Raw genomic sequence first — 114343 nt, 5'->3', positions numbered from 1 at the left:
AGTGCAGCCCGCTGCTCGGCCCGCAACTGATGGACCTGGCCAAGAAGGTCGTCGCCGGCGAGACCGTGCCCACCCGGGTCGTCACCGAGGAGACCACCTTCACCCAGGAGCAGGCCAAGGAAGCCCTCCCCTCCCGCCAGTACTGAGCCCGTCGTACGGGTCCCGCCTCCGGCCGGACCCGTAACGACCTTCGAGGACGTCGCCGTCCGAAGAGCGCGCGGCCCGTGGGTGACCACTCACCCACGGGCCGCTTCTGCGCGTACGTCAGCGGGTGACCGTGGGTGCCTCAGGCGGGGGGCGGGGTGACGGAGTCGCGGGGGCGCAGGGGCATGGGGACGCGGTGGATCTCGGGCTCGCGGACGACTCCGGAGCGGTGGTGGCCTATTTCCGCGAAGAGGACGTCGACGGCTTTCCTGCCCAGTTCGTAGTGCGGGAGTGCCACCGTGGTGAGCTTGGGGCGCATCCACGCGGCGAGAGGATGGTCGTCGAAGGAGACGACGGAGACGTCCTCGGGGACGCGCAGGCCGTGTTCGCTCAGCGCTTGGTAAGCGCCGAAGGCGATGCGGTCGTTGAAGCAGATCAACGCCCGGGGTACGCCGGACTCCAGGATCGAGCGGGTGGCGTCGAGGCCGTACTCCGGCTGCCAGTCGGCGCAGCGCCGGCCGCCGGCGATCTTGACGCCGGCCTCGGTCAGTACCTCGCGGATGCCGGTGAGCCGTTCCACGGCCGCGACGCCGCCGTGGGGCACGTCGCGCAGCCGGGGACCGACGCCGATCAGGTGGATGCCGTCGCGGTGGCCGGCCTCGAGCAGCACGCGGGCGGCGGTGCGTCCCGCCTCGATCTCGTCGGGCAGGACCGACGGGAGCGTCGACGGCTGCCGCGGCAGCGCGTTCAGCAGGACGGCCGGGCCGGCGGTTATCTCCTTGGGGACCTTGATCGTCCTTGTGAACATCGCGGCGAAGATGATGCCGTCGACCTGGCGGTCGTGCATGGCCTGCAGGAGGCGGCGCTCCAGCTCCGGGTCGCCCTCGGTCTCACCGATGAACAACATCACGCCCCGGTCCCGCGCGGCCTCCAGCGCGCCTTTGATCATGTCACCGGCGAGCCGTGAGGTCGCGACCGTGTCGGACACGAAGCCGATGGTCCTGGTCGTGCCGGTGCGCAGGCCCACGGACACCGCATTCGGACGGTACTGTAAGTCGTCGGCCGCTTTCAGGACGCGCTGCTCCACCTCCTGTGAGATGCGCATCTCACGCCCACGGCCCGACAACACCAGTGACGCGGTGGTCGGGGAGACACCCGCGGCCTTGGCGACATCGGCCAGCGTGACCCGGCGAGGGCTCACCGGCGGACCTCCAATGTTCAGGTCGTATTACGGGGTCTTGACATCGGCGGAGACGTACGGTGAGACTATCGCACTGCTAATACGATTTAGCAACCAAAGTCCGGGACATCTGACGCAGGTCGGCGGTCCCATTGCACGGAGGAGACGCAGATGTCGCGTCGAGTTCGCCCCCGCTGGCATGGAGCCGCGCTCGCGGCCGTCATAGGAGGGACGCTGGCCACCGCCTGCGCCGCCCCCGGAAGCGACGCCCCCCAGGCCGAACCCACCACCGGCACCTCTCCCTCGACGGCCCCGGCCTGCGGCACGGCACCGGTCACGCTCAACGCCTACTTCGAGACCGGGTTCCCCCTGCCCAAGGCCCTCACCACAGAGTTTTCGGCCCAGCACCCGAACGTCAAGTGGAACATCCGCGAGGACCAGTTCGCGGTGATCACCCAGAACGCGCCCCGCGTGCTGGCGGACGACCCGCCGGACCTCATGCGGCTCCCGCAGGTCTCCGAGCTGGTCAAGGACAACCTGCTGAAGAACATGGACGGCTACGCGCAGGCGTTCGGCTGGGACAAGTGGCCGGCCTCGCAGCTCCAGCAGATGCGCCTCGCCCCCGGCGGCAAGACCCGCGGCGAGGGATCGCTGTACGCCATGGGCCTCAACTTCAGCATGACCGGTGTCTTCTACAACAAGACGCTCGCCGCCAAGGTCGGCATGTCGGCCCCGCCCACCACGCTGGCGGAGTTCGACGACCTGCTCGCCAAGGCCAAGGCCGCGGGGGTCGATCCGATCGCGCAGTTCAACGGCGGCGCCACCGGCGGTCTCGCGTTCCCGCTGCAGAACCTCATGGCGGCGTACGGCCCCGCGGCCCCGATCAACGACTGGATCTTCCAGAAGCCGGGCGCCACGATCGACACGCCGTCCAACCTCCAGGCCGCCGGGCACCTCGAAAAGTGGATCAAGGCCGGGTACTTCTGGAAGGACGTCAACGCCGTCGACTACGCGACGATGATGAGCCGCTTCATCGACGGCAAGGGCCTGTTCATGTTCAACGGCGACTGGGAGTCGGGCAACCTCGACAAGCAGATGGCGGGCGACGTGGGCTTCTTCCTCATGCCGTCCGCGCAGGACGGCGGAAAGCTGGCCGCGATGTCGGCCCCGCTCACGTTCGGCGTCGGCGCGCGGGCCAAGAACGCCGACTGCGCGGCGTTCTTCCTCAACTGGGTGGCCACCGACTCCAAGGCCCGTGACATCACCGTGGAGGTCGGAGGCTCGCACCCGATGGGCCCGGCCGACGCGCACATGCCGGCGGTGAAGCCCGGCACCGTCACCGAGAGCACCCTCGCGGCCGGCGCGAAGATCGCCGAGGACAACGGCGCGATGGACTTCATCGCCAACGCCACCGGCGCGATCTACGCCAAGAGCTGGACCCCGAACCTGCAGAAGATGGCCGCCGGGGAGCAGACCCCGGACGGCATGCTGAAGTCCGTGCAGAGCGACTACCAGAGCCAGACCGGGGGGAACTGAGTACCCATGACCGGGCCGACTCCCGAAACAGCGATCGATCTCGCCGAGAGCCGGCCCGGACCGGCGAAGCGGACCCCCTCACGGCGTGGGGGGCTCCGCGGGCCGGGCCTCGTCGGCTGGCTTTTCATCCTCCCCGCGCTCGCGTTCTACGCGGTGTTCGTGCTGCGGCCGATCACCCTGACCCTGCAGTACTCGTTGTACACGTGGGACGGCATCGGGCCGTCCACCTGGGCCGGGTTCGGCAACTACGTGAAGGTGTTCACCGATCCCGACCTGTTCGCCTCCATCCTGAACGCCGTCAAGCTGATCGTGTTCTTCAGCGCCATCCCCGTCGTGCTGGGCCTCGCGATCGCCTCGACGATCCGGCGCATCGCGACGAGCAGGCTGGCCCTCGTGGCGCGGACCGTCATCTTCCTGCCGCAGGTCATCCCGCTCGTCGCGGCCGGCATCGCCTGGAGCTGGCTGCTGTCCTCCACCGGCGTGATCAACCAGTTGCTCACGCTCGTCGGCCTCGGCGGGGTGACGCGGGCCTGGCTGGGCGACTTCTCGACCGCCCTGCCCGCGGTCGGCGTCATCGGCGCGTGGGTGCTGCTCGGCCTGTGCACGCTCCTGCTGCTGGCGGGCATGAGCAAGATCGACCCGGCGCTCTACGAGGCCGCCCGGCTGGACGGCGCGGGGCCGCTGCGCGAGTTCCTCTCGATCACCCTGCCGAGCCTTCGGCAGGAGATCGCCGTCTGCGTGACGGTGACCGTCATCGCGGCCCTCGCGAGCTTCGACATCGTCTACATCTCGACGCAGGGCGGCCCGGGCAACGCGACCATGGTCCCCGGCCTGGAGATCTACTACCTGGCCTTCTCGGAACGGCAGGTGGGCGTCGCGTCGGCGCTGGCCGTGGTGCTCATGGTGCTCGTCATCGCCGTCGCGCTCCCCATCCAACGGCTCACCAGGGACAGGAAGTCGTGATCACTGCACGCCGGGAGGCGTGGACCGGAAGGGTCCTCCTCGTCCTGCTGATGGCGATCACCCTGCTGCCGTTCCTCAGCCTGTTCGTCACGGCCCTGCACCCCCCTGGCACGTACCCGCCGGGCCTGCGCTGGCCCAGCGACCCGCACTGGGGGAACTTCCTCCAGGCGTTCCAGGCCGCGCGGATGGGCGAGCTGCTGAAGTCGAGCACACTCATCGTGCTCGGCGTGGTCCCGATCTCGCTGGTGATCGCCACCATGGCCGGCTTCGCCATCGGCCACCTGCGGACGGCCGGGCGCAACGTGGTGTTCGTCGCGTTCGTGCTCGGCCTGACGCTGCCGTTCGAGGGCATCATCACCCCGCTGTACTACCAGGTGCGCGACATGGGGCTGCTGAACACCCGCTGGGCCATCATCCTGCCGCTGATCGGGCTGTTCATGCCGTTCTCGGTGTTCTGGATGCGGGCGCACTTCGTGAACATGCCCGAGGAGCTGTCGGAGAGCGCGCGGATCGACGGGGCGAACGTGTGGCAACTGTTCTGGCGGGTGCACGTGCCGCTGGCCATGCCGGCGATCTCGTCCCTGGCCATCCTGTTGTTCCTGTGGACCTGGAACCAGTTCCTCCTGGCCATCGTGCTGGTCGACGACCCGCTGAAGCGCACGATGTCCGGCGCGCTCGGCGCCTTCCAGGGGCAGTGGGGCACCGACATCCCGCTGCTGTGCGCGGGGTCGCTGCTCATCCTGGCCCCCACGCTGCTGATCTTCCTCGTCTTCCAGCGCCGGTTCGTCACGGCTCTGCTGCAAGGTTCCCTGAAGGGCTGATGGACGACACCACCGTTTACGGCGCGATCGAGGCGGGCGGCACCAAGTGGGTCTGCGCGGTCGCGGACCCCGGCGGCCACCTGCTCGCCACCGAGACGATCCCCACGACGACCCCCGCGGAGACCCTCGGGGCCGCCGTCCGCTTCTTCCGGCGGCACGAGCCGCCGGCGGCGATCGGCGTCGGCACGTTCGGCCCGGTCGACCTGCGCAGGGACTCGCCCGCCTACGGCCACATCACGAAGACCCCCAAGCCGGGGTGGGCGTACACCGACGTCGTCTCGCCGCTGCGCACCGCGCTCGACGTCCCGGTCGGCCTGGACACCGACGTCAACGCCGCCGCGCTCGGCGAGTGGCGGCACGGCGCCGGGGCGGGGCTCGGCACGTTCGCGTACATGACGGTCGGCACCGGCATCGGCGTGGGCGCCATGGTGGGCGGACGGCCGCTGCACGGCCTGCTGCACCCCGAGTTCGGGCACACCCGCGTGCCCCGCGACCCCGCCGACCCGTTCCCCGGGAGTTGCCCCTACCACGGGGACTGCCTGGAAGGGCTCGCGTCCGGCGCGGCGATGCGCCGCAGGTGGGGGCGCCCGCCCGAAGAGCTGGACGACGCGGCGGCCTGGGAGCTCGAAGCCGGCTACCTGGCCCTGGCCGTCGTCAACCTGACGTACGCGCTGTCGCCCGAGCGCGTCATCGTGGGCGGCGGTGTCGCCAAGCGCCCCGGTCTGCTCGCCCGGGTGCGGGAACGTGTGGCCGCGCTCGCCGCCGGGTACCCGGAGGCGCCAACGCTCGACTGCTACCTGGTCGCGCCGTCCCTCGGCGACCGCTCCGGCGTCACCGGCGCCGTCGAGCTGGCACGGGACGCGCTGCGCCACGCCGAGGAGACCGCGTGAACGACATCAGGCCGGCGCGGTGGACGCGGCGGCACCTCGGCCTGCTCACCGGCAGCGCCGCGACGACCGTGCCGGCCGTGACCGACTGGCCCGCGCCGCGTGTGCTGCCGCACGACGACGTGTGGGACCTGTGGCCGGTCCAGGAGGAGGACGGCTCGCCGTCCACCGTGCTCGGCCAGGAGTTGTGGATGACGTTGTCGGCGCCCGCCGCCGGGCACCCCGAGGAGCGCCACGGCCACGCCCGGCTCCACCTGCTCGGCAGGGACGCCGACGGCTGGACGGACCTCGGGCACGTGTTCGCCGACGGCGCGTCCCTGGGGAGCCGCGAGTGGTCGGGGTCGGCGGTGCGCAGACCGGACGGCACCGTCTCGGTGTTCTACACCGCGGCGGGCCGGCGCGGCGAGCCATGGCAGACGTTCTCCCAGCGCGTCGTGGAGGCCCGGCCCCGGCTGCTCACCGCGGACGGCCGGGTGAGCCTGGACCGGGACGTGGCGCACCAGGAGATCCTGCGCTCGAACGGCGGCACGTACCTGCCGGCCGACGAGGTGGAGGGGGCGCCCGGCCGTATCCGTGCCTTCCGTGACCCCGGCTGGTTCCGCGACCCCGCCGACGGGCGCGAACACCTCCTGATCGCCGCTTCGGTCCCGTGGGACGGCGGGTTCATGGGGGCGATCGCACTCGCCGGCGCCCGGCCAGGCGGCTGGTCGCTCGGGCCGCCGCTGCTGGTGGCCGAGGGGATCAACCATGAGATCGAGCGGCCGCACATCGTCGTGCAGGACTCGACGTACTACCTGTTCTTCGTGACCCATCGCCACAACTTCCACCCGCGCGACGCCGCGCCCACCGGCCTGTACGGCTTCGCCGCGCCGGCGCTCACCGGGCCGTACGAGCCGCTCAACGGCAGCGGGCTGGTGCTCGGGAACCCGCCCGAGCACCCCGACCTGGCGTACGCCTGGCTGGTGCTGAGCGATCTGCGGGTGGTGAGTTTCCTCAACTACCGCTTCTCCGGCGCCGTGGACCCACGCGAGGCCGCCACGCCGGAAGCCCGTGCGGCCTTCGGCGGGACGGTCGCGCCGGTGCTCAAGCTCGCACTGGACGGGCTGAGCACCTCGGTGGTGTGACGACCGGCGGCCGTTCCGGAAAACACAGCCGCCGGTCACCACGATCGGGGGGTCAGGGCGTCGTCAGGTCGAACTTCCGCACGGTGACGGCGCCGCCGAGGGCCTGGGTGGCGTAGTTGAAGATGCCGAACCGGTGGCCCGGGAAGAACTGCCAGGCGTTGCCCAGGGTCATCGCCGAGCCGAACGAGGTGAAGTTCACCCCGTCGGTGCTGTAGGAGAAGCGGGCCTGCCTGCCGGTTCCCGGCCGGATGTCGGCGTTGGCACGCAGCCAGATCCGGCCGCCCGAGACAGCCGCGGACGCGACCTCGGTCCCGGTACTTGTGGTGTTCCAACTGCTGTTCATGCTCAGGCCGTTGGTCATCACCACACGGGTGGCGCCGTTGTCACGTCTGACCCCGATCCAGGCCGAGGAGTCGCGCAGGATCGCGAGACCTGTGCGGTCACCGTCGCGCATCGTGGAGTAGTCCAGCTCGATGGTGGCCGTGGAGGACGGTCCCTGCGTGCGGTGGGTCAGGGTGTTGCGTGCGTTGTAGAGGTCGTTGGTGACGGTGGCGGTCTGCAGGGTCAGGCCGTTGTTCACCGAGTACTTGGTGGTGTCGGGGTTGTGGTTCCACTCCCACTGCGGCCCGAGCGCCGTGCCGGAGAAGGTGTCGGTGCCGGTCAGCGGCTTGACCTGGCGTGTGGGCAGGTTCGGGCGCGGGTAGGTGGCGCCCCAGGCGCCGTTGACGGTCGTCACGACCGGCCAGCCGTCGGCCGTCCAGGTGATCGGAGCCATGGCGGGCACCCGGCCACCGGGGTAGGCGTCGACGAACGCCATGTAGTACCAGGCGCCGGTCTGCGTCTGCACGAGCCCGCCCTGGTGCGGCACGCCGCCGCCGGAGATGGGGCCCTGCATGTTGAGCAGCACCTGGCGCATCTCGTACGGGCCGAACGGGCCGTTGGTGGACTTCAGGACGTACTGGCCGTTGGCGGGGCGGGTGAGCCAGATGTAGTAGGCCCCGTTGCGCTTGTAGAAGCGCGCCCCCTCCAGCGTCCCCACGCTGGACGGCGTGGTGAACACCTGCTGCGTCCGCACCTGGCTCGTGCCGTCGGCGGAGAGCTGGGCGACGCTGATGTTCGAGTTGCCGTAGGCGACGTACATGGTGTCGTTGTCGTCCACGAGCAGGCCCGCGTCGTAGTAGCAGTTGTTGATGGTCGCACGACGCTGCCACCCGCCCTCGACCGACGAGGAGGAGTAGACGTGCGTCCGGGCGAAGTCGATGCAGCCGATCCAGTAGAACTGGTTGTTGCTCTGGCGGTACCCGAAGGCCGAGGCCCAGATGCCGTCGACGTAGGCGCGGTCGCCGACCAGGCTGTACTTGTTGCCGAAGTCCAGCGTCGGCACCGAGTGGCCCGCGAACTCCCAGTTCACCAGGTCGTAGGAGCGCAGGATCGGCGCGCCCGGCGAGTAGTGGAAGGTCGAGGACGACATGTAGTAGGCGTCGCCGACCCGGATGATGTCGACGTCGGGGAAGTCCTGCCAGACCACCGGGTTGTTGTAGGTGCCGCCACCACCGGTCGGCGTCGGCGTCGGCGTGGGGTTGCCGCCGCCGACCTGGACGAGCTGCCACTGCTGGTTGTTGCCGCCCCAGTCGTCGTACTGCACGATGTTGCCGCCGTCGGCGGTGGACGCACTCTGGACCTCGACGGCCTTGTTGCTGTTGCGGTTGATCAGCCGCACGTACCCGCCGGCCGAGTCGGCCAGGCGGAACTGCTGGTTGGTGCCGTTGCCGTCGGTCCACTGCACGATGGCCGCGCCGTTGGCGGTGGAGAAGTTGTAGACGTCGAGCACCTTGCCCGACAGACGGGACTTCAGCCGGTAGTAGCCGCCACCGGAGTCGACGAACTGCCACTGCTGGTTGGTGCCGTCGTTACGCGTCCACTGAGTGATACGAGCACCGTCGGCGGTCGACATGTTGTACACGTCCAGGGCCTTGCCGCTGTTGCGGTTGACCAGCACGTACCAGGCGTTGGTGTCGACGGTCGCCGCCGAGGCGGTCGAGGTGTTCACCGCCGCGGCGGTGCCGGCCAGCAGCATCGCGACGACGACGGCGGCGACCCGCGACCACAGACTTCGCCGCCTGGGCACCGCCCGCCAGGGCACACCAATGGGAATCATGATTCTCCTTTGGAGTTGGGGGGTGGGGCGGCTCGATACATGACTGTGAGCGATAACAGTTCCGTAGTCAAGACGAAACATTCATGTCATGGTCATGTCGGCCGATCCGCGCCCCGAACGGCTTCCCTGACATTTCCCCAGCTAAAGCTCGCTTTTTGCGAGCTCGTTCCCCGCGCGGCGCGTACGGCGCTCACCGGAGCGAATCCCTGGTCTTGCGGGCCTGTTGACGAGAAATCTATGTTAGCGGTCACAAGGGCGGCTCACGATCTTGTCCATTCCTCCACTGGCATCTTCCGCGGGCTCGCACGCGCCACGTGCGAGCCCGCGAAAGGTGGAGCACGGCAGAAGACAACCACCCGGCCGATCCGGCCGGCGTCAACCTCACCACGTCGTCCGACGTCTGGCGACCGTGGCACGGTTCCGAGGGCGCATATCTCCGGCTGACCGGGAGATATGCGCCCTTCGTCCGTCATAGGCGGCACACACGCCGGGAGCCGGGCCCGGGGCTCAGGACCTCGCCCGGCTTCCCGGCACCCCGAACAGGGCGCGGGTGGCCCGGGTGCGGCGGACCAGCAGTTCGTAGGCCGCGACCGTCAGGGCCAGCGACACGGTGACGATGACGGCGTACTTGACGGCGATCGGCGCGCTCCACCGCACCACGCCGTACGCGACCGCGACGACGATCGGCTGGTGCAGGACGTACAGCGGCAGGGCCGCGACGGCGAGGTAGGCGTACACCTTCCGGCCCGCGCCGTCGGGGACGTCCTCACGCGGCGCCCGGCGGCGGCGGTCGAGCAGGCCGATGACGGCGACGACCAGGAACCAGCCGGTGGCGCCGTACAGGGCGCGTGCGGCGGTGGCGAGCGGGTCCGGGTCGGTGAACGGGTCGGCGCCCGGCACTCCGGCGGCGGTCAGGAACGCGACCATCCCGACGGGGAACAGCACCAGGGCGAGCACGCCGGCCGCCACCGCGTCGCGGCGCATCGCCACGCGGAACCGCTCGTCGGAGGCGAGCACGAAGCCGTACAGGAAGAACAGCAGGTACGCCCAGCGGTGCCACGCGGCGAACCCCTCCTCAAGGCCCGCCGCCGCGCTGACCGCCGCGACCGGCACCGCCGGGAGCAGTGCCCCGCCACGCCGCTCCGCCACCCGGGCCAGCGCCTCGCGGACCCGGCCGGCGCGCTCCCGGGGGAACAGGCGCGCCCCGGGCGCCAGCATGAGGGAGAACGCCAGCAGCAGGACCAGGAACCACAGGTGCCCGGTCTCGAAGTGCTCCCCGGAAAGCACGAACGGGAAGTCCGGGAGGTCGAGGCGCACGTCGAAGAACCGGGGCAGGAAGGCGAGGTACGACTCGTGGTACGCCGGGTCGGCCCGCAGCCGCAGCCACTGGGGGATCGGGACGATCGTGACCGTGCCCACCAGCAGCGGCAGGCCGAGCCGCAGCAGGCGCTTGACGGCGAACCCGCCCGGGCCCGAGCGGCGCAACGAGTGCCACGAGCCGAGCCCGGCGATGAGGAAGAGCGCCGGCATCGCCCACACCGCCGTGATCGCCGCGACGCTCGTCGTGAGGTCGGTGGTCTCGGCGTTCTTGACGTAGAAGTCGTCCCGGGTGTCGAACACCAGCGCCGAGTGGAAGAACACGAGCCCGAGCACCACCAGGGTGCGGATCGCGTCGAGCTCCGGCCGCCGCTCCGTCGTCTCCGGAGGCGTGATTCCCATGACTTGAGGTTAACCTCCGGTTTTGGGCCTTGTACGACATTGCCGGCGGAGCTACGATCACGACACTCTTAGGAAACTTTCCTATAAGTAAGGCGCGACAGAAGGGCCGACGTCATGGAACGAACCCTCCGTCTGCCGGCGACGGCCGTCGCGTTGTCGCTGGCGCTCCTCGGGGTCCTCGTCGTGCAGACGTCGGCCCAGGCCGCCAACCTCCTGGCCAACCCGGGCTTCGAGAGCGGGTCCCTCTCGCCGTGGTCCTGCACGGGCGGGCTGGGGTCCGTGGTGAGCTCGCCGGTCCGCTCGGGAGCCCGGGCGCTCGCCGGAGCGGCGAGCGCGTCCGACAACGCCCGGTGCACGCAGACGGTGACCGTGCAGCCGAGCACCGCCTACAGCCTGACCGCTTGGGTGCGGGGCAACCACGTGTACCTCGGCGTGAACGGCGGCGGGTCCACGTGGACGTCGGCGGCGGCGTACACGCGGCTCACCGTCGCCTTCACCACCGCGGCGGGCCAGACCAGCGCGCAGATCTACCTGCACGGGTGGTACGGCCAGGGCACCTACTACGCCGACGACGTCAGCTTCGACGGCCCCGGCACGCCCCCGGGCACCCCCACGCCGACACCCACCGCCACCCCCACCCGGACCCCCACGCCGACGCCGACCGTGACACCCACCCCGACGCCTACGCCGACGGGAAGCACCTGCGCGGTGAAGTCGCGACCGGGCGGGAAGGTCCTGCAGGGGTACTGGGAGAACTGGGACGGCGCGTCCAACGGCGTGCACCCGCCGCTCGGCTGGATCCCGATCACCGACCCGCGCATCAGGCAGCACGGCTACAACGTGATCAACGCGGCGTTCCCTGTCATCCGCTCCGACGGCACCGTGTTGTGGGAGGACGGCATGGACGCCACCGTCCGGGTCGCCACCCCCGCCGAGATGTGCCAGGCCAAGGCCGCCGGGGCGACGATCCTGATGTCCATCGGCGGGGCGACCGCCGGCATCGACCTGAGCTCCGGCGCCGTCGCCGACCGCTTCGTCGCCACCGTCGTGCCGATACTCAAGCGGTACAACTTCGACGGCATCGACATCGACATCGAGACCGGCCTCACCGGCAGCGGCACCATCAACCAGTTGTCCACGTCGCAGGCCAACCTCATCCGCGTCATCGACGGCGTGCTCGCCCAGATGCCGTCCAACTTCGGCCTCACCATGGCGCCCGAGACGGCGTACGTCACCGGCGGCAGCGTCACCTACGGCTCCATCTGGGGCGCGTACCTGCCGATCATCAAGAAGTACGCCGACAACGGCCGCCTGTGGTGGCTGAACATGCAGTACTACAACGGCAGCATGTACGGCTGCTCAGGCGACTCCTACGCCGCGGGCACGGTGCAGGGCTTCACCGCCCAGACCACCTGCCTGGACACCGGCCTGGTCATCCAGGGAACGACGATCAGGGTCCCCTACGACAAGCAGGTGCCCGGACTGCCCGCCCAGAGCGGAGCCGGCGGCGGCTACATGGCGCCGTCGCTGGTGTCCCAGAGCTGGAACGCCTTCGGCGGCCGGCTCAAGGGCCTGATGACCTGGTCCGTCAACTGGGACGGGTCGCGCGAGTGGACGTTCGGCGACAACGTCAAGGCGCTTCAGGGCCGCCAGTGACATGCGGGGCCGCTCCGGCCGCCGGAGCGGCCCCCACCCGGGGTCCGGCCGACGAGGCGGCGTGGCGGCGGAACTTCTCCGCCTGGCTGTGGTGATCCTCGCCGTCGCGGGAAAGCGCGGGAGCGGCACAGGGACGCGGGCGGGCGCGCAACGTCTCGTGCAGGGCGGCGAGGCGTTCGTGGACCTCGGTCAGGACGTTGCAGGTGAGCTCCGCCTGCTGCCGCATGACCATGAGCTGCCGGGCGGCCTGCTCCCGCAGCCGCCTCGATCGTTCCAGCACCGCCCGCCGCTCCGACACGGTGTCCCGCGCCACCGCCAGGAGGGGGGACGGCACGGGCGGGGAGGGCGCGGACGGCGCGGCCGGGGGCTGCGCGGGAAGAGGCGCCTCTGGCGGCGGCGGCGCGGGGCGCCGGGACGCGGGCCGTGGACGGGTTAGGCCGCGGACCAGGGGATGGTGGCGGCGGCCGGGTAGGACGGCACCCGCGACGGTCCTCTGGAGGTTCGGCTCAGGAACGTCCAGCATGAGTACCTTCGGGTAGGTGGGCGGGCCGCCGGGCCACACCAGGGTGAGCATCCGGCCCACCCGCGGGTTGCTCACCACGATGAGGTTGCCGTTCTCCCCACGCAGCCTCGCGTGCACGTCACCGAGGGCCCGGGCGCTCCCCACGTCGCAGAAGCGCAGGTCGGTCATGTCGACAAGCAGGTGCAGGCACCCCTCGCCGATCAGCGACATCAGGAAACCCTTCGCCAGGGCGCTGCCCGAGACGTCGAGTTCGCCGGTGATCGCGACGGTGGCGGAGCGTCCCCTCTGGTCGACCAACCTCACCGAGAGGTCCATGCGCGTCGTACCCCCTAACCGACTCGAAGGAGCACCGCGGGACAGCTCTCACTTTATGCGTCCGGACCATCCTCCATGCGGCTTCGCGTATCTCGGATCCCGCGATCCGCGGTCCGGCCCGGGAACGGACCACGGCGATAAGGTGCCGGATGTGGACACGGCATGCCTCGTGACGAACCGGCCCGATCGGTGAGCCGTGCGGCGGCGGAGGCCCTTCTGGCGCGCCGCTACGCCCCCGCGGCCGTCGCGGCGACCGCGTGGGAACGGCTGGAGCCGTGGGAGGTCGCCCGGGTGCGGCTGGCGGGGCCGGGCGTCCCGGAGCGGTTGATCGTCAAATGGGTGCGGGCGCATCCGGACCGCACGCGGAGCGCGCGGTGGCGGGTGCGGACCGAGGTGGCCGCCCTGCGGTTCCTTGCGGACGACCTCGGTTTCGGGGCGGCGCCCCGGCTCATCACCGCCGACATCGCCACGGGCGTGGTGGTGCTGGAGGACCTCGGGCCGCGGGTGCCGCTGGACGGGGTGCTGCGGGAAGGCGGGGCGGCGGCGCACAGGGAGCGGCTTCTCGCGTTCGCCCGGGTGCGCGGGGAGCTCGGCGCGGCGAGCGCGGGGCGGGCGGAGGACTACTACGCGCGCCGGGCCGCGCTCGGGGCGGTCGACCCGGCGGCCGACCGCGCGGGACGGTGGAGCGGGTTCCGTGACGAGGGGATCCGGGTCGCGGCGCGGATCGGGGCGGAGATCTCCGGAGGCGCCGGGCGTGAGCTGGAGGTGGCGCTCGGGGAGCTCGCCGAGCCGCGGGGGTTCCTGGCGTTGAGCAACGGCGATCCGGAGGCGAACAACGTGCTGGTGCACGCGTCGGGGGCGCCGGACGCGCGGCTGATCGACTTCGAGTTCGCGGGGTACACGCACGCCCTGCATGACGCCGTGTGCCTGTTCGTCCCCGGGCCCGGGTGGTTGTCGGTCGGGGACGCGATCGGTATCGGAGCCGGGGACGCCTACCGGCGTGCGCTCGCGGCGGGGGTGCCCGAGGCGCAGGACGACGCGCGGTACGGGCGGGGGCTCGCGGCGGCGTGCGTGTCGTACGCGCTGGTGCGGCTGTGCCGGGTGCCCACGCTCGACGGCCGGGCGCCGGGGGACGGCAGCCGGCCGCAGCTCGTCGCCACGCTGGAGGCGGCCGCCCGCACGGCGGGCGCCTTCCGTGCACTGCCCCGCCTCGCCGGCTGGGCGTGGCGCGCGGCCGAGGCGCTGCGGCGGCGATGGCCGGACGCCGACGTGGACCTGAGCGCGGTGCCGGCCTACGCGCCGCGCGGCCGATGAGCCCGGCGGCGCGGCGATACGTTACAGAGCGGTGCGGGCCCCGCCGGCGTCGGTGGCGGGACAGGGCGATGCCGGCGAGCCGCGCCCTGCGGGTGCTGATGGGCGGCCGGGGGTCCGCCGCTGCGACACCGGCACCCGCGCGGGGACACGGACCGGTCCCTACCGGCCGGGGTGGGACGTCACCGCTTGCGCCAGACGGTGACGTGGGCCTCGAAGTAGTCGTACTCGCGGGGGTTCTGGCAGAGCACGCCGGGCTCGTCCTTCTCCAGCAGCAGCTCCATGTGCCCTGACAGGAAGTTCTTCAGCGCCTGCTCGCTGGTGACGCAGTCGCCGGCGGAGCCGAGCCAGGCCTCCGGCGGGCTGAACTCGGGGTACCACGACCAGGGGCAGGCGATCATCAGGAGGCCGCCGGGGCGCAGCAGGGCGTCGGAGTCGGTGAACTGCCGCAGGCAGACCAGGGGGTCGCTCACCCGGTCGAGGACGTTGGACAAGACGGCGGCGTCGAACGGCCGGCGCGGGGTGGCGAGCGCGCAGGCGTCGCTCACCTCGAACTCGACGCGCGCGCGGTGCTCGGCGGCGGGGAGGGTGAAGCTGATCTCGCGGAAGAACGGGCCGAGCTGCGCGACGCTGAACGTGCCGCCGCCGTGACGGGTCAGGGACTGGGCCACCTCGATGGAGCGCACGCTCGCGTCGATGCCGACCACCACGTCCCGCACCCACCTGCTCAGCGCGTGCGAGATGCCGCCCACGCTGCACCCCACGTCGAGCACGGCGTTCACGCGCGTGCCGCTGCGCAGCGCCGCCACCTCCAGCAGCTCCGACAACCGGGCCGGTAAGCCGTGCGAGGGCGCCAGGGGGTGGTGGGGGCGTTCGAAGGCGTCCTCGACGGTGCCGTAGTGCATGAGGAGGTACTTCGAGAGGTCCCTGGCGGTCTCGTAGGCGGAGCCGGACGTCTCGTCCTGGAGAAGTTCGTCTTCCTTGAGGAGGACAGGAGGTACTGGCACTACTCACTCCTTGGTTGGTCGGTCAGGTTCACGGCATGCCGCCACGCTGGTCCGCGTGCGTTCTGCGCCGCAGCTTCGGTCGGGCCGGGCGTGCTTCGTCGACCCGCTCCGCGAGCCTCGCCACCGTGGGGGCGTCGAAGACCGCGCGGATGCCGATCTCCACGCCGAGCACCGTGCGGATCCGGTTGACGAGCCGCCCCACCTGCAAGGAGTGCCCGCCGAGGTCGAAGAAGCTCACGTCGGCGCCGACCCTCGGCAGTCCCAGCACCTCGGCGAACAGGCCGCACAGCAGCTCCTCGCGCGGCGTGCGCGGGCCGCGGCCGGCGGGGGCCGTCACCGGGGTGGGCAGCGCGGCGCGGTCGAGCTTGCCGTTCGGGGTGACGGGCAGCGTCGCGAGCACGACGGTCGCGGCCGGCACCATGTAGTCGGGCAGCACCCGCGCGGCCTCGGCGTGCAGCACGGCCGGGTCGGGGTCCTCGCACGCGCCGGGCGCCGGGGTGACGTAAGCGATGAGCCGGGTGCCGCCGGCGGGGTCCTCACCCGTGACGACGGCGGCCTGCCCGACGCCGGGGAACCCGGCGAACGCCGCCTCGACCTGGCCGGGCTCGACGCGGAAGCCGCGGATCTTGACCTGGTCGTCGGCCCGCCCTGTGAAGATCAGCTCGCCCGCGGCGGTCCAGCGCGCGAGGTCCCCGGTGCGGTACATGCGGGCGCCGGGCGGGCCGGAGGGGTCGGCGACGAAACGTCCGGCCGTGAGCGCGGGCTTCCCGATGTAGCCGCGGGCCAGGCCCGCCCCGGCGAGGTAGATCTCGCCCTCGGTGCCCGGCGGCACGGGCCGCAGCCGGTGGTCGAGCAGGTGCACGCGGGTGCCGTCCAGCGGGCGGCCGAGCGGCACAGGGGCGGTGTCGTCGCCCGGGGTGGTGTGCGGCTCCTGGGTGACGCAGAGAGTGGTCTCGGTGGGGCCGTACGTGGTGCGCACGACGAGACCGGGGTGCTCGCGCAGCACGCGGCCGACGGCCTGGGGGGCGATGACGTCGCCGCCGGTGGTGACCTCGGTGAGGCCGCCGAACGCCTTGGTGGCGTCCTCGGCGAGCACGCGGAACAGGCCGGCGGTGAGGGACAGGTGGGTCACCTCGTGCCGGGTGAGCACGGCCTCGAACGCGGCCGGGTCGAGCAGCTCGGTGCCCGCGACGGCGATCGCCGCGCCGCGCAGCAAGGGGGCGAAGATCTCGTAGACGGAGGCGTCGAAGGCGTGCGGGGCGTGGAACAGCACCCGGTCGCCGGGGCCGACCTGCCAGCAGGGGTCGAGCGCGAGGTCGGCGAGGTTCTGGTGGGTGACGGCGATGCCCTTGGGCTCCCCTGTGGACCCGGAGGTGTACATCACGTAGGCGAGCTGCCGGGGGTCCACCTCCGGCAGCGGTGCCGGGTCGTCCGCGGGCGCCTCGCCGGCGGCGGTGACGGTGACGACGTGGCGGCCGGCGGTCAGCTCGTGGGTGCGGTGAGCGGAGTCGGTGAGCAGCACCGGGGCGGTGACCGTGCCCAGCACCGCGCGCAGTTGCGCCAAGGGCTGGTCGGTGTGCAGGGGCAGGTACGCGGCCCCTGCCTTGAGCACGCCGAGGATCGCCACGACGAGCTCCGGCGAGCGGCGCATCAGCAGCGGGACCGGCGCGTCGGGCCGTACCCCGGCGCGCAGCAGCTCACGGGCCAGCCGGTCGGAGCGCTCGTGCAGCTCGCGGTAGGTGAGCCGTCCGGCGTCGTGCAGCACCGCGGAAGCGTCCGGGGTGCTCGCGGCCCGCGCGGCGAACAGCGCGGGCACCGTGCGCGGCGGCTGCGGGGCGCCGGTGTCGTTGAAGGCGGCGAGGCGGCGGCGCTCGTGCGGCGTGAGCACGTCGAGGCGGCCGATCGGGGCCCGCGGCGCGGCGGCGGCCTGGGTCAGGACGTTCAGCAGGCGCTCGGCCAGGGTGTCCACGGTGACGCGGTCGAACAGGTCGGTCGCGTAGGTGATCCGCAGCCGGTCGCCGGTCACCGTGAGGTCCAGGTCGAAACGGGCGACCTCCTGGCCGGACGGTTCGAACGCGCACGAAAGGCCCGGCAGGGGGAACCCGGTGGTGGTGTCGAGGTCGTCGTGGACGGTGAGGCAGACCTGGATGAGGGGGTGGTGGGTGAGGGTGCGTGCGGGCTGGAGCTCCTCGACGAGGCGGTCGAAGGGGAGGTCCTGGTGGTCGAACGCCGCGAGGTCGGTGTGGCGGACCCGGTGCAGGAGATCGGTGAACGAGGGATCGCCCGAGACGTCCGTCCTCAGCACCAGGGTGTTGACGAAGAAGCCGACGAGGTCGTCGAGCTGCTCGTCGGTGCGCCCGGCGACCACGGTGCCGAGAGGGATGTCCGTCCCGGCGCCGAGACGGTGCAGCACGACGGCCAGGGCCGCCTGCACGACCATGAAGGGGGTCACGTCGTGCTCGCGTGCCGTGCGGCGCAGCGCGGCGTGGACGGCCGGGTCCAGGGTCAGCTCCACGGCGCCGCCGTCGTGGCTCGGGGTCGCGGGGCGTGGCCGGTCCAGGGGCAGGGTGAGCTGGTGGGGCATGCCGTCCAGGGCGGCGCGCCAGTAGGCGAGCTGCCGGGCGGCCTGCTCGGTGGGGGCGTCCTCGGGGCCGAGCAGCTCGTGTTGCCACAGGGTGTGGTCGGTGTACCGGAGCGGCAGGGGGTGCCGGTCCGGGACGGCGCCGTTCACGCGGGCCCGGTACGCCTCGGCGAGGTCGCGCGCCATGGGGCGCATGGACCAGCCGTCGGCGGCGATGTGGTGGAAGACGACGACCAGCAGGTGATCGGACGGGCCCTCCTCGACGACCGTCACCCGGATCGGCAGCTCGGCGGCCAGGTCGAAGCGGCGGCGCGCGGCACGGCGGGCGATGTCACGGGTGTCCTCACCGGGCTCCCGGACGTGGCCGGCGACGGCGCACGGGGGCTCGCCCGGCCGGACGTGCTCGACGGTCAGCAGGCGGGCAGCCTCGCTCGGGTCCAGGACGTGCTGGAACGGTTCCCCGTCGGCCTCGCGGATGAGGGTGCGCAGGGTCTCGTGGCGTTCCAGCAGGTCGTGCAGGGCTCCGGTCAGCGCGGCGACGTCCAGGGGGCCGCGGACGCGGGTGTGCAGCGGCACGTTGTAGGCGACGCCGCCCTCCAGCCGGTCGAGGAACCACAAACGGCGCTGGGCGTACGACACCGGGACCCGCTCGGGGCGTGGCCGCGCGGTGAGTGCGGGACGGGTGCGGCCGGGGTCGTGGCGCTCAAGCAGGTGGAGCAGGCGTTCCACGGTGGGGGCGTCGAACACCGCGCGCACGGCGAGGGAGACGCCCAGCACGGCATGGATCTTGTTGACGACGCGGACGGCCAGCAGGGAATGACCGCCGAGGGCGAAGAAGTCGTCGTCCACCCCCACCGACGGCACACCGAGCACCTCGGCGAAGATGTCGCACACCAACTCCTCGCGCACCGACCGCGGCCCCCGGCCGCCCGTCTCGTACACCGGCGCGGGCAGCGCCGCCCGGTCGAGCTTGCCGTTCACGGTGACCGGCAGCCGGTCCACCACCATCACCAGCGGCACCATGTACTCGGGCAGCGACGCGCGGGCGTGGTCGCGCAGGGCCGGCGCGAGCGCGGCGTTCCTGCGGGCACCGCCGGGGTCGTTGGTGTAAACGCCAGGGCCGGCCGGTGTGTAGATCTCCCAGGCGACCGGCGGCGTGCCGCCGGCGAAGACGTAGTCCAGCGCACCCTCGGCGTCGCCGCCGGTCCAGGTGGCCACGACGGTGTAGCCGAGGCGCTCCCCGAGCCGATGGAACTCCTCGGGATCCACGCCGCCGCCGTCCTCAAAGGCCGGGCCGCCGCCCCGAGAGTCCGCGCCGCCATCGTCCCCAGGGGCCGGGCCGCCGCCCCGAGAGTCCGCGCCGCCATCGTCCTCAAGGGCAGGGCCGCCGCCGTCCCCGAGGTCCGCGACCCCGTACAGGGCGCGCGTCAGCTCGACGTCCCGTGCGAGGCGGCCGTTCGGCACGCGGTTCACCCGCAGGGACGGCGGCCGTTCCACGGTGAGCAGCCGTTCGACGTCGGGCAGGCCGACGCCGTGCTCGCCCCAGGTGACGACGGGACCCGCCTCGAAGGTGGCCGGGCGGGCGGGCTTCTTGTGCAGGGTCACGTCGTACCGGTAGGCGTTCAGCTCGTTGTCCGCGTGGCCGCGTTTGACTCTGATGTCCACGGCGCCGATGGAGTCGTGCAGAGCGCGGAGGGCGGTGAAGTAGTCCGGGCCGACCAGGAGTTCCCCCTCCTGGGCGACGCGCCGCTCGACGGCGGCGCGCACGGCGTCCTGGGTGGCGCCTGCCCCGGCGCGGCGGTGCTCGACGGCGCTCCAGAAGCACCGCAGCAGGCGCGCGTCGCGGATGTCGCCGACGAACACCGCGCCGCCGGGGGTGAGCTTGTCCAGGGCGTGGCCGAGCACGCCGGTCAGGTAGTCCGCGTCCGGGAAGTACTGGATGAGCGAGTTCATCACCACGACGTCGAAGTGGCCGTCCGGCAGCCCGTCCATGTCGTGCGCGGGCAGGTGCCGCAGCCGCACACGCGCGGCGAGCGCCGGATCGGCCGCCACATGGGCACGCACCCGCTCGACGACGACGGGCGACAGATCGGTGCCCCAGTACTCGGCGCAGTGCGGCGCCACCTCGGCGAGGACCAGTCCGGTGCCGATCCCGATCTCCAGCACCCTGCGGGGCCGGAGCGCGAGCACCCGCTCCACCGTCGCCGCACGCCACTCACGCATCTCGGCGAGCGGGATGGGACCACCGGTGCGGCGGCTGTCCCATCCGGAGAAGTCCTGACCGAACGCCACCCCCGGTTCGTCGCGGTACAGGGCGTCGGCCCCCTGCCGCCATTCCTCCACCACCTGCTCCCAGTCCTCCCGGAGCCCGCCGGAGGCGTCCGCCCGAGGCGCGGACGGGGCGGCGGGGTGGTCCTCCCGATACACGGACGGGACATCCGGGACATCTCCGCGGGCGGTGGACGGGACGGCGGGGTGGTCCTCCCGGTACGCGGACGGGACTCCCTCGTGGCCGGTGGACAGGGCGGCGGGATGGTCCTCCCGGGACGCGGACGGGACGCCCTCGTGGCCGGTGGACAGGGCGGCGGGATGGTCCTCCCGGGACGGGACGCCCTCGTGGCCGGTGGACGGGGTGGCGGGGACGACGTAGGCGACGAGGTGTTTGCTGCCGGGGACGTCCTCGCGGACGATGACGGCGGCCTGGGCGACGCCGGGGTGGGTCATCAGGGTGTTCTCGACCTCGGCGGGCTCGATGCGGAAGCCGCGGATCTTGACCTGGTCGTCGGCGCGGCCGGCGAAGAGGAGCCTGCCGTCGGGGGTCCACGCCGCGAGGTCGCCGGTGCGGTACATGCGGCCGCCGGGCGGGCCGTACGGGCAGGCGACGAAACGCTCCGCGGTCAGGTCGGGCCGTCCCACGTAGCCGCGGGCGAGGCCCGGGCCGGCCACGTAGAGCTCGCCCGTCACCCCGGCGGGGACCGGCAGCAGGCGCTCGTCGAGCACGAACACGTCGGTGCCGGGGACCGGAACGCCGATCGTGACCTCGTCGCCGGCGAGCAGCGGCCCACCGGTGGCGCACACCGTCGTCTCGGTCGGGCCGTAGGAGTTCACCAGCGCGAACCGGCCGGCCCACCGCTCCACCAGATGCCCGGTCGCCGCCTCGCTCGCCGTGATCACCACCGTGCCCTCAGGCAGGACGTGCTCGGGGAGCGTCGCCAGCGTCGAGGGCGTCAGCGTCACGTGCGTGACGTTCTCGGGCGCCCGCCCGGTCAGCAACTCCTGGGGATCGCCCACCACGACCGTGCCACCGGTCAGCAGGGCCATGAACATCTCCCACACCGACCCGTCGAACCCGATCGACGCGACCTGGAGCACCCGCGCCCCCGGCCCCGCCCCGAACTGCCCGAACCGTGCGACCAGCCGCCCGATCCCGGCGTGGGACACCATGACGCCCTTGGGACGCCCGGTCGACCCGGACGTATAGATGACATACGCCCCGCCGTCCAAAGCGGGCCCCGCCGGGTCCCCCGGTACGGGCCCTCCGGAACCACCCCCACCCGACACCGCGCGGACCCCCGCGGCACCCTCCCCCGGACCGCCCACACCAGGCCCCACCAGATCGACCCCGGCAAACCCTGCGGAACCACCTCCACCCGACACCGCACGGACCCCCGCGGCACCCTCCCCCGGACCGCCCACACCAGGCCCCACCAGGCCGTCACCGACAAACCCTGCGGAACCACCCCCGACCGACACCGCGCGGACCCCCGCGGCACCCTCCCCCGGACCGCCCACACCAGGTCCCACCAGGCCGTCACCGACTAACCCTGCGGAATCACGTCCGACCGACACCGTGCGGACCCCTGCGGTGTCTCCGGTGGGGGGCGGTGGCGGGGAGGGGGTGAGGTCGAGTTCGCCGATGATCAGTTGCCGGGTGGTGCTCGTGTGGGGGAGGCGGGCGGGGGTGTCCACCAAGGCGACCGGCGGGGTCACCTGGGCCAGGATCAGGCGTTTGCGAGGGTCCGGGTACGTGGGGTCGATCGGGACGTAGACTCCGCCGGCTTTGAGCGTGGCCATCATGGCCACGATCAGGTGGGCCGAGCGGGCCATCGACACGGCGACGTATGTGTCGGGGCGGACGCCGGCGGACGTCAGGAAGGCGGCCAGGCGGGTGGAGCGGGCGTCCAGCTCCGCGTAGGTCAGGCGGGTGGGGCCGTCCTCCACCGCGGGGGCCTCAGGAGTGCGGCGCACCCATTCGGCGAAGAATTCCGGGGCGGTTCCCACCGGCGCCGGCGGGCCCTGGGTCCATGCGCCGGGGACGAGGGCGGCATGCTCTTCTGAAACAGGGCTGCCGTCTTCTTCCGAAACGGCGCGGACATGAAATGACGGTCGGTTCTCGAAAGGACCGGCAGAACTCTTCGAAAGCGCTCTGCCCGCCGCGCCCTCGCGGTCGCCGGCGGAAAACGTAGCGGCGTTCATGGAGCCGGACACTCCTTTCGATCACGTCTATCAGGGCCTCACCCTAGGGACGTGGTTCCGGCATGACAACGCCTCGACTCACCTTGACAGCTTGGTGAAAGTGCGGAGTACGTAACCGTGGAGCGCCGCCGTGCCGGGGCCGTCGCGGTGGCATCTTCATGCCAGCACAGGCCGCTCACCTGCCTTGTCTCGCGGCGATACGCGTGCTTAACCTGTCCGCGTCGCGTTCACAGGAAGATCCTATTCACCGGGTCAGGAGAAATCGATGAATCCCTTCGACGACGAGACGAGCCGGTTCAAGGTGCTGGTCAACGACGAAGGACAACATTCCCTGTGGCCTTCGTTCGCCGAGGTCCCCGCGGGCTGGGAAATCCGGCTCGACGATTCGTCCAGGGACACCTGCGTCGCCTACATCGAAAGCAACTGGACCGACATGCGGCCGGCCGGCCTGAAGGCCGCGATGGACGGAAATCGCGGCTGACACCGTATTCGAATAACCGTTGCCCACGAGTACTCGAAAGGCTGCCTGATGTACCCGGTGTCGTACGCACAGCGGCGGTTGTGGTTCCTGGACCGGCTGGAGGGCGGCACCTTCTACAACGTGCCGCTGCACACGAGGATCCGCGGGCCGCTGGACGTCGCCGCGCTCACCCGTGCCCTGCGGGACGTGGTGGAGCGCCACGAGACGCTGCGCACCCTCGTCAGGGAGAGCGGCGGGGAGCCCGTCCAGCACGTGCTGGCCCCTGACGAGGCCGCCGGGCTGCTCGTCGTCGAGCATGTGCGCCCGGCCCCGGGCGAGGACCCCGACGAGCTCGCCGTCCGCGCGGCCGGGCACCGTTTCGACCTGGCGGGCGAGCCGCCGATCCGGGCGACGGTGATCGAGGAGGCCCCCGACCGGTACCTGCTGGTCGTCGTGCTGCACCACATCGCGGCCGACGGCTGGTCGATGCGGCCCCTGGCCCGGGACCTGTCGCGGGCGTACCGGGCCCGTGTCCGCGGGCACGCGCCGGACTTCGAGCCTCTGCCGGTGCAGTACGCCGACTACACCCTCTGGCAGCACGAGGTGCTCGGCACCGACGACGCCCCCACCGAGGAGACGGCCCGCCTGCTGGAGTTCTGGCGCGCCGCCCTGGACGGCATGCCGCACCAGCTCACCCTGCCCCTGGACCGGCCGCGCCCCGCGGTGCCGAGCCACCGGGGCGCCGCCGTCGAGCTGCCCCTGGACGAGGCCGCCCACACCGCGCTCGCCCGCCTCGCCCGTGAGCACGACGTCACCGTGTTCATGATCTTCCAGGCGGCGCTGGCCGTCGTGCTGCACCGCCTCGGCGCGGGCACCGACGTCCCCCTCGGCACCGTCGTCGCCGGGCGCGGCGACGATCAGCTCGACGACCTCGTCGGATTCTTCGTCAACACGGTCGTGCTGCGCACCGACCTCTCCGGCGACCCGGCCTTCACCGACCTGCTCCAGCGGGTGCGCCACGCCGACCTCGCGGCCTTCGACCACCTCGACCTGCCGTTCGACCGCCTCGTCGAGGACCTTCAGCCCGCACGCACCCTCACCCACCACCCTCTGATCCAGGTGGTGGTGGTCGCCGAGGACGCCGACGAGACCCCGCTGTTCCAGGCGGACGGCCTCACGTGCGAGGCGGTCCCGCCTCCCACGACGACGGCCAGGTTCGACCTGTCCTTCCAGCTCGGCCGCCGCGTCGGGGGCGCCGAGCTGACCGTCGGGTACGCCACCGACCTGTTCGACCGCGCGACCGCCGCCGCGCTCGGCCGGCGGCTGATCTCCGTGCTCCGCCAGGTCGCCGCCGACCCGGGGGTCCGCGTCGGCCGCCTCGACATCCTCGACGACGACGAGCGGGACACCATCGTCGGGCGGTGGGGGCGCGGCGGCGAGGTCACCCCCGCCACCCTGCCGGAGCTGTTCGCCCGCCAGGTGCGCCGCGACCCCGGCGCGCCCGCCGTCGAGGACGGCCCGGTGCGGTGGACGTACGCGGAGCTGGACGCGCGGTCCGGCCGGCTGGCGGCGTTCCTCGCGTCGGCGGGGGTGGGGCCCGACCGGTGTGTGGCCGTGTCGATGCGCAGGTCCGCCGACCTGGCGACGGCGCTGCTCGCCGTGAGCAAGGCGGGCGGCGTGTACGTGCCGGTCGACCCCGGCCTGCCTCTCGCACGCAAGCGGACGATTTTGGAGCAGTCCGCGCCGGTCCTGGCCCTCGTGGACGAGCACGGCCGGTTCGGCGACGCCCCCGGCGTCCGGGAGGTGCGGGTCGCCGAGGTGGACCTCGACGCCTTCGCGGGCGCGCGGGCCCCGGTGGGCCCTGAGCTCGGCAACGGGTCGTACGTCATCTCCACCTCCGGCTCCACCGGCACGCCGAAGGGCGTGATGCTGACCCACACCGGGCTCGCCAGGCTGGTGGCGCAGTTCGCGAAGTACGGCGTGCGGCCGGGGAGCCGTGTGCTCCAGGTGGCCTCCATCAGCTTCGACGGCTCGGTGTGGGAAATGGTCATGGCCCTGCTCACGGGCGGCACCCTGGTCGTCGGCGACCCCGACGCGCTGCTCGACGGCCGTTCGCCGGGGCACGTGACCCACGTCACGCTGACGCCGTCGCTGCTCATGGCCCTCGGCGACGGGGTGCTCCCGCCCGGCATGACGATCATCACGGCCAGCGAGGCGTTCAGCGAGCACCTGCTGGAGCGGTGGTCCGGCGGCTACCGGCTCGTCAACTCCTACGGCCCCACCGAGACCACCGTCTGCGCCACCGGGGGCCCGCTGGAAGCGGGCTCTGCGGTGACCATCGGCCGTCCGGTGTCAGGGACGGACGTGTACGTGCTGGACGAACACCTGCAGCCGGTACCCGCCGGGGTCGCGGGCGAGCTGTACGCGGCGGGCCCCGGCCTCGCGCGCGGCTACCTCGGCCAGGCCGGCACCACCGCGCAGCGGTTCGTCGCGTGCCCGTTCGGCGCGCCGGGCGAGCGCATGTACCGCACCGGGGACCTCGCCCGCTGGCGCGCCGACGGGACCGTGGAGTTCCTCGGGCGCGGCGACGACCAGGTGAAGATCCGCGGCTTCCGCATCGAGCTCGGCGAGGTGGAGACCGCCCTGTCGGCGGTGGCCGGGGTCGCGCGCTGCGCGGTCGTGGTGCGCGAGGACCGGCCGGGTGACAAGCGCCTGGCCGGCTACCTGGTGCCCGAGCCGGGGACCCGGCTGGACCTCACCGCGGTCAAAGCGCGGCTCGCCGCGACGCTCCCGGGCTACATGGTGCCGGCGCTCGTGGCCGTGGACCACCTGCCGGTCACCGTCAACGGCAAGCTCGACCGGGCGGCGCTCCCGGCGCCCGCGGCCGAGACGGGCGAGCAGGGACGAGCCCCGCGTACCGTGCGCGAGGAACTGCTGTGCGACATCTTCGCCGAGGTGCTCGGCGTGCCGTCGGTGGGGCTGGACGACGACTTCTTCGAGCTCGGCGGGCACTCGCTGCTGGCGGTCCGCGTCGTCAACCGGGTGCGGGCCGTGCTCGGCGTGCCGCTGCCGGTGCGTGCGGTGTTCGACGCCCCGTCGGTGGACGGCCTGCGGCACCTGCTGGAGGAACGGGACGCCGGCGCCGCGCGGCCGGCGCTCACCGCCCGCCCGCGCCCGGAGGCGCTCCCGGTGTCGTACGCGCAGCGCCGCCTGTGGTTCCTGGACCGGCTGGAGGGCGGCACCCTCTACAACGTGCCGCTGCGCACCCGCGTCCGCGGGCCGCTGGACGTCACGGCGCTCACCGAGGCCCTGCGCGACGTGCTGGACCGCCACGAGGCCCTGCGCACCGTGTACCGCGAGGTGGGCGGCGAGCCGTTCCAGCACGTGCTGGACCCCGGCGAGGCCGCCCGCCGGCTGGTCGTGGAGCACGTCCGGCCCGGTGAGGACGCGGGCGACGTGGCCGGCCGTGCCGCCCGGCACCGCTTCGACCTGGCCGCCGAGCTGCCCGTCCGCATGACGGTCGTCGAGGAGGGCCCGTCCGAGCACCTGCTGGTCCTCGTGCTGCACCACATCGCGGCCGACGGCTGGTCCATGCGTCCCCTGACGCGCGACCTCGCCGAGGCGTACCGGGCCCGCACGACCGGCACCGCCCCCGGCTGGGAGCCCCTGCCGGTGCAGTACGCCGACTACGCCCTGTGGCAGCACGACCTGCTCGGCTCCGGCGACGCCACGGAGACGGACCGCCGGCTCGGCTACTGGCGCGCCGCCCTGGAAGGCATGCCCCACCAGATCGCCCTGCCCCTGGACCGGCCCCGCCCGCCGGTGGCCGGGCACGACGGCGCCATCGTCACCCTCGACCTGGACGCCGCCGTCCACGCCGCGCTGCGCCGCACGGCACGCGAGCACGACGTCACCGTCTTCATGGTGCTGCAGGCGGCCGTGGCCGTCGTGCTGCACGGCCTCGGCGCCGGGACCGACATCCCCCTCGGCACCATGGTGGCGGGGCGCGGCGACCAGGCGCTGGAGGATCTGGTCGGCTTCTTCGTCAACACGGTCGTGCTGCGCACCGACCTCTCCGGCGACCCCGCCTTCACCGATCTCCTGCACCGCGTACGCCACACCGACCTCGCGGCGTTCGACCACCAGGACCTCCCCTTCGACCGCCTCGTCGAGGAGCTCCAGCCCGCACGCACCCTCACCCACCACCCCCTCGTCCAGGTCACCGTCGGCATGGCGAACGGTGTGGACGCGGGACTCGCGCTCCCGGGTCTGGACTGCGCGGACGAGACCGCGGACCCCGGCGCGGCGCAGTTCGACCTGGACTTCACGTTCGGCGAGCGGCACGCCGCCGACGGGACGTGCGCCGGGCTGACCCTGTGGCTCGGGTACGCCACCGGCGTCTTCGACGCCGCCACCGTCCGGCGGATCGGCGAGTGCCTGATCCACGTCCTCGGCCAGGCCCTGGCCGACACGGGCACCCCGATCAGCCGGATCGGCGTCCTGACCGGCGCCGAGCGGACGCGGATGCTGGCCATGGGCGAGAGCGCCGCGCCGGCGCGGCCGGCCCGCTCGCTGGTCGAGGCGTTCGAGGAGCAGGCCCGCCGCGCCCCCGGCGCGGTGGCGGTGACCGGCGGGGAGGAGGAGCTGACGTACGAGGAGCTCGCCGCGCGGTCCGACCAGGCCGCCGCCGCGCTCATCGAGGCGGGTGTCGCCGCCGAGACCCCGGTGCCGATCCTCATGGAGCGCTCGGCGGACCTGATCGCCGCGTTCATCGGCGTGCTGAAGGCGGGCGCCGCCTACCTGCCGCTGGACGCCGCGCATCCCGTCACGCGCCTGCGCGGCATCGTGAGCCGGTCGAAGAGCCCGGTGATGCTGGTCGACGAGACGTTCCGCGACCACGAGCTGACCGAGGGCCGGCGGGTCCTGCTCATGCCTCCGCCCACCCCCGCGGCCCCCGCCGTGCGGGCACCGCACCCCGGGCAGCTCGCGTACGTGATGTTCACCTCCGGCTCCACGGGCGAGCCGAAGGGCATCGCCGTCACCCACCAGAACGTGGTGGACCTCGCCCGCGACCCGTCGTGGCAGGTGGGGCCGGGCGACCGTGTGCTGTTCCACGCCTCCCACGCGTTCGACGCGTCCACGTACGAGATCTGGGCGCCGCTGCTGACCGGCGGCACCGTGGTCGTCGCGCCGCCGGGCAAGCTCGACGCGAACACGCTCGGCACGCTCATCCGCGACCACGCGGTCACCCGCGTCAGCATGACCGCCGGCCTGTTCCGCGTCGTCGCCGAGGACCTCACCGACGTCCTCGCCTCGGTGGCCGAGGTCACCACCGGCGGGGACGTCATCTCGCCGCGCGCGGTGGCCCGGGTCATCGAGCGCTGCCCCCGCACGATCGTGCGCACGACGTACGGCCCGACGGAGATGACGCTGTGCGTCACCCAGACGCCGTACGTGCACGGTGACCGCGTCGGCGACACCGTGCCCCTCGGCGCCCCCCTGGACGGCACCCGGCTGTACGTCCTGGACGGCCACCTGCGGCCGGTGCCGCCCGGGGTGCCGGGCGAGCTGTACCTGGCGGGCGCGGGCCTCGCGCGCGGCTACCTCGGACGGCCCGGCACCACGGCGCACCGCTTCGTCGCCTGCCCCTTCGGCGCGCCGGGCGAGCGCATGTACCGCACCGGGGACCTGGTGAAGTGGCGCGCCGACGGGAGCCTGGAGTTCCTCGGCCGCTCCGACGACCAGGTGAAGATCCGCGGCTTCCGTGTCGAGCCCGCCGAGATCGAGAACGCCCTGGCGGCGGTGCCCGGTGTGCACCGGTGCGCGGTGGTCGTGCGCGAGGACCGGCCGGGCGACAAACGCCTCGCCGGCTACGTGGTGCCCGGCCCCGGCCTGGACCTCACCGCCGTGCGGGCCCGCCTCGCCGCGACGCTCCCGGGGTACATGGTCCCCGCGCTCGTGGCCGTGGACCACCTGCCGGTCACCGTCAACGGCAAGCTGGACCGGGCGGCGCTCCCCGCGCCGGAGTACGAGACGGGCGGGCGCGAGCCGCGGACCGAGCGGGAGAAACTGCTCTGCGAGATCTTCGCCGAGGTGCTCGGCCTGCCGTCGGTCGGCGCGGACGACTCCTTCTTCGACCTCGGCGGGCACTCCCTGCTCGCCACCGGCATGATCGCGCGCGTCCAGGCGCGGCTCGGCGTGCGCCCGGCGCTGCGCGACGTGTTCGAGACGCCGACCCCGGCGCTGCTCGCGGAACGCCTCGGCCCGGCCGGCGCCACCGGCCCGGGGCTGCGGCCCGTACCGCGCCCCGAGCACATCCCCGCCTCCCCCGCCCAGCGCCGGTTGTGGCTCGTCGAGCGGCTCGCGCAGAACGGCGTCGCGTACAACCTGCCGCTGGTGTTCCGGCGGCGGGGCCCCCTCGACGTCGAGGCGCTGCGGGCGGCGGTCCAGGACGTCGTGGAGCGGCACGAGGCGCTGCGCACCATGTTCGCCGAGCACGACGGCGAGCTGGTGCAGCGGATCGTGGACGCGGCGGCGGCGCGGCCGTCGTTCCTGGCCGGCGAGTGCGCCGAGGACGAGCTGGCCGGGCGGGTGGCCGCCGCGACGCGCCGGCCGTTCGACCTGGCCGCCGGGCCGCTGCTGCGGGCCGAGGTGTGGCGCCTCGGGCCGGACGACCACGTGGTGGCGCTGGTCCTGCATCACATCGTCACCGACGAGTGGTCGGACCGTCCCCTGCTGGCCGACCTGACCACCGCGTACACCGCGCGGGCCGCCGGGCGGGCACCGGACTGGGCGCCGCTGCCGGTGCAGTACGCCGACTACACGCTGTGGCAGCGGCGGCTGCTCGGCGACCCCGCGGCGCCGGACAGCCTGAGCGCCCGCCGCCTCGCGTACTGGAGGGACGCGCTCGACGGCCTGCCCGACGAGATCCCGCTGCCCTTCGACCACCCGCGGCCCGCCGAACGCACCGGCCGCGGCGGCGTGGCGCGGGCCGAGGTGCCGCCGCCGGTGGTGCGTGCCCTGCGCGCCCTCGCGGCCGAGCACGGCGTCAGCATGTTCATGCTGGCGCAGGCCGCGACGGCCGCGCTGCTGCACCGTATGGGCGCGGGCACCGACATCCCCCTCGGCGTGCCGGTCACCGGCCGCGGCGACGCCGCGCTGGACGACCTCGTCGGCTTCTTCGTCAACACCGTGGTGCTGCGCACGGACCTGTCCGGCGACCCGGCGTTCACCGACCTGCTCGCCCGCGTGCGGCAGGCCGACCTCGCGGCGTTCGACCACCAGGACCTGCCGTTCGAGCAGGTCGTCGAAGCCCTCCAGCCGGCCCGCGCGGCGGGCCGCAACCCGCTGTTCCAGGTCGCGCTCAGCTACCGGCACCAGGAGGAACGCCCCGAGGGTGTGCTCGGCCTGCCCGCCGAGTGGCTGCCGGTGGCGGACGAGGCCGCCCAGTTCGACCTCGACTTCATGTTCGTGGAGCACGTGGGGGAGGACCGCCTCACCGTGCTCGTGGGCCACGCCGAGGACGTCCTGACCAGTGCCAGCGCCACGCGCATGGCCGAGCGCATGACCGGCCTGCTCCTGCAGGTGGCCGCGCGCCCGGAGACGCCCGCCGGCCGGCTGCGGGTGCTGCTGGAGGACGAGCGGCAGGCGTCCCTCACCACGTGGAACGACTCGGCCCACCCCCTCGACGCGCGCACGGTGCCGGAGGTGTTCGCCGACGTGGCACGCTCGCGCCCCGAGGCGACCGCACTGGTCACCGAGCGGTACTCGCTCACCTTCGCCGAGCTGTCCGCGCAGGTGAACGGGATCGCGCGGCTGCTGCGGCCGTACGGCACGACGGGCGAGACGGTGGTCGGTCTCGCCCTGCCCCGCGCGTCGATGGTGCAGGCCGTCCTCGGCACGCTGACCGCCGGCATGGTGTACCTGCCCATCGACACCAACCTCCCCGCCGACCGCCTGGCCTCGATGCTCACCGAGACCGCCCCCGCCTGTGTCCTCACCACCTCGGCACTGGCGGCGACCCTTCCGGACACCCCGCGCGTCCCCCTGGTCCACGTGGACGACCTGACCGCCGTCGCCACCCCCTCCGTGTTCTCCCCAGTCCCCCTCCCCCCGCAGGCGGCGGCCTACATCATCTACACCTCAGGCTCCACCGGCGTCCCGAAGGGGGTCGTTGGTACCCACGGCGGCCTGCGCAACCTGCTCGCCGCGCAACGCCGCGACCTGATCGACCCCGCCGCCGGGCGGAACGGCTCGCGCCGCCTGCGCGCCGTGCACACGGTCTCGTTCAGCTTCGACGGCTCCTGGGAGCAGATCCTCTGGCTCCTCGCCGGTCACGAACTCCACGTGGTGGACGACACCACCCGCGCCGACCCCGCCTGCCTGCTGGCCTACATGCGCGACGCCCACATCGACTTCATCGACACCACCCCCACCTTCCTCCGCGAACTGATGGCCCACGGCTTCCTCGACGAGGGCACCTACCGCCCCGCCGTACTCGGCGTGGGCTCCGAGCCGACCCCCGCTCCGTTGTGGGAACACCTGCGCACCCTGACCGGCACCGCCGTCCACGACCTCTACGGCCCCACCGAGTGCACCGTGGAGTCCTACGGCTGGCACCACGACCACCGCGGCTCATGGTCCGCCCCCCTGGCCAACACCCAGGCCCACATCCTCGACACCACCCTCCAGCCCGTCCCCGTCGGCGTCCCCGGCGAGCTCTACCTGTCCGGCGAGGGCCTGACCCGCGGCTACCTGAACCGCCCCGCCCTGACCGCGGAACGCTTCGTGGCGAATCCCTACGGCCCCCCCGGCACCCGCATGTACCGCACCGGCGACCTGGCCCGCCGCACCCCCGGCGGCACGCTCCACCTGATGGGCCGAGCCGACGACCAGGTGAAACTCCGCGGCTTCCGCATCGAACCAGGCGAGATCGCAACCGCCCTGACCACCCACCCCGGCATCACGCAGGCAGCCGTGACAGTCCGTGAAGACGTCCCCGGCCTCCGCCGCCTGGTGGCCTACACGGTCCCGGACGCGGCCGGGTCGTCCCCGACGGCGGCGGAACTGCGCGCCTTCCTCGCCCGTGTGCTCCCGGAGTACATGGTGCCCGCCGCCTACGTCACCCTCCCGGCGATCCCCCGCAACGACAGCGGCAAGCTCGACCGTGCGGCGCTGCCCGCGCCGGTGTACGAGACAAGCGGCAGGGCCCCGCGGTCGCTGCGCGAGGAGTTGTTGTGCGACATCTTCGCCGAGGTGCTGGGGGTGCCGTCGGCAGGGGTCGAGGACGACTTCTTCGCCCTGGGCGGCCACTCCCTGCTGGCCGTCCGCGTCATCAACAAGATCCACTCCGTGCTGGGCGCCGGCCTCCCGGTCCGCGCGATCTTCGACGCCCCCACACCGGAACGCCTGCACCGCCTGCTGGAAGACCACGACCCGGCGAGCACCCCACCGCTGACCGCACGGCAACGCCCCCACCGCGTCCCCCTCTCCCATGCCCAGAAGCGCCTGTGGTTCCTCGACCGCCTGGAAGGCGGCACGCAGTACAACATCGCCCTCCACACCCGCGTCCGCGGCCACCTCGACACCCACGCCCTGACCCGGGCCCTCCACGACCTCCTCCACCGCCACGAATCCCTCCGCACCCTGATCCGCGAGGAAGCCGGCGAGCCCTCCCAGCACGTCCTGACCCCGGAGGAAGCCGCCGACCTCCTGGTCGTCGACCACATCACGCCACGAGAAGACCCCATGGCCCTGGCCACCAAGGCGGCGAACCACCGCTTCGACCTGGCGGAAGACCTCCCCTTGCGCGTCACCCTCATCGACGAGGCCCCGGACCGGCGACTCCTGGTGCTGACCCTGCACCACATCGCCGCCGACGGCTGGTCCATGCGCCCCCTGGCCGACGACCTCTCCAAGGCGTACCAGGCCCGCGCGGACGGACACGCGCCGGACTTCGAGCCGCTGCCGGTGCAGTACGCCGACTACACCCTGTGGCAGCACGAACTCCTGGCCCCGGACGAGATGACCCGCCGCCTGGACTTCTGGCGCACCGCCCTGGACGGCATGCCCCACCAGCTCCCGCTCCCGATGGACCGCCCACGCCCGGCCACCCCCAGCCACCGAGGCGGCACCGCGCGCCTGTCCCTGGACGCCGCCACCCACGCCGCCCTGCGCCGCACCGCGCGCGAGCACGACGTCACCGTCTTCATGGTCCTGCAGGCGGCCCTGGCCGTGGCCCTGCACCGCATGGGCTCCGGCACCGACATCCCCTTGGGCACCGTCGTGGCGGGACGCACCGACCACGCCCTGGAGAACCTCGTCGGGTTCTTCGTCAACACCGTGGTACTGAGGACGGACCTCTCCGGCGACCCCACCTTCACCGATCTGCTCACCCGCGTCCGGAACGCCGACCTCGCCGCGTTCGACCACGACCTCCCCTTCGACCGCCTCGTGGAGGCACTCCAGCCCGCACGCACCCGCACCCACCACCCCCTGGTGCAGGTCGTCCTGCTCCTCGGCGACCAGGACGAGGAAACGGCCCCGCTGCGGGCCGACGGCCTGGACACCACCCCGGTGGCCGCCCCCGTCGCCGGCACCAAGTTCGACCTCGCGTTCGCGTTCGCCGAGCGGTTCACCGCGGACGGCGCACCCGGCGGCATGGCGGGCAGCGTGAACTTCGCCACCGACCTGTTCGACCCGTCCACGGTGGAGGCGCTGGCGGGCAGGCTCGCGAGCGTGCTTCGCGCGGTGGTCGCCGACCCCGGCCTGCGCGCCGGGGACATCGAGATCGTCTCCACGGACGAGCGACGGCGGCTGACCGAGGAGTGGAACGCCACCGGCCGCGAGGTGCCGGGCACCACGCTCCCCGCGCTGTTCGAGGCACAGGCCGCCCGCACACCCGACGCCCCCGCCGTGGGCCACCTGTCGTACGCCGAGGTCGACCGGCGCGCGAACCGGCTGGCCCGCCTGCTGGTGGCGCGGGGCGCGGCCCCCGAGCGACGGGTCGCGGTGCGGCTCCCCCGGTCACCCGAGCTCGTCGTCACCCTCCTCGCGGTGGCCAAGTCAGGCGCCGCCTACGTGCCGGTGGACCCGGAGTACCCCCCGGCCCGCGTCGCCCGCGTCCTCGGTGACGCCGACCTGGTCGTCGACGAGAACTGGCTCGCGGAAGCCGAGACCATTGGCGACACCGGCGACGACCTCCCCCGGGTGGACCCGTCCTGGCCCGCGTACGTCATCTACACCTCGGGCTCGACGGGCCGCCCGAAGGGCGTGGTGGTCGAGCACCGCTCACTGGGGGCGTACCTGGCGCGGGCCCGCGAGGTGTACCCGGACGCCGCCGGGGTCTCGCTCGTGCACTCGTCGTTCGCGTTCGACCTCACGGTGACCGCCCTGTGGTCCCCACTGGTGTCCGGCGGCCACGTCGTGGTCGGCGACCTGGACGAGACCGTGACCGGGGTGTCGTTCATGAAGGTCACCCCCTCCCACCTCACCCTCCTGACGGCCCTGCCCGAGCACGCCTCCCCGACCGGCACGCTGATCGTGGGCGGCGAGGCGCTGCGCGGCCAGGCGCTCGCCGAGTGGCGCGCGGCCCACCCGGGCGTCCGGGTGGTCAACGCCTACGGCCCCACCGAGGCCACGGTCAACTGCACCGAGTACCGCATGGAGCCGGGCACCCCGACGCCCTCCGGCGCCGTGCCGATCGGCCGCCCGTTCTGGAACACCCGCGTGTACGTGCTCGACGAGCGGCTACGGCCGGTCCCGGCCGGCGCGCCGGGCGAGCTGTACGTGTCCGGCGTGGTGCTGGCCCGCGGCTACCTGCACCAGCCGGCGCTGACGGCGGCACGTTTCGTCGCCTGCCCGTTCGGCGGCCCCGGGGAGCGGATGTACCGCACCGGCGACGTGGTGCGGTGGCGCGGGGACGGGAACCTGGAGTTCGTCGGCCGCTCCGACGACCAGGTGAAGATCCGGGGCCACCGGATCGAGCCCGGCGAGGTCGAGGCCGTGGTGTCGGCGCTGCCCGGGGTGAGCCGCTGCGCCGTGGTGGTCCGCGAGGACCGGCCGGGCGACAGGCGCCTCGTCGCCTACCTGGTCCCCCACCCCGGCACCCGTCCGGACCTCGGCGCCGTCACGTCCCACCTCACCAGGACGCTCCCCGGCTACATGGTGCCGGCGCTGGTGGCCCTCGACCGCCTGCCGCTCACCGTGAACGGCAAGCTCGACCGGGCGGCGCTGCCCGCGCCGGTCCACGAGCCCGCCTGCGGGAGCGACGGCCCCCGGACCGCGAGCGAGCAGCTCCTCTGCGACATCTTCGCCGAGGTGCTCGGCCTGCCCGCCGTCGGCCTGGACGACTCGTTCTTCGACCTCGGCGGCCACTCGCTGCTCGCGGTACGGCTGGCCGGCCGGGTCCGTGAGGTCTTCGGCTCCGGCATCGGGGTCCGCGAGGTGTTCGACGCCGCGACCGTGCGGGAGCTGACCCCGGTCGTCGCGGCCGGCGGGGTCGCGAGCATCGCCCCGTCCATCCCCTACCGCACGGCGGGCGACCGCGTGCCGATCTTCCTGGTGCCCCCGGTGAACGGCCTCGGCTGGGGCTACTCGGCGCTGCCGAGCCGGCTCCCGGCCGGGCACCCGGTGCACGCGTTGCAGGACCCGCGTCTCGTGGACGGCCGGGTGGTCCCGATGAGCGTGCCCGCGCTGGCCGCGGCGTTCCTGCGCCGGGTGCGGGAGATCCGGCCGTCCGGGCCGTACGTCCTCGCGGGCTGGTCGTTCGGCGGGACCGTCGCCCAGCAGATGGCCGTGGACCTCGAAACCATGGGCGAGGACGTGCCGCTGACCGTGCTGTTCGACTCCTACCACGGCCCGCACGACGCGACGAGCCCGGCGGCCGGCGACCACGAGCTGAGGGTCATGGCGTTCGACGGCGCCGTGGCCGACCCGGACGCCGATCCCGGCACGTTGCGGCGGCTGCTGCGGGAGGCCGGGAGCCCGCTCGGCGCGCTCGGCGAGGAGGAGATCGGGAACCTCGTGCGCGTCGCCCGCGAGAACCACCGGGCGATGACGGAACACACCCCGGTCCCGGCCCGCGGCCGAGGCCTCTTCTTCGACACGGCCCCCGACTGCCCCGGTGCCGTCCCCGCGTCGGCCGCCTGGAAGGACCTGTTCCACGGGGGCTTCGACGCCCACGCCACCACGTCCAGCCACATCGACATCATCAAGGGAGAGGCCCTGGACACGATCGGCCCGCTGATCGGGCACGAGATCGCTCGCGCCGAGACCGGCACCCGCGCACCGGGAGCCCCGGCGGCACAGGGAGGCGCGCCGTGACCGCCGCCCCAGGGGAGCTGCGCAGGTCGGAGCTGCACTCCAGCCTCGCCGACCCCGTCATGGACACGATGAACTTCCTCAACGAGATCACGATGCGGTACCCCGAGGCGATCTCCTTCGCCCCGGGCCGGCCGTACGACGGGTTCTTCGACACCACGCAGGTCTTCGACCACCTGCACCGCTACCTCGGTCACCTGGCCGAGCGGGGCCTGTCGCCCGATCAGGTGAGGGAGTCCGTCTTCCAGTACGGCCCGGCCGCCGGCCGGATCCGCGACCTGATCGCCGGCTCGCTGCTGGCGGACGAGGGCATCGACGTGCCGCCGGAGTCCGTCGTGGTGACGGTCGGGTGCCAGGAGGCGATGTTCCTCGCGCTGCGTGCGCTGGTCTCCGGCCGCGACGACGTCGTGCTGACCACGAGCCCGTGCTACGTGGGCATCACCGGCGCGGCGAGGCTGCTGGACATCGAGCTGGTCCCGGTCAGGGAACGGGGTTCCGGGCTGTTCCCCGCGGACCTGGAGAACGCCGTCGCGCGGGAGCGGGCCCTCGGGCGGCGCCCGAAGGCCGTCTACGTGATGCCGGACCACTCCAACCCCTCCGGCGTCTCCATGCCGCTCGACGTGCGGCGCGACCTGCTGGACCTCGCGGGACGGCAGGACCTGCTGATCCTGGAGGACAGCCCGTACCGCCTCGCGGGCACCGCCAGGCGGCTGCCCACGCTGAAGTCCCTCGACCGGGACCGCCGGGTGGTCCACCTCGGTTCCTACTCCAAGACCCTGTTCCCCGGCGCCCGGGTCGGCTTCGCGGTGGCCGACCAGACGGTCGTGGACCCCGCGGGCGGCCGTGGCCTGCTCGCGGACGAGCTCGCCAAGATCAAGAGCATGATCACGGTGAACACGCCGTCACTCAGCCAGGCCGTCGTGGCGGGGGCGCTGCTCGCGTGCGACGGGCGGCTGTCGGAGTTCAACCGCGACACGTCCGCCTACTACCAGGACTCCATGCGGTTCACCCTGAAGTGCCTGGAACGGCGGTTCCCCGCCTCGCACCGGGCCACCGCGGGCGTGCGCTGGAACGCCCCCGCCGGAGGCTTCTTCATCTTCCTGCGCGTGCCCTTCCACGCCGACAACGCCGCACTGAAGCGCTCCGCGCAGGACTTCGGAGTCATCTGGACGCCGATGTCGTACTTCTACCCGCGCGGTGAAGGCGGCCACGGCATCAGGCTCTCGACCAGCTACCTGACCCACGAGGACATCGAAGAGGGCGTCTCGCGGCTGGGCGAGTTCATCGAATCCCCCATGGCGCCCGGCGAACCCGGCGCCTGACCAACACGAAAGGTGAGGACAGTGACAAAGGACCAGATCACCCCGCTGCTGCGCAGCAAGCTACGCACATGGGGATGGATGTACCGATGACGGTCAGCGTCTTACAGCAGCGGGACCCGCGGGCCACCCGGCGGTCGCCGGGGATCTCCCGGCTCGCGGGCGTCGGCACCGCCACGTCCGGCACGTCGCTCTCGCAGACCGAGGTGCTCGACGTCCTGCGGATCGAGGACCCGAAGGTCCGTTCGGTCTTCCTCAACAGCGCCATCCAGCGGCGCAACCTCACTCTGCCTCCGCCGGACGCCACCGGGCTCCGGGCGCCGGAACCGCAGGGCGACCTGCTGGACAAGCACAAGGCCCTGGCCGTCGAGATGGGTGTCCAGGCGCTGATGAACTGCCTGAAGGACACCGGGGCGTCGCTGTCCGACGTCCGCCACCTGTGCTGCGTGACCTCCACGGGCTTCCTCACGCCGGGCCTCAGCGCCCACATCATCCGCGAACTCGGCCTCGACCCGCACTGCAGCCGCTCCGACATCGTCGGCATGGGCTGCAACGCGGGGCTGAACGCCCTCAACGTCGTGGCCGGCTGGTCCTCGGCGCACCCGGGGGAGCTGGCCGTCGTCTTGTGCGCGGAGGCGTGCTCCGCCGCGTACGCGCTGGACGGCACGATGCGCACGGCGGTCGTGAACAGCTTGTTCGGCGACGGCGCCGCCGCGCTGGCCCTGGTCGCGGGCGACACGGGTGCCGACGCCGCGGGGCCGCGCGTGCTGAGGTTCGCGAGCTACCTCATCACCGACGCGATCGACGCGATGCGTTACGACTGGGACCGCGACCAGGGCAGGTTCAGCTTCTTCCTCGACCCGCAGATCCCGTACGTCGTCGGCGCGCACGCCGAGCGGGTCGTGGACCGGCTGCTCACGGGCACGGGACTGCGGCGCGGCGACATCGACCACTGGCTGGTGCACTCCGGCGGCAAGAAGGTCATCGACGCGGTGGCGGTCAACCTCGGGCTGCGCCGCCACGACCTGCGGCACACCACGGGCGTGCTGCGCGACCACGGGAACCTCTCCAGCGGCTCGTTCCTGTTCTCCTACGAACGCCTCCTTCTGGAGGACGTCGTCCAGCCGGGCGACCACGGGATCCTGATGACCATGGGTCCGGGATCCACCATCGAGACCGCGTTGATCCAGTGGTGAGGAGACCCGAGATGACTGTGAACGCGACCGGGGGCGGGCCCGTCCTGCGCATCGACGGCGCCGAGCCCCTGTCCGCCGCGTCGGTGGAGGCCGTGCTGGCCCTCTGCGACGCCGCCGAGGACCACCACGGGCCCGGCGTCGCGGCCCTGCGTGTCTGCGGGGCGCCGGACGCGTCCTTCCCCCGGGAGCTCAGCGTGGGCCTGGTGTCCAAGTGGGAGCGCGCCGTGCGCCGGCTGGAGCGCCTGCCCATGCTCACGGTCGCGGTGGCGTCCGGGGACTGCGGCGGCGCCGCCCTCGACGTCCTGACGGCCGCCGATGTGCGCGTCGCCGTCACCGGCACGCGGCTGCTGATCGCCTCGGACGGCGAGGCCGCGTGGCCCGGCATGGCCCTGCACCGGCTCGCCCAGCAGGCCGGCACCGCCTGGACCCGGAAGGCGGTGCTGCTCGGCGCCCCGATCGAGGCCGAGGAGGCGCTGGCGCTCCACCTGATCGACACGGTGGTGGACGACCCCGCCGCCACGCTCGCCGCGTTCGCCGGACGGGCGTACGCCGGCACGGAGCTGGCGATCAGGAGGCAGCTCATCGTCGACGCCGGCACGACGACGTTCGAGGACGCGCTCGGCGCGCACCTCGCCGCCTGCGACCGCGCTCTGCGCAGGGGAGCGGCGCGATGACGCTCGCCGCGTCGATCCCGGCGGACCGCACGATGCCCGGCGATCTGCGGTCCGCCCGGGACGCTCTCGCACAGGCCGTGGCACGCGGCGAGGAACGCCTCGCCGAGTTGCGGGCGGACCGGTCGCCGGAGCACCGGGAGCGGGCCCACGCCGTGCACGAGAGCCTGCGCGCCCTGCGGGCCCGGTTCGCCGGCGCCCACGCCGAGGCCGTGTACGACCTGCTCACCGAGGGCCGCACCCGGTACCTGTGGCTCGGCGAGCTCGTCGAGGCCGCCGCGGAGGCCTTCCCCGGCCTGCTGCCCTCCCGGGAACGGCTGGACGCCGAACGGGCCCTGCCGCAGGCCGCCAAGGAGGGGCACGAGATCGACCAGGGCATCTTCCTGCGCGCGGTCCTGCGCTCACCGGTGGCCGGCCCGCACCTGCTCGACGCGCAGCTCCGCCCCACCCCGCGCGCCCTGCGGCTGCTGCCGGACTTCCTGCGGACCGGCGTCGCCGAGATGGAGGCCGTGCGGGTGGAGCGCGTCGGGGGGACGGCGCGGCTGACCATGTGCCGGGGCGACCGCCTGAACGCCGAGGACGAGCGTCAGGTGGACGACATGGAGACCGCCGTGGACCTCGCCCTGCTGGACCCGGGCGTCCGGGTGGGGCTGGTGCGCGGCGGCGAGATGACCCACCCCCGGTACAAGGGCAGGCGGGTGTTCAGCGCGGGCATCAACCTGAAGTACCTCGGCGCGGGGAACATCCCGCTGGTCGGCTTCCTGCTGCGCCGTGAGCTCGGGTACATCCACAAGCTGCTGCGCGGCGTGCTCGTGGAGCTCTCCGGGCAGTGGCGTTCGCGGTACCTGGAGAAGCCCTGGGTGGCGGCCGTGGAGGGCTTCGCCATCGGCGGCGGCGCCCAGTTGCTGCTGGTGTTCGACCACGTGGTCGCCGCGGCCGACACCTACGTCAGCCTGCCCGCGGCCAAGGAGGGCATCGTCCCGGGGGTCGCGAACCTCCGGCTCACCCGGTTCGCCGGGCCGCGGCTGTCCCGGCAGGTCATCCTCCAGGGCCGCCGGATCCACGCCGCCGAGCCCGGCGCGCGGCTGCTGATCGACGAGGTCGTGGAACCCGGCGACATGGACGCCGCCGTGGAGCGAAGCCTCGCGCGGCTGGCCGGCGACGCCGTGCTCGCCAACCGCCGCATGCTCAACCTCGCCGACGAGCCGCCGGACGCCTTCCGCGCGTACATGGCGGAGTTCGCGCTCCAGCAGGCGCTGCGGCTGTACGACGAGGACGTCGTCCACAAGGCCGGACGGTTCGGGGCGGTGGCCCCGTGAGCCGGCCCCGGGTGCGCTACGAGAAGAAGGACCACGTCGCGCGGGTCACCCTGGACCGTCCCGAGGTGCTCAACGCGATGGACACCCGCACGCACGAGGAACTGGCCGCGATCTGGGACGACGTCGAGGCCGACGACGAGGTGCGGGTCGCGGTGCTCGCAGGGGCGGGCGACCGCGCCTTCTGCGTGGGCCAGGACCTGCGTGAACGCGACCGCCTCCACCGCGAGGGCGTGCCGCCCACGAGTTTCGGCAGCCGCGGGCAGCCGGGCTGGCCGCGCCTCACCGACCGGTTCACGCTGTCCAAGCCGGTGGTGGCACGGGTGCACGGCTACGCGCTCGGCGGCGGGTTCGAGCTGGCCCTGGCCTGCGACCTTGTCATCGCCTCCGGCGAGGCGGTGTTCGGGCTGCCCGAGGCGCGGCTCGGCCTGGTGCCCGGCGCGGGCGGGGTGTTCCGGCTGGTCCGGCAGATGCCCCAGAAGGCGGCCATGGGTTACCTGCTCACCGGCCGCCGGATGGACGCGGCGACCGCCCTGCGGTACGGGCTCGTCAACGAGGTCGTGCCGGCGGACCGGCTGGACGAGTGCGTGGCGGAGTGGACGGACGACCTGGTGCGCAGCGCCCCGCTGTCGGTCCGCGCCATCAAGGAGGCCGCGCTCAGGTCGGTGGACATGCCCCTGGAACGGGCGTTCACCGCCGAGTACCCATGGGAGGAACGACGCCGCCGCAGCACCGACGCGATCGAGGGGGTCCGGGCGTTCGCAGAGAAGCGTGATCCCATCTGGGCCGGACGCTGACTCTCGTGAAAAGTGATGAGTCAAGTTCTGCCGCACGGGATTTTTTACGCGGAATAACGAAGACCGCAGCAACGGTGCCGACGAAACATTGACACGTCCCACACATTGTCACAATCGTCCGTCCGGCTGAGGAGTCTGTTCCACCCATGACGGAACTGAGCACGCGCCGCCTGAACGGTGACGCGATCGACGAAGCGCAGCACATCATCGAGGAGGCGCTGGCGGCCTACCGGCTGAAGCTCTCGGAAACCCTCACCCTCATCGGTCCCGACCGTGTCCGTGAGCTGGTCGGAGAGGCCGTCGCGCACCCGGGAGGCGGCCCCGTCCGGGTGGCGTGCGGCTCAGGGGCCGAGCACGACGAGCTGGACCTCGCGGACCTGCTGCGCGGCACCGGGGCCGCGGGCGCGCCGGAGACCCGGGTCATGCACTGCCACCCCCCGGCGCCCGACGTGCGGAGCCCGCTCGGCGAGCCGGCGCGGGGCCTTCACGTGCGGTTCTCCCCGGCACGGCTGCCGCACATGATCGTGATCGGGGACCACACGGCGGTCATGCTGACGTCCCGCCAGCCCGGTGAGGTCGAGGACGTGCTCATCCAGAGCCGGGACGTGGTCGACATGCTGGGCCGCGTCCACGACGTGTGGTGGAAGTGCGCGGCGGACGTCCAGCCGCCGCCGGGCATCGGCGGGCTCACGCTCGACTTCGCCCAGATGAACGTCCTCGCGTACCTGCGCGACGGCGTGAAGGACGAGACGGCGGCCCGCGCGATGAACATCTCGCTGCGCACCTACCGGCGCCGGGTGGCCGGGATCCTGCGCAGCATGGACGCGAACTCGCGTTTCCAGGCGGGCATCAAGGCGGCCCAGCTCGGCCTGACTTTTCTGTGTGACGAGATGGCGGGAAGGCGCGATGTCCGGACAGACTGACGTCATAGGGGCCGCCACCGAGGTCCCCGACGTGCCGTTGCGGCGCAACCGCAACTTCCAGCTCCTGTGGTCGGGGTCGGTGTTCTCCTCCCTCAGCAGGGAGATGACCGACCTCGCCTACCCGCTGCTGATCCTCGCGCTGACCGGGTCCCCCGCGTCGGCCGGCGCCTTCGGCGGGGTGCAGTTGCTCACGTCGCTGCTCGTCGGCATGCCGGTGGGCGAGATGGCCGACCGGTTCGACCGGCGGCGGCTGCTGCTGGTGGCCGGGGCCTGCCGCCTCGCCGCGACCGCGAGCGTGGTGGTCGCGCTGACGGCCGGGGTGCTGACGTTCCCGCACCTGCTGGCGGTCGCCGTGCTGGTCGGCGCGACGGAACCGCTCGGCGGCGCGGCCCGCATGGTGCTCATCCGTGGCGTGGTGCATCCGCGCCGGCTCACCGCGGCGCTCACCCAGGACGAGGTCAGGACGCACGGCGCCGCCCTGTCGGGCCCTCCGCTCGGCGGCGCGCTGTACGCGATCGGGGCGGTGGTGCCGATCCTCGCGGCGATGGCCGGCCACGTGCTGTCCCTGCTGACCATCTCGCTGGTGCGGGCGCCGCACGCGCGCCGCGCCGGGCCCCGGTCCGACGAGAACGACCCGGTGCTGCGGCGCATGGCCGTGGGGCTGCGCGTGTTGTGGCAGGTGCCGGCGCTGCGGCACGCGACGCTGATCGCCACCATGCTGAACCTCGTGGGCGCGCCGCTGGTGCTGATCGCGGTGGTGATGCTGGAGGACCGCGGCACCGCGCCGGCCCAGATCGGGCTCACGGTCACCGCGATGGCCGTCGGCGGGCTCGCCGGCGCCGCCCTGGTGCAGCCGCTGCAGCGCGTGCTGCCGCCCGGCGCGCTGATGTTGACCAGCGGGTTCGCCACCGCGCTGCTGATCGCGCTGCTGCCGGCGCCGCTCGGCTCCTGGTGGGCGGCGGTGCCGCTGTGCCTGCTCGGGCTGATCGGCCCGTCCGTCCGGATCCTGGTCGACGTGCTGATCTTCCGCCAGGTCCCCGACGAGCAGCGCGGCCGGGTCATCGCGGCCTTCATGACGATCCTCGGCGTCGGTTCCTCGGCCGGCCTTTTCGGCGCCGGCCTGCTGCTCGACCGGTTGTCCGCCGTGCACGCGACCCTCGTGCTGGCCGGCCTGCTCACCGCCGCCATGCTCGCCGCGCTCGGCAGCCGGAGCCTGCGCACCGCACGGTGGCCGCGCGACGTGGACGCCGTTCCCGGCGAATGAGAAACGCCGCGGCACCGGCCGCCGGGAATCGGCGTGGACGACGTTGTCAGATCGCACGACGATACAGAGAAAACCGGCCTGTTGCTGCGGTGGAGCATTAAGGGAAATCATTTGTCCCGGTGTCAGATCAACAATCTGGCACAGGTGATAACTCCCTTTGTCAAGCCGGGCTCCCTACCAGGGGCGCAGAACGATCTTGTTGCAGTAGTGCTCCTTGTTCTTGAACATCTCGAACCCGCGAGGAGCGTCGTCGAGGCTCAGGCGGTGGGTGATGACGAAGCCGGGGTCGATGTCGCCGTTGCGTATCCTGTCGAGGAGCGGCTTCATGTAGCGCTGGACGTGGCACTGGCCGGTCTTCATGGTCAGCGAGCGGTTCATCAACGAGCCCATCGGGAACTTGTCCACGAACCCGCCGTAGACGCCGACGACGGAGACGATGCCGCCGTTGCGGCAGGCCATGATGGCCTCGCGCAGGGCGTGCGGGCGGTCCGTCTCCAGGCGCGCCGCCTGCTTCGCCCGGTCGTAGGCGTGGACCGCGGGCACAGGGTAGTGGGCCTCCATCCCGACGGCGTCGATGCACGCGTCGGGGCCCCGGCCCGCGGTGATGTCGCGCAGCGCGTCGAGGACGTCCACCTCCTCGTAGTTCAGCGTCTGCGCGCCGGCGCGGGCGGCGATCTCCAGCCGGTACGGGAAGCGGTCGATGCTGATGACGCGTTCGGCGCCGAGCAGCACGGCGGCGGCGGCCGCGAACTGGCCCACGGGGCCGGCGCCCCAGACGGCGATGACGTCACCGGGCTTGATGTCGCACATCTCGGCGCCCATCCAGCCGGTCGGCAGGATGTCGGAGAGGAACAGCACCTTCTCGTCCGGCAGATCGTCCTCGATCTTGATGGGGCCGACGTCCGCGAACGGTACGCGCACGTACTGCGCCTGGCCGCCCGGGTAGCCGCCGAGCATGTGGGAGTAGCCGAAGATGCCCGCCGGGGAGTGGCCCATCAGCTTCTCCGCGAGGCCCGCGTTCGGGTTGGAGTTCTCGCACAACGAATACATGCCGTTCTGGCAGGCGACGCACGCCCCGCAGGCGATCGGGAACGGGACGACCACCCGGTCACCGGGCCGCAGGTTCGCCACCCGCGGACCGACCTCCACCACCTCCCCCATGAACTCGTGGCCGAGGACGTCCCCCTTCTTCATCGTGGGGATGTAGCCGTCGTACAGGTGCAGGTCGGAGCCGCAGATCGCGGTCGAGGTGACGCGGACGATCGCGTCGCGCGGGTTCAGGATCCTCGGGTCGGGAACCTCCCGCACCTCCACCTTGTTGCGCCCCGCCCAGCAGTTGGCCTTCATGGGGTCCTCCTCATCTCGACGAAGCCGGCGAGAGCCGACGGGAGCTCACCGGCTCATCGCACGGGCTGGGCCGTGTGCTGGAACAGCCGGCGCAGCGCGCGGGTGCCCTCGGGGCTGCCCTCCGAGCGGGCCACTTCGCCGGTCTCCATCACCTGCTTGAAGCGGCGCAGGTCGTCGCGGACCTGCTGCGCCGGGTGCTCGCCGAACAGCCGCGCGACCACGAGGCCGACCCTGCCTCCGGGCGTGCGGTACTCCATCTCCACCCGCACCTCGGTGCCGCGTCCGCCGGGCGCGCCGCTGAAGCTCACCGACCCCCTGTTGCGCACGGCCGCGCCTTCGAGGGAGCGCCAGGAGATCAGCTCGTCCTCACGGTCCTGCACGATCTCCGCGTCCCACTCGATGATCCTGTTCGCGGGTCCCCGCGCCTTCCAGCGGGAGTAGCCGCCGGGCATGGTGTCCACCGACTCCAGGTGCGTCATGAACCGCGGCAGGTTCTCGAGGTCGTGCCAGAACCGGTAGACCTCCCGGCGCGGCCGGTTGACGGTGATCGCCGCCCGCAGCGCGCCGGACGACGGGCCTTTCCTGCCACCGAGCCCTCGCTCCAGCGCGCCGACGAGACGGTGAGCCTGCCGATTGATCGTTGTGCTCATGTGAACCTCACAGGGCCGGCTACCTGCTATATCCGCAGCCGTACCCCTCTGACCTGCGCCGACACTGATCGTCCGCGGGATGTCCCACACGAGAACGCATCGCCCCCCCAACACTTCGCATGGGGGTTTTGCGTTTTATGTCTGATTTCTGAACGAAGGGCGGGGTAGGGCAGCGGACACGGGAGGCGCATCGTGGACGTGAACCGTTTGACGCAGAGATCCCAGGAAGCCCTGCACGACGCGCAGACCAAGGCGGTCCGCCACGGGCACACCGAGGTGGACGGCGAGCACCTGCTGCTCGCCCTGGTCGAGCAGCCCGACGGGCTGGCGCCCCGGCTGCTGGCGGCGGCGGGGGCCGATCCTGACAAGCTGCTGCTCGAGCTGGAGGCCGAGCTGGAGCGGCGCCCGCGGGTCACCGGGCCGGGAGCCGGACCTGGCCAGGTCTACGTGACGCAGCGGCTGGCGCGGGTGTTCGACGCCGCCGACCGGGAGGCCAGGCGGCTGAAGGACGAGTACGTCTCGGTGGAACACCTGCTGATGGCGCTGCTGGACGAGGGCACCGAGAGCGCGGCCGGACGGCTGCTGCGGGGGCACGGCCTGACCGGTGAGCGGCTGCTGAAGGTGCTGACCCAGATCCGCGGCAACCAGCGGGTCACCTCGGCCCACCCGGAGGTGGCGTACGAGGCACTGGACAAGTACGGCACGGACCTCGTCGCCGCGGCCGCGAGCGGCAAGCTGGACCCGGTGATCGGGCGCGACGGCGAGATACGCCGCGTCGTGCAGATCCTGTCCCGCAGGACCAAGAACAACCCCGTGCTCATCGGCGACCCCGGCGTCGGCAAGACCGCCATCGTCGAAGGGCTCGCGGAACGCATCAACAGGGGGGACGTCCCCGAGGGCCTGAAGGACAAGACCATCTTCAGCCTGGACATGGGGTCGCTGATCGCGGGCGCCAAGTACCGGGGCGAGTTCGAGGAACGACTGAAGGCGGTGCTGGCCGAGGTCACGGCGTCCGAGGGCCGCATCCTGCTGTTCATCGACGAGTTGCACAACGTCGTGGGCGCCGGGGCCGCCGAGGGCGCCATGGACGCCGGGAACATGCTCAAGCCCATGCTGGCGCGCGGCGAGCTGCACCTGATCGGCGCCACCACGATCCCGGAGTACCGCAAGCACATCGAGAAGGACGCCGCCCTTGAGCGCCGGTTCCAGCCGGTCCACGTGGACGAGCCGTCCGAGGAGGACGCCATCTCGATCCTGCGCGGCCTGCGGGAACGCCTGGAGGCGTACCACGGCGTCAAGATCCAGGACGGCGCGGTCGTCGCGGCCGTCGTGCTCAGCCACCGCTACATCTCCGACCGGTTCCTGCCGGACAAGGCGATCGACCTGGTGGACGAGGCCTGCGCGATGTTGCGCACCGAGATCGACTCCATGCCCGCCGAGCTGGACGAGCTGATCCGCCGGGTGACCCGCCTGGAGATCGAGGAGGCGGCGCTGGCCAAGGAGGACGACCCGGCGAGCCACCGGCGCCTGGAGGCCCTGCGCAGGGAGCTCGCCGACCTGCGGGCCGAGGCCGACGCCATGCGCGCCCAGTGGGAGGCCGAGCGGCACGCGCTGAAGAAGGCGCAGCACCTGCGCCAGGAGATCGAATCGGTGCGGCGCGACGCCGGGCGCGCCGAGCGCAGCTACGACCTGAACCGGGCCGCCGAGCTGACGCACGGCAAACTTCCCGAGCTGGAGCGCAGGCTCCGCGCCGCCGAGGGGCAACTGGAGTCCAAGCAGGGCTCCCACCGGCTGCTGCGCGAGGTGGTGACCGAGGACGAGATCGCCGGCATCGTGTCGCGGTGGACCGGCATCCCGGTGCGGCGCCTCAAGGAGGGCGAACGGGAGAAGCTGCTGCGGCTGGACGAGATCCTGCACGAGCGGGTCGTCGGCCAGGACCAGGCGGTGCGGGCCGTCGCGGACGCCGTCATCAGAGCACGGTCCGGCATCAAGGACCCGCGCCGGCCCATCGGGTCGTTCCTCTTCCTCGGCCCGACCGGGGTCGGGAAGACCGAGCTGGCCAAGGCGCTGGCGGAGGCGCTGTTCGACACCGAGGAGAACATGGTCCGCGTCGACATGAGCGAGTACCAGGAGCGGCACACCGTGAGCCGGCTGGTCGGCGCGCCGCCCGGGTACGTGGGCTACGAGGAGGGCGGGCAGCTCACCGAGGCGGTGCGGCGCAAGCCGTACTCGGTCGTGTTGTTCGACGAGACCGAGAAGGCGCACGGCGATGTGTTCAACATCTTGCTGCAGGTGCTCGACGACGGGCGGCTGACCGACGCCCAGGGCCGCACGGTGGACTTCCGCAACACCGTGATCATCATGACGTCCAACATCGGGTCGCAGTTCCTGATGGACGGCGTGACCCCCGAGGGGGAGATCGAGCCGCGGGCGCGTGAGCTCGTGCTGGCCGAGCTGCGCGGGCACTTCCGCCCGGAGTTCCTCAACCGGGTCGACGACACGGTGTTGTTCAAGCCGCTCACCGAGCCGGAGATCGAACGCATCGTCTCGCTGATGTTCGACGACATCCGGGTGCGGCTGGCCGACCGCCGCATGACGCTGGAGGTCACCGGCGCCGCGTTGCGCCACATCGCCGAACAGGGCTTCGACCCCGTCTACGGCGCCCGCCCCCTGCGCCGGTTCATCGCCCGCGAGGTCGAGACCCGCGTCGCGCGGGCACTGGTCGCCGGCGACGTACGTGACGGCGCCCTCATCCGCGTGGACGCGCCGGGAGACGAGCTCACCGTCACCTATGACAATCCGGAGGAATGACCATCTGGACCGGGTCTCCCGAAAAAAGGGGTAAAGCAACCTCTTAGCCTAGTTTTCGGGCTCTGTTGATGTCATGGCGCTCATCACAACGTTGATGAGGGGACACGTATCCATGGCACGCTCATCACTCTGGAGGAGCGCCGGGCTCGTCGTGGCGCTCGGCACAGGGGTGTTTCTGGTCACCGGGAGTGTGGCGCACGCGGAGCCGGAGCCGGGGGTGGAGCTCCGGCTGGTGCTGGACGACTGCCCGCGGGAGGCGGTGGCGCCGTGAGTCTTCCCGAGCCGGGCGGGGAGCGGCTTCCCGACGTGATCCACGACCGGGGGGAGGCGGCGCCGCTCGAGCGGGCGTTGTTCGAGGTGAAGCGGGTGATCGTCGGGCAGGATCGGCTGGTCGAGCGGATGGTCGTCGCGGTGCTGAGCCGGGGGCACTGCCTGCTCGAAGGGGTGCCGGGGATCGCCAAGACGCTCGCGGCGGAGACGCTGGCGGCGGTGGTCGGCGGGTCGTTCTCGCGTATCCAGTTCACGCCGGACCTGGTGCCGGCGGACATCGTGGGCACACGGATCTACCGGCCGTCCACCGAGAGCTTCGACGTGGAGCTCGGGCCCGTGATGGCCAACTTCCTGCTCGCCGACGAGATCAACCGTGCGCCGGCCAAGGTGCAGTCGGCGCTGCTGGAGGTGATGGCCGAACGGCAGGTCAGCGTGGGAGGGCTCACGCAGGACACACCGGCGCCGTTCCAGGTGCTGGCCACGCAGAACCCGATCGAGTCCGAGGGGGTCTACCACCTGCCGGAGGCGCAGCGGGACCGGTTCCTCATGAAGATCGACGTGGGGTATCCGAGCGAGTCGGAGGAGCTCGCGATCCTCTACCGCATGAGCGTGGACCCGCCGGCCCCCAGGCGTGTGCTCGACCCGGGGCGGCTGCTCGCGCTGCAGCGGCGGGCCGACGGGGTGTTCGTGCACCACGCCGTGGCCGAGTACGTCGTGCGGCTGGTCCACGCGACCCGGGAGCCCGAGCGGTTCGGCGCCGAGGACGTGCGGCGGCTGCTGGCGTTCGGGGCGAGCCCCCGTGCCACGCTCGGGCTGGTCGCCGCGGCGCGGGCGCTGGCGTTGCTGCGCGGGCGCGAGTACGTGCTGCCCGGCGACGTCCGCGACCTCGCCCACGACGTGATCGCCCACCGGCTGGTGTTGTCGTTCGACGCGCTGGCCGACGGCGTCACGGCGCGGCAGATCGTGGACCGCGTCGTGGCGGCCGTGCCAGAGCCGCGGATCGCCCCCCGGCACGGCGAGGCGGCGTGATGCGGGGCCTTTCGGCCGAGTCCCGGTTGCGGGGGCTCGAACTCACCGTCGTGCGGCGGCTCGACGGGCTGCTCCAGGGCGACCACCTCGGCCTGATCCCCGGGCCGGGGAGCGAACCCGCCGCGGCGCGGGTGTACACGCCGGGGGACGACGTGCGGCGCATGGACTGGAACGTGACGGCGCGCACCGGCGAGCCGCACGTCCGCGACATGATCGCCGACCGGGAGCTGGAGACCTGGGTGCTGCTCGACGCCAGCCCAGCATGGACTTCGGCACCGCGCTGATGGAGAAACGCGACCTCGCGCTCGCCGCCATGGCGGCCGTCGGGTTCCTCACCGACCGCACCGGCAACCGCATCGGCGCCCACATCGTGCACGCCGGCGCGGTGCGGCGGCTCCCGGCCCGCACCGGGCGGCCTCAGCTCATGGCGCTGCTGCGCTCGGTGTACGGCCTGCCGAGGTCCGCGCCGGGCGGTCCCTCGCGGGCGCTCGGGACGGCCGCCGAGGAGCTGCGGCGCACGGTACGGCGCCGCTGCCTGGTCGTGGTGGTCTCCGACTTCCTCGACGAGCCCGCCACCTGGGAACGCCCGCTGCGCCACCTGTCGGTCCGCAACCAGGTGCTCGCCGTCGAGGTCGTGGACCCCCGCGAGCTGACCCTGCCGGACGTCGGCGTGCTCACACTCGTCGACCCCGAGACCGGCAGGCGCCGCGAGGTCTCCACCGCGTCCCCCCGCCTGCGTGAGCGCTACGCGACCGCGGCGGCGGCGCAGCGCGAGGCCGTCGCCGCCGCCCTGCGCCGCGCCGGCGCCGCCCACCTGCGGCTGCGCACCGACCGCGACTGGGTGCGCGACCTCGTGGAACACGTCATGACCCAGCGCCGCCTCGCCGGCGCCGCCCCGCCGATGCCCCCGCGAGGAGGTGACGCCGCGTGACCCTGCTCTCGCCCCTCTGGCTCTGGCTGCTCGTCCCCGTCCTCGCGATCGGGGTGCTGTACGTGGTCACGTACCTGCGGCGCGGGCGCTACGCCGTACGGTTCACCAACCTCGACCTGCTGGACAAGGTGGCGCCCAAGGGGCCCGGGTGGCGCCGGCACGTGCCGGCGTCGGCGTTCGGGCTGATGCTGATCCTGCTGGTCGTCGGGTTCGCGCGGCCGAGCGCCGAGGTGCGGGTGCCGCGGGAGCGGGCGACCATCGTGATCGCCTTCGACGTGTCCGCCTCCATGCAGGCCACCGACGTGGCCCCCGACCGGTTCACGGCCGCACGGAGCGCCGCACGGCAGTTCGTCCAGGGGTTGCCCGAGCGGTTCAACCTGGGACTGGTGGCGTTCTCGTCCGCCGCGTCCGTGGCCGTGCCGCCCACCGTGGACCGGGCGGCCGTGCTCGCGGCCATCGACCGGCTGACCACCGACTCCGGCACGGCCATCGGCGAGGCGGTGTTCTCGTCGCTCGACGCCATCCGCTCCGTCGACGCCGAGGCGGGCGACGACCCGCCGCCGGCGCACATCGTGCTGCTGTCCGACGGTTCGAGCACCACCGGGCGGCCGATGGGGACGGCGGCCAGGGAGGCGGCCAGGCGCGGCGTGCCGGTCACCACCATCGCCTACGGCACGCGGGGCGGCCTCATCGAGCTCGGCGGCCGTTCCGTGCCGGTCCCGGTGGACGGCCCGGCGCTGCGCGAACTCGCCGGCGGCACGGGCGGCGGCTTCTACGAGGCCGCGTCCGGCGACGAGCTGCAAGCCGTGTACGACGACATCGGCACCTCCGTGGGCTACCGCACCGAGCGGCGCGAGGTGTGGCCGTGGTTCGTCGGATTCGGCCTGATCGCCGCGGTCGCCGCGGCCGGCACGTCCCTGCTCTGGTTCTCCAGGATCCCGTAGGAGGCGGTGAGATGAACGAACCACTCGGCCTCGGCAGGCCACGCGGCCCGGCGTTCCTCCCCGGCGTCGTGGACCGGCCCCCGGTGCCACCGCCGTCCGGACCACCTCCCGCCGCGCCACCGCGCGAACGCACGGGTACCACGCGGGTGCTGCTGGCCGCGGCGGTCGTCGCGGCGCTCACCGGCGGGGCCGCCGGCGTCGCCGTCTCGGGGCTCGCCACCGGGGGCGGCGGCGCCCCCCCGGTGGCGCTGCCCCGGTCCACGGCGGGCCCTGTCGCCACGGCCGGCGGGCTGAGCGGCGTCGCGGCCCGGGTGCTGCCGAGCGTCGTCTCGATCGAGGCGCCCGGCGGCAGGGGCTCCGGCTTCGTGATCGACACGGCCGGGCACATCCTGACCAACGCCCACGTCGTCGCGGGCGGCTCCGAGGTCACCGCGGTGCTGCACGACGGCAGGCGCGTCACGGCGCGGGTCGTCGGCGCCGAGGACGACGACGACCTCGCGGTGCTCGCCGTGGACGGCGTCCCCGGGCTCGGCCCCGCCGTGCTCGGCCGTTCCGGTGACGTCGCGGTGGGCGACCAGGTGCTCGCCGTCGGCTCGCCGCTCGGGCTGAGCGGCACGGTGACCGCGGGCATCGTCAGCGCGGTCGACCGCGTGGTGCCGCTCAGCAACGGGCGGCTGCGCGCGGTGCAGACCGACGCCTCCATCAACCCTGGCAACTCCGGCGGTCCGCTGGTCAACGCACGCGGCGAGGTGATCGGCGTGAACACCGCGATCCTGTCCAGGCGGGGCGGCGGCTCCACCGGCATCGGGTTCGCCATCCCGATCGACCGGGCCGCGAGCGTCGCGGAACGAATCATTCGAAACTAGGTTCCAGGTCATGAGGTTGCTCGTTGTCGAGGACGAAGAAGATCTGGTCGACGCCCTGAGGGTGGGGCTCGTCCGGGTGGGATACGCCGTGGACGTCGCCTACGACGTCGGCCAGGCGGAGGAGAAGCTCCAGACGAACGCCTACGACCTGGTGCTACTCGACCTGAACCTGCCGGGCGGTGACGGGTTCGAGCTGTGCAGGACCATCAGGCGCTCCGGGTACGGCGGCTCGGTGCGGATCCTCATGGTCACCGCCCGGGACCGCCTGGACGACCGGGTCAGAGGCCTCGACGAGGGCGCCGACGACTACCTGGTCAAGCCGTTCGCCTTCCCCGAGCTGCTGGCCCGGGTGCGGGCGCTGCTGCGCCGGGACGCCGGCGGCGGCACGGCGGTGCTGGAGGTCGGCGAGCTGCGCCTCGACACCGCCCGGTTCGAGGCCTACCGGGCCGGCCTGCAGCTCCCCCTCACGCCGAAGGAGTTCGGCGTGCTGCACTACCTCATGACCCGGCCCGGGTTCGTCGTGTCGTCGGAGGAGCTGCTCGAACACGTCTGGGACGAGCACACCGACCCGTTCACCAACACGGTGCGGGTCACCGTCGGCAACCTGCGGCGCAAGCTCGGGGTGGAGGGCCTCATCGAGACGGTGATCGGCAAGGGGTACCGGCTGCGGGAACAGACATGAGGGGGGTACCCGCCTTCGCGCACACGATCCGCTTCCGGCTGACCGTGCTGTACTCCGGGCTGCTGTTCGTGCTCGCCGCGCTGGTGCTCGGCGGCATCTACTACGCGGTGTCCAAGAGCACCGAGCAGCGGCCGTACACCACGCAGTACGCCAAGGCGTTCCGCGGCGACACCTACCTCGGCAAGCAGGAGGTCGTGCTCGTCCAGGAGGTGGAGAACGCCGTCAACGTGCAGACGCTCCAGACGCTGCGCGACTACTCGCTCGCCACGCTCGCCGCGTTGTTCGTCGCGAGCCTCGGCATCGGGTGGGTGTTGTCGGGCCGGGTGCTGCGGCCGGTGCGGGCCATCACCCGTACGGCCGCGGAGATCCAGGCGACCGACCTCACCCGGCGCATCAGGCTCACCGGGCCGCGCGACGAGCTGCGTGACCTCGCCGACACCCTGGACACCATGCTGGACCGGCTGCAGCACGCGTTCCGCACGCAGCGCCAGCTCATCGACGACGCCTCCCACGAGCTGCGCAGCCCCCTCGCCATCATCAGGGCCAACGTGGACGCCGTGCTGACCTCGCCGGAGAGCACCGACGCCGAACGCGCCCACGCCGCGGCCATCGTGGACCGCGCCACCACGCGCATGACCCGCCTCGTGGAGGACCTGCTCGCCACCGCGCGCCGCGCGGCCCCCGGCCTCATCGACGCCGACGTGGACGTGGGAACGGTGGCCAGGGAGGCGTGCGAGGAGTTCACCGCGCTCGCCGCCCAGCGTGGCATCACGCTGCGCCGTTCGCTGCCCGAGGACCTCATGGTCATCGGCGACCACGACGCCCTGCGCCGCGCCGTCGGCAACCTGCTGTCCAACGCCGTACGGCTGGCCCCGCCCGGCAGCGAGGTGGCCGTGGCGTGCGGCGAGACCGGCGGCTGGATCTGGGTGGCGGTCGAGGACACCGGCCCCGGCCTCACCGAGGACGACCAGGGCCGCGTCTTCGACCGCTTCTGGCGCGGCGACGTCAGCCGCCGCGACCGCCACACCGGCCTCGGCCTGGCCATCGTGCGCCAGATCGTCGAGTCGCACGGCGGCCACGTCCGCCTGTTCTCCCGCCTCGGCGAGGGCAGCACCTTCGTCCTCTGGCTCCCCGCCGCGGGCGCCCCGCGGGACCCCCTCCCCGAGACCAGCCCTCTCCTGCGCCCCGCCCGCCCCTGATCCCGCGGCGCCGGGAAGAGACGGGACCATGGCCTCTACCGGCACGGACCCCGGAGCGCCTAGGTTCGATGTCATGATTCGAGTTTTCCTTCTCGACGATCACGAGGTCGTCCGACGGGGCGTCGCCGCTCTGCTGGAGGCCGAGGACGACATCGAGGTCATCGGTGAGGCCGGTACGGCGGAGTCGGCCGTGGCGCGCATCCCGGCGTTGCGGCCGGACGTCGCGGTGCTCGACGTGCGCCTGCCGGACGGCAGCGGCGTCGAGGTGTGCCGCGAGGTACGCAGCCGGGTGCCCGGGCTGAACTGCCTGATGCTGACCTCCTACGCCGACGACGACGCGCTGTTCGAGGCGGTCATGGCCGGGGCCTCCGGATACGTGCTCAAGCAGATCCACGGCTCGGACCTGGTGGGGGCGGTACGCACCGTGGCCGCCGGGCAGTCGCTGCTCGACCCGCAGACCACGGCCGCGATGTTGCAACGCCTGCGTGACCAGGCCACACGCAAGGACCCGCTGGCGGCGCTGACCGACCAGGAGCGCACCATCCTGGAGCTGATCGGCGAGGGCCTCACCAACCGGCAGATCGGCGAGCGGATGTTCCTCGCGGAGAAGACCGTGAAGAACTACGTGTCGAACCTGCTGAGCAAGCTCAACATGCAGCGCCGCACCCAGGCCGCCGCCCTCGCCGCCCGCATGAAGGACCGCCACGACACCTCGGGAGGCTAGGACGTCCGGGGCGTCCCGGACGTGAGGGCACGCCGGGAGGGCGGAGCCACCGCGCCCCGGCGTCCCTAGCCTTCGTCGAGGACCTCGGGGAGCGGGCGCCGTACGCCGTGGCCCTCGGCGCGGGAGTGGCCGAGCCGCAGGATCATCTGGGGGTGCTCGCCGGCACACAGCTCCTCGCTGATGAACGCGCGCAGGTGACGCCGCTCCAGCGCCTGCGTGTGGAAGGCGGCGCGGACGCCGTGCGCGGCGGCGTGCAGCAGGACGCGCTGCAACGCCTGGCCCGCGGCGATCCAGTCGCCGCGGCCGTCGCCGCAGGTGGTGAGCAGGGCGACCAGGCCCGTCGCGGTCTCGTCGTACCGCTCCTCGCCGCTGCCCCAGGAGTGCCCGTGGGAGTAGTCCCGCTGCGCGAAGTGCGGTGACGTCCGGCGCTGCTCCCGGGGATACGCGCCGGCGGGCACCCCGTCGCCGCGGCGGCTGCCGGGCGGGCGGCCCCAGCGCACGGATTCGAGGGTGTACGCGCGGTCCCGCGCCTGGATCTCCTCGGCCGCCGCGGTCAGCGCCGCCAGGGCGCGCACCGCCGCGCCTTCCACGGGCACCAGGCGCGCCCCCTCGGCTTCGGCCTGCTTGACCAGGGCGTCCACGAGATCAGCGGCCACGGGCGTACCGGCGAAGCCCGCCCGGTGCGTCCGCCGCCGGGTGATCTGCTCGTTCATGAGCTTCACCTGCTCGTCGGCGTCGAGCGGGCCGGCCGCCCTGACCGTGGCCAAGACGGCGGGCCGGTCCGGGTCGGGCAGCACGGTGACCACCGGCCGCAGCCCGGCGGCGCGCAGGGCCGTCCTGATGGTGAACAGGGCGGCACCGCAACTGATCAACTGTTCCCGCCCCTCGGGATCGGAGACCCGCGACCACCGCTCGCTGTCGGCGCGCACCCGGATCTCGTCCCCCTCGATGACGAAGGACCAGGGCTGACTGTTGTGCAGGGACGGCGCCCACACGGCGGCCTCCACCGCGGAGCGCAGGTGGTTCGTCATGGTCCCAGTCCATCATCCGTGGAAACCCGCCGGTCAGGGCCCTATGGCCTTGTCCGCCGGGACCTTGGTGAGTCGCTTGCGGAACACCCAGTAGGTCCATCCCTGGTAGAGCAGCACCAGGGGTGTGAAGATCACGGCGACCCCCGTCATGACGCCCAGCGTGTACGGCGTGGAGGAGGCGTTGGCGACGGTCAGGCTGTTGGCGGGGTTCAGGGCGGGCATGACGTCCGGCCACAGGTCGCCGAAGAGCGTCGCCGTCACCGCGACGATGGCCATCGCGGTGGCGGCGAACGCCCAGCCGTCCCTGCCGAGGCGGGTGGCGGCCAGGGCCCCGAGGATGCCGGCGGCGGCGAGCCCCGCGGTGGCCCAGGTGAGCGGCTTGCCGGCGTCGAGCTGGGTGATCAGCAGGAAGGTCCCGCCGATGAGGAGCGCCGGCAGGCCGGCCTGCAGCGCGAGCCGCGCCGCGCCCGCGCGGAACTCCCCCTCGGTGCGCAGGGCGAGGAACACCGCGCCGTGGAAGGTGAACAGCGTCAGCGTGGCGGCGCCGCCGAGCAGGGCGTACGGATTGAGCAGCGTGAACAGGGTCCCGGTGTACTCGTGCGCGGCGTCGAGCGGCACTCCCCGCACGATGTTGGCGAACGCCACCCCCCACAGGAACGCGGGGGTCAGCGACCCCCAGAAGAACATGAGGTCCCAGCCGCGGGTGCGGTCGCTCTTGCCGCGGTACTCCAGCGCGACACCCCGGGCGATCAGCGCGAGCAGGATGAGGAACAGCGGCAGGTAGAACCCGCTGAACAGCGTCGCGTACCACTCGGGGAAGGCCGCGAACGTCGCGCCGCCCGCCACCAGCAGCCACACCTCGTTGCCGTCCCACACCGGGCCGATCGAGCGGTAGACCAGCCGCCGCTCGGACTCGTCCCCAGCCAGGAACGGCAGGAGCACTCCGACGCCGAAGTCAAAACCCTCCAGGACGAAGTAGCCCGTCCACAGGACGGCGATGAGGACGAACCAGACGGTCGTGAGTTCCATGGTCGTGGGTCTTTCGCGTCGTGCCGGACGTGACGGCTAGTACGAGAGGGCGGGCAACGGCTCGGCTGGGGTCTCCGCGCCCGGCTCAGGCTCGGGACCGAGACGGATGAACTTGAGCAGCAGCCGCACCTCGACGGCCGCGAGCGCGGCGTAGACGAGGGTGAAGCCGACGAGTGTGATCGCCACCTCGGCGACGTCCGCGCCGGGCGAGACGGCGGCGGCGGTGCGCATGACGCCGAAGACCGTCCACGGCTGGCGCCCCATCTCGGTGAAGATCCACCCGAGGGAGTTGGCGAGGAACGGCAGGGCGATCCCGGCGACGGCGATCCTGGTGAACCACGGGTTCACCGGAGTCCTGCCGCGCCGGGTCAGCCACAACCCCGCGAGCGCGAGCAGCCCGGCGAGGAAGCCGAACCCGATCATCAACCGGAAGCTCCAGTAGGCCAGCCCGATGACCGGCCGGTAGTCCCCCGCGCCGTACAGCGCCAGGTACCGCGCCTGGATGTCGTTGATCCCCTCGACCCGGCCGTCCAGGGTGTTGGTCGCGAGCACGCTGAGGCCGTTCGGGACCTGGAGGTTGACGCTGTTGCGGCCGTTCTCGACGTCGCCGATCGCGAAGAGGGAGAAGCCGGCGGAGGACTCGTCCTCCCACAGCGCCTCGGCGGCGGCCATCTTCATGGGCTGCTGCTCGGTCATGATCTGCGCCTGCCAGTGCCCGGACAGGGCGACGCCCCCGGCCGCGACGAGGCCGGTCACCAGGGCCAGCCGCATCGACGTGCGGAACATCGGGACGTCCCGCTTCCTGGCCAGTTGCCAGGCGCTGATGCCCGCCACGAACGCCCCCGCCGTGACGAACGCGCCGAAGATCACGTGCGGGAAGGTCACCAGCGTCGTGGAGTTGGTCAGCACGGCCCAGATGTCGGTGAGCTCGGCCCGGTGGGTGACGGGGTCGATCCGGTAGCCGACCGGGTGCTGCATCCAGGAGTTGGCCGCCAGGATGAAGTACGCCGACAGGAACGTGCCGATCGAGGCGAGCCAGATCGTCGCCAGGTGGATCCTCGGCGGCAGCTTGTCCCAGCCGAAGATCCACAGGCCGATGAACGTGGACTCCATGAAGAAGGCGATCAGGCCCTCCATGGCCAGCGGCGCCCCGAAGACGTCCCCGACGAACCGCGAGTAAGCACTCCAGTTCATCCCGAACTGGAACTCCTGCACGATGCCCGTCACCACGCCCATCGCGAAGTTGATCAGGAACAGCCTCCCCCAGAAGCGGGTAAGACGCAGGTAGGAGGGTTTCTTCGTGCGGTGCCAGGCGGTCTGCAGACCGGCGACGACGAACGAGAGGCCTATCGTCAGCGGGACGAAGAGGAAGTGGTACACGGTCGTGATGCCGAACTGCCATCGCGACAGGTCCAAGACGTCCATCGGGGACTCCAAGTCATAGTGAACTCCTAGGAGGGTCCGCCTCCCCGCCGGCCGCCTGTAGGGCCGGGAGACTCCCGAGGTCAGGACCTTGGTCCCGGTGGACCGCCGCCTCCCAGGTCCCGCCGCGGACCGGCGGCCCGCCGGTCCCGCCGCGGGCGGGCCGACGGACCAAAGTCCCCCGGCACCGGGCCGTCCGGCTCTCCTTCCGGTGCCGGGACGGGCGAGAACCTGACTGCGGAACCTGCGAAGGAGTCGCCATGTCCGCCGCCGAATCGGGAAGCCTCACCATGTCCGACGAATGCGATGTCCTGTTGCGCGACGGCGCCATCGCCCATGTACGCCCGCTCGTGCCCGAGGATCGCGCCGCACTGCACGGACTGGTCGACCGCACCTCGGAGCTGTCGGCGTACCTACGGTTCTTCACCGGAGGGCGATCGACGGCGCACGCCCACATGGACCGCGTCACGGCCCCCGGCCACCAGGGCCGCGCCCTGGTCGCGGTGCTGCGGGGGCGGGTGGCCGGCATCGCCGAGTACACGCTGTACGGCGACAGGACCGCCGACATGGCGGTCCTGATCGACGACGAGTTCCAGGGCGACGGGCTCGGGACGTTGCTGCTCGAGCATCTCGCGGCCCGGGCCGCCGCCGAGGGCGCCGAGGCGCTCGTCGCGCAGGTGCTCTCCGGGAACACACCGATGCTCCGGCTTCTGCGCGATCTCGGCCTGGCGGTCGAGATCCGCTACGACGGCGCCACGGCTGACGTCGTGGTGGACCTGACGCCGGGTGTGAACCTGATGGAGCGGGTCGCCGCCCGCGAGCACGAGGCGGGACGCGCCTCACTGGCCCCGCTGCTGGCTCCCGCGTCGGTCGCGGTCATCGGTGCCGGGCGGGCCCCTGGGGGCATCGGGCACACGGTGGTGCGCAACTTGATCGACGGCGGCTTCCGCGGTTCCGTCCACCCGGTGAACCCGCGCGCCACGGAGATCGCCGGGCTCCCCGCCTGCCCCGATGTGGCGGCGATACCGGTGCCCGTGGACCTGGCGGTGATCGCCGTCCCCGCCGCGGCGGTCCTGGGGGTCGCCCGCGAGTGCGCCGCCGCCGGGGTCAAGGGCCTGGTGGTGTTGTCCGCGGGCTTCGCCGAGAGCGCGGGGAAGGACGCCGAGACCGAGCTGCTCGCCGTCTGCCGGTCGGCCGGCATGCGGCTGGTCGGGCCGAACTGCCTGGGAATCGTGAACACCGCGGCCCTGCTGAACGCGAGCTTCCTGCCGAACACGCCCGAGCCGGGCGGCGTCGCGGTGCTCTCCCAGTCGGGTGCGGTGGGTGCGGCGCTGCTGGACCGGCTGCCGGTCTCCTCGTTCGTGTCGGTCGGCAACAAGGCCGACGTGAGCGGCAACGACCTGCTCGACTACTGGGAGGACGACGGCGCCACAACGGTGATCGCCCTGTACCTGGAGTCGTTCGGCAACCCCAGGAAGTTCGCGCGGATCGCCTCCCGCGTCGGCCGCCGCAAGCCGATCCTGCTCGTCAAGAGCGGCCGCTCGGACGCCGGTGACCGCGCCGTGCGCTCGCACACCGCCGCGGCGGCCACCCCCGACATCGCGGTGGACGCCCTGGTGCGCGCCGCCGGGGTGATCAGGCTGGACAGCGTACGCGACCTGATCGACACCGCGCGGCTCATGGCCACGCAGCCGCTGCCGTCCGGGCGCCGCGTCGCCATCGTCGGCAACTCCGGCGGGCCCGAGGCGATGACGGCCGACGAATGCGAGCGCAACGGCCTGGTCGTGCCCGAACTGCCCGCCGTCCCCGCGCTGGCGGCCCGCATCCCCGCCGCCGCGTTGCGCAACCCCGTGGACCTGACCGCCGGCGCCCGGGCCGAGGACATCGGTCTCGCCATCGAGAGCGCCCTGGCCCAGCCGGAGGCCGACGCGGTGCTCGTCGTCTACACGCCGCCGTTCGGCTCGGGCACGGACGCGACCAAGGCGGCCATCGCCGAGGCGGCCCGCCACGCCGTCAAGCCGGTCCTGGCCTGCGTCATGGGCGAGGACGGGCTGGTGGGCGGCCATGTCCCCTGCTACGCCTATCCCGAGCAGGCCGTGCGGGCCCTGGCCCGCGCGGCGGCCTACGCCGAGTGGCGGCGCCTGCCCCCCGAGATGCCCGGCCCGGTGCTCGACGACCCCGCCGCGCGTGAGATCGTCGGGAACGCCGAGGGGTGGCTCTCCCCCGAGACGACCGAACGCCTGCTGCGGCACTTCGACGTGCCCGTGCTGCCGTCGGTGACCGTGCACGACGCGGAGTCGGCCGCCGAGGCCGCCGAGGCGCTCGGCTGCCCCGTGGCGCTCAAGGTGACCGGTCCGGTCCACAAGAGCGACGTCGGCGGCGTCCGTCTCGGCCTCTCCGGGCCCGCGGAGGCGCGGCGGGCGTACCGCGAGATGGCCGCCTCGATCGGCCCGGCCATGACCGGCGCGATCGTGCAGCCCATGGCCGCCGAGGGCGTCGAGATCATCGTGGGTGGCGTCAACTACCCGTCGTTCGGGCCGCTCGTCATGATCGGCATGGGGGGCGTGGCCGCCGACCTGGTGGCCGACCGCTCGTTCCGCATGCCGCCCTTCCGGCTGGAGACCGCCGCCGAGATGATCGCCGACCTTCGCTGCTCACCCCTGCTGTACGGCTACCGCGGCCGCCCCAAGACCGACACCGCGGCCCTGGCCGCCCTCGTCACCCGGGTCGGCCACCTGATGGACGCCCTGCCCGAGATCGCCGAGCTCGACCTCAACCCCGTGATCGTCACCCCGGACGGCGCCGTCGCCGTGGACTCCCGCGTCCGCGTGACCCCCCGCCGCCCCACCCCCTCGCCCTACACCCGCCGGCTGCGCTGACCGCGCGCCTGAGACGGCGAACCGGCCCGGCGGCGACCGCCGGGCCGGTTCGCCGTTCGCGCTAGTCGCGGGGGCGGACCACGGCGACCGGGCACTTGGCGTGGTGCAGCACGCCGCGGCTGACGGAGCCGAGCACCGCCGCGGTCAGGGCGCCGCGGCCGTGGGAGCCGATGACGAGCAGGTCGGCCCGCTCGGACGCGGCGGCGAGCGCCTCGACCGGGTGGCCGCGGCGGACGTCCTCGATCACCCGGACGCCGGGGTACTCGGCCCGGCCCTTGGCGAGCAGGCCCGCCACCGCCGTCTGCCGGTCTGTCCTGGTCTGCTCCGCGTCGTAGGCGATGTCCGGCGCGAAGGGGTACACCGGTGGCTCCCACGCGTGCAGAGCGCGCAGCGTGGCGCCGCGGCGCGCGGCCTGCTCGAACGCGTAGGCCAGGGCCGGCAGGCACTCAGGGGTGTCGTCGACCCCGGCGACGACCTCGCCCTTCGGAGCGAAGGCCGTCTGCGGCACGACCACCACGGGCCCCGGGGCGTGGCCGGCCACGTGCATGCTGACGGAGCCGACGACCAGCCTGGCGAACCCGCCCATGCCCCGGGTGCCGACCACCAGCTCGGCCGCCTCGGCGGCCTGGGAACGCAGCACCTCGCTGGGCCTGCCCTCAAGGACCCGCGTGGTGACGGCGACGTCGCGGTCACGCGCGCGGGCGGCCCGCTCCGCCTCCTCCAGGACGCGCTCGGCGCCACGGGCGAGCTGGTCGCCGAGACCGGGGTCGAACCTGGTGATCTGGTAAGGATCGCGGTTCAGGACGAACACGACGCGCAGGGACGCCCCGCTGCGCACCGCGTCGTCAGTGGCCCACACGACGGCCGCGAGCGATGCCGGTGAGCCGTCCACGCCGACGACGACATCTTTCATGACTCCTCCTTCGTCCCTTCCATGGCACCGCGCGGCGCACCGGCGCCGAAGGGCCGAAGGTCCCCTCCGGGCGTGCCTTAGGAACGTGAGAGACCCGGCGGGCGCGGCGCGCCCGCCGGGTCGGCGTGGGGGGTTCTACCTTTCGGCGGCGATGCGGGCCGCGGTCTGGACGAGGCGGTTGGCGTAGCCCCACTCGTTGTCGTACCAGCCGAAGACCTTCACGAGGTTCCCGTCGGCCTGGGTGAGGGGCGCGTCGAACACGCAGGAGGCCGGGTCGCCGATGACGTCGCTGGAGACCAGGGGCCCGGTGCTGTAGCGCAGGACCTCCGCCAGCGGACCCCCCGCTGCCTGGGCGAAGGCGTGGTTGATCTCCTCCACACTCGCCGGACGGGACACGACCGCGGACAGGTCGGTCAGGGAGCCGTCGACGACCGGCACGCGCAGCGCGATGCCGTCGAGGCGTCCCGCCAGCTCGGGCATGACCTCGCCGACCATGCGGGCGGCGCCGGTCGTGGTGGGCACGATGTTCACCGCGGCCGAGCGGGCGCGGCGCGGGTCCTTGTGCGGCGCGTCGAGGAGCCGCTGGTCGCCGGTGTAGGCGTGCACGGTCGTCATGAAGCCCTTGATGAGGCCGAAGGTCTCGTGGAGCACCTTGACCATGGGCGCGACGCAGTTGGTGGTGCACGAGGCCATCGAGACGATCTGGTGCAGCCCGGGGTTGTAGGCGAGGTCGTTGACACCGGGCACCAGCGTGACGTCCATGCCCTGGCCGGGGGAGGTGACCAGCACCTTGCGCGCCCCGTTCTTCAGGTGGGTCTCGGCGAAGGCCCTGGTGCGGAAGCGGCCGGTGGCCTCGATGACGAGGTCGGCGCCGTAGGCCTCCCAGGCGATTCCGGACGGGTCGTGGTGGCTCGTCACCGGGATGCGCGTGCCGTCCACGACGAGCGCGCCGGAGGCCACGGCGACCGGCTTGTCGTAGGTGCCGAACGTGGAGTCGTGCTTGAGCAGGTGGGCCAGCGTCCCGGCGTCGGCCAGGTCGTTGATCACGACGACGTCCAGTCCCCGGGCCAGTCCCGCGCGGAGCACGGCGCGGCCGATCCGGCCGAATCCATTGATGCCGATCTTCATCATGATTCCTCCAAGGCGTCTCTAGCGCCGATCGTCCGGCGGCGGGGGGCGCGGTCCGTAGAGGCGAACCGATCGCGACGAAGGGGACCTTCGTCCCCAGGGCCGGGGACCTCCGCTCGGTGAGATGCCGGCCGTGTCCGGCGAGAGTGGAGAGAGAAGCCGACCCGAGGGGGTTTCGATGACGGTCACGATGGGCCGGGAGCGTGTGGCTCCGGTTATCGCTTGGCACGGTTTCCGTGGCACTGCGTGGCGGGAACTGATCGATGTACGTGCGTTCATCCAGGCCAACTACACGCCGTACGAGGGCGACGAGAGCTTCCTCGCCGGCGCGACCGAGCGGACCCGCGCCGTCTGGGGCAAGATCACCGAGTTGCTGCCCGAGGAACGGCGCCGGGGCGTCTACGACGTGGACGCCACCACGCCGTCCTCCATCACCGCGCACCCTCCCGGCTACATCGACCGCGACCGCGAGCTGATCGTCGGCCTGCAGACCGACGCGCCGCTCAAGAGGGCGATCATGCCGCAGGGCGGGCTGCGCATGGTGCAGAACGGGCTGGCCGCCTACGGCTACGAACCCGCTCCCCAGGTGACGGAGATCTTCACGAAGTACCGCAAGACGCACAACGACGGCGTCTTCGACGCCTACACCCCCGAGATCAAGGCCGCCCGCCGCTCGGGGATCGTCACCGGGCTGCCCGACGCGTACGGCCGCGGACGCATCATCGGCGACTACCGCCGGGTCGCCCTCTACGGCGTGGACCGTCTCGTCGAGGCCAAGACGGAGGAGCTGCGCGGCCTGGACGACGCGTTCTCCACCGACGACGTGATCCGCGACCGCGAGGAGCTCTCCGAGCAGATCCGCGCCCTGGAGGAGCTGCGGCGGATGGCCGCCTCCTACGGCCACGACATCTCCCGCCCCGCCGCGACCGCGCACGAGGCCGTGCAGTGGCTGTACTTCGCCTACCTGGCCGCGGTGAAGGAGCAGAACGGCGCCGCGATGTCGCTCGGCCGCACCTCCACCTTCCTCGACATCTACCTCCAGCGGGACCTGGACCAGGGCCTCATCACCGAGGAGCGCGCCCAGGAGCTGATCGACGACTTCGTGATCAAGCTGCGGATCGTGCGGTTCCTGCGCACCCCGGAGTACGACCGGCTGTTCTCCGGCGACCCGACGTGGGTGACCGAGTCGATCGGCGGCATGGGCCAGGACGGGCGCACCCTCGTCACCCGCACGAGCTTCCGCTACCTGCAGACGCTGCGCAACCTCGGCCCGGCCCCCGAGCCGAACCTCACGGTGTTCTGGTCGCCGCGGCTGCCCGAGCCGTTCAAGCGCTTCTGCGCGCGGTTGTCCATCGAGACGAGCTCGATCCAGTACGAGAGCGACGAGCTGATGCGCCCGTACACCGGCGACGACACCGCGATCGCCTGCTGCGTGTCCGCCGCGCCGGTCGGCGAGCAGATGCAGTTCTTCGGCGCGCGGGTGAACCTGGCCAAGACCCTGCTGTACGCGATCAACGGCGGGCGCGACGAGATGACCGGTGAGCAGGTCGGCCCGAAGACCCTGCCGATCACGGGCGAGTACCTCTCCTACGACGAGGTCGCCCCCGCGTTCGACCGGATGATGGACTGGCTGGCCCGCACGTATGTCGAGGCGCTCAACGTCATCCACTACATGCACGACAAGTACGCCTACGAGCGTCTTGAGATGGCATTGCACAGCTACCCGGTCAGGCGCACGCTGGCCTGCGGGATCGCCGGCCTGTCGGTCGCCGCCGACAGCCTCTCGGCGATCAGGTACGCCCGGGTGCGGGTCATCCGCGACGCGAACGGCCTGGCGGTCGACTACGTGGTGGAGGGCGACTACCCGGCCTTCGGCAACAACGACGAGCGGGTGGACGCCATCGCCGTCAGCCTGGTCCGGTCGTTCATGGGCAAGATCCGCAGGCATCCCGCGTACCGGGGCGCCGAGCACACCCAGTCGGTGCTGACGATCACCTCCAACGTGGTGTACGGCGCGCACACGGGCAACACCCCCGACGGGCGCCGCGCGGGGCAGCCGTTCGCACCGGGCGCCAACCCGATGAACGGGCGCGACCGGCACGGCATGATCGCCTCCGCCCTGTCGGTGGCCAAGCTGCCGTACGAGCAGGCGCGGGACGGGATCTCGCTCACCAACACGGTCACCCCCGAGGGGCTCGGCCGCACCGAGGAGGAACGGGTGACGAACCTGGTGGGAGTGCTCGACGGATACATGGACGCCGGCGGCTTCCACATGAACGTCAACGTGCTCACCCGGGCCGTCCTGCTGGACGCGATGGAGCACCCGGAGAAGTACCCGCAGCTCACGATCCGCGTGTCCGGCTACGCGGTGAACTTCGTGCGGCTGACCCGCGAGCAGCAGCAGGACGTGGTGGACCGCACCTTCCACGGGTCGTTGTGAACACGCGGGAGACGGTTCTCTCCGAGGCGGCGGGCGAACTGCGCCCGCCGCCGCACCCGGAGGGGACCGGGGTGATCAGCTCGTGGGACCTGTCCGTCGGCGTGGACGGCCCGGGGACCCGCTTCGTCGTGTTCACCTGCGGCTGCCCGCTGCGCTGCCTGTACTGCCAGAACCCGGAGACCTGGCGCATGCGCGACGGCCGCCGGGTGACGGTGGACGAGGTGATGACCGAGATCGGCCGGTACCGCCGTTTCATCGCGGTGGCGGGCGGCGGCGTCACGGTCAGCGGCGGCGAGCCCCTGCTCCAGCCCCGCTTCACCGGTGAACTGCTGCGCCGGTGCCGCGAGGCCGGCCTGCACACCGCCCTGGACACCTCCGGGGCCCTCGGCGACCGCGCGACCGACGCGCTGCTGGGGGACACCGACCTCGTCCTGCTGGACGTCAAGTCCGGCGACCGGGAGGCGTACCGCGAGCTGACGGGCGGCGACCTGGAGCCGACCCTGCGCTTCGCCCGCCGCCTGGCCGACCTCGGCACCCGGACCTGGATACGCTTCGTCCTGGTCCCCGGCCTCACCGACGCGCCGGAGCACGTGGACGCCCTGGCCCGGTTCGTCGCCGGCCTCGGCAACGTCGAGCACGTCGACGTGCTGCCCTTCCACCGGATGGCCACGGACAAGTACCGGCGGCTCGGCCTGACCTTCCCGCTGGCCGGCGTGAAGCCGCCCGGCGCGGACCTCCTGGCCCGCGTGCGCGCCCAGTTCGCGGTCCGCGGCGTCACCGCCCTCTGAGAACCCGGGCTCAGCCGGCCTGCACGCGGCGTCCGGTGATCCGGGTGGGCACGACGCGGACGTACAGCCGCCGCTCGCCGCCCGGCCAGGGCTCCACGGCCGTCGCCCGCACCGTCGCCAGCTCCTCCTCGGAGGTGACGCGGTGCGCGGCCCCCTGCACCAGCACGCTCCACCCCTCGCGGGTCACCGTGTCGATGTGATCGACCTCGAAGGCCACCTTGAGCTCCACCCCCGCGACCCCGGTGTCCAGGTCCTCGTCCATCGGCCCGCCGAAACCGGTGCGGAACAGCACGGTGTCGCCGCACATCGTGTAGTTGACCGGCAGCACCACCGGCCCGTCCGGCCCGGTGAAGCCCACCCGGCCGACGACGCCCTGATCGAGCAGCCGGCGGCACTCCTCCGCGTCCAGTTCCCGCAGCACCGGTGCGGTGTCGTCATCCCCCATGACGGACTTATTCCCCGTGGAGCCGTTCCCGCCCGTCCCGCGTACCCGGACATGTCCAAGGTCCCACCCACCGGTGGCTTTGGGCTCGGGTGCCCGGCCCCGCCGATCGGAATGCTTGAAGTGTCCGCAGGACCCGACACGCCCGAGGTGACCGGCAAATGATCGATTTACTGGTAGGAAACGCCCTCAAGGCCCTCGACGAGTACGCGGCCTTCACGCAGGAGCGGATCGACCACATCGTGAAGAAGGCGTCGGTGGCGGCACTGGACGAGCACGCGGCGCTCGCCGAGCACGCCGTCCGGGAGACCGGGCGCGGCGTGTTCGAGGACAAGGCCGTGAAGAACATCTTCGCCTGCGAGCACGTGACCAACAGCATGGCGTCGCTGAAGACCGTGGGCGTCGTCGCGCGGGACGACATCAGCGGGCTGGTGGAGATCGCCGAGCCGGTGGGCGTCGTCGCGGGCATCACCCCGGTGACCAACCCCACCTCGACCACCGTCTTCAAGGCGCTGATCGCGCTGAAGACCCGCAACCCGATCATCTTCGCCTTCCACCCCTCCGCCCAGGAGTGCAGCGTGGCGGCGGCGACGGCCGTGCGCGACGCGGCGGTCGCGGCGGGCGCCCCCGAGCACTGCATCCAGTGGATCACCGAGCCGTCGCTGGAGGCGACGACCGCGCTGATGCGCCACGACGGCGTGGCGACGATCCTCGCGACCGGCGGCGGCGGAATGGTGCGGGCGGCGTACTCGGCCGGCAAGCCCGCGCTCGGCGTCGGGCCCGGCAACGTGCCCGCGTACGTCGAGAGCACCGCCGACCTGCGCAGGGCCGTCAACGACATCGTGCTGAGCAAGTCCTTCGACAACGGCATGGTGTGCGCCTCCGAGCAGGCCGTCATCGTGGACGCCGACGTCCACGACGAGGTGATGGCGGAGTTCGCCCGCCTGCACGCCCACCTGGCGACGCCCGAGGAGAAGCGCCTGCTGGAGGAGCTGCTGTTCGGCACCGGCACGATCAACTCCGGCGTCGTCGGCCGCTCCGCCCACGAGATCGCCGCCATGGCCGGGTTCGAGGTCCCGGGCGACACCTCGATCATCCTCGCCGAGGTCGCGGAGGTCGGTCCGGCCGAGCCGCTGACCAGGGAGAAGCTGTGCCCGGTGCTGGCCGTGCTGAGGGCACGCGGCCGCGAGGAGGGCATCGTGCTGGCCGAGCGCATGGTCGAGTTCGGCGGCCTCGGGCACAGCGCGGCCGTCCACACCCGCGACGAGACCCTGGCCGAGGAGTTCGGGGAACGGGTGAAGGCCGTGCGGATCATCTGGAACGCCCCCTCGTCGCAGGGCGGCCTCGGCGACATCTACAACGCGTTCGTCCCGTCGCTGACGCTCGGCTGCGGCAGCTACGGGCGTAACTCGGTCTCGCACAACGTCTCGGCCGTCGATCTGCTCAACATCAAGCGGATCGGGCGGCGCACCAACAACCTGCAGTGGTTCAAGGTGCCGGCCAAGGTGTACTTCGAGCCGCACGCCGTCAGGTACCTCGCCGACATGCCGGACGTGCACCGGGTCACCGTGGTCACCGACGCCACCATGACGCGGCTCGGCTACGTCGACCGGATCATCACCGTGCTCGGGCGGCGCCCTGAGAGGGTGGCGCTGCAGATCATCGATGACGTCGAGCCGGAGCCCAGCGTCGCCACCGTCGACCGCGGCGCCGAGCTGATGCGGGCCTTCCGTCCCGACACGATCATCGCGCTCGGCGGCGGGTCGGCGATGGACGCGGCCAAGGTCATGTGGCTGCGCTACGAGCACCCCGAGGTCGTCTTCGCCGACATGCGGCAGAAGTTCTTCGACATCCGCAAGCGGGCCTTCAGGTTCCCGCCGCTCGGCGCGCGGGCGCGGCTGGTGTGCGTGCCGACCACCTCGGGCACCGGCGCGGAGGTCACCCCATTCGCGGTCATCACCGACACGGCGACAGGCAAGAAGTACCCGCTGGCCGACTACGCGCTCACGCCGACGGTCGCGATCATCGATCCGGTGCTGGCCGCCGACCTGCCGCCGGTGGTCACCGCCGACAGCGGGTTCGACGCCCTCACCCACGCGATCGAGGCGTACGTCTCGGTGTACGCGAGCGACTTCACCGACGGGCTCGCGCTGCACGCCATCAAGCTCGTCTTCGCCAACCTGGAGCGGGCCGTACGGCACGGCGCGGCCGACCCGGAAGCCCGGGAGCACATGCACAACGCCGGCACCATCGCGGGCATGGCGTTCGGCAACGCCTTCCTCGGCATCGTGCACGCCATGTCGCACACCCTCGGCGCGACCTTCCACATCGCCCACGGGCGCACCAACGCGGTCCTGCTGCCCCACGTCATCCGGTACAACGGCACGGTCCCGGCGAAGTTGTCGGGCTGGCCCAAGTACGAGCACTACCGGGCGCCCGAACGGTTCCGCGAGATCGCCCAGGCACTCGGCATCGACGGCGGCGCCGAGGAACTCGCCGCGGCCGTCGAGCGGCTCAGGGACGCCGTCGGCATCGAGCCGTCCTTCCAGGCCCTCGGCGTGGACGAGCAGGACTTCATCGCGCGGCTGCCCGAGCAGACACGCAACGCCTACGAGGACCAGTGCGCCCCGGCCAACCCCCGCATGCCGATGCTCGGCGACATGCAAGACCTCATGCGCGCGGCCTACTACGGCACCAAGTGAAGGAGGCGACTCGCGATGCGGACCTTCGTGTACGACTTCGCGGACGGCGGCAAGGACATGAAAGACCTTCTCGGCGGTAAAGGAGCGAACCTCGCCGAGATGACCCGGATGGGGCTGCCCGTCCCGTCAGGCTTCACGATCACGACCGAGGCCTGCCGGGCCTACCTCAAGCTCGACGAGGCGCCCGAGGGCCTGATGGAGGAGGTCGAGGCGCACCTGGGCCGCGTGGAGCAGGCCATGGGCCGCCGCTTCGGCGACCCCGCCGACCCCCTGCTGCTGTCGGTGCGCTCCGGCGGCAAGTTCTCCATGCCGGGAATGATGGAGACGATCCTGGACATCGGCCTCAACGACACCACCGTCCAGGGCCTCGCCGCGACATCGGGCGGCGAGCGCTTCGCCTGGGACTGCTACCGGCGCCTCATCTCCATGTACGGCTCCACGGTGGCGGGCGTCCCGCACGACGACTTCGAGCGGGCCCTGGCCGCCCGCCGCCGCGCCGCCGGCGCCGGCCTCGACGCGGCCGGCCTGCGGGAACTGGTGCAGGAGTACAAGGACCTCTACCGGCGGCACACGGGTGAGCCCTTCCCCCAGGACCCCCGCGCACAGCTCGCCGGCGCCGTCCTCGCGGTGTTCCGGTCCTGGAACACCGAGCGGGCGCGCGTCTACCGGCGCGCCGAGCACATCCCCGACGACCTCGGCACCGCGGTCAACGTCATGGCCATGGTGTACGGCAACCGCGGCCCCGCCTCCGGCACCGGGGTCGCCTTCACCCGCGACCCGGCCACCGGCACCCGCGGCGTCTACGGCGACTACCTGCCGGACGCGCAGGGCGAGGACGTCGTCGCCGGCATCCGCGACACGCTGCCCCTGCAGGAGCTCGCCCGCCTCGACCGGCGCTCCTTCGACCAGCTCGTCGCCGCCATGGACACGCTGGAGCGTCACTACCGCGACCTGTGCGACATCGAGTTCACCATCGAGGAGGGCCGCCTCTGGATGCTCCAGACCCGCGTCGGCAAGCGCACCGCGGCGGCCGCCTTCACCATCGCCGCCCAGCTCGTCGACGAGGGCCTCATCGACCTGGACGAGGCGCTGCGCCGCGTCGACGGCGCCGGGCTCGCCCGGCTCATGTTCCCCCGCTTCGACCTGTCCGGCGCCCCCGCGCCGATCGTGACCGGCGTGCCCGCCTCCCCCGGCGCGGCGTCCGGCCGGGCCGTGTTCGACTCCCGGCGCGCCGCGGAGGCCGGTGAGCCGGTCATCCTGGTCCGCAGGGAGACCAACCCCGACGACCTGCCGGGCATGCTCGCCGCCCGCGGCATCCTGACCGGCCGCGGCGGCAAGACCTCGCACGCCGCCGTGGTCGCCCGCGGCATGGGACGCACCTGCGTCTGCGGCGCCCCCGTGGAGGTCGACGAGGAACGCCGTGAGCTGCGGGCCGGTGACGTGGTCGTCCGTGAGGGCGACATGATCTCGGTCGACGGCGCGACGGGCCACGTCTACACCGGTGAGCTGCCCGTGCGCCCCTCCCCGGTCGTCAGCTACTTCGAGGGCGAGCCTGCCACGGGTGCCGGGCCGCTGGTCGCGGCGGTGAGCCGGCTGCTGGCGCACGCCGACGCGATCCGCCGCCTCGGCGTGTGCGCCAACGCCGACACCCCCGAGGACGCCGCACGCGCCCGGCGGTTCGGCGCCGCGGGAATCGGCCTGTGCCGCACCGAGCACATGTTCCTCGGCAAGCGGCGCACGCTGGTGGAACGGCTCATCGTCGCCGACGGCGAGCGGGAGGTCCAGGAGGCGCTGGACGCGCTCCTGCCGCTCCAGCGGGCCGACTTCACCCGCATCCTGGCGGAGATGGACGGTCTGCCCGTCACGATCCGGCTGATCGACCCGCCGCTGCACGAGTTCCTGCCGTCACTGGAGGACCTCCTCGGCGCCACGACCGAGCACGACAAGAAGCTGCTCGCCGCCGTCCGGCGGCTGCACGAGGCCAACCCCATGCTCGGACTGCGCGGCGTCCGCCTCGGCCTGGTGGTCCCCGGCCTGTTCGCCATGCAGGTCCGCGCGATCGCCGAGGCGGCGGCCGAACGGTCGCGCAACGGCGGCGACCCGCGCCCCGAGATCATGGTGCCACTGGTGGGCGACGTCCATGAGCTGGCCGCCGTGAGAGCCGAAGCCGAACAGGTACTGGCCACTGTGAGAGCCGAAGCCGAACAGGTGCCGGCCACCGTGGGAGCCGAAGCCGAGCAGACGGCGGCCACCGTGGCAGCCGAAGCCGGGCAGACGGCGGCCGGTGCGATGGCGCGAGCCGGGCAGGTGCCGGCCGGAGGAGGGCGAGGGCCGGGTCGTGTCCTCCCGGACATCCCCGTCGGGACCATGATCGAGGTGCCGCGGGCGGCGCTGACGGCGGGCGAGATCGCCGAGCAGGCCGAGTTCTTCTCCTTCGGCACCAACGACCTCACCCAGATGACCTGGGGGTTCTCGCGGGACGACGTGGAGGGGACGATCTTCCCCACGTACCTGCGCCTGGGGGTCTTCGAGGAGTCGCCCTTCGAGACCGTCGACCGTCGCGGCGTCGGCCGCCTGGTGGAGATCGCGGTGACCGAGGGCCGCGCGGCCCGGCCGGACCTGCGCATCGGCGTCTGCGGCGAGCACGGCGGCGACCCCGCGTCGGTGCGGTTCTTCCACGAGGCCGGCCTGGACTACGTGTCCTGCTCCCCGTTCCGTGTCCCGGTGGCCCGCCTGGAGGCGGGCCGGGCCGCGCTGCCGGACATCGCCGGCACGCCGGACACGCGCTGACCCGCTGACCAACGGCGGCCGGCGCGGGCCCTCCGGCCCTACGCGCCGGCCGCCCGAGGAGATCGAATGGAATCGAACACATCCACAAGGAGGTGGAGCGATGAGCACGCTCACACGCCGGGAGAAGGGAATCTTCCCCGAGATCTTCGACCTGCTGGAGGCACCTTTCTTCGGGCTGCGCCCGTCCCAGAGCCCGCGGTTCGAGGACTTCGTCAAGGAGGGCGAGTACGTCCTGCGGGTGGAGCTCCCCGGCATCGCCCCGGAGGACATCGAGGTCACCGTCGGCGGCGGCGTCCTGACCATCCACGCCGATCGGCACCGTGAGGAGACCGACGTCTCCCGCAGCGAGTTCCGCTACGGCAGCCTGACCCGCTCGATCACCCTCCCCCCGTCCGCCGAGGAGAAGGGCGTCACCGCCGTCTACGACAAGGGCATCCTGGAGATCACCGTCAAACTGTCCGAAGCCAAGGAATCCGGCACCCGCGTGCCGGTGACCATGCCGAAGACCACAAAACACTGACCCACCTCTCCCAAAAGGGCCCGCCCGGCAACGGACGGGCCCTTCCCCTGTCCAGCCCCCGCACCCACCGGCCCCCGGACGCAGGACACACCACCGGCAACATCACCGGCCCACACCGTGCCCACGGACACACACCAGGCGAACCCACTGTCCAGCCCCCGCACCCACCGGCACCCCAGACGCAGGACACACCACCGCCAACCGTCACCGGCCCACACCGTGCCCACGGACACACACCAGGCAGACCCACTGTCCAGCCCCCGCACCCACCGGCACCCCAGACGCAAGACACACCACCGGCAACGTCACCGGCTCACACCGTGCCCTCGGGGACACACCGGGCGGGGTCCTTCCCGCTGTCCAGGTCCGTGCGCATCGGGACTCGCGGGTGTGGCCGCCGATCAGGGGGACGTGTCGCGGGATTCCCCCGGCGGGGGTCTCACCGGCTCACGCCGGGTTCTTGGGGACGCGGCGGGCGCGGTGGCGGGTCAGGGCGAGGACCGTGCCGGGGATCAGGGCCAGGGTGGCGGCGAGCAGGAGGTCGCGGGGGGAGAGTGGCTCGACGCGCAGCAACCGGCGCAGCGGGTCCACGTACAGGGGGGCGATCTGCAGGATCAGCGCCCCCAGTACGGCGAGGTCGAGGAAGCGGATGTGGCGGCGGTGGCCGGGGGTCCGCGGGGCGCGTACCGCGAGCGCGACGCCGAGCTGGGCCACGCCCAGGGTCACGAAGATCATGCTCTGCCAGGGGCCGCCGGAGTACCACGCCCACGCGCCGAGGCCTACAGCGATCAGGGCGATGGCGGTGCCGGTCACGGCGATGGGGCCGAGCAGGCCGCTCAGGATGGACTGCCGGAGGGGACGAGGGGGGCGGCGCATGGCCGCGGGGTCGGCGGGCTCGGCCCCCATGGCCACCCCGGGCAGGCCGTGGGTGAGCATGTTGATCCACAGGATCTGCGCCGGTTGCAGCGCCACCGCCGGCCCGATGAACGGCAGGGCGAGCATCACGAGCAGCTCCGCGAGACCACCGCTCAGCCCGTACCGCAGGAAGCGGCGGATGTTGGCGTAAACGCGGCGCCCCTCCTCCACGGCCGACGCCACCGTGCGCAGGTCGTCGTCGGTGAGCACCAGATCGGCGGCCTGCCGGGCCACCTCCGTGCCGCCGCGGCCCATGGCCACCCCGATGTCCGCCCGGCGCAACGCCGGGCCGTCGTTCACCCCGTCACCGGTCATCGCGACGACGTGCCCCTCCTGCTGGAGGGCGCGCACGATATCGAGCTTCTGCTCAGGAAGCGTGCGCGCGAACACCCGCGCGGCGGCGAGCCGCTCCGGGGGCACACCCGCGGCGATCTCGGGACCGGTGAGCACCTGCGCGGCCGTGACCGGTATCCCCACCCACTCGGCGACCGCCGCGGCGACGGCCGGGTGGTCACCGGTGATGAGCCGGAACCGGATACCGGCCCGCCGGCAGGCGGCGACCGCTCCGGCGGCGTGCGCCCGGGGCGGGTCGACGACCGCCACCAGCCCGATGATCCGCAGCCCTCGCTCCAGGTCGCCCAGTCCCCCCGCATCCCCCGGGACCCCGGCGCGGTGCTCGGCCTGCCCCCGTCCCGAGCCCATGTCATCACCGCCCTCACCACGGCCGACTTCCGCCGAGGCCACGGGCCCGGGGCGCGCCACGGCGTCACCCCAGCTCGCCCCCACCACTTCACCGCCCTCCCGGCCACCACCGTCCACCGAGCCCACGACCTCGCGGTGACCGCCCCCTTCCAAGGCCACGGCGGCGCAGTGACCATCGCCGTCCACGACCGCGGCAGTGGGGTGGTCGTCACCGTCCATGGTTGCGGCGGCGCGCTGGACATCGCCCTCTACGACCGCGGCGGCGGACTGGACATCGCCCTCCACGACCGCGGCGGCGGACTGGACATCGCCGTCCATGGTTACGGCGGCGCGGTGGTCAGCCGGTCGCGGGTCCGTCCATGCCTCGGCCACGGCCAGCACCCGGTATCCCGAGGCGGCGAGCTCGTGCGCCTTGTCCAGGGCCGCCGCGGCGGCGTCCCCGATCATGGCGACGAGGACGTCGGGTGCGCCCTTGCAGATGACGAGCCGGCCGCCCTGCGGGGGGCGATGCACCGTGATCATGCGCTTTCGCGTGCTGTCGAACGGCACCTCCCCCACCCGCGGATACGCACGCCTGCACTCTGCGCCGTCCACGCCGCCCTTCCCGGCGAGAGCCAGCAACGCGGCCTCCAACGGGTCACCCACCGCCCCCCACGCACCCTCTTCACCGGGTGCCACCAGATCGGCGTCGTTGCACAACACCGCACCCCGCAACAACGCCGGCAGACCGCCGGCCCACCCGGCTTCGGGGCCACCCCCCACCACACCACCGCCCGCCGGACCGCCCTCCACCGATCCACCGGCCCCCACGCGCCTTTCCACCGGTCCACCGGTCCCCACCCGCGCCTCCACCGACCCACCGGCCTCCGGGCCGCCGGTCACGCCGGTCACCGACCCGCCGGTCACCGGGCCGCCCGCCACCGGGCCGCCGGTCGTGGGGCGGATGTCGCCGATGGGGGCGTAGCCGTCGCCGGTGACCTCGTACTCGGTGCCGTCGGGGGTCCAGACGCGGGTGGCGACCATGCGGCCCTCTGTGAGGGTGCCGGTCTTGTCGACGGCGAGGACGGAGACGGTGCCGAGGGTTTCCACGGCGGGCAGGTTGCGGACCACGGCCGATCTCTGCGCCATGCGCCGCGCGCCGAGGGCGAGCGCGAGGGTCACCACGGCGGGCAGGGACTCCGGTACCACGGCCACGGCGACGCTCACCCCGACGAGCAGCATCGCCCAGACGGGCTCGCCCCGGAGCACACCGAGGGCGGCGACCATCGCGCTGGCCGCGAGCACGCTCAGCGCCAGCAGCCGGCCGAGCCGGGCCAGCCGGGCCTGCAGAGGCGTCGGGCGGGGCTTCTCACCGGCCAGCAGCGCCGCGATCCGCCCCAGCGCGCTGTCCGCGCCGATCGCCGTCACGACGGCGGCACCCCGGCCGTGGGTGATCACCGTGCCCGCACGCACCCGCCGGTCCTCCGGCGGCCCGGTGACCGATTTGTCCACCGGCACCGACTCCCCGGTCAGCGCCGACTCGTCCACCTGCACCTGAACGGCCTCGGCCAGCTCGCCGTCCGCGGCCACCACATCCCCGCCGGTGAGCACCATCACGTCCCCAGGGACCACCTCGGCCGCCGGCACCAGCAGGTCGGCGCCGTCCCGCCGGACCCTGGCCATCGGCGCGGCGAGATCCGCCAGCGCGTCGATGGCGCGGGCCGCGCGCAGTTCCTGCACCACTCCCACGGTCGTGTTGATCACGATCACGAGCGAGATGACCAGCGCGTCCACCGTGTCGCCCATGGACGACGCGACCACGGCGGCGGCCACCAGCAGCAGGATCATCGGGTCCCGCACCTGGGTGAGCAGCCGGTCCCGCAGATGCCGATCCCGCCGCACGCGCACGATGTTCGGCCCGAAGTCCGCGTGCCGCCGCGCCGCCTCGTCCGCGGCCAGCCCGGCCGCGACAGACATCGGCCCCGCTCCCGACGGCGATGTCGTGCTCATGCCCCGCCTCCCGATCGCCCGTATGGTCAATGGACCCGGATCCGGCGTCGCCGGGCGGGGGTGAGGGATCCGCGTGCGGGCGCGCCGCCCGAAGGCGACAGGCGCCCAGGCGTCCCCACCACCGCCACCGGGCAGGGCGGCCACCGCAGGCACGCCAGCAGGACCGCGCCAAGGCGCCCATCCCCCGGCCGCTGGGCCGCCGAACCCAGGACCAGCAGATCCGCGCCGGCCACCTCGGTCAGCGCCTGCTCCGGCCGTCGCCCGCTGAGCGCGGTCCTGACCGGCAGCCGGGGGAACCGGGCGCGGACCACGGCCACCGACCGCTCCAGCAGTTCCCTCCCGGCCTCGTGGTCCTCCTCGGGCCCCGGCACGGGCGCGTACGGGGCCGGCGGGTGGAGGTGACGGTTCCACGAGTGCACGACGAAGAGGACACCGCCCCGCCGGGAGGCCTCCTCCGCCGCCCACAGCAGCGCGGCGCCGGAGGCAGGCGAGCTGTCGAGTCCCACCGCGATCACATCCCGTTTCCTCATCGTCGTCTCCTCAGGTCCGGTGCGGCCCGCGGCGCCAGGAGCCGGCCGTGGCCCAGGCGGCGTCCCATCGGGCGTGGCGGCCGCGGTCGAGTGCGCGGCGGGCGATCCGGTGTCCGACAAGGGCGACGACGATCGCGCCGAGCTCCACCCAGAGGACCGCCAGCACGGCGGAAAGGACGACCTCGGCGTGGAGGCGGGGACGTGTGGTGATCGCCCCGTGGCCGTCGATCCACACGATCGCCGACGTGCCCGCCGCCGCGTCCGTGAGGGCGGCCACTCGGCCCGTCACCAGGACGCCCTGGTCCGTGCGCCACTCTCGCGCGCCCGCAGGCGTCTCCACCAACGTCACGACGACCCGCTCACGGATCCCCGGCCCCGACGCCTCCGCCCGCAGGCCGTCGCGGTAGACGGCGGCGCCCGCCAGTGCGGCCGGCCACAGCGCGAGAAGCACGAGGCCGGTGGCCAGCGCCACGACCAGCGCCTCCCACCGGTCGGAGCGGCGGCGCAGCGGGTTGCGGTCCGGACGGTAGAGGCGTACCCGCCTCGTGACCCGGTCCCGTACGGTTCTCATCACCCACCTCCTGGGGGCGTCCCCGCCCCGGCGACGTCCCTCGGAGGGTGCCGCCGGGGCGGGCCGTGTCATGCGATCGCCATCGCGGCGGCGAGCGACTCGCCCCACTCATGAGCGCGCCGTTCCTCCGACTCCTCCAGCGGTCCCTTGGTGCCGGTGACGTAGAAACTCATCGGGCGGCCGACGGCGCGCAGCCCGTGCCTGCGGAGCGCCTTGTGGGCGGCCTTGGCGGCCGATCCCGGCAGGTACGCGGCGCGGACCCTGGTGTCGAACGCCGCGGCGGCGACGGGTGTGGCCACCCGTAGGGCCGACAGCCACTCGCGGATACCGTTGCCGGGGGAGACCAGCGCGCCGTCCGCCTGCTGCGCGGCGGACTGGCGGGTGCTCGCGCGGGTCATGCCGAACACGTGCGTGGGACCGCCCACGACGAGCAGGGCGACGTCCCCGGGGAGATCAGGGGCGGCGGTGCCGACCTCCTGGATCTCGACGACCATGTGGGCCGCGAGGCCGCGTGCGACCTCCTCGGCGATCATCTTGGTGTTGCCGAACATCGATTCGTAGACGACGAGCGCGCGCATGGCGCTCATCTCCTCTCCACAGGAGGGACACGAGGACGCCGCGCCGCCCGTCCGGGGGGACGGGCGGCGCGGCCGGAGCGCTACTTCAGTACCGGGTACTTCTGGACGAGGCCGGTGCGCGACCACCAGGCGCCGATGCCGAGGGTGTCGCCGGCGGAGGCCAGCGCCAGGCCGATCAGCACCACGGCGTAGACGAGGTGGTCGTCCAGGAAGGGGTTGTTCGCCAGAGGAAGCTCGGCGGCCCACATGAGGACCAGAAGCAGGGTCCCCGCCCCGGCGGCGACGCGGATGCCCGCGCCGAGGATGAGGGCGCCGCCGATGCCGAGCAGGCCGAGCATGAACAGCCAGTCGACCCACGGCTGGCCCGCCAGGCCGGAGAAGAAGCCGCCGAGCGCGTTCTCACCGGTGCCCTTGAGGAAGCCGGTGGTGGGGCTGCCGCCGTTGATCCACGCCTTGGCGGACGGGGTCGCGAAGCCCCAGCCGAAGAGCTTGTCCAGGAAGGCCCAGAGGAAGACCCAGCCGAGGGCGATGCGGGCGACGGCCCAGACGTAGTCCACGGCACGCGCCGGGGCCGGCGCCTGCGAACCGATCGCGGGGGAGGTGTGGACGTTGTGACGTCCCTGGGTGGTGGCCATCGTTAGCCCCTTTCAGAGCGGTTGCTGCCGTGTTCTCACGCCTCAAATGACATCGCTTTGCCGGAGCTTTGCTCAGGGCAGGAGTGCTCGTGACCGGCACCCCGCAAGACCCGTTCTTCGTGGGACTTTCGGCCTTCGGACCGGCCTCGGCCGCAGGCCGGCCCCTCAGGGCCGAAGGTCCCGCCGGGTGGTGTCCATCGGCGGTGCCGGGAGCCGGTCCTGCCGGGAAGACTGAGCGGCGTGGAGAAGACGAAAGGACGATCCGATGACTGAGACGGCGAACCTCACCGATGCCGCGACCCATGAGCTCGACGGCACCGGCGCCGCGCTCCTCGAGATCGACGCGGAGGAATGCCTGCGCCTGATCTCCCCCGGAGGGGTCGGCCGGGTGGCGTTCAACGCCGCCGACGGGCCGGCGATCCTGCCGGTGAACTACCGCGTCGTGGACGGCGCGATCGTGTTCCGCATCCGCGCGGGCGGCGTCATGGACCGTGACCTGCGCACGGGCATGAAGAACGTGGACATCAAGATCGCCTTCGAGGTGGACGAGATCGACCCCGCCCGGCAGGAGGGCTGGAGCGTGCTGGTCCAGGGCCCCTTCCACCAGGTGACCGGCGACGAGGTGTCCTGGACCGCCGACGTGCCGGTACGGCCCTGGGCCGGTGGCACCCGTGACCTCTACGTTCGTGTCACGCCCGTGCGCGTCACCGGCCGTCGCGTCCGGCCCGTGTGAGGGCCGGCGCGGCCCGCCGGTGAGCTGATCGCCCATGGCGGGATGAGATATCCGGCGAGCCGATGCCACAATGTCGCTATGACCTCGGCTGAGTCGCATTCCCTCATTCCCAGCATGCGGCTGGACGAGTTGCTGGCGGAGTTGCAGACCCGGCTGTCCGCGGTGCTGGCCACAAGGGACCGGGTGCACACCCTGCTCGAAGCGGTCGTGTCGATCGGCAGCGACCTCCAGCTGGAGACCGTGCTGCGGCGCATCGTGGAGACCGCCACCCGGCTGGTCGACGCGAGCTACGGAGCACTCGGGGTGGTGGGCGAGGGCGGCACGCTCATCGAGTTCATCCCGGTGGGGCTCAGCGAGGACGAGATCGCCCGCATCGAGCACTGGCCGCACGGCCTCGGCCTGCTCGGCCTGCTGATCAAGACGCCGGAGCCGCTGCGGCTGGCACGCATCTCCGACCACCCCGAGTCGTACGGCTTCCCGCCCGGCCATCCCCCGATGGGGTCGTTCCTCGGGGTGCCGCTGCGGGTGCGCGCGGAGGTGTTCGGCAACCTCTACCTGACGGAGAAGCGGGGCGGGGCCGAGTTCGACGAGGAGGACCAGGCGGTCGTCACCGCGCTGGCCACCGCGGCCGGCGTCGCCATCGAGAACGCCCGACTGTACGAGGAGACCCGCCGCAGGGAGATCTGGCTGCGCGCCTCCTCCGAGATCACCACCAGTCTGCTGTCCGGCGCCGGCACCGAGCAGGTGCTCACCCAGGTGGCCCAGCGGGCGCGCGAGATGGCCGACGCCGACATGGTCACCATCCTGTTCCCCGCCGAGGACGGCGAGAGCCTGCGGGTGCGCATCGCCGAGGGCGGCGGCGAGCAGGCCGGCACGGAGGTCCCCGTTGAGGGGTCGCTGCCCGGGGCGGCCTTCACGGGCGGGGACCCGGTGATGGTCAGCGATCTGGACACGAGCCACCTGCGGCTGCCCGTGACGTCCGAGTGGGGCCCGGCGGCGGCGGTGCCGCTCGGCACGGCGGGCTCCGTGCGCGGGGTGCTGACCCTGGTCAAGCGGTCGGGCAGGTTCCCGTTCACCGAGTCGATGCTGCACATGTTGCAGGCGTTCGCCGGTCAGGCCGCGATCGCACTGGAGCTCGCCGAGGCCAGGCAGGACGCCGAGCGCCTCGGCCTGCTGGAGGAGCGCGACCGGATCGCCAAGGACCTGCACGACGTCGTCATCCAGCGTCTCTTCGCGGTCGCGATGACGCTGATGGGAGCGATGCGCCTGGTGGAGCGCCCCGAGGCGTCCACCCGGGTCCAGCACGCCGTCAACGAGCTGGACGAGACGATCCGGCAGATCCGTTCCACGATCTTCGCCCTGCAGGCCCCGCTCGACGGCGGCGACCCCGGGCTGCGCGCCAAGATCGTGCACCTGGTGGAGGGGGCACGCGGCCACCTGGGCTTCATGCCGGGGCTGCGCATGGAAGGGCGGCTCGACAACATCGTGCCCGCGCCGATCGCCGACCACCTGCTCGCCGTGCTGCGCGAGGCGCTGTCCAACGTGGTCAGGCACGCAAAGGCCGGCAAGGCCGACGTCTCCGCCGAGGTTGCCGACGGCCAGGTGACCCTGGTGGTGCGGGACAACGGCGTCGGGCTGCCCGGCGACGGCCGGCGTAGCGGGCTGCGCAACCTTCAGGAGCGGGCCGAGCAGCTCGGGGGCACCTTCACCGCCGAGTCAGGCGATGACGGCGGCACCGTGCTCACCTGGCGGGTGCCTCTGGATTGATGAGGCGCCCCGACACCTGCTCCGCCATGATCACGATGAAGTGGTCGTGGCTGCCCGGCGCCCACGGCACGAGGGGCAGCGTCTCGAGCCGCCGGATCTCCCCGGGATCGGTCACGGCCCTCGCGCGGCCGACGACCGTGACCGACCAGCCTGTGCGGGACTCCCAGTCGATGTCGTCGGCCTCGAAGGCGACCACGGCGCGGCGGGTGGCGATGGCCAGCTTGGTGCCCACGGCCGTGCGGATGACGATCTCCTCGCCGTCGAGGTGGAAGTTGACCGGCTGCACGGCCGGCAGCGCGCGGTCGGTGAAGACGATCCGCCCGATGGGCGTCGTCCGCAGCAGGCGCAGGCACTCCGCACGCGACAACACCCGCAACCCGGCCGAGTCCAGTTTCATGTATCCAGACTCCCCTGTTCAGCCGCGCCAGGGATGGGACGATGGTCCTGATCCTCCCGCCGATGTGCCTTGTTCGCGCCGCCCGCGATGGAGTGTTCGGCCGAGCCCCGGAATCTATCGGCAAGGAGATTGACGACTCGCGGCGCGAAAGCACACCGTTGTGACAACCGGCCAGGTGAGCGGCCTTCCCCCGGAAGATGGACGGCCGCTCCACCGGGCGAGGGTTCACCGGCCCATGGAGAGCCAGGTCATGACGGTGTACGTGCCGATCCTGAAGGGTCGCCGTCCGCAGTTCCAGGCGCTGAGCCACGTGGCCGATCAGGACGACATGCGGCCGGTCATCGAGGTCGAGGCGGGCGAGCGGGACACCGACGTCAAGCAGAGCGTGGCCCGGCTCGCCGGCGAGGTGGGGCGGCGCATACCGGACGGCGTGGGCCTGGCGTTCGACACGGCGCCGCTCGCCCGCGGCTTCGGCCGCTCGGCCCCCCGGGAGGCGCTTTCGCTGCTGGCCTCGCTCCTCGGCGACCTCGGCCACTCGTTCCGTCCCGTCATCCGCCCCGGCGACGACCCCGGCGCCCTGGGGGACGTGCGGCGGCTGGTCGCCGAGCACCAGATGGGGGTGTGCCTGCGGGTGGACGGGGCCTACGCGTACCGTCTCGGCGAGGTGCGGCCGCTTCTTGAGCAGCTCGACGCCGTCGGGGTGGCCGCCGAGCGGGCCGACGTCGTGGTGGACTGCGGGTACGTCGGCTCTGCGGCCGGCGCGGTCACCGGGGTCGCCTGGACCGTGGAACTGCTCCTCGGCGTGCCGTGGCAGTCGGTCGTGGTCGCCGGGGGCTCGTTCCCCGCGCCCGCGGACCTGCGTGCCCTCCCGCCGCGGAGGGTGCGTTCCATCCACAGGAAGGAGGCACCTCTGTGGCGGGAGGCCGCCCGGCGCTGGCCGGTCGGTTTCGGCGACTACGGCGTGGACCACCCGGGCCCGCCGCCCGAGGGACGCCCCTTCGGCCCGAGCCTGCGCTACACCGTCGGCGACGACTGGCGCCTGTACCAGTGGCCGACGGACGCCGCCGGCAAGCACAGCACCTTCTACGACCTGTGCCGCGCCCTGCGGGAGTCCCCCGACTGGCCGCGGGACGGGCCGGCGTTCTCCTGGGGGGACAGGTGCATCGAGCTGGCGGCGCTGGGGTGCGCCGGGCCGGGCGGCGGCGCGCAGTGGAAGGCCTATTCGTTGTCCCACCACCTGGCGGCGGTCGCGAGGGCCCTGGAGAACGGCGCGCCGGATCACGGAATGTCATGACCACGTGCGTGACGGATTACCCGGAGACGGCGTGATGTCTACGATGGTGGGACCGCAGGCGAGCCGTGGAGGTGGTGGCGTGCCGGCTGTCCTCGGCGGAGATCATCGCGCGGGCGTCTTCTGCTCCGACGACGCCTTCCTCTCCGCCAGCGTGCACTTCGCCCGCGAGGGCGTCGGCCAGGGGGCACTGGTCATGGTGTTCCCCGCCGTCCACCTGATCGAAGAGGCCCGTGACCGGCTCGGCGGCGACGGCACCCTGCGCGCGGCCGGCCGCGAGAGCCATGTGCAGGTCCTCGACAGCCGCGGGACCCAGCTCAGCTCCGGGCGTTTCGACCCCGCCCGCCTGCGCCGCACCTACGCCACCGCCGCGCGGGACGCCCGGGCCGCCGGGTTCAGCGCGTTGTGGGTCTCGGTCGACATGAGCTGGGCCAGGCCGGACGTGGTGGACACCGAGGCGCTCCTCGCGTTCGAGGCCGGGGCCAACAGCCTGTTCACCCCTGGCACGCTGACCGCCGTGTGCCAGTACGACAGGCGGGTCTTCTCCGAGCCGCAGATCGCCCGCGCCTGCCGCGCCCACACCGCCGGGCCGCACACCTCGGCCTGGCTGCGCCACCGCAGGACCTCCGACGGACGTGGGCTCGCCCTGTCCGGCGAGGCCGACCACTCCAACCGCCTGGCGTGGGAGGCCCTGATGGGTTCCCTCGGCCCCGGGGACGACGTCCTCGACGTCACGGCCATGACGTTCCTGGACGCGCGGTCCATGGCGACCCTTGTCTCCACCGCGCGCACCCATCCCCGGCGTCTCACGGTCGTGACGTGCCGGCGCCATCTGGGGCTGCTCCGGCTGCTGCGCGCCGGCGACCACGCCACGGTCGAGGTGGCCGGCGAGGCCCCGTAGCGTCAGGACCGTCTCCAGGTCAGCACGCCGCGGGCCACCAGCTCGACGGTCACCACCGTCGCCACGGCCTCGGCGGCCAGCAGCGCCACCAGCACCACGAGCTGCACGATGCCCGCCTCGGCGGGGCCGGCCCCGCCGAGGAGCATGCCGACGTACGCGCCGGGCAGGGTGACGAGGCCGACGGTCCTGGTCTGGTCGAGGGCGGGGACCAGCGCCTGGGCGGCGGCGGGACGGCAGATCTCCATCGCCGCGGCCCGGCCGGTGAAGCCCAGGGCCAGCGCCGCCTCCACCTCACCCCTGCGGTGCGTGAGCTCGTCCACGGCACGCCGGCCCGCGAGCGCGGTGGCCGTCATGCAGCCCCCGAGCAGGATGCCCGCGACCGGGATGATCACCAGTCCGGCGGTCGCGGTGACGCCGCTGAGGGTGAGGAGGGCGAGCACGGGCACGGTGCCCGCCGCGATCGGCGCCGCGGCCCACCAGACGGCCGGCCCTGCCGTGATCCTGCGCCCGGCGGTGTACGCCGCGACAGCCGCCATGAGCAGGATGAACCCGCCCACGGCGGGCGGCAGGCCCACCACCCAGGCGATGACCGCGGACACGGCGGCGAGTTGCGCGGCGGCCCGCAGGCAGGCCGTCACCATGGCGCGGGCGTGCCCGAGGCGGCCGAGCCCGCCCACGGCGGCGCCCAGCACGGCGAGCAGCACCAGCACCACCGGCAGCACCGGCGTGACGGAGATCAAGGAGGACGACCGCATGGCGCCAAGTCTGCCCCGGGTGGCGGCACGTCCACGGCCGGGGACCGAGCGATTCGGACGACAAATCCCTGGGTTTCCGCTCGGGAATATTCCGGACATTTGTCCGTAACTGATGATCTATACCGTCATGGGCATCCGAGGTCCCCAAGGAGCCACGTGGTGCCCAAGATCCGCTTCGCCCTTACCGCACTCCTCACCCTCTCCCTCACCGTCGCCCTCACCCCCACCGCCGCCGAGGCCCGGCCGCACCGGCCGCCCGTCCTCGACCTGGAGAAGCTCACCGGAGCGCAGGCCCTGACCATGATGGCCAAGGGGCAGCTCACCTCCGTGGAGCTCACCAAGGCCTACATCGACCGCATCGCGGCACTGAACAAGCGCGGCCCGGCGCTGAACGCGGTGACGCAGCTCAACGCGAACGCGCTGAAGGAGGCCGCGCTGGCCGACCGGCAGCGGGCGTCCGGGCGTGTGCTCGGACCCGCGCACGGGCTGCCGGTCCTGCTGAAGGACCTCATCGACGTCACCGGCATGTACACCTCGGCGGGCAACTACTCGCTGCGCGGGTCGTATCCGGCGACGGACGCGGGCATCACCAAGAAGCTGCGCGAGCGCGGCGTCGTGATCCTCGGCAAGGTGGGCCTCTCGGAGTACGCGAACAGCTTCGGCAACCAGCCGTCCGGTTTCGGAAACCTCACCGGGCAGGTGCTCAACGGCGTCGACGCCGACCAGAACCCCAGCGGTTCCTCGTCCGGAACCGGCACCGCCATGGCCGCGGCCATGTCCACGCTCGGCATCGGCACCGAGACGTCCGGCTCGATCATCAGCCCGTCCAACGCGCAGAGCCTCGTCGGCCTGCGTCCCACCGTCGGCCTCGTGCCGGGGTACGGCATCGCGCCGATCAGCGCGTCGCAGGACATCGCCGGGCCGATGGTGCGCAGCGTGTCGGACGCGGCGCTGACGATGGCGTCCATCGCGGGGCCGGACCCGCTGGCCGACGCGGGGTACAAGGCGATGTTCGGCGACGACTACATCGCCAACGGCGTCATCCCCGCTCCGCCTGCGACGGTGCCGGACTACATGAAGGCCCTGGACCTGAACTTCGTCCGCGGCAAGAAGATCGGTTACAACGGCACGCTCACCGACGGCACCCCGCTCAAGGCCGCCTATGACGCGCTGACGGCCGCGGGCGCCGTCATGGTGCCGCGCCCCACCGTGCAGATCCCCACGCTGCCGAGCCTGCCCGCCGGGTACGAGCAGCACAAGAGCATCGACGAGTACTACAAGCGCCTCGGCCCGAACGCGCCGATCAAGTCGCTCGCCGAAGAGGTGGCCGACAACCAGGCCAACGCCCAGCAGGCCCTGAAGTTCGGCAACAACAGCCACCTCAACGCGCTGAACGCCGACGTCACCCCCGGCGGCGCCAACGAGACCGCGTACCGGGCCACCCTGCCGGTGCGCAAGGCCGCCTGGCACAAGGCCATCAACGACATGCTCACCTACACCGACTCCGACCCGGCCAAGCCCGCCGACCCGGTCATCGCGATCCTCGGCGGCGTGCCGAACGGCCCGCAGGCCGGGTACCCCACGATCACCCTCCCCATGGGCTACTCCGCCACCCACCGGCGCGCGGTCAGCGTGCAGGTGCACGGCGGCGCCTACAGCGAGTACGACCTGATCGGCGTCGGCTACGTCATCGAGCAGGCCACCCGCCTGCGGCAGCCGGCCTCGGCGGTGAACCCGAGCATGTACCGCTGCGCGGACACGGTCCCCGCGCCGCCGTTCGCCAAGCGGGGGCACTGCAACCCCGGCTACGACGCCGTCATGGACCTGCTCGGCCGCGCGCCGAAGCCTCTGCCGTTCTCCCTGGAGACCGAGACGGCGCAGAGCCTCGCCACCCGGCTCGCCGCGGGCCGGCTGAGCTCGGAGGACCTGGTCAGGGCGTACCTGTACCGGATCGCGCTGACCAACGCCGACGGGCCCGCCACGCAGGCCGTGCGCTCGATCAACCCGGACGTCCTCAAGGAGGCCAGGGTGATCGACAAGGAGCGCGACAAGAGGGACACGTGGGGCCGCAAGCCGGCCCGCGGCCCGCTGTACGGCCTGCCGGTGCTGCTCAACGACGGCTTCGACGTGGACTCGCTGCCGACGACGGGCGGTTCCGTCGCGCTGCAGGACCTGCGGCCGAACCGCGACTCGACGGTGGTGGCGAAGCTGAGGGCCGCGGGGGCGATCATCCTCGGCAAGACCAACATCACCGAGCTGAACGGCGTCTTCGACGCGAACCTGCCGAAGGGGTACTCCTCGCTGGCCGGCCAGGTGCTGCTGCCGTCCGACACCGACAAGACCCCGGCCGGCTCGTCCGCCGGTTCGGCGGCGGCGACGGCCTCCGGGCTCGCGGCGCTGACCGTCGGCATGGAGACGTCGCCCGACTCCGCGCAGCTCCTCGCCCCCGCCGACGCCGCGGGCGTCGTCGGGCTGAAGCCGACGGTCGGCCTGGTCAGCCGCACCGGCGTGCTGCCCGTCGCCCGGTCGCAGGACGCGCCGGGTCCGATCACCCGCAGCGTGTTCGACGCGGCGGCCGCGCTGACCGCGATCGCCGGGCCCGACCCGGCCGACCCGGCCACCAAGGGCGCGCCCGTCAAGGACTACACCGCGGGCCTGTCCACGACCGGCCTCCAGGGCAAGAAGATCGCCGTCGTGGCGAGCACCGCCGAGCCGTACCCCACCGTGGTGACGGCCCTGCGGTCACTCGGCGCGGCCACCACCCAGGTGACGGTGGGCACGCCGAGCCCCGACCCGGCGAGCGTCGTGCCGAGCGAGTTCAAGCGGGACCTCGACGCCTACCTCGCCGGCGTCCGGCGCGGCCAGGGGGCCCGGTCGTTGCAGGCCGTCATCGACTACAACAGCGCCAACCCCGTGGAGGGACTCAAGTACCAGCAGGGCCAGCTCCTCGCCGCCCAGGCGATCGACCTGGCCGACCCCGCCACCGGCGCCGCGTACCAGGCCGACCTGGAGGCGGGCAAGGCGTCCAACCGCGCGGTGATCGACGGCATCCTCGCCAACGGGACGCCTGACGACAAGTCCGACGACTTCGACGCCGTCCTGGTGCCCACCGGCAACGCGCTCGTCGGGTACGCCGACCGCGGGGGCTACCCGGCGCTGACGGTCCCCGCCGGCTACGGCGCCACCGCGAGCTCCGCCGGCCACAACCCGATCGGCGTCACCTTCGTCGGCACGGCGTTCAGCGAGAGCACCCTCCTCGCCGGCGCCTACGCCTTGGAGCAGGCGGCGAACGTCCGCCTCGCGCCGAGCTTCACCAACCCGAGCATGTGGCGCTGCGTCCCCGGCAGCACGTTCTTCACCGGCGAGCTGTGCCACCCCGGCGACCGCCTGCTCGACCTCCGCTCCCACCACTGATCACGAGGGCGCGGGCCCCGCGCCCTCACCTGTCAGTGCCTGTCAGTGCCCGTGGCCTCCGGACTCCTCCGGGGCCGCGGGCACCGCCGGGACGCCGTCCGTCCGCGCCGTGAAGGCCGCGGTGCGGACGGCGCCCTTGTGCTTGAAGTCCAGGAACAGGCGGTAGGAGCCGCCGCTCGGCACCTCGGCGTCGAACACGACGGCGGGTCCCGGCCGCGTACGCCCGTCGCCCGGCGCGCCCGCCGGGTGGACGTGCAGGTACGCCAGATCGCCGCCACGCAGCACCACGAGGTGGCCGTACGCCTCGAGGTACGGCTCCAGGTCGGTGACCGGCTTGCCGTCCCTGCTCACCGTCAAGGTGAGCCTGCTCGTCCGGCCCGCCGTCAGGTCGCCGTCCAGGGTGACGGTGTAGCCGTCCACGGTCACGGTGCGGCCGGTCGCCGGCGGCGTCACGGGCCGGTAGTCGCCCGCCGCGTAGAGGTCGGCCCCGAGCGTGAGCCCCGCGCCGCCCTCGGGCACGAAGTCGGCGAACATCCGGTACGCCCCCGGCGCCGGCACCGTCAGCGGCACCGACCACACCCCGTCCGCCCCGAGCTCCGGGTGCAGGTGCTGAAATTCCCCGAGGTCACGTGGCACCACGATCAGGTGCAGCTTCTTGCCGTGCTCCACCCGGTACGCCGTCACGGGCCGCCCGTCCGGCCCTGTCACGGTGAACCGCAGGTCCCGCGCCTCACCGGCCGTCAGCCGGGTGTCCAGCGGCGACAACGTGTACCCGTCCTGCGACACCTGCAGCCCCGCAGGCACCGCCGCCTCTCCGGGCCGCTCCGCGGGCTCCGCCGCCCGGTCCTCCGGCTCGCCGTGGCCGCCTTCCGCCGCCGCGTGGCCTCCGCCGTCCCCGGTCGGCGCCGGCGGGCCCGCCAGCCGTCCGGCCCAGAACGTGCCGCCGAAGATCAGGGCGAGGCCGAGGACGCACGCGGCCAGTTTCGCCGGGGTGCTCATGAGCCGCCCTTTCCGTCGTGTCGCATCTCGCCGCCTTCCGCCGGGTTTCCCATGCCTCACACCCTACCCCCCTAGGGTATTGCCGCCTACCCGTTTGACGAAGGTCCCTTCACCACGAGACGTCCGCCTCTGCTCCGGGGGGCCGGGCGGCGGGAGGCTGGCCGCAGAGGGTCTGAAGGAGGCCGTGCCATGATCGCTCCTCTCGCCACCGATCTCGGCGTCCGGCGGCTGCTCGTCGCGGCCGGGGAGGCACCGTCGGTGCAGAACACCCAGCCATGGCGTTTCCGCGTCACGCGCCGGGACACCTTGGAGATGTACGGCGACCCGGAACGCCGCCTCGCCGTGAGCGACCCGCGCGGCCGTTCCCTGTGCGTGAGCTGCGGCGCGGCCCTGTTCAACCTGCGCCTGGCGATCAGGCGCGCCGGTTACCGTCCCCTGGTCACCCTGCGGCCCGCGGTGGAGCCCCGTCCCCTGGCCGTGGTGGAGATGACGCGCGCCGAGCCCGCCACGCCGCAGGAGTGCCGCCTGTACGACGCGATCCCGGCCCGCCGCACCAACCGGGAGCCGTTCGACGGCGCCCCGGTCCCGCCCGCGGTCGTGGCCGAGCTGAGGATCGCGGCGAGCCGCGAGGGCGCCTGCCTGGTGCCGCTGGACGGCCCGGCCGCCACCGACATGCTCGACTACGCCGCCCTGGCCGAGGAGGAACTGTCCCTCGACACTCCCTACCTCGCCGAACTCGCCCGCTGGGCGTTGCCGGCGTACGTCAGGGGCCCCGCCCCGGCGGGCGACCCGCCCGTGACGCGGCTCTTCGGCGAGCGCGCGAGGACCGCCCCCTTCGAGCCCCGCCCGTGGCTCGCCGTCCTCACCACCCCGGGCGACCGCCCCGCCGACTGGCTGCGCGCGGGTCAGGCGCTCCAGCGTGTGCTGCTCACCGCCACCGTCCACGGTCTGTCGGCCTCGTTCCTCAACCAGCCGCTCGACCTGCGCGACATGCGCAGGCGCACCGATCCGCGCCACCGCCGCGGCCACCCTCAGATGATCATCAGGCTGGGCTACGGCCCGCCCGTCCCCCGCGCTCCTCGCCGCCCCGCGACCGAACTGGAGACCCGTCATGTCTGAGGGTCCCGCCACGCCGCCCGGCACGAGCACCGCTGTTCCCAGCCACCCGCGCAGGCCAGGAGGAAACACCATGCGCACCACAGTGGACAAGGTCATGACCGGCGACGTCGCCTTCGTCGACAGTTTCGCCCCCCTCAAGGACATCGCCGAAATCCTCGTCTCGCGCGGCGTCAGCGGAGTCCCGGTCGTGGACTCCGACCGCCACGTCATCGGCGTGGTCTCAGAGATGGACCTGCTCCGCAAGGAGGAGTTCCGCGACCAGTTCTACCGCGAGGAGTACCGGCCCCCGCTGCGCACCCGCCTGCGCCACCGCGTGAACGGGCAGGGCGGCGTGGCCGTGAAGGCACGCGGCCACACCGCCGCCGACGTGATGACGGCCCCCGCGCTGACCGTACGCCCCACCTCGACGGTCGTGCGGGCCGCCCGGCTCATGGACGAGCACGACGTCAAACGGCTGCCCGTCGTCGACGAGGAGGGCCGCCTGGTCGGCATCGTGAGCCGCCACGACCTGCTCAAGGTCTTCACCCGCCCCGACGCCGACATCGCCGCCGAGATACGCGGCGACATCCTCGGCAAGTACGTCCTGATGAACACCGGCGACATCCAGGTCGACGTCGACCACGGCGTCGTCCGCCTGCGCGGCACCATCACCTACCGGGGCGAGGCCGACATCGTCGCCCGCGTCGTCGCCCGCCTCAACGGCGTGGTGGACGTCGTCAACGAGATCACCTGGGCGAACGAGGACCCCGAATGGCGCGGCGCCTGACCCTGACACGACCGGCCCGCCGGGGCAACCCGGCGGGCCGGCGATCGATCGTGTTCAGGCGCGCTCGGTCGGTGTGAGCGGCAGGGGCAGCACGGGCTGCAGCCGGAACAGCACGGGGTGGACGTCGCTCTCCACCGCGGTGGGGGTGACCCGCCCGGCGACCGCCCTGAGGACGTCGACCGACGTGACGAGGCCGGCGACGCGTCCGTGCTCGTCCACGACGGGCACCGCGTCGAGGCGGGCGTCCAGCATCGCGGCGGCCACGACGTCGAGGGGGTCCTGGCACAGGACGCGCGGCAACCGGCCGTACGGCAGCAGGTCGCGGACCTGGCGGCGCGCCATGTCCCCCGGTGAGCCCTGCCATTCCATCGCGAGGGTCTCCAGGGTGAGGATGCCGTACAGCCGCTGGTCCTCACCGATGACCGGGATGTGGTGGACCTCGGCGCGGCGCATCAGCTCCCACGCCATGAGGGGCGACTCCTCCGGGGTGACCGTGACGACGTCCCGGCTCATGACGTCGGCCGCGGTGAACGTGGTCATGGCTCCTCCTCCGGCTCGCACGGACGGCGAGCGATGCTGGACTTCTCCTCTTCCATCGCACCACGCGGGCACGCCCGCCCGCCCCCGCCGAAGGTCCCCCGGTCACGGGACCTTCGGACCGACGTTCGCCCCTGCCGCACCCACCACCTCCGGGCGCACGGTGGGGACACGGAGCTCGCCCGCCCGTCCCCAGCGGGCGATGAGGAGGATCCATGTGCTCGAACGTGCGTGACATGATGACCCGCGACGTGGTGTCCGTGCCCACCGCGATGACCTTCAAGCAGGTCGCCCGCACCCTGGTCGACCACGCGATCAGCGCGGTGCCCGTCGTGGACGCCGGCGGTGCCGTCGCCGGCGTCGTCTCCGAGGCGGACCTGCTGCGCAAGGAGGAGTTCCGGGAGCTGTACTACCGCGAGTTCTACGAGGCGCCCGGCCGGGCATGGGGCGGCTACGCGACCGGGACGGCGGCGCGCCGCAAGGCCGAGGCGCTGACGGCCGCCGACCTGATGACGGCGCCGGCCGTCACCGTCCGGCCGGACACCTCCGTGGTGCGGGCCGTGCGGATGATGGACGAGCGGGGCGTCAAGCGCCTGCTCGTGGTCGGGGACGACGGCCGTCTCGCCGGCATCGTCAGCAGGAGCGACCTGCTGCGCCTGTTCGTGCGGGACGACCGCGACCTGGAGACCGAGATCAGGGAGAAGGTCCTCGCGCCGGCCCGGTGGCTGGCCGCGGACACCGTGGCCGTCGCCGCAGACGATGGCGTCGTGACCCTCACCGGCCACACGCGTACCCGCAGCGGCGCGGAACTGGCCGCCCGCATGGCCGCGCGTGTCAACGGCGTGGTGGACGTCGTGAACCGGCTCGGCTGGGAGGAGGACGACCTGTCGTCGTGGCGGCCCCGCTGACCCGAAACCTTTCGACGCAGAAGTTTTCATGTTTCGCTGCCGTGTCGCAGTCGCTATGCCTATTCTTCCTGTGAGTTCAGGGATGACCTAAATCACAGTTGACTGGCAACTTCGGCACGGATCATGCGGAGTTGGTCATTTTGTCGAAATTTTTCGGTGACGTGTTGTGGTGACTGGGAACCACCGGGTCACGCTCCCCCGCCTGCTCCGGCGCCGAGCGGCGGAGGACCCCGGGCGGCCCGCCCTGGTGGTGGCCGACGTCGGGGAGATCTCGTTCGGGGAGTGGGATCGGCGGGCCGACGGGGTGGCGCGTGCGCTGATCGAGCGTGGGGTGGACACCGGAGGCCGGGTAGGGCTGGTGTTCGGGGAGCGGGACTGGATCGACCTCGCTGTGATGTGGTGCGGCGTCATGCGGGCGGGCTGTGTCGCCGTGCCGCTGTCCGACCGGCTGGCACCGGCGGAGATCCGGCACGCGCTCACGGACTGCGCGGTGACGGCCGTCCTGCACGGCGCCGGCGTCGAGCCGCCCGAGGTGGGCGAATGGCGCGCCACGCCGTCCGAGCTAGGCGAGGACGCGCAGGCGGTGGAGCGTGAGCCCGGGGCGAGCGGGCTGGCGCAGATCATCTACACCTCCGGCACGACGGGGCGCGCCAAGGGGGTGGGTGCCACACACGCCAACCTCGCGTACGGCGTCACCACCGATCCTCGGCGGCGCAAGCTCGCGCACTCCAAGCACTTCCTGCACGCGTTCCCCATCGGCAGCAACGCCGGGCAGACCATGCTGGTCAACGCGCTGGACGCCAGCCCGGCCGCGCTGACCCTGCCGCGTTTCACGCCGGGGCGCTTCGCCAAGCTGATCGAGGCGTACGGGGTGGGCACGGTGTTCGTGGTGCCCGCCATGGCCATCGAGCTGCTCAACGCCCGGGTGCACGAGCGGCACGACCTGTCGAGCGTGCGGCTGCTCGGCTCCACGGCGGCGAGCCTGCCGCCCGCCGTCGCCGCGGGCATGGCGAGGGCGTTCCCCAAGGCGACGATCGTCAACTACTACACCTCCACCGAGGCGGCCCCGGCGCAGACCACGATGATCGTGGACCTGACGCGGCCCGCGTCGGTGGGGCGGCCCTCGTCCGGCAGCGACCTCAAGATCGTCAAAGCGGACGGCGCCCCGGCGGCGACCGGCGAGCAGGGCGAGGTCTGGCTGCGCTCCCCCGCCGGGACCCGCGCCTACTACGGCGACCGGCGGCTGACCGGCGCGACCTTCCAGGACGGCTGGGTGCGCATGGGCGACATCGGCTACCTGGACGCCGACGGCTACCTCTACCTCGTGGACCGCGAGAGCGACGTCATCAAGTCCGGCGCGCACAAGGTGTCCACGCTCCAGGTGGAGGCCGCGCTGTACGAGCACCCGGCGGTCGCCGAGGCCGCCGTGGTGGGTGTGCCCCACCCGGTGCTCGGCAAGGTGACCGCCGCCGCCGTCGTCACCCGTTCCCCGGTCACCGCGGCCGACCTGCGGACGTTCCTGCTGGACCGCCTCGCGGGGCACGAGGTGCCGAGCCGCCTGCTGTTCCTTCCCGAGCTGCCGAAGAACCACGTGGGGAAAGTCGTGAAGCCCCGGCTCCTCGACCTGCTCGACCGCGCGTCACCGGCCGCACCGTAGAACCCCTGGCGGCTCCGGCGGCCAGCGAGCGGAACAGAGAGAACCGACATGACCCACCGCAAGCACAGCCTCCAGGCGTCCCCGGCCCAGCAGGGCATGTGGGTCGGCGAGCGCATGGGCGCGGGACCGGCGTACCGCATGCCGCTCGCCCTGTGGTTCGACGGCGACCTCGACGTGCCCGCCCTGCTCGCCGCGTGCGGCGACGTGATCGCCCGCCACCCGGTGTTGTCCACCACCGTCGAGGAGAGCGGCGACGGCTTACGCCTGGCCCCGGCGGCGGAGCCGTCCGTGACGCACCTGCCGGACCCCGGCGACCTCGACCGGCTGGCCGCGGACGAGACGGGCCGCGGTTTCGACCTGGAGAAGGGCCCGCCGGCCCGGTTCACGCTCGCGCCCGCGGGGCCGGGGCGGCACCTGCTGCTGTTCACGGCCCACCACCTGGTCTTCGACGGCATGTCCAAGGACATCCTGGTGCGCGACCTCGCCCGCTTCTACGCGGCGCGGGCCGGCGGCGGCCCCGGCGAGCCGGTGATGCCGCTGTCGTTCGCCGACGCGGCCGGCGCCGAGCACGAGCGTGTCGCGGCGGCCCTGCCCGCCGCCCGGGAGTTCTGGGCCGGGCGGCGGCTGGAGCCCGCCGAGATCGTGCTGCCCGGGCAGCGGCGCACCGCGCACCGTTACGGCGAGGGCGAGGAGATCGCCGCCGGCGTCGACCCCGGGCTCGGCGGGGACGTCGCGGCCGTGGCGCGGGCGGCGGGAGCGACGACGTTCGAGACGCTGGTCGCCGCCACGCACGCGCTGCTGTTCCGGTACGGCGCGCGGAACGCGGCGGTCGCGGTGGACCTGACCACGCGCCGGCCGGAGACCCGCGATCACATCGGGCCGTTCGTCAACGAGTTACCCGTGGTCGCGCGGCCGGAGCCGGGGCGGTCGTTCGCGCGGTTCGTCAGGGACGTCCGTGGTGAGCTGCGGGAGGTGTACCGGTTCCGGGAGGTGCCGATCTCCCTCAGCGTGCCGCGCGGCGCCGCCACACCCGTGTCCATCAGTTATCGCAGGAACGGGCCGGAGCCGGTGTTCCCCGGCCTGCGGATCACCGTCGACCGCATGATGTTCGGCGGCGGCACACGCAACGCGCTGCACCTGCAGGTCGTGGACGGCCCTGACGGGTTCGCGGTGAGCCTGCGGTTCGACCCGGCGGCGATCGACCGGGACGCCGCCGGACGTTTCCTCGGCGGCCTGCGGGCCCTGCTGCGGCACGCCGCCGACGAGCCGGAGACCCGTCTGGCCGACCTGGCGGTGCTGCCCCCGGCGGAGCTGCGGCGCGTGCTCACCGAGTGGAACGCCACCGGGGCGGCCTACCCCGCCGGCGCGACGCTGCCCGGCCTGTTCGCCGAGCGGGTGCGGGAACGGCCGGACGCGGTGGCCGTGACGTTCGAGGGCCGCTCGCTCACCTTCGCCGAGCTGGACGCCACCGCGGAGCGGATCGCCCACCGGCTGCGGCGGGCCGGGGTCGGGCGCGGGGACCTGGTGGCCGTGCACCTGCGGCGGTCCGGCCTGCTGCTCGCGTCCCTGCTCGCGGTGCACAAAGCGGGCGCCGCCTACCTGCCGCTCGACCCGGGCCACCCGGCGGACCGCCTCGCCATGATCGTCACCGATGCCCGCCCCCGGCTGCTGCTGTGCGAGACCGCCGCCCCCGCGCACCTGCCGGGCCCGGTGCTCGTCGTGGACGAGGAGCCGGACGGCCGTCCCGCCGCCGCGGAGGACCAGCCGGCCGGCGTGGAAGGCGTGGATCCGGCGCCGTCCGGGACGGCCCGGCCGCCGCTGCCCGGCGAGATCGCGTACGTGATCTACACCTCGGGCTCCACCGGGCGCCCGAAGGGTGTCGAGGTGGACCACGGGAACCTCGCCAACCTGCTGCTCGCCATGCGTGACCGGCTCGGCGCGGACCCCTCCCACACCTGGCTCGCCCTCACCTCGCCCGCGTTCGACATCTTCGCCCTGGAGGTCTACCTGCCGCTCGTCACGGGCGGCCGGGTGGTGGTCGCCCCGCACGGCGCGGTGCGGCGGCCGGAGGCGCTGGCGCGGCTGGTCGCCGAGCAGGGTGTCACCCATGTGCAGGCCACCCCCTCGGTGTGGCGCCTGCTGCTGCCGGGCGGCATCGGCGGGGTGACCGCGCTCGCGGGCGGCGAGGCGCTGCCGGCGAGGCTCGCGGACGAGCTGCGTGCCCGCTGCCCCCGCGTCGTCAACGTGTACGGCCCCACCGAGACGACCATCTGGAGCACCGCGGGGGAGCCGGGCGCGACGGTCACGATCGGCCGTCCCATCGCCAACACCCAGATCTACCTGCTCGACGCGGCCATGCGGCCGGTGCCGGTGGGCGTCGCGGGCGAGCTGTGCGTCGCCGGGGCCGGGGTCGCGCGCGGCTACCGTGCGCGGCCGGACCGCACGGCGGAGCGTTTCGTGCCCGACCCGTACGGCCCGCCCGGCTCGCGGCTGTACCGCACCGGCGACCTGGCGCGGTACCGGGGGGACGGCGAGATCGAGTTCATCGGGCGCCAGGACGGCCAGGTCAAGCTGCTCGGCCACCGCGTGGAGCTCGGCGAGATCGAGGCTCGCCTCCTGGACCACCCACGGGTGGGCGAGACGGCGGTGATCGCCCGCGACGGGGAGACGGGCGATCCCCGCCTGATCGCGTACGTCGTGCCCACGGCCGGCGCGGCCCCCGAGCCGGCCGAGTTGTCCGCCCACCTGGCGCGCACCCTGCCGCAGCCGCTGCTGCCGAGCGCGTACGTGACACTGGACGCCCTCCCGCTGACCCCCGTCGGCAAGCTCGACCGCGCGGCGCTCCCCGAGCCGGCGCGTGCCCCGGCCGTCCCCGCGGAGGACCCCGGCGAGGCGGCCGACCTGGTCGAGGAGGTGCGGCGCATCTGGCGGGAGGTGCTCGACCCCGGCGACGCGGACATCGCGCCGGACGACGACCTGTTCGACCTCGGCGGGCACTCGCTCACCATGACCCAGATCACGGCGCGCATCAGGGAGCGCCTCGGGGTGGACGTGTCGCTGGACACCTTCTTCGACGACCCGACCATCGGAGGCGTCGTCGGGGAGATCACGCGCCTGCGCGCCGGGGCCGCCCCGGTGGCCGACGCCTCGGACGAACCGGAGACGGCGGCGGTGCGGCCCCGGCCGCCGGGGTCCGCCCCGCCGTTGTCGTTCGCGCAGGAACGGCTGTGGTTCCTGCAGCGGTTCGACCCGGACGACGCTTCGTACAACATGTACCTCGTGCTGCGGCTGCGCGGCCCGCTGGACATCCGGTCGCTCGGGGACGCGCTCGACGGGGTGGTGGCGCGGCACGAGAGCCTGCGCACGTCGTTCCCCGACATCGACGGCACGCCGATCGCGGTCATCGACCCGCCCGGCCCGGTGCCGGTGGAACGCATCGACCTGAGCGGTTCGCCCGACGCCGAGCAGGAGGCCAGGCGGCTGGTCGCCGCGCGCGTCAACGCGCCGTTCGACCTCGCCGCCGCGCCCCCGCTGCGGGTGAGCCTGCTCACCCTCGGCCGCGACGACCACGTGCTGTGCTTCTCGCTGCACCACATCGTCGCCGACGGCTGGTCCAACAGCATCCTGTTCGACGACCTGTTCGCCCTCTACCAGGCCCGGGTCACCGGCACCGAGCCCGGCCTGCGGCCCATGACGGTGCAGTTCGGCGACATCGCGTCGTGGCAGCGGGAAAGAGACTCAGGCCCGGCCGCCGAGGAAGCCCTGGCGTACTGGCGCCGCCGCCTCGCCGAGCCCGCCCGGCTGGAGCTGCCCACGGACAAGCCCCGCGGGGGGCGGCCGGACGGCGCGTTCCACATGTTCCGGGTGCCCGAGGACGTCGTGGGGCGGCTGGAGCGGCTGGCGCAGGAGCACGGGGCGTCCCTGTTCATGGTGCTGGTGGCCGCTTACCAGGTGTTGCTGGCCCGGCACACCGGGCAGGACGACATCCTCGTCGGCACGCCGTGGGCGGCCCGCGACCGGGTGGAGCTGGAGCCCGTCATCGGGTACCTCACCGACACTCTGGTGCTGCGCGGCGACCTCGGCGGCGACCCGGCGTTCGGCGACCTGCTGGACGCCACCCGCCGCACGGTGCTGGAGGCGCACGCCCACCGCACCGTGCCGTTCGAACGGCTCGTCGGCGAGCTGGGTGTGCCACGCGACATCCACCACAACCCGCTGCTGTCCACGATGATCATCCTGCACAGCCAGGTGGGGGACGGCACGCCGCCCGAGCGGGTCGGCGACCTCGGGGTGGAGCTGTTCGACGGCGGGTACCGGCAGGCGAAGTTCGACCTCGCCCTGGAGACCTGGCGCGGCGAGAACGGCCTCCTCGCGGCCCTCGGCTACGACGCCACGCTGTTCCACACCGCCACGGTCGAGGGGCTGGCGGCCCGCTTCGAGACGCTGCTGCGGGGCATCGCGGACGCGCCACGCACCCCGATCTCGCGGCTGCCGATGCTCACCGCCGCCGACGAGGCCGCCACCGCGGCCCTGGCCGAATGCCACGCGGCCGACGGCGCCACCCTGGCCGAGGGCCACGCGGACGACAGCGCCGTCCTGGCCGGGAACCGCGCGGCCGACGGCGCCGCCCTGGCCGAGGGCCACGCGGACGACGGCGGCGCCACGGTGCCGGAGCTGTTCGCGCGGACGGCCGCCGCGTCACCGCGGGCCACGGCGCTGGTGTGCGGCGGCGAGCGGGCCGGGTACGCCGAGCTCGACACCCGGGTCACACGGCTCGCGTCGGCGTTGCGGCGGCGCGGCGTCACCCGCGGGGACGTGGTGGGTGTGTGCCTCGGCCGGTCGATCGACGCGGTCACGGCGCTGCTCGCCGTGTGGCGGGCCGGCGGCGCGTACCTGCCGCTCGACCCGGAGTACCCCGACGAACGGCTCGCCTTCCTCGTGCGGGACAGCGGCGCCCGCCTGGTGGTGACGGACCCCTCGCTCGCGTCCCGGCTGCCCGGCTCCGTCCCCCTGGTCACCCCCGCCGACGCCGGAGGCACCTGGCCCGCCCCCACCGCCGATCCGGGCGACGCCGGAGGCACCTGGCCCGTCCCCGCGCCCGGCGACCCGGCGTACGTCATCTACACCTCCGGCTCCACGGGCCTGCCGAAGGGCGTGCTGGTGGAGCACGGCGCGCTGGCCGGGCGGGTGCGCTGGATGCGGGAGGCGTACGGCCTCGGCCGGACGGACCGTGTGGCGCAGTTCGCGTCGCTCAGCTTCGACACCCACGCCGAGGAGCTGTGGCCCGCCCTCACGGCGGGCGCCTCCGTGCTGCTGCTGCCCGACGGCCCGGCCACCCTGCCCGACGTCCTGCGCACCCCGGAGGGCGGGCGGGTCACCGTGCTCGACCTGCCCACCGCTTACTGGCACCGCCTCACCGAAGCCCTCGGCGACGTGACCTGGCCCGAGCCGCTGCGGCTGGTCGTGCTCGGCGGCGAACAGGCGCACGCCGCCGCCGTGGGCCGCTGGCGCGCCCGGTTCGGCGACCGGGTGCGGCTGGTCAACACCTACGGCCCGACGGAGGCCACCGTCATCGCCACGGCGGCGGACCTCGGCGCGGCGGACGCGCGGACCACCCCGCCGATCGGCCGGCCCATCGGCGGCACGATCGCCCGCGTCCTCGGCCGGTACGGCGAGCCGGTGCCGCCCGGCGTGCCCGGCGAGTTGTGCCTCGGCGGCGCGGGTCTCGCCCGGGGCTACCTCGGCCGGCCCGCGCTGACCGCCGAACGGTTCGTGAGCGACCCGTCCGGCGCCCGGCTGTACCGCACGGGCGACCGGGTGCGGCTGCGGCCGGACGGGAACCTGGAGTTCCTCGGCCGGTTCGACGGCCAGGTGAAGGTGCGCGGCTTCCGGGTGGAGCCGGGCGAGGTGACGGCGGCGCTGCTCACCTGCCCCGGGGTCCACCAGGCCGTGGTCACCGCGGACGGCGAACGGCTGGTGGCGTACACGGTGGGCCCGGCCGACCCCGGGGAGCTGCGCCGCCGTCTCACCGCGACGCTGCCCGCGCACCTGGTGCCCACGGGGTGGGTACGGCTGGACGCGCTGCCGCTCACCGTCACCGGCAAGGTGGACCACGCGGCCCTGCCGGCGCCGGCGCCGGAACCCGCCGCGCGGTTCGTGCCGCCCCGCACGGACGCCGAGGCGCTGGTGGCCGGGGTGTGGGCGGAGGTGCTCGGCCTGGACACCGAACGGGTCGGCGCGCTCGACGACTTCTTCGCCCTCGGCGGCCACTCGCTGCTGGCGACCCGGGTCGCGGCCCTGCTGCGCAACGCGCTGGACACGGACGTACCGATCCGCATGGTGTTCGACCAGCCGACCGTCGCCGGGCTCGCCACCGCGGTCGAGACGCTGCTGATCGAGCAGCTCTCCGGCCTGACCGAGGACGAGGCGGCCCATCTGCTGGAGGAGGAGGTGCCGAAGTGACCGGCTCGGGGGCGGAGGGCCTGTCGGCCACCAAACAGGCGCTGCTGGCGCAACGCCTGCGCAGGGGCGCGGCGGCCGTGCCGAAGCGGACCGTCCCGGCGCGGCCCGAGGGGGAGCCGCCGCCGTTGTCGCACGCGCAGGAACGGCTGTGGTTCCTGGAACAGTTCGCGCCGGGCACCACGCAGCTCACCATCCCGCTCACCATGCGCCTGCGCGGCCCGCTCGACGCCGAAGCCCTCGGTGCCGCGCTCGACGCCGTGGTGGCCGGGCACGACGCGCTGCGCATGCGGTACCCCGCGACCTGGGACGGGCGGCCCGAGGTCGTGATCGCGGACGAGGCGACGCTGCCGCTGACCGTGCTTGACGCGCCGGACGAGGCCACCGCCCGTGCCCTGGTGGAAGGCTTCCTCTCGGCGCCGTTCGACCTCGCGGAAGGGCCGGTGGCGCGGGCGCTGCTGGTGCGGCTGGCCGACGAGGACCACGTGCTGGTGGTGGCGGTGCACCACATCGCCGCCGACGGCTGGTCCGCCGGCCTGCTGCTGCGCGAGGTCTTCACCCGCTACGCGGGCGGCACGCCGCCTGCCCCCGAGGTGGGGTACGGCGACTACGCGGCCTGGCAGCGCGGGCTGCCGGCGCCGGAGCGGGACCTGGACTTCTGGCGGGAACGGCTGGCCGGCCTCGAGCCGCTGGACCTGCCGTCCGACCGGCCCCGGCCGCCGGAGCGCACCTACTCCGGCGCGGCGTGCGGGTTCCCGCTGAGCGCGGAACTCACCACCGCGCTGGCCGGGCTCGGCCGCGCGCACGGGGCCACGCCGTTCATGACCATGCTCGCCGGGTTCGCCGCGCTGCTCGGCCGGTACGCGGGCACCGGCGACGTCGCGGTGGGCTCCCCGGTGGCGGGACGGCAGGCACCCGAGCTGGACGGGGTGATCGGCTGCTTCGTCAACATGCTGACCATGCGGGTGGACCTGTCGGACGACCCGTCGTTCGGCGACCTGCTCGACCGGGTGCGTGCCGTCGCCGTGGACGCCCTCGCCCACCAGGACGTGCCGTTCGAGCAGCTCGTCTCCGAGCTGGACCTGCCGCGCGACGTGTCGAGGTCGCCGCTGTTCGGCGTCATCCTGGCGATGCAGAACTTCCGCGGCGGCGCCTTCGAGCCGCCCGCCGGGCTGAGCGTGGCGGACTTCCCGCTCGATGCCTGGGCCACCCGGTACGACCTGGAGCTGTACGTCGCCGACGACCCCGGCGGCGGCATGTCGGGGCTGTTCGTCTACAACACCGACCTGTTCGAGGCGGCCACGGTGGAACGGCTCGCCGGCCACCTGCGCACCCTGCTGGAGCGGGTCGCCGCGCGGCCGGACCTGCGGCTGTCCGAGATCGACCTGCTCACCGACGAGGAACGGCACCTCGTGGTCGAGGGGTGGAACGCCACCGCCACCGAGTACCCCGGCGCGGCCACCCTGCACGGCCCGATCGAGGAGCAGGCGGCACGCACCCCTGGTGCGGTCGCGGTGCGTTTCGAGGGGCGGTCGCTGACGTACGCCGAGCTGGACGCGGCGGCCACCCGGGTGGCGCACACCCTGCGCCGCCACGGGGTGACCCCGGGGTCGGTGGTCGCCGTCTGCGCGGAACGTTCGCTGGAGCTGCTGCCCGGCCTGCTCGGCGTGCTCAAGGCGGGCGCCGCGTACCTGCCGGTGGACCCGGACTACCCGGCGGACCGGATCGCGTTCATGGTGTCGGACGCCGCCCCCGCCGTGCTGCTCACCCAGCGGAGGATCCGGCCGTCCCTGCCGGACACCGCCGCGGTCGTCCTCGACCTGGACGACCCGGACGTGTGGTCCGGCTCCGGCCCGCTGCCCCCGCTGTCCCCGGTGGACCCTGGGGACGTCGCCTACGTCATCTACACCTCCGGCTCCACCGGCCGCCCGAAGGGGGTGCCGAACAGCCACGGCGGCATCGCCAACCGGCTCGACTGGATGCAGGAGCGGTACGGCCTCGGCGCGGGCGACGTGGTGGCGCAGAAGACGCCGGTGAGCTTCGACGTGTCGGTGTGGGAGCTGTTCTGGCCGCTGCGCCAGGGCGCGACCCTGGTGCTCGCCACTCCCGGCGGGCACAAGGACGCGGCGTACCTGCGCCGGTTCCTCGTCACCGAGAAGGTCACCACCGTCCACTTCGTGCCGTCCATGCTCGCCGCGTTCCTCGCCGAGGACGGCGCGGCGGACTGCCGTGCGCTGCGCCGCGTGATCTGCTCGGGCGAGGAGCTGCCCGCCGACCTCGCGCGGCGCTGCGTGGAGACGCTGCCCAGGGCCGGGCTGCACAACCTGTACGGCCCGACCGAGGCGGCCGTGGACGTGTCGTCCTGGCACTGCCGGCCCGCGACGCTCGCCAAGGCGGCCCGGGTGCCGATCGGCACGCCGGTCGCCAACACCGCCCTGTACGTGCTCGACGCCGCCATGGCGCCGGTGCCGGTCGGCGTGCCCGGCGAGCTGTTCATCGGCGGCACCCAGGTCGCCCTCGGATACCTCAACCGGCCGGAGCTCACCTGCGAACGGTTCGTGGCGAACCCGTTCGGCCGGCCGGGGTCGCGGCTGTACCGCACCGGTGATCTCGCCCGGCGCCGTCCCGACGGGGCCCTGGAGTTCCTCGGCCGCATGGACGGCCAGGTCAAGCTGCGCGGCCTGCGGATCGAGCTCGGCGAGATCGAAGCGGCGCTACGTGCCCTGCCCGCCGTCAGGGACGCCGCGGTGATCGTGCGCGAGGACCGCCCCGGCGACCCGCGCCTCGTCGCGTACATCACGCCGGTGGACTCAGGGGCGCTCGACCAGGTGCTCGACCACGCCGCCGTGCGGGCCGAGCTGAAGAAGACGCTGCCCGACTACATGGTGCCGGCCGGCTGGGTCACGCTCGCCACCCTGCCGCTCGGCCCGAGCGGCAAGCTGGACCGCCGCGCGCTGCCCGCGCCGGTCGCCGGGCGGGACGCCGCGGTCGAGTTCATCGCGCCGGACACCCCCACCGAGCGGGCCCTCGCCGCCATCTGGAGCGAGCTGCTCGGCGTCGAGGCGGTCGGCGTGGACGACGACTTCTTCGACCTCGGCGGGCACTCCCTGCTCGCCACCCAGGTGGTGGCGCGGCTGCGCAGGCAGACCGGCGCCGAGGTGAGCGTCATGGACGTGTTCAAGCAGCCCACCGTCCGCGAGCTGGCCGCCCTCGCCGACACCCCCGCCGACCGGCGCGGCCCCCGCGCGCTGCTGCACCGCCTCACCCCGGCCCGCGCCACACCGCCGGTGCTCAGCTACGTGTGCGTGCCGTTCGGCGGCGGCAGCGCCGTCGTGTACCAGCCGCTCGCCGACGCGCTGCCCGACGGGCACGCGCTGTGGGCGCTGGCCACCCCCGGGCACGACCTCGGCCTCAGCGAGGAGCGGCTGGAGTTCGAGGAGCTCGCGGCGGCCTGCGTGCGGGAGATCCTGGAGAACGTCGAGGGCCCGGTCGTGGTGTACGGCCACTGCGGCGTCGGCTCGGCGCTGAGCGTGGAGATCGCGCGGCGGCTGGAGGCCGCGGGCCGGGAGCTCACCGCCCTGTACATCGGGGGCATCTTCCCGTTCGCCCGGCCGCGCGGCGCCCTGATGTCGCGGATCGCGAAGTTCGCCGAGGCGGAGCGGCTGCGCGGCGACCAGCGGTACGTCAACTCGCTCATCTCGCTCGGCCTGGAGATCGGCGACATCGACCACACCGAGGCCCGCCGCATCGTGCGGAACATGCGGCGCGACTCGCGGGACGCCGAGGACTACTACACCCGCCTGCTCGCGTCCGGCACCGAGCGACTGCGGGCCCCCGTGATCAGCGTGGTCGGCACCGAGGACCCCGCGACGGACTACTACCAGGAACGCTTCCGCGAGTGGCACTTCCTGACGTCCACATCGGCGGTGGTCGTGCTCGCCGAGGCCGGGCACTTCTTCCTGAAGTACCGGGCCGCCGAGGTGGCCGAGATCGTCACGACCGCGCACCGGGCGCTGGACGGCTCCTCGGAGGACGAGCTCAGGAGACCGGCGCGCGGGCCGGACGCCACCTGGTGGCTGCACGAGGTGTCCCGTTCGGACACCCCGGTGCGGCCGGCCGGGGCGCAGCCGAGCCTCGCCCGGTTCCTCGCCGTCGCGTCCAGCCAGCTCGTGTCGATGACCGGGTCGGCGCTCACCGAGTTCGCCGTCCCCCTGTGGATCTACACCACGACCGGGTCGGTGGTGCAGTTCGCCCTGCTGGCGGTCGTCGGCCTCGTGCCCGGCCTGCTCACCGCCCCGGTCGCCGGGGCGATCATCGACCGGTCGAGCCGGCGCCGGGTGATGCTCGCGGGGGACGCCGCCGCGTTCGCCACCCAGCTCCTGTTCGGGCTGCTGCTGTGGACGGGCAACCTCACCACCGGGACCACATGGGCGATATATCCGCTGCTGGCCTGCCTGTCGGTCGCGCTCACCTTCCAGCGCATCGCGTACGCCACCGCCCTCCCGCAGCTCGTCCCCAAGCACTACCTCGGGCACGCCAACGGCATCATGCAGCTCGGCTTCGGCACGGCCCAGCTCCTCGTGCCGATCTTCGCGGTGGGGCTGCTCGCCGGCATCGGGCTCGGCGGCATCCTGCTGCTGGACGTCCTCAGCTACACGGCCGCCATCCTCGTGCTGCTGGTGGTGCGGTTCCCCGCCACCATGGCCTGGCGACGGCGCGAGCCCATCACGTCCGAGATCCTCGGCGGGCTGCGGTACTCGCTCGGGCACCGCGGCTTCCGCGGCATGCTGCTGTTCTTCGTCGTGCTGAACGTGTTCCTGTCGCCGCTGCTGCTGATGTTCGGGCCGCTCGTGTTGTCGTTCGCCGGGCTCGCCGACGTCGGCCGGGTGTCCTTCCTCGCCGGCGTCGGCACGTTCGCCGGGGCGCTCATCATGATCGCCTGGGGTGGCCCGCGTAAGCTGCGGCTGCGCGGCGTGCTGCTGTGCACCCTGGCGCTCGGCGTGTTCAGCGTCGTCACCGGCCTGCGGGCCGACCTGGTGGTCATCGCCGTCGGGGTGTGCGGCATGACGGCCTGGGTGACCCTGCTCAACGGCATCTACACGACCATCGTGCAGGTCAAGGTGCCGCAGCGCTTCCACGGCCGGGTGTTCGCCATGAACACGCTGATCGCCTGGTCCACCCTGCCCATCGGCTTCGGCCTGGTCGCCCCGTACGCCGCCTCGGTGCTCGACCCGCTGCTCATGGACGGCGGGGCACTCGCGTCCAGCGTCGGCACGCTCATCGGCACCGGCCCCGGCCGCGGCGTCGGCTTCATGTACCTGCTGTTCGGCGCCGCCATCCTGGTGGTCGCCCTCATCGCCCTGCGCGTGCCCGCCCTCGCACGCTTCGACCAGGAAGTACCGGACGCCGTCGCCGACGACCTGGTCGGCCTCCAGGCCCTGCGCGCACGCAACGAGACAACGGAGACCCACAGATGAGCGAGACCACCACCGAACTCCGCCGCGAGCTGGCCGGCATGATCGCGAGCGCCTCGGACGGCGAGGTCCGCGCCGAGGACGCCCTCACCGCCCGTCACTCGCTCTCGGCGCTCGGCCTCAGCTCACTGGCCCGCATCCGCCTCATCGACGCCATCGAGGACACCTACGGCGTGGACGTCGACCTCAGCGGCGACCTGTCGTCCTTCGAGAGCGTGGACGCCCTCGCCGCCCACGTCGCCGAACTGCTGGCCGCCCGATGACGACCCGCACGGTGGCGTTCCACGGCGCGCGAGAGGGCACCGCCACCCTGACCTGGGGCCAGCGCCTGATGTGGCGTGCCGTCCACCTCATGGGCGACAGCCAGTCCTTCCTCAACTGCCCCTGGGTCCTCCCCGTGTACGGCAAACGCGACCTCCCCACCGTGCTCGACGCCCTGCGCGTCCTGCTGGAACGCCACGAGACCCTGCGCACCACGTTCGCCGCCACCGCCGACGGCCCCGTCCAGCGCGTCGCCCGCACCGGCCACCTGACCGTGGACCTGGTCGACGCCGGCCCCGACCGCGCCCTCCAGGTCGCCGAACGCCTCGCCACCGACCTCAGCACCACGATCTTCACCCACGACCAGGACCTCCCCCTGCGCTGCGCCGTCGTCCTCAAGAACGACCGCCCCATGGCCCTGGCCTTCACCTTCTCCCACCTGGCCGTGGACTTCCAGGCCCTGGCCCTGCTGTCCACCGAATGGCGCGCCCTGCTGCGCGGCGAGGACCTGCCCCCCGCCGACTGGCACCCGAGGGACCAGGCGGCCCTGGAACGCGAGGAGTCCTACCAGACCCGTTCAGAACGCTCGATCCGCTACTGGCGCTCCATCCTGGAAGACGTCCCCCTGGACGTCTTCGACCACCCCCCAGGCGACCCCGAGACCCCCCGCTTCATCGAAGTCGGCATGGAGTCCGTAGCCCTGGCCATCGCCGCCGAACGCCTCGCCACCCGCTGGACCATCAGCACCACCAGCGTCCTGCTCGCGGCCTGCGCCACCGCCCTCGCCACCGTCAGCGCCCGCCCCAGAGCCGTGATGCAGTTGGTCCACAGCAACCGCCGCGACCCGAGAACCCGCACCATGGTCGGCACCGTAGGCCAAGACGGCCTCTTCGTCCTGGACCTCCCCACCACCACCTTCTCCACCACCTGCCAGGAAGCCCACCGCAGCGCCCTCATGGCCTACCGCAACGCCCACTACGACCCCTTCGCCATGACCGCCATGCGCGAACAGATAGGCCACAAACGCGGCAGAGAACCCGACCTGGACGCCTTCCTCAACGACCGCAGAGGCGGCACCACCTGGCCCAGCCTCCCTGCAGCCGAAGAGCTAACCTCCCTCCTGCAGAAAACCCGAACCTACGTCACCAACGCCTGGCCCGGCGTCCGCTTCAAAATCTTCTTCACCATAGGCACCGCCCCCGACACCGCCCAACTTAGCGTCATCATCGACACCGCCTACCTCTCCCGAGAAACCGCCAAGACAATGCTCCTCGGCATCGAGTCCCTCCTCACCCACAGCCTCACCGAGGACATCCCCATGACCACCGCCGCGAAGCTGATCGGAGTCACACCACCGAGCTAGCCCTCACCGCACTTTTCCGGCGCACAAACGCCGCGGCTCCGGACCCCATGGCCGGACCCATGGCCGGACGCCTCGCGCGGACGCGTCCGGTGCGCGGACACCGCAGCTTCGGGACATCATGCGCGGGCGCCATGGCCAGCCGCCATGCGCAGATGCCTCGCGCAGACGCCTCGTGCGGACGCCTCGCGCGGACGCCTCGCGCAGAAGCCTCGCGCGGACGCCTCGCGCGGACGCTTCGCCCGGACGCGTCCTGCTCCAGGCTGTGCCTCCGATCGGCGCCGACGCGGCGGGACGTGGTACGGCGAATCCGGCGCCGCCGTACGGCGGTCCACACGCATGCTCACCAGCTGGCGGTTCCGGTCCGATCAGCTCACTTTCCGTTGTAGTGGCTCACGCCATCAAGGTGTGCAGTTCATGGGCGACGGGAAGGGTGCGGGCCTTCTGGGGCAGGGTGTTGAGGAGATGGGCGGCGATGTGGCGGCCTGCGACGCTGCCGGAGGCGGCGAGGGTTGTCACCGCGTGTTGGAGGCCCTCGGTGACGTCTCGGTCGCGGACCAGGCTTACGGCTCGCATGAGTTCGAGGTTGGCGAGGCCGTGGGTGTTCTCCGGGTGGGTGGTGAGGGCTTGGTCCAGTACCGCGCCTGCCCGGTCGTCGCCGAGAAGGGTGTAGACGTAGGTCTCGTTCCACAGGACCGCTTCCAGGGGGAAGCCGTGGCCCGAGTGGTCGGCGGTGACGTGGTCCGGCAGGCGGTCGAAGGTTCGTCTGAGGTCGCCGAGCGCGGCGTGCGCGCCAGGGGCGTCGCCTCTCCCTACCGCTAGATAGGTACGCACGGCGTGTCCGTAGACGAGTCCGGCCGACGGCGCTCCCTTGGCGATCGCTTCGGCCTCGTCGATCAGTTCTGCCGCCGCGCCAGCGGGTCGCTTTTTCCAGAACGCGTTTCCCGCCTCTTGCGTGCGGATCCACACCGACAGATCGCGGTCGCCGGAATCGTCGGCCGCGTGGCGTGCTGTCCGCCATGCGACCCGTGCGGCCCGCACATCGTTCACGGCGCCGAACTCCTTGGCCAGCATGCCGGACAGCCGGGCGCTGACCCGCAGGAGGCCGGCCTGAATGAGCGGAGGGTTCCTCTGGCCGAGCAGGCGGCCGACGGCGACGACTTCGGCGGTCAGATCCTTGATCAGCGAACCACCCCGCCAGGTGGCGATCAGGTGGTCGTACTCGTGGACCGTCCGGTCCCAGTCATCGATGTGGACGCGTTCGCCGAGGGCGCGCTCCGTCCCGGCGAGGACGTCCTCCAGGACTCCCGGTGGGATCACGGCTCCGGCGCTCAACGCCGTGAGGAGCCGTATGGCGGCACGACGTTCCATCTCGTCGTCCTTATCGGCTGATTCGGAATTTGTCTCGATGGTACCCCGGCGCATATCTGCCATAGCAGCATGTAGCGCCCGTGCCACGAGTTCCCCGCCACTTCCGAGTTCCTTGTCGAGAGCCATGACCGCATCGGCGGGCGGCCGGTTCTTCCCCTGTTCCCACTTGCCGATCAGCGAGTAATGCCACCGGATGCGGTCGGCGATTTCACGAAGGCTCATACCGCTGCGCTTCCGAAACTCCCGCAACGCGGAACCGAATTCCACCCACTCGCCCGAATTGCCAGGCTCTGCCGGTCCGGCCATCGCTCTCTCGCATCCGTCTCAGATGTCGCATCGACCCCGACGCGACGTCCCGCGTCTTGTTCCTCAGAGCTCCCACCTCCAACTATGGCACTGGTCAACGCGCCGTAAAGCGAAATCCCCTCAAGCACGATCACGCGGACGAAGTCCTTTGCCGAACATCTGGAGACCCGGACAAATGCGAGATCCCGCTCCCCACCACATGACCACCGGCACCCTGCTGGGCGTGCGCGAACTGACCGCTTCGCCGGAATCGGCGTCATTGGCACGGAAGTATGTGAAAACCAAACTCGGTGAGGATCATCCGGCTCTGGACGATGTCACACTTCTGGTCTCGGAGCTGGTGACCAATTCCACCCTCCACTCGGACTCCCGTCACAGCGGAAAGGTGACCCTGGCGATCGCCGACTGCCACGACCGAATTCATGTGGACGTCGTGGACGCCGGAGGCCCGAGCACCCCCCACGTCCGTCACGACGGCCTGTCCGAGGGCGGACGGGGCCTGCTGCTGGTGGAGACGATCTCGCTCGCCTGGGGCGTCCACACCGGCGAGACCGGCCGCACGGTGTGGTTCCAGGTCGGGTACCGGCCCGCCGGGGCATGCGGTCGCGCGGCGGGCCGAACGACGCCGGCGTGGTCAGGCGACGTGGGATCGGCGGACCGTGAGGTCCCGGACGAACACCGCGACGAGCAGGAACGCCGCGGGGAGGAAGGCCATGCCCAGCCCGAGGGCGAGCATGACGCCCCACACCGTCATGACGATCGCCCCGGTCGCGTCGGCCACGGTAGTGCCACGGCCCGCCAGGTCGGCGGCGACGGGGATCACCGCGGCCACCACGGGCACCCCCAGCAGGTAGGCCGCGGCGGAGCCGGAGTCGCCGATCGTGAAGGGTGTCAGCACGGCGGCCGTGACGACGGTCAGCGCCAGCGCGGCCCAGCGAAGGACGCGCGAGGCGTTGGCCGGGGCCCGGCCGACGACCACGCCTCCCACCACGACGGCGACGACGAGGACGAGCAGTGTCAGAAGGCCGATCATTACTGATCCCGGAGGGAGGCGAGACGATGGCGGGTGAGCCGCTTGTCCCAGAATCGTGCATGGAATCGCACCTCGTCCACCCCTCGCCGGTCACCAGCCGTCCCTGTCTGCGCGAACCGGGCCGACCGGTGCGGCGGGTTCTCAGCCGAGAGCCTGGTCGAGGTTGAAGGCGGCGCTGATGAGAGCCAGGTGGGTGAAAGCCTGGGGGAAGTTGCCGAGTTGTTCGCCGGTGTGGCCGATCTCTTCGGCGTAGAGGCCCACGTGGTTGGCGTAGGTGAGCATCTTCTCGAAGGCCAGGCGGGCTTCGTCCACGTGGCCGGCGCGGGTCAGGGCTTCCACGTACCAGAAGGAGCAGATGGAGAAGGTGCCTTCGTGGCCGGTCAGGCCGTCGGGGCTGGCTTGGGCGTCGTAGCGGTACACCAGGGAGTCGGAGACCAGGCCGCGGCCCAGCGCGTCCAGGGTGGAGAGCCACTTGGGATCGGTGGGGGAGACGAACTTCGCCAGGGGCATCATGAGGACGGAGGCGTCCAGCAGGTCACCGTCCAGGTGCTGGACGAAGGCGCCGAGTTCGGGGGACCAGCCGCGGCGCATGATCTGGCGGTAGATGGTGTCGCGGGTGTCGCGCCAGCGGGGGATGTCCGCGGGGAGGCCGCGGCGGGCGGCCATGCGCATGGCGCGTTCGATGGCGACCCAGCACATCAGGCGGGAGTACACGAAGTCGTGGCGGCCGCCGCGGGTCTCCCAGATGCCCTCGTCGGGTTGGTCCCAGTTGGCGCAGACCCAGTCGACCAGGACGCACAGTTCGTCCCAGCGGTCGCTGGAGATCGGCTGGGCCCACTTGTCGTACAGGTAGATCGAGTCGATGAGGGCGCCGTAGATGTCGAGCTGGAGCTGGCCGGCGGCGGCGTTGCCGACGCGGACGGGGACCGAGCCCTGGTAGCCCGACAGGTGGGGCAGTTCGCGTTCGGGGATCTCCCGGCCGCCGTCGATGCGGTACATGATCTGCAGCGGGCCGGCGGGGCAGCCGTGGCACAGGGTGACGTGTTCGGACAGGAAGCCCATGAAGGCTTCCGCCTCGTCGGCGAAGCCCAGCCTGAGCAGCGCGTACACACAGAAAGCGGCGTCGCGGACCCACACGTAGCGGTAGTCCCAGTTGCGCTCGCCGCCCATCAGCTCGGGCAGGCTGGTGGTCGGCGCGGCGACGATGCCGCCGGTCGGGGCGTAGGTGAGGAGCTTCAGCGTCAGCGCGGAGCGGTGCACCATCTCGCGCCACCGGCCCCGGTACCGTGAGCCGGCCAGCCAGCGGCGCCAGTACGCGACCGTGGCGGTGAACTCGTCCTCCGCCTCGGCGATCGCGCATCCCCGCTGCGGCAGCGCGGTGTCGCCGCGGTCCAGGGCGAAGACGGCTGCCTCGCCCTCGTGCAGCTTGAACCGGGCCCGCACGTCCACGCCGTCCTGCTCGACGGGCACCGTGGACTCCAGGGTCAGGCTCATCGACGGGGACGTGAAGACGGCCCGGTCCTCGTACGTCCGCACGGTGTGGGACTCGGTGGCGTACCCGAACCGGGGGGCCACCAGGGCGCGGAACGGCAGCGCGCCCCGCACGCAGACGACGCGGCGGATCAGGCGGTGCCGGTCGGCCTCCCTGGGGTCCTCGGGGATCGGCATGAAGTCCTGGATCTCGCCGACGCCGTCGGCGGCGAAGAACCGGGTGATCAGCACGTTGGTGTCGGGGAAGTAGAACTGCTTGGTGGTGCACCCCGGCAGGTCGACGGCGAGCTCGAACGACCCGCCGCGCTCCGCGTCCAGGAGGGTGGCGAACACGCTCGGGGCGTCGAACCGGGGCGAGCAGTACCAGTCGATCGTGCCCCGCGTGTCCACCAGGGCGACCGTGCGCAGGTCACCGATCAGCCCGTGCTCGGCGATGGGCGGGTACGCGCCGCCAGGACCGCCGTGTCCGTCCTCAGGCATGACTTCACGCTATGTTCGCGGTTCTTCCCACCGGCCCTGTGCTTTGCCAACAGGGCGCCATGGTTCCGTAAGCCCAGGTCGTGCCGTCCGGCGCCGAAGTTATCCACAGTTTCCACAGAGTCGTACACAGGTTCGAATCCTGGCTCTACCGTTGGTCCATCAGACGGCTCTCCCAGGCCCAGGCGGCGACTTCCACACGGTTGCGCAGCCCGAGCTTGGCCTGGATACCGGAAAGGTGGCTCTTGACCGTGCTCAGCGAGATGAACAGCTCGGCCGCGATCTCCTGGTTGGTGCGGCCCCGCGCGATGGCCCGCACCACCTCGACCTCTCGCTCGCTCAACGGCCGCACGGGTTCCCGCGCGTCCGCCGTCACCGGCTCCGTCAGGTGGCGCAGCAGCCGCAGCGTGACCGACGGCGAGACCAGAGCGTCGCCCGCGTCGGCCGCACGCACCGCCTCCACCAGCAGGGCGGGGCCCGCGTCCTTCAGCACGAACCCCACGGCCCCGCCCCGCAGCGCGCCGTACACGTACTCGTCGAGGTCGAACGTCGTGACCACCACCACCCGCAGTGGATCGGCCACCCCCGGCCCCGCCAGCGCCCGGGTCACCTCGATCCCGTCCAGGCGCGGCATCCTGATGTCCACCAGGCACACGTCCGGCCGCAACCGCCGCGCCAGCGCCACCGCCTCGGCACCGTCGGCCGCCTCACCGACCACGGTGATGTCCGGCTGGTCCTCCAGGATGAGCCGGAGTCCTCCGCGCACCATGGCCTGGTCGTCGGCCAGCAACACTCTGATGGTCACCGGCGTCTCCGGGCGGGGAGCGGCAGGGTGGCACGCACGGACCAGCCGGTGTCGCCGGCGGGGCCGGCGTGCAGGGCGCCGTCCAGGGCTTCCAGGCGTTCCCGCATGCCGGTCAGGCCGTAGCCGGTGCGGTGGGGGTGGGCCGGGGTGGCGGGTGCGTCGTCGGTGACGTCCACGGTGACGGTGTCGCCGTTCTCGGTGACGGTGACCGTGACCGAGGTCGCGTGCGGGGCGTGCCGCGAGACGTTGGTGAGGGACTCCTGCACGACGCGGTAGACGGTGCTGGTGATCTCGGGGGGCCATGAGGGGGCGGTGTCCGGAAGGCGCAGGCGTACGGCGGGGCCGTGGCCAGCGAAGCGTTCGACCAGGTCACCGAGCCCTTCGGGGGTGGACGTCGGGGGCGGGCCGTCGCCGGTGTCGCGCAGCACGCCGACGACGCGGCGGGTGGCGGCCAGGGCGTCGGAACCGGCTGTTTCGATGCCCGCCAGCGACTCGCCCACCTTCTCCGGGTGCTTGCCGGCGACCAGCCGCGCGGCCTGCGCCTGCACCACGATGCCGGTGATGTGGTGGGCGACGACGTCGTGCAGCTCCCTGGCCAGCGCGAGTCGCTCGTCGCGGCGCACCGTGTCGGCGACCGCACGGCGATGAGCGTCGAACAGGCGCAGGTTCAGCCCGACGGCGAGCGCCCCGAACCACCCCGCGCCGCTCAGCACCAGCACAGCCGGCACACCGGGCGTCTGGGCGGCGAGCCCACTGACCACCACCACCCCGAACCCCGCCGCGGCGATCGCCCCCGCCCGGACCACCGGCAGCACCCGCACCGCCGACCCGACAAGCACAGACAACGCAAGCGTCATCGCCGGCCCCGGCTCCCCCGGCAACCCAGCAACCCGAGCAACCACCACAGCAACCCCCGCCACCCCCACCCCCACCAAAGC

70 protein-coding genes and 2 pseudogenes are annotated in these 114343 nt (G+C 72.8%); 44 read left to right on the top strand and 28 right to left on the bottom strand.

What is annotated here, in order from left to right:
• Positions 1 to 286: 286 nt before the first annotated feature.
• A complete protein-coding gene (locus ABGB17_RS21885) occupies positions 287 to 1345 on the bottom strand; it encodes a LacI family DNA-binding transcriptional regulator (RefSeq protein ID WP_347632399.1) in 1059 nt (352 codons plus the stop codon).
• Between the two features lie 150 nt (positions 1346 to 1495).
• Here ABGB17_RS21885 and ABGB17_RS21880 point away from each other — a divergent pair, with 150 nt between their 5' ends.
• Genes ABGB17_RS21880 through ABGB17_RS21860 form a run of 5 tightly spaced genes read left to right on the top strand, consistent with a single transcriptional unit; the run spans position 1496 to position 6655 of the window.
• Positions 1496 to 2860: a hypothetical protein gene (locus ABGB17_RS21880; RefSeq protein ID WP_347632397.1), complete on the top strand. Its 1365-nt coding sequence runs from the start codon at positions 1496 to 1498 to the stop codon at positions 2858 to 2860.
• A gap of 6 nt (positions 2861 to 2866) precedes the next feature.
• Positions 2867 to 3823 (top strand): sugar ABC transporter permease, encoded by a 957-nt coding sequence (locus ABGB17_RS21875; protein ID WP_347632395.1) that lies wholly within the window; start codon positions 2867 to 2869, stop codon positions 3821 to 3823.
• The gene (locus ABGB17_RS21870) at positions 3820 to 4644 is read left to right on the top strand and encodes a carbohydrate ABC transporter permease (protein WP_347632393.1); all 825 of its coding nucleotides are present in this window, start codon (positions 3820 to 3822) and stop codon (positions 4642 to 4644) included. The genes ABGB17_RS21875 and ABGB17_RS21870 overlap by 4 nt, the downstream gene beginning before the upstream one ends.
• Positions 4644 to 5534 (top strand): ROK family protein, encoded by an 891-nt coding sequence (locus tag ABGB17_RS21865; RefSeq protein ID WP_347632391.1) that lies wholly within the window; start codon positions 4644 to 4646, stop codon positions 5532 to 5534. Before ABGB17_RS21870 ends, ABGB17_RS21865 begins: the two co-directional genes overlap by 1 nt.
• A complete protein-coding gene (locus ABGB17_RS21860; RefSeq protein WP_347632390.1) occupies positions 5531 to 6655 on the top strand; it encodes a glycoside hydrolase family 68 protein in 1125 nt (374 codons plus the stop codon). The genes ABGB17_RS21865 and ABGB17_RS21860 overlap by 4 nt, the downstream gene beginning before the upstream one ends.
• Positions 6656 to 6707: 52 nt before the next feature.
• Here ABGB17_RS21860 and ABGB17_RS21855 read toward each other — a convergent pair whose 3' ends face one another.
• Complete coding sequence (locus ABGB17_RS21855; RefSeq protein WP_347632388.1) at positions 6708 to 8813, bottom strand: family 43 glycosylhydrolase; 2106 nt, start codon at positions 8811 to 8813, stop codon at positions 6708 to 6710.
• A gap of 507 nt (positions 8814 to 9320) precedes the next feature.
• Positions 9321 to 10532, bottom strand: a complete 1212-nt coding sequence (locus ABGB17_RS21850) for an acyltransferase (protein WP_347632386.1) — start codon at positions 10530 to 10532, stop codon at positions 9321 to 9323.
• 114 nt (positions 10533 to 10646) lie between these two features.
• Here ABGB17_RS21850 and ABGB17_RS21845 point away from each other — a divergent pair, with 114 nt between their 5' ends.
• Entirely contained in the window at positions 10647 to 12188 is a 1542-nt protein-coding gene (locus ABGB17_RS21845) for a glycosyl hydrolase family 18 protein (RefSeq protein ID WP_347632384.1), read from the top strand.
• On the opposite strand, the gene ABGB17_RS21840 is transcribed toward ABGB17_RS21845, so the two are convergent.
• Positions 12163 to 13014 (bottom strand): STAS domain-containing protein, encoded by an 852-nt coding sequence (locus tag ABGB17_RS21840; RefSeq protein ID WP_347632382.1) that lies wholly within the window; start codon positions 13012 to 13014, stop codon positions 12163 to 12165. The genes ABGB17_RS21845 and ABGB17_RS21840 overlap by 26 nt on opposite strands.
• Positions 13015 to 13188: 174 nt before the next feature.
• Between ABGB17_RS21840 and ABGB17_RS21835 the strand changes: the two genes are divergently transcribed.
• Positions 13189 to 14340, top strand: a complete 1152-nt coding sequence (locus ABGB17_RS21835; RefSeq protein ID WP_347632380.1) for a hypothetical protein — start codon at positions 13189 to 13191, stop codon at positions 14338 to 14340.
• A 179-nt stretch (positions 14341 to 14519) separates the two neighbouring features.
• On the opposite strand, the gene ABGB17_RS21830 is transcribed toward ABGB17_RS21835, so the two are convergent.
• Positions 14520 to 15344 carry a methyltransferase domain-containing protein gene (locus ABGB17_RS21830; protein ID WP_347632378.1) on the bottom strand — a complete coding sequence of 275 codons (825 nt, stop codon included), beginning with the start codon at positions 15342 to 15344 and terminating at the stop codon, positions 14520 to 14522.
• Between the two features lie 28 nt (positions 15345 to 15372).
• Positions 15373 to 22206, bottom strand: a complete 6834-nt coding sequence (locus tag ABGB17_RS21825) for an amino acid adenylation domain-containing protein (protein WP_347632376.1) — start codon at positions 22204 to 22206, stop codon at positions 15373 to 15375.
• A gap of 460 nt (positions 22207 to 22666) precedes the next feature.
• Here ABGB17_RS21825 and ABGB17_RS21820 point away from each other — a divergent pair, with 460 nt between their 5' ends.
• The 9 genes from ABGB17_RS21820 (at position 22667) to ABGB17_RS21780 (ending at position 43667) form a co-directional block, all read left to right on the top strand.
• Positions 22667 to 22882, top strand: a complete 216-nt coding sequence (locus ABGB17_RS21820) for an MbtH family protein (protein ID WP_347632374.1) — start codon at positions 22667 to 22669, stop codon at positions 22880 to 22882.
• Between the two features lie 57 nt (positions 22883 to 22939).
• The gene (locus ABGB17_RS21815) at positions 22940 to 36184 is read left to right on the top strand and encodes an amino acid adenylation domain-containing protein (RefSeq protein ID WP_347632372.1); all 13245 of its coding nucleotides are present in this window, start codon (positions 22940 to 22942) and stop codon (positions 36182 to 36184) included.
• Entirely contained in the window at positions 36181 to 37503 is a 1323-nt protein-coding gene (locus tag ABGB17_RS21810) for a PLP-dependent aminotransferase family protein (protein WP_347632370.1), read from the top strand. Before ABGB17_RS21815 ends, ABGB17_RS21810 begins: the two co-directional genes overlap by 4 nt.
• A gap of 86 nt (positions 37504 to 37589) precedes the next feature.
• Positions 37590 to 38696 carry a 3,5-dihydroxyphenylacetyl-CoA synthase DpgA gene (gene dpgA, locus ABGB17_RS21805; protein WP_347632368.1) on the top strand — a complete coding sequence of 369 codons (1107 nt, stop codon included), beginning with the start codon at positions 37590 to 37592 and terminating at the stop codon, positions 38694 to 38696.
• 11 nt (positions 38697 to 38707) lie between these two features.
• Complete coding sequence (dpgB, locus tag ABGB17_RS21800; RefSeq protein ID WP_347632366.1) at positions 38708 to 39370, top strand: enoyl-CoA-hydratase DpgB; 663 nt, start codon at positions 38708 to 38710, stop codon at positions 39368 to 39370.
• Positions 39367 to 40686, top strand: coding sequence for a (3,5-dihydroxyphenyl)acetyl-CoA 1,2-dioxygenase DpgC (gene dpgC, locus ABGB17_RS21795; protein WP_347632364.1), 1320 nt, complete (start codon positions 39367 to 39369; stop codon positions 40684 to 40686). Before dpgB ends, dpgC begins: the two co-directional genes overlap by 4 nt.
• Complete coding sequence (gene dpgD / locus ABGB17_RS21790; protein ID WP_347632362.1) at positions 40683 to 41480, top strand: enoyl-CoA-hydratase DpgD; 798 nt, start codon at positions 40683 to 40685, stop codon at positions 41478 to 41480. Before dpgC ends, dpgD begins: the two co-directional genes overlap by 4 nt.
• A gap of 146 nt (positions 41481 to 41626) precedes the next feature.
• On the top strand, positions 41627 to 42403 hold the full coding sequence (locus ABGB17_RS21785) for a hypothetical protein (RefSeq protein WP_347632360.1): 777 nt from the start codon (positions 41627 to 41629) through the stop codon (positions 42401 to 42403).
• A complete protein-coding gene (locus tag ABGB17_RS21780; protein WP_347632358.1) occupies positions 42387 to 43667 on the top strand; it encodes an MFS transporter in 1281 nt (426 codons plus the stop codon). The genes ABGB17_RS21785 and ABGB17_RS21780 overlap by 17 nt, the downstream gene beginning before the upstream one ends.
• A 174-nt stretch (positions 43668 to 43841) precedes the next feature.
• On the opposite strand, the gene ABGB17_RS21775 is transcribed toward ABGB17_RS21780, so the two are convergent.
• Both ABGB17_RS21775 and ABGB17_RS21770 read right to left on the bottom strand, forming a co-directional pair.
• Positions 43842 to 45014, bottom strand: a complete 1173-nt coding sequence (locus tag ABGB17_RS21775) for a zinc-dependent alcohol dehydrogenase (protein ID WP_347632356.1) — start codon at positions 45012 to 45014, stop codon at positions 43842 to 43844.
• Positions 45015 to 45067: 53 nt separating this feature from the next.
• Positions 45068 to 45664: an SRPBCC family protein gene (locus ABGB17_RS21770; protein WP_347632354.1), complete on the bottom strand. Its 597-nt coding sequence runs from the start codon at positions 45662 to 45664 to the stop codon at positions 45068 to 45070.
• Between the two features lie 192 nt (positions 45665 to 45856).
• Between ABGB17_RS21770 and clpB the strand changes: the two genes are divergently transcribed.
• The 9 genes and pseudogenes from clpB to ABGB17_RS21725 all read left to right on the top strand — a co-directional run bounded on the left by clpB (position 45857) and on the right by ABGB17_RS21725 (position 55120).
• Positions 45857 to 48475, top strand: a complete 2619-nt coding sequence (gene clpB, locus ABGB17_RS21765) for an ATP-dependent chaperone ClpB (RefSeq protein ID WP_347632352.1) — start codon at positions 45857 to 45859, stop codon at positions 48473 to 48475.
• A gap of 112 nt (positions 48476 to 48587) precedes the next feature.
• Positions 48588 to 48746, top strand: coding sequence for a hypothetical protein (locus ABGB17_RS21760; protein ID WP_347632350.1), 159 nt, complete (start codon positions 48588 to 48590; stop codon positions 48744 to 48746).
• Between the two features lie 35 nt (positions 48747 to 48781).
• The gene (locus ABGB17_RS21755) at positions 48782 to 49774 is read left to right on the top strand and encodes a MoxR family ATPase (RefSeq protein ID WP_347632405.1); all 993 of its coding nucleotides are present in this window, start codon (positions 48782 to 48784) and stop codon (positions 49772 to 49774) included.
• Positions 49774 to 50705, top strand: a pseudogene (locus ABGB17_RS21750) (DUF58 domain-containing protein). The gene ABGB17_RS21755 and the pseudogene ABGB17_RS21750 overlap by 1 nt, the downstream one beginning before the upstream one ends.
• Entirely contained in the window at positions 50702 to 51649 is a 948-nt protein-coding gene (locus tag ABGB17_RS21745; RefSeq protein ID WP_347632348.1) for a VWA domain-containing protein, read from the top strand. Before ABGB17_RS21750 ends, ABGB17_RS21745 begins: the two are co-directional and overlap by 4 nt.
• Positions 51650 to 51660: 11 nt before the next feature.
• The gene (locus tag ABGB17_RS21740) at positions 51661 to 52515 is read left to right on the top strand and encodes a trypsin-like peptidase domain-containing protein (RefSeq protein WP_347632346.1); all 855 of its coding nucleotides are present in this window, start codon (positions 51661 to 51663) and stop codon (positions 52513 to 52515) included.
• A 10-nt stretch (positions 52516 to 52525) separates the two neighbouring features.
• Positions 52526 to 53197 carry a response regulator transcription factor gene (locus tag ABGB17_RS21735; RefSeq protein ID WP_347632344.1) on the top strand — a complete coding sequence of 224 codons (672 nt, stop codon included), beginning with the start codon at positions 52526 to 52528 and terminating at the stop codon, positions 53195 to 53197.
• A complete protein-coding gene (locus ABGB17_RS21730) occupies positions 53194 to 54396 on the top strand; it encodes a HAMP domain-containing sensor histidine kinase (protein ID WP_347632342.1) in 1203 nt (400 codons plus the stop codon). The genes ABGB17_RS21735 and ABGB17_RS21730 overlap by 4 nt, the downstream gene beginning before the upstream one ends.
• A 73-nt stretch (positions 54397 to 54469) precedes the next feature.
• Positions 54470 to 55120 (top strand): response regulator transcription factor, encoded by a 651-nt coding sequence (locus ABGB17_RS21725; RefSeq protein ID WP_347632340.1) that lies wholly within the window; start codon positions 54470 to 54472, stop codon positions 55118 to 55120.
• 65 nt (positions 55121 to 55185) lie between these two features.
• Here ABGB17_RS21725 and ABGB17_RS21720 read toward each other — a convergent pair whose 3' ends face one another.
• The 3 genes from ABGB17_RS21720 to ABGB17_RS21710 are packed head-to-tail and all read right to left on the bottom strand — an operon-like array spanning position 55186 to position 58605.
• Entirely contained in the window at positions 55186 to 56151 is a 966-nt protein-coding gene (locus ABGB17_RS21720; protein ID WP_347632338.1) for a hypothetical protein, read from the bottom strand.
• 33 nt (positions 56152 to 56184) lie between these two features.
• Positions 56185 to 57180, bottom strand: a complete 996-nt coding sequence (gene cydB, locus ABGB17_RS21715; RefSeq protein WP_347632336.1) for a cytochrome d ubiquinol oxidase subunit II — start codon at positions 57178 to 57180, stop codon at positions 56185 to 56187.
• 36 nt (positions 57181 to 57216) lie between these two features.
• Positions 57217 to 58605, bottom strand: a complete 1389-nt coding sequence (locus ABGB17_RS21710; protein ID WP_347632334.1) for a cytochrome ubiquinol oxidase subunit I — start codon at positions 58603 to 58605, stop codon at positions 57217 to 57219.
• A 257-nt stretch (positions 58606 to 58862) separates the two neighbouring features.
• On the opposite strand from ABGB17_RS21710, the gene ABGB17_RS21705 reads away from it, so the two are divergent.
• Positions 58863 to 61481 carry a GNAT family N-acetyltransferase gene (locus ABGB17_RS21705; protein WP_347632332.1) on the top strand — a complete coding sequence of 873 codons (2619 nt, stop codon included), beginning with the start codon at positions 58863 to 58865 and terminating at the stop codon, positions 61479 to 61481.
• A gap of 61 nt (positions 61482 to 61542) precedes the next feature.
• On the opposite strand, the gene ABGB17_RS21700 is transcribed toward ABGB17_RS21705, so the two are convergent.
• A complete protein-coding gene (locus ABGB17_RS21700; RefSeq protein ID WP_347632330.1) occupies positions 61543 to 62394 on the bottom strand; it encodes a universal stress protein in 852 nt (283 codons plus the stop codon).
• A 135-nt stretch (positions 62395 to 62529) separates the two neighbouring features.
• Positions 62530 to 63528, bottom strand: coding sequence for a type I glyceraldehyde-3-phosphate dehydrogenase (gene gap / locus ABGB17_RS21695; RefSeq protein ID WP_347632403.1), 999 nt, complete (start codon positions 63526 to 63528; stop codon positions 62530 to 62532).
• A gap of 184 nt (positions 63529 to 63712) precedes the next feature.
• On the opposite strand from gap, the gene pflB reads away from it, so the two are divergent.
• Both pflB and pflA read left to right on the top strand, forming a co-directional pair.
• Positions 63713 to 65962, top strand: coding sequence for a formate C-acetyltransferase (gene pflB, locus ABGB17_RS21690; protein ID WP_347632401.1), 2250 nt, complete (start codon positions 63713 to 63715; stop codon positions 65960 to 65962).
• Positions 65959 to 66750, top strand: a complete 792-nt coding sequence (pflA, locus tag ABGB17_RS21685) for a pyruvate formate-lyase-activating protein (RefSeq protein ID WP_347632328.1) — start codon at positions 65959 to 65961, stop codon at positions 66748 to 66750. Before pflB ends, pflA begins: the two co-directional genes overlap by 4 nt.
• A 10-nt stretch (positions 66751 to 66760) precedes the next feature.
• Here pflA and ABGB17_RS21680 read toward each other — a convergent pair whose 3' ends face one another.
• Complete coding sequence (locus tag ABGB17_RS21680; protein ID WP_347632326.1) at positions 66761 to 67195, bottom strand: pyridoxamine 5'-phosphate oxidase family protein; 435 nt, start codon at positions 67193 to 67195, stop codon at positions 66761 to 66763.
• A 152-nt stretch (positions 67196 to 67347) separates the two neighbouring features.
• On the opposite strand from ABGB17_RS21680, the pseudogene adhE reads away from it, so the two are divergent.
• From adhE to ABGB17_RS21665, 3 genes and pseudogenes are all read left to right on the top strand, one after another.
• Positions 67348 to 69894 (top strand): annotated as a pseudogene (gene adhE / locus ABGB17_RS21675) (bifunctional acetaldehyde-CoA/alcohol dehydrogenase); the annotation flags it as partial.
• A gap of 15 nt (positions 69895 to 69909) precedes the next feature.
• The gene (gene ppdK, locus ABGB17_RS21670; protein WP_347632324.1) at positions 69910 to 72684 is read left to right on the top strand and encodes a pyruvate, phosphate dikinase; all 2775 of its coding nucleotides are present in this window, start codon (positions 69910 to 69912) and stop codon (positions 72682 to 72684) included.
• A 100-nt stretch (positions 72685 to 72784) separates the two neighbouring features.
• Positions 72785 to 73204 (top strand): Hsp20/alpha crystallin family protein, encoded by a 420-nt coding sequence (locus ABGB17_RS21665; RefSeq protein WP_347632322.1) that lies wholly within the window; start codon positions 72785 to 72787, stop codon positions 73202 to 73204.
• A 447-nt stretch (positions 73205 to 73651) separates the two neighbouring features.
• On the opposite strand, the gene ABGB17_RS21660 is transcribed toward ABGB17_RS21665, so the two are convergent.
• The 5 genes from ABGB17_RS21660 to ABGB17_RS21640 form a co-directional block, all read right to left on the bottom strand.
• Positions 73652 to 76810 carry a cation-translocating P-type ATPase gene (locus tag ABGB17_RS21660; protein WP_347632320.1) on the bottom strand — a complete coding sequence of 1053 codons (3159 nt, stop codon included), beginning with the start codon at positions 76808 to 76810 and terminating at the stop codon, positions 73652 to 73654.
• A 26-nt stretch (positions 76811 to 76836) separates the two neighbouring features.
• Entirely contained in the window at positions 76837 to 77340 is a 504-nt protein-coding gene (locus tag ABGB17_RS21655; protein ID WP_347632318.1) for a universal stress protein, read from the bottom strand.
• A gap of 10 nt (positions 77341 to 77350) precedes the next feature.
• A complete protein-coding gene (locus tag ABGB17_RS21650; protein ID WP_347632316.1) occupies positions 77351 to 77911 on the bottom strand; it encodes a hypothetical protein in 561 nt (186 codons plus the stop codon).
• A gap of 68 nt (positions 77912 to 77979) precedes the next feature.
• Positions 77980 to 78498 carry a flavodoxin domain-containing protein gene (locus ABGB17_RS21645; RefSeq protein ID WP_347632314.1) on the bottom strand — a complete coding sequence of 173 codons (519 nt, stop codon included), beginning with the start codon at positions 78496 to 78498 and terminating at the stop codon, positions 77980 to 77982.
• Between the two features lie 71 nt (positions 78499 to 78569).
• A complete protein-coding gene (locus ABGB17_RS21640) occupies positions 78570 to 79124 on the bottom strand; it encodes a hypothetical protein (protein WP_347632312.1) in 555 nt (184 codons plus the stop codon).
• 265 nt (positions 79125 to 79389) lie between these two features.
• Here ABGB17_RS21640 and ABGB17_RS21635 point away from each other — a divergent pair, with 265 nt between their 5' ends.
• Both ABGB17_RS21635 and ABGB17_RS21630 read left to right on the top strand, forming a co-directional pair.
• Entirely contained in the window at positions 79390 to 79857 is a 468-nt protein-coding gene (locus ABGB17_RS21635) for a pyridoxamine 5'-phosphate oxidase family protein (RefSeq protein ID WP_347632310.1), read from the top strand.
• 78 nt (positions 79858 to 79935) lie between these two features.
• On the top strand, positions 79936 to 81624 hold the full coding sequence (locus tag ABGB17_RS21630) for a GAF domain-containing sensor histidine kinase (protein WP_347632308.1): 1689 nt from the start codon (positions 79936 to 79938) through the stop codon (positions 81622 to 81624).
• Here ABGB17_RS21630 and ABGB17_RS21625 read toward each other — a convergent pair.
• On the bottom strand, positions 81599 to 82021 hold the full coding sequence (locus ABGB17_RS21625; protein WP_347632306.1) for a pyridoxamine 5'-phosphate oxidase family protein: 423 nt from the start codon (positions 82019 to 82021) through the stop codon (positions 81599 to 81601). The two genes, ABGB17_RS21630 and ABGB17_RS21625, sit on opposite strands and share 26 nt — an antisense overlap.
• Before the next feature lie 235 nt (positions 82022 to 82256).
• On the opposite strand from ABGB17_RS21625, the gene ABGB17_RS21620 reads away from it, so the two are divergent.
• A complete protein-coding gene (locus ABGB17_RS21620) occupies positions 82257 to 83315 on the top strand; it encodes a hypothetical protein (RefSeq protein ID WP_347632304.1) in 1059 nt (352 codons plus the stop codon).
• A 79-nt stretch (positions 83316 to 83394) separates the two neighbouring features.
• A complete protein-coding gene (locus ABGB17_RS21615; protein WP_347632302.1) occupies positions 83395 to 84213 on the top strand; it encodes an MEDS domain-containing protein in 819 nt (272 codons plus the stop codon).
• Between the two features lie 2 nt (positions 84214 to 84215).
• Here ABGB17_RS21615 and ABGB17_RS21610 read toward each other — a convergent pair whose 3' ends face one another.
• The gene (locus tag ABGB17_RS21610) at positions 84216 to 84968 is read right to left on the bottom strand and encodes an ABC transporter permease (RefSeq protein WP_347632300.1); all 753 of its coding nucleotides are present in this window, start codon (positions 84966 to 84968) and stop codon (positions 84216 to 84218) included.
• Between the two features lie 159 nt (positions 84969 to 85127).
• Here ABGB17_RS21610 and ABGB17_RS21605 point away from each other — a divergent pair, with 159 nt between their 5' ends.
• The gene (locus ABGB17_RS21605; protein WP_347632298.1) at positions 85128 to 88382 is read left to right on the top strand and encodes an amidase family protein; all 3255 of its coding nucleotides are present in this window, start codon (positions 85128 to 85130) and stop codon (positions 88380 to 88382) included.
• Between the two features lie 42 nt (positions 88383 to 88424).
• Here ABGB17_RS21605 and ABGB17_RS21600 read toward each other — a convergent pair whose 3' ends face one another.
• Positions 88425 to 89381 carry a hypothetical protein gene (locus tag ABGB17_RS21600; RefSeq protein WP_347632296.1) on the bottom strand — a complete coding sequence of 319 codons (957 nt, stop codon included), beginning with the start codon at positions 89379 to 89381 and terminating at the stop codon, positions 88425 to 88427.
• 189 nt (positions 89382 to 89570) lie between these two features.
• Between ABGB17_RS21600 and ABGB17_RS21595 the strand changes: the two genes are divergently transcribed.
• The gene (locus ABGB17_RS21595; protein WP_347632294.1) at positions 89571 to 90500 is read left to right on the top strand and encodes a nitroreductase family protein; all 930 of its coding nucleotides are present in this window, start codon (positions 89571 to 89573) and stop codon (positions 90498 to 90500) included.
• Between the two features lie 70 nt (positions 90501 to 90570).
• Positions 90571 to 91266 carry a CBS domain-containing protein gene (locus ABGB17_RS21590; RefSeq protein WP_347632292.1) on the top strand — a complete coding sequence of 232 codons (696 nt, stop codon included), beginning with the start codon at positions 90571 to 90573 and terminating at the stop codon, positions 91264 to 91266.
• A 54-nt stretch (positions 91267 to 91320) separates the two neighbouring features.
• Here the strand turns inward: ABGB17_RS21590 and ABGB17_RS21585 are convergent, their stop codons facing one another.
• Complete coding sequence (locus ABGB17_RS21585) at positions 91321 to 91806, bottom strand: CBS domain-containing protein (RefSeq protein ID WP_347632290.1); 486 nt, start codon at positions 91804 to 91806, stop codon at positions 91321 to 91323.
• 212 nt (positions 91807 to 92018) lie between these two features.
• Between ABGB17_RS21585 and ABGB17_RS21580 the strand changes: the two genes are divergently transcribed.
• From ABGB17_RS21580 to ABGB17_RS21555, 6 genes are all read left to right on the top strand, one after another.
• Entirely contained in the window at positions 92019 to 92711 is a 693-nt protein-coding gene (locus ABGB17_RS21580) for a CBS domain-containing protein (RefSeq protein WP_347632288.1), read from the top strand.
• 169 nt (positions 92712 to 92880) lie between these two features.
• Positions 92881 to 94368, top strand: a complete 1488-nt coding sequence (locus ABGB17_RS21575) for an AMP-binding protein (RefSeq protein ID WP_347632286.1) — start codon at positions 92881 to 92883, stop codon at positions 94366 to 94368.
• Between the two features lie 48 nt (positions 94369 to 94416).
• Complete coding sequence (locus tag ABGB17_RS21570) at positions 94417 to 100830, top strand: amino acid adenylation domain-containing protein (RefSeq protein WP_347632284.1); 6414 nt, start codon at positions 94417 to 94419, stop codon at positions 100828 to 100830.
• Positions 100827 to 106304, top strand: a complete 5478-nt coding sequence (locus ABGB17_RS21565) for an amino acid adenylation domain-containing protein (protein ID WP_347632282.1) — start codon at positions 100827 to 100829, stop codon at positions 106302 to 106304. Before ABGB17_RS21570 ends, ABGB17_RS21565 begins: the two co-directional genes overlap by 4 nt.
• Complete coding sequence (locus ABGB17_RS21560) at positions 106301 to 106564, top strand: phosphopantetheine-binding protein (RefSeq protein WP_347632280.1); 264 nt, start codon at positions 106301 to 106303, stop codon at positions 106562 to 106564. The genes ABGB17_RS21565 and ABGB17_RS21560 overlap by 4 nt, the downstream gene beginning before the upstream one ends.
• On the top strand, positions 106561 to 107925 hold the full coding sequence (locus ABGB17_RS21555; protein WP_347632278.1) for a condensation domain-containing protein: 1365 nt from the start codon (positions 106561 to 106563) through the stop codon (positions 107923 to 107925). The genes ABGB17_RS21560 and ABGB17_RS21555 overlap by 4 nt, the downstream gene beginning before the upstream one ends.
• A 390-nt stretch (positions 107926 to 108315) precedes the next feature.
• Here ABGB17_RS21555 and ABGB17_RS21550 read toward each other — a convergent pair whose 3' ends face one another.
• The 5 genes from ABGB17_RS21550 to ABGB17_RS21530 form a co-directional block, all read right to left on the bottom strand.
• Complete coding sequence (locus ABGB17_RS21550) at positions 108316 to 109599, bottom strand: helix-turn-helix transcriptional regulator (RefSeq protein ID WP_347632276.1); 1284 nt, start codon at positions 109597 to 109599, stop codon at positions 108316 to 108318.
• A gap of 634 nt (positions 109600 to 110233) precedes the next feature.
• A complete protein-coding gene (locus ABGB17_RS21545; protein ID WP_347632274.1) occupies positions 110234 to 110632 on the bottom strand; it encodes a hypothetical protein in 399 nt (132 codons plus the stop codon).
• 141 nt (positions 110633 to 110773) lie between these two features.
• Complete coding sequence (locus tag ABGB17_RS21540) at positions 110774 to 112603, bottom strand: glycoside hydrolase family 15 protein (protein ID WP_347632272.1); 1830 nt, start codon at positions 112601 to 112603, stop codon at positions 110774 to 110776.
• Between the two features lie 145 nt (positions 112604 to 112748).
• Positions 112749 to 113405, bottom strand: coding sequence for a response regulator transcription factor (locus tag ABGB17_RS21535; RefSeq protein ID WP_347632270.1), 657 nt, complete (start codon positions 113403 to 113405; stop codon positions 112749 to 112751).
• Positions 113402 to 114262, bottom strand: a complete 861-nt coding sequence (locus ABGB17_RS21530) for a histidine kinase (protein WP_347632268.1) — start codon at positions 114260 to 114262, stop codon at positions 113402 to 113404. Before ABGB17_RS21530 ends, ABGB17_RS21535 begins: the two co-directional genes overlap by 4 nt.
• Between the last annotated feature and the right edge of the window lie 81 nt (positions 114263 to 114343).

The organism is Sphaerisporangium sp. B11E5, from assembly GCF_039871875.1.
Lineage (GTDB): Bacteria > Actinomycetota > Actinomycetes > Streptosporangiales > Streptosporangiaceae > Sphaerisporangium.
Note: the sequence above shows the minus strand (reverse complement) of the source record. Positions and strands in the feature narration are given on the sequence as shown.

What these genes read in the sequence shown, in the direction of transcription:
- ABGB17_RS21595 (WP_347632294.1), top strand. Translation starts at nt 89,571, where the DNA reads ATGATCGCTCCTCTCGCCACCGATCTCGGCGTCCGGCGGCTGCTCGTC.
- ABGB17_RS21820 (WP_347632374.1), top strand. Translation starts at nt 22,667, where the DNA reads ATGAATCCCTTCGACGACGAGACGAGCCGGTTCAAGGTGCTGGTCAAC.
- ABGB17_RS21665 (WP_347632322.1), top strand. Translation starts at nt 72,785, where the DNA reads ATGAGCACGCTCACACGCCGGGAGAAGGGAATCTTCCCCGAGATCTTC.
- ABGB17_RS21640 (WP_347632312.1), bottom strand. Translation starts at nt 79,124, where the DNA reads ATGGCCACCACCCAGGGACGTCACAACGTCCACACCTCCCCCGCGATC.
- ABGB17_RS21590 (WP_347632292.1), top strand. Translation starts at nt 90,571, where the DNA reads ATGCGCACCACAGTGGACAAGGTCATGACCGGCGACGTCGCCTTCGTC.
- ABGB17_RS21760 (WP_347632350.1), top strand. Translation starts at nt 48,588, where the DNA reads ATGGCACGCTCATCACTCTGGAGGAGCGCCGGGCTCGTCGTGGCGCTC.
- ABGB17_RS21625 (WP_347632306.1), bottom strand. Translation starts at nt 82,021, where the DNA reads ATGAAACTGGACTCGGCCGGGTTGCGGGTGTTGTCGCGTGCGGAGTGC.
- ABGB17_RS21770 (WP_347632354.1), bottom strand. Translation starts at nt 45,664, where the DNA reads ATGAGCACAACGATCAATCGGCAGGCTCACCGTCTCGTCGGCGCGCTG.
- ABGB17_RS21725 (WP_347632340.1), top strand. Translation starts at nt 54,470, where the DNA reads ATGATTCGAGTTTTCCTTCTCGACGATCACGAGGTCGTCCGACGGGGC.
- cydB (WP_347632336.1), bottom strand. Translation starts at nt 57,180, where the DNA reads ATGGAACTCACGACCGTCTGGTTCGTCCTCATCGCCGTCCTGTGGACG.
- ABGB17_RS21775 (WP_347632356.1), bottom strand. Translation starts at nt 45,014, where the DNA reads ATGAAGGCCAACTGCTGGGCGGGGCGCAACAAGGTGGAGGTGCGGGAG.
- ABGB17_RS21865 (WP_347632391.1), top strand. Translation starts at nt 4,644, where the DNA reads ATGGACGACACCACCGTTTACGGCGCGATCGAGGCGGGCGGCACCAAG.
- ABGB17_RS21530 (WP_347632268.1), bottom strand. Translation starts at nt 114,262, where the DNA reads ATGACGCTTGCGTTGTCTGTGCTTGTCGGGTCGGCGGTGCGGGTGCTG.
- ppdK (WP_347632324.1), top strand. Translation starts at nt 69,910, where the DNA reads ATGCGGACCTTCGTGTACGACTTCGCGGACGGCGGCAAGGACATGAAA.
- ABGB17_RS21785 (WP_347632360.1), top strand. Translation starts at nt 41,627, where the DNA reads ATGACGGAACTGAGCACGCGCCGCCTGAACGGTGACGCGATCGACGAA.
- ABGB17_RS21700 (WP_347632330.1), bottom strand. Translation starts at nt 62,394, where the DNA reads ATGAAAGATGTCGTCGTCGGCGTGGACGGCTCACCGGCATCGCTCGCG.
- ABGB17_RS21560 (WP_347632280.1), top strand. Translation starts at nt 106,301, where the DNA reads ATGAGCGAGACCACCACCGAACTCCGCCGCGAGCTGGCCGGCATGATC.
- ABGB17_RS21620 (WP_347632304.1), top strand. Translation starts at nt 82,257, where the DNA reads ATGGAGAGCCAGGTCATGACGGTGTACGTGCCGATCCTGAAGGGTCGC.
- ABGB17_RS21850 (WP_347632386.1), bottom strand. Translation starts at nt 10,532, where the DNA reads ATGGGAATCACGCCTCCGGAGACGACGGAGCGGCGGCCGGAGCTCGAC.
- ABGB17_RS21720 (WP_347632338.1), bottom strand. Translation starts at nt 56,151, where the DNA reads ATGACGAACCACCTGCGCTCCGCGGTGGAGGCCGCCGTGTGGGCGCCG.
- dpgB (WP_347632366.1), top strand. Translation starts at nt 38,708, where the DNA reads ATGACTGTGAACGCGACCGGGGGCGGGCCCGTCCTGCGCATCGACGGC.
- ABGB17_RS21600 (WP_347632296.1), bottom strand. Translation starts at nt 89,381, where the DNA reads ATGAGCACCCCGGCGAAACTGGCCGCGTGCGTCCTCGGCCTCGCCCTG.
- ABGB17_RS21555 (WP_347632278.1), top strand. Translation starts at nt 106,561, where the DNA reads ATGACGACCCGCACGGTGGCGTTCCACGGCGCGCGAGAGGGCACCGCC.
- ABGB17_RS21710 (WP_347632334.1), bottom strand. Translation starts at nt 58,605, where the DNA reads ATGGACGTCTTGGACCTGTCGCGATGGCAGTTCGGCATCACGACCGTG.
- ABGB17_RS21660 (WP_347632320.1), bottom strand. Translation starts at nt 76,810, where the DNA reads ATGAGCACGACATCGCCGTCGGGAGCGGGGCCGATGTCTGTCGCGGCC.
- ABGB17_RS21630 (WP_347632308.1), top strand. Translation starts at nt 79,936, where the DNA reads ATGACCTCGGCTGAGTCGCATTCCCTCATTCCCAGCATGCGGCTGGAC.
- ABGB17_RS21540 (WP_347632272.1), bottom strand. Translation starts at nt 112,603, where the DNA reads ATGCCTGAGGACGGACACGGCGGTCCTGGCGGCGCGTACCCGCCCATC.
- ABGB17_RS21545 (WP_347632274.1), bottom strand. Translation starts at nt 110,632, where the DNA reads ATGATCGGCCTTCTGACACTGCTCGTCCTCGTCGTCGCCGTCGTGGTG.
- ABGB17_RS21845 (WP_347632384.1), top strand. Translation starts at nt 10,647, where the DNA reads ATGGAACGAACCCTCCGTCTGCCGGCGACGGCCGTCGCGTTGTCGCTG.
- ABGB17_RS21680 (WP_347632326.1), bottom strand. Translation starts at nt 67,195, where the DNA reads ATGGGGGATGACGACACCGCACCGGTGCTGCGGGAACTGGACGCGGAG.
- ABGB17_RS21740 (WP_347632346.1), top strand. Translation starts at nt 51,661, where the DNA reads ATGAACGAACCACTCGGCCTCGGCAGGCCACGCGGCCCGGCGTTCCTC.
- ABGB17_RS21635 (WP_347632310.1), top strand. Translation starts at nt 79,390, where the DNA reads ATGACTGAGACGGCGAACCTCACCGATGCCGCGACCCATGAGCTCGAC.
- dpgC (WP_347632364.1), top strand. Translation starts at nt 39,367, where the DNA reads ATGACGCTCGCCGCGTCGATCCCGGCGGACCGCACGATGCCCGGCGAT.
- ABGB17_RS21550 (WP_347632276.1), bottom strand. Translation starts at nt 109,599, where the DNA reads ATGGCCGGACCGGCAGAGCCTGGCAATTCGGGCGAGTGGGTGGAATTC.
- ABGB17_RS21655 (WP_347632318.1), bottom strand. Translation starts at nt 77,340, where the DNA reads ATGAGGAAACGGGATGTGATCGCGGTGGGACTCGACAGCTCGCCTGCC.
- ABGB17_RS21835 (WP_347632380.1), top strand. Translation starts at nt 13,189, where the DNA reads ATGCCTCGTGACGAACCGGCCCGATCGGTGAGCCGTGCGGCGGCGGAG.
- ABGB17_RS21735 (WP_347632344.1), top strand. Translation starts at nt 52,526, where the DNA reads ATGAGGTTGCTCGTTGTCGAGGACGAAGAAGATCTGGTCGACGCCCTG.
- ABGB17_RS21875 (WP_347632395.1), top strand. Translation starts at nt 2,867, where the DNA reads ATGACCGGGCCGACTCCCGAAACAGCGATCGATCTCGCCGAGAGCCGG.
- ABGB17_RS21730 (WP_347632342.1), top strand. Translation starts at nt 53,194, where the DNA reads ATGAGGGGGGTACCCGCCTTCGCGCACACGATCCGCTTCCGGCTGACC.
- ABGB17_RS21570 (WP_347632284.1), top strand. Translation starts at nt 94,417, where the DNA reads ATGACCCACCGCAAGCACAGCCTCCAGGCGTCCCCGGCCCAGCAGGGC.
- ABGB17_RS21610 (WP_347632300.1), bottom strand. Translation starts at nt 84,968, where the DNA reads ATGCGGTCGTCCTCCTTGATCTCCGTCACGCCGGTGCTGCCGGTGGTG.
- ABGB17_RS21650 (WP_347632316.1), bottom strand. Translation starts at nt 77,911, where the DNA reads ATGAGAACCGTACGGGACCGGGTCACGAGGCGGGTACGCCTCTACCGT.
- dpgA (WP_347632368.1), top strand. Translation starts at nt 37,590, where the DNA reads ATGACGGTCAGCGTCTTACAGCAGCGGGACCCGCGGGCCACCCGGCGG.
- ABGB17_RS21705 (WP_347632332.1), top strand. Translation starts at nt 58,863, where the DNA reads ATGTCCGCCGCCGAATCGGGAAGCCTCACCATGTCCGACGAATGCGAT.
- ABGB17_RS21855 (WP_347632388.1), bottom strand. Translation starts at nt 8,813, where the DNA reads ATGATTCCCATTGGTGTGCCCTGGCGGGCGGTGCCCAGGCGGCGAAGT.
- ABGB17_RS21780 (WP_347632358.1), top strand. Translation starts at nt 42,387, where the DNA reads ATGTCCGGACAGACTGACGTCATAGGGGCCGCCACCGAGGTCCCCGAC.
- ABGB17_RS21585 (WP_347632290.1), bottom strand. Translation starts at nt 91,806, where the DNA reads ATGACCACGTTCACCGCGGCCGACGTCATGAGCCGGGACGTCGTCACG.
- ABGB17_RS21645 (WP_347632314.1), bottom strand. Translation starts at nt 78,498, where the DNA reads ATGAGCGCCATGCGCGCGCTCGTCGTCTACGAATCGATGTTCGGCAAC.
- ABGB17_RS21580 (WP_347632288.1), top strand. Translation starts at nt 92,019, where the DNA reads ATGTGCTCGAACGTGCGTGACATGATGACCCGCGACGTGGTGTCCGTG.
- pflB (WP_347632401.1), top strand. Translation starts at nt 63,713, where the DNA reads ATGGGCCGGGAGCGTGTGGCTCCGGTTATCGCTTGGCACGGTTTCCGT.
- ABGB17_RS21880 (WP_347632397.1), top strand. Translation starts at nt 1,496, where the DNA reads ATGTCGCGTCGAGTTCGCCCCCGCTGGCATGGAGCCGCGCTCGCGGCC.